General features: G+C 50.3%; 93 protein-coding genes and 1 pseudogene (2 of these 94 cut by a window edge). 43 read left to right on the top strand and 51 right to left on the bottom strand.

What is annotated here, in order from left to right:
• The 3 genes from IPN95_32400 to IPN95_32390 all read right to left on the bottom strand — a co-directional run.
• Window positions 1-590, bottom strand: partial view of a hypothetical protein gene (locus IPN95_32400; GenBank protein MBK9454017.1) — the 5' end (the start) only. It extends 616 nt beyond the left edge of the window; the window shows 590 of its 1206 coding nt (coding positions 1-590); it begins with the start codon at window positions 588-590; its stop codon lies beyond the left edge, outside the window.
• Window positions 591-731: 141 nt separating this feature from the next.
• The gene (locus IPN95_32395) at window positions 732-1859 is read right to left on the bottom strand and encodes a hypothetical protein (GenBank protein MBK9454016.1); all 1128 of its coding nucleotides are present in this window, start codon (window positions 1857-1859) and stop codon (window positions 732-734) included.
• Between the two features lie 179 nt (window positions 1860-2038).
• Window positions 2039-3214: a HAMP domain-containing histidine kinase gene (locus IPN95_32390; GenBank protein MBK9454015.1), complete on the bottom strand. Its 1176-nt coding sequence runs from the start codon at window positions 3212-3214 to the stop codon at window positions 2039-2041.
• 209 nt (window positions 3215-3423) lie between these two features.
• Between IPN95_32390 and IPN95_32385 the strand changes: the two genes are divergently transcribed.
• The 5 genes from IPN95_32385 to IPN95_32365 all read left to right on the top strand — a co-directional run bounded on the left by IPN95_32385 (window position 3424) and on the right by IPN95_32365 (window position 10198).
• Window positions 3424-4692 (top strand): glutamyl-tRNA reductase, encoded by a 1269-nt coding sequence (locus tag IPN95_32385; protein MBK9454014.1) that lies wholly within the window; start codon window positions 3424-3426, stop codon window positions 4690-4692.
• A gap of 651 nt (window positions 4693-5343) precedes the next feature.
• Window positions 5344-5619 carry a co-chaperone GroES gene (locus IPN95_32380; protein MBK9454013.1) on the top strand — a complete coding sequence of 92 codons (276 nt, stop codon included), beginning with the start codon at window positions 5344-5346 and terminating at the stop codon, window positions 5617-5619.
• Window positions 5620-5681: 62 nt separating this feature from the next.
• Window positions 5682-7337 carry a chaperonin GroEL gene (gene groL / locus IPN95_32375; GenBank protein ID MBK9454012.1) on the top strand — a complete coding sequence of 552 codons (1656 nt, stop codon included), beginning with the start codon at window positions 5682-5684 and terminating at the stop codon, window positions 7335-7337.
• A 128-nt stretch (window positions 7338-7465) separates the two neighbouring features.
• A complete protein-coding gene (locus IPN95_32370) occupies window positions 7466-9031 on the top strand; it encodes a hypothetical protein (protein ID MBK9454011.1) in 1566 nt (521 codons plus the stop codon).
• A gap of 63 nt (window positions 9032-9094) precedes the next feature.
• Window positions 9095-10198 carry a T9SS type A sorting domain-containing protein gene (locus IPN95_32365; GenBank protein MBK9454010.1) on the top strand — a complete coding sequence of 368 codons (1104 nt, stop codon included), beginning with the start codon at window positions 9095-9097 and terminating at the stop codon, window positions 10196-10198.
• 90 nt (window positions 10199-10288) lie between these two features.
• On the opposite strand, the gene IPN95_32360 is transcribed toward IPN95_32365, so the two are convergent.
• Window positions 10289-12025: a DUF4397 domain-containing protein gene (locus IPN95_32360; protein ID MBK9454009.1), complete on the bottom strand. Its 1737-nt coding sequence runs from the start codon at window positions 12023-12025 to the stop codon at window positions 10289-10291.
• Window positions 12026-12323: 298 nt separating this feature from the next.
• Between IPN95_32360 and IPN95_32355 the strand changes: the two genes are divergently transcribed.
• Window positions 12324-12629, top strand: a complete 306-nt coding sequence (locus IPN95_32355) for a hypothetical protein (protein ID MBK9454008.1) — start codon at window positions 12324-12326, stop codon at window positions 12627-12629.
• Between the two features lie 391 nt (window positions 12630-13020).
• On the opposite strand, the gene IPN95_32350 is transcribed toward IPN95_32355, so the two are convergent.
• Both IPN95_32350 and IPN95_32345 read right to left on the bottom strand, forming a co-directional pair.
• A complete protein-coding gene (locus IPN95_32350; GenBank protein MBK9454007.1) occupies window positions 13021-14568 on the bottom strand; it encodes a hypothetical protein in 1548 nt (515 codons plus the stop codon).
• A 264-nt stretch (window positions 14569-14832) separates the two neighbouring features.
• Window positions 14833-15363: a hypothetical protein gene (locus IPN95_32345; protein ID MBK9454006.1), complete on the bottom strand. Its 531-nt coding sequence runs from the start codon at window positions 15361-15363 to the stop codon at window positions 14833-14835.
• Between the two features lie 379 nt (window positions 15364-15742).
• Here IPN95_32345 and htpG point away from each other — a divergent pair, with 379 nt between their 5' ends.
• Window positions 15743-17581 (top strand): molecular chaperone HtpG, encoded by a 1839-nt coding sequence (gene htpG, locus IPN95_32340; GenBank protein ID MBK9454005.1) that lies wholly within the window; start codon window positions 15743-15745, stop codon window positions 17579-17581.
• Window positions 17582-17771: 190 nt separating this feature from the next.
• Here htpG and IPN95_32335 read toward each other — a convergent pair whose 3' ends face one another.
• Both IPN95_32335 and IPN95_32330 read right to left on the bottom strand, forming a co-directional pair.
• Window positions 17772-19019: a hypothetical protein gene (locus IPN95_32335; protein MBK9454004.1), complete on the bottom strand. Its 1248-nt coding sequence runs from the start codon at window positions 19017-19019 to the stop codon at window positions 17772-17774.
• A 173-nt stretch (window positions 19020-19192) separates the two neighbouring features.
• Window positions 19193-19477 carry a hypothetical protein gene (locus tag IPN95_32330; GenBank protein ID MBK9454003.1) on the bottom strand — a complete coding sequence of 95 codons (285 nt, stop codon included), beginning with the start codon at window positions 19475-19477 and terminating at the stop codon, window positions 19193-19195.
• Between the two features lie 330 nt (window positions 19478-19807).
• Here IPN95_32330 and IPN95_32325 point away from each other — a divergent pair, with 330 nt between their 5' ends.
• Window positions 19808-20770 carry a sodium-dependent bicarbonate transport family permease gene (locus IPN95_32325; protein ID MBK9454002.1) on the top strand — a complete coding sequence of 321 codons (963 nt, stop codon included), beginning with the start codon at window positions 19808-19810 and terminating at the stop codon, window positions 20768-20770.
• A gap of 108 nt (window positions 20771-20878) precedes the next feature.
• Here IPN95_32325 and IPN95_32320 read toward each other — a convergent pair whose 3' ends face one another.
• From IPN95_32320 to IPN95_32300, 5 genes are all read right to left on the bottom strand, one after another.
• On the bottom strand, window positions 20879-21340 hold the full coding sequence (locus IPN95_32320; protein MBK9454001.1) for a hypothetical protein: 462 nt from the start codon (window positions 21338-21340) through the stop codon (window positions 20879-20881).
• Between the two features lie 250 nt (window positions 21341-21590).
• Complete coding sequence (locus tag IPN95_32315) at window positions 21591-22865, bottom strand: T9SS type A sorting domain-containing protein (protein MBK9454000.1); 1275 nt, start codon at window positions 22863-22865, stop codon at window positions 21591-21593.
• 99 nt (window positions 22866-22964) lie between these two features.
• Entirely contained in the window at window positions 22965-23831 is an 867-nt protein-coding gene (locus tag IPN95_32310; protein ID MBK9453999.1) for a helix-turn-helix domain-containing protein, read from the bottom strand.
• Window positions 23832-23942: 111 nt separating this feature from the next.
• Window positions 23943-25166: an SUMF1/EgtB/PvdO family nonheme iron enzyme gene (locus tag IPN95_32305; protein MBK9453998.1), complete on the bottom strand. Its 1224-nt coding sequence runs from the start codon at window positions 25164-25166 to the stop codon at window positions 23943-23945.
• A 9-nt stretch (window positions 25167-25175) separates the two neighbouring features.
• Entirely contained in the window at window positions 25176-25337 is a 162-nt protein-coding gene (locus IPN95_32300) for a hypothetical protein (GenBank protein MBK9453997.1), read from the bottom strand.
• A gap of 279 nt (window positions 25338-25616) precedes the next feature.
• On the opposite strand from IPN95_32300, the gene IPN95_32295 reads away from it, so the two are divergent.
• A complete protein-coding gene (locus IPN95_32295) occupies window positions 25617-26597 on the top strand; it encodes a hypothetical protein (GenBank protein ID MBK9453996.1) in 981 nt (326 codons plus the stop codon).
• Window positions 26598-26980: 383 nt separating this feature from the next.
• Here IPN95_32295 and IPN95_32290 read toward each other — a convergent pair whose 3' ends face one another.
• Both IPN95_32290 and IPN95_32285 read right to left on the bottom strand, forming a co-directional pair.
• Window positions 26981-28381, bottom strand: coding sequence for an SUMF1/EgtB/PvdO family nonheme iron enzyme (locus IPN95_32290; protein MBK9453995.1), 1401 nt, complete (start codon window positions 28379-28381; stop codon window positions 26981-26983).
• Between the two features lie 48 nt (window positions 28382-28429).
• Window positions 28430-29008 carry a hypothetical protein gene (locus IPN95_32285; protein MBK9453994.1) on the bottom strand — a complete coding sequence of 193 codons (579 nt, stop codon included), beginning with the start codon at window positions 29006-29008 and terminating at the stop codon, window positions 28430-28432.
• A gap of 67 nt (window positions 29009-29075) precedes the next feature.
• Here IPN95_32285 and IPN95_32280 point away from each other — a divergent pair, with 67 nt between their 5' ends.
• Window positions 29076-29765 (top strand): DUF2461 domain-containing protein, encoded by a 690-nt coding sequence (locus IPN95_32280; protein MBK9453993.1) that lies wholly within the window; start codon window positions 29076-29078, stop codon window positions 29763-29765.
• Window positions 29766-29771: 6 nt separating this feature from the next.
• Here IPN95_32280 and IPN95_32275 read toward each other — a convergent pair whose 3' ends face one another.
• On the bottom strand, window positions 29772-30821 hold the full coding sequence (locus IPN95_32275; GenBank protein ID MBK9453992.1) for a DUF3089 domain-containing protein: 1050 nt from the start codon (window positions 30819-30821) through the stop codon (window positions 29772-29774).
• Window positions 30822-30921: 100 nt separating this feature from the next.
• Between IPN95_32275 and IPN95_32270 the strand changes: the two genes are divergently transcribed.
• The 3 genes from IPN95_32270 to IPN95_32260 all read left to right on the top strand — a co-directional run bounded on the left by IPN95_32270 (window position 30922) and on the right by IPN95_32260 (window position 36236).
• The gene (locus IPN95_32270; protein ID MBK9453991.1) at window positions 30922-32790 is read left to right on the top strand and encodes a tetratricopeptide repeat protein; all 1869 of its coding nucleotides are present in this window, start codon (window positions 30922-30924) and stop codon (window positions 32788-32790) included.
• Window positions 32791-33026: 236 nt separating this feature from the next.
• Entirely contained in the window at window positions 33027-34466 is a 1440-nt protein-coding gene (locus tag IPN95_32265; protein ID MBK9453990.1) for an Ig-like domain-containing protein, read from the top strand.
• Between the two features lie 150 nt (window positions 34467-34616).
• On the top strand, window positions 34617-36236 hold the full coding sequence (locus IPN95_32260; GenBank protein MBK9453989.1) for a mucoidy inhibitor MuiA family protein: 1620 nt from the start codon (window positions 34617-34619) through the stop codon (window positions 36234-36236).
• Window positions 36237-36264: 28 nt separating this feature from the next.
• Here the strand turns inward: IPN95_32260 and IPN95_32255 are convergent, their stop codons facing one another.
• From IPN95_32255 to IPN95_32240, 4 genes are all read right to left on the bottom strand, one after another.
• Window positions 36265-37764, bottom strand: a complete 1500-nt coding sequence (locus IPN95_32255) for a T9SS type A sorting domain-containing protein (GenBank protein ID MBK9453988.1) — start codon at window positions 37762-37764, stop codon at window positions 36265-36267.
• 150 nt (window positions 37765-37914) lie between these two features.
• The gene (locus IPN95_32250) at window positions 37915-38595 is read right to left on the bottom strand and encodes a Crp/Fnr family transcriptional regulator (protein ID MBK9453987.1); all 681 of its coding nucleotides are present in this window, start codon (window positions 38593-38595) and stop codon (window positions 37915-37917) included.
• Between the two features lie 400 nt (window positions 38596-38995).
• On the bottom strand, window positions 38996-39718 hold the full coding sequence (locus tag IPN95_32245) for a nucleotidyltransferase family protein (protein MBK9453986.1): 723 nt from the start codon (window positions 39716-39718) through the stop codon (window positions 38996-38998).
• A gap of 2 nt (window positions 39719-39720) precedes the next feature.
• The gene (locus tag IPN95_32240) at window positions 39721-41199 is read right to left on the bottom strand and encodes a phosphotransferase (GenBank protein MBK9453985.1); all 1479 of its coding nucleotides are present in this window, start codon (window positions 41197-41199) and stop codon (window positions 39721-39723) included.
• 132 nt (window positions 41200-41331) lie between these two features.
• Between IPN95_32240 and IPN95_32235 the strand changes: the two genes are divergently transcribed.
• The 3 genes from IPN95_32235 to IPN95_32225 all read left to right on the top strand — a co-directional run bounded on the left by IPN95_32235 (window position 41332) and on the right by IPN95_32225 (window position 48301).
• The gene (locus tag IPN95_32235) at window positions 41332-41739 is read left to right on the top strand and encodes an Rrf2 family transcriptional regulator (GenBank protein ID MBK9453984.1); all 408 of its coding nucleotides are present in this window, start codon (window positions 41332-41334) and stop codon (window positions 41737-41739) included.
• 74 nt (window positions 41740-41813) lie between these two features.
• Complete coding sequence (locus tag IPN95_32230) at window positions 41814-43187, top strand: GIY-YIG nuclease family protein (protein ID MBK9453983.1); 1374 nt, start codon at window positions 41814-41816, stop codon at window positions 43185-43187.
• A gap of 506 nt (window positions 43188-43693) precedes the next feature.
• A complete protein-coding gene (locus tag IPN95_32225; GenBank protein ID MBK9453982.1) occupies window positions 43694-48301 on the top strand; it encodes a gliding motility-associated C-terminal domain-containing protein in 4608 nt (1535 codons plus the stop codon).
• A gap of 75 nt (window positions 48302-48376) precedes the next feature.
• Here the strand turns inward: IPN95_32225 and IPN95_32220 are convergent, their stop codons facing one another.
• Complete coding sequence (locus IPN95_32220; GenBank protein MBK9453981.1) at window positions 48377-50212, bottom strand: UbiD family decarboxylase; 1836 nt, start codon at window positions 50210-50212, stop codon at window positions 48377-48379.
• Window positions 50213-50395: 183 nt separating this feature from the next.
• Window positions 50396-50578 carry a hypothetical protein gene (locus IPN95_32215; protein ID MBK9453980.1) on the bottom strand — a complete coding sequence of 61 codons (183 nt, stop codon included), beginning with the start codon at window positions 50576-50578 and terminating at the stop codon, window positions 50396-50398.
• 47 nt (window positions 50579-50625) lie between these two features.
• Between IPN95_32215 and IPN95_32210 the strand changes: the two genes are divergently transcribed.
• The 3 genes from IPN95_32210 (at window position 50626) to IPN95_32200 (ending at window position 54428) form a co-directional block, all read left to right on the top strand.
• Window positions 50626-52137 carry an RtcB family protein gene (locus IPN95_32210; protein ID MBK9453979.1) on the top strand — a complete coding sequence of 504 codons (1512 nt, stop codon included), beginning with the start codon at window positions 50626-50628 and terminating at the stop codon, window positions 52135-52137.
• Between the two features lie 155 nt (window positions 52138-52292).
• Entirely contained in the window at window positions 52293-52754 is a 462-nt protein-coding gene (locus IPN95_32205) for a hypothetical protein (GenBank protein ID MBK9453978.1), read from the top strand.
• 234 nt (window positions 52755-52988) lie between these two features.
• Window positions 52989-54428 (top strand): aldehyde dehydrogenase family protein, encoded by a 1440-nt coding sequence (locus IPN95_32200; GenBank protein MBK9453977.1) that lies wholly within the window; start codon window positions 52989-52991, stop codon window positions 54426-54428.
• Between the two features lie 10 nt (window positions 54429-54438).
• On the opposite strand, the gene lpxB is transcribed toward IPN95_32200, so the two are convergent.
• Window positions 54439-55569, bottom strand: a complete 1131-nt coding sequence (lpxB, locus tag IPN95_32195; protein MBK9453976.1) for a lipid-A-disaccharide synthase — start codon at window positions 55567-55569, stop codon at window positions 54439-54441.
• Complete coding sequence (gene surE / locus IPN95_32190) at window positions 55548-56324, bottom strand: 5'/3'-nucleotidase SurE (GenBank protein MBK9453975.1); 777 nt, start codon at window positions 56322-56324, stop codon at window positions 55548-55550. The genes lpxB and surE overlap by 22 nt, the downstream gene beginning before the upstream one ends.
• A gap of 351 nt (window positions 56325-56675) precedes the next feature.
• On the opposite strand from surE, the gene IPN95_32185 reads away from it, so the two are divergent.
• The 5 genes from IPN95_32185 (at window position 56676) to IPN95_32165 (ending at window position 62341) form a co-directional block, all read left to right on the top strand.
• A complete protein-coding gene (locus IPN95_32185) occupies window positions 56676-57137 on the top strand; it encodes a hypothetical protein (GenBank protein ID MBK9453974.1) in 462 nt (153 codons plus the stop codon).
• Window positions 57138-57339: 202 nt separating this feature from the next.
• Window positions 57340-58998, top strand: coding sequence for a S8 family serine peptidase (locus IPN95_32180; GenBank protein MBK9453973.1), 1659 nt, complete (start codon window positions 57340-57342; stop codon window positions 58996-58998).
• A 12-nt stretch (window positions 58999-59010) separates the two neighbouring features.
• Complete coding sequence (locus IPN95_32175) at window positions 59011-59799, top strand: EI24 domain-containing protein (GenBank protein ID MBK9453972.1); 789 nt, start codon at window positions 59011-59013, stop codon at window positions 59797-59799.
• A gap of 8 nt (window positions 59800-59807) precedes the next feature.
• On the top strand, window positions 59808-61499 hold the full coding sequence (locus IPN95_32170) for a hypothetical protein (GenBank protein MBK9453971.1): 1692 nt from the start codon (window positions 59808-59810) through the stop codon (window positions 61497-61499).
• Window positions 61500-61633: 134 nt separating this feature from the next.
• Window positions 61634-62341: an OmpA family protein gene (locus IPN95_32165; protein MBK9453970.1), complete on the top strand. Its 708-nt coding sequence runs from the start codon at window positions 61634-61636 to the stop codon at window positions 62339-62341.
• Window positions 62342-62386: 45 nt separating this feature from the next.
• Here IPN95_32165 and IPN95_32160 read toward each other — a convergent pair whose 3' ends face one another.
• The 10 genes and pseudogenes from IPN95_32160 to IPN95_32115 all read right to left on the bottom strand — a co-directional run bounded on the left by IPN95_32160 (window position 62387) and on the right by IPN95_32115 (window position 71814).
• The gene (locus IPN95_32160; GenBank protein MBK9453969.1) at window positions 62387-63082 is read right to left on the bottom strand and encodes a glycoside hydrolase family 25 protein; all 696 of its coding nucleotides are present in this window, start codon (window positions 63080-63082) and stop codon (window positions 62387-62389) included.
• A gap of 3 nt (window positions 63083-63085) precedes the next feature.
• Window positions 63086-64204 carry an ABC transporter permease gene (locus IPN95_32155; protein ID MBK9453968.1) on the bottom strand — a complete coding sequence of 373 codons (1119 nt, stop codon included), beginning with the start codon at window positions 64202-64204 and terminating at the stop codon, window positions 63086-63088.
• Between the two features lies 1 nt (window position 64205).
• On the bottom strand, window positions 64206-65312 hold the full coding sequence (locus IPN95_32150) for an ABC transporter permease (GenBank protein ID MBK9453967.1): 1107 nt from the start codon (window positions 65310-65312) through the stop codon (window positions 64206-64208).
• Window positions 65309-66040, bottom strand: coding sequence for an ABC transporter ATP-binding protein (locus IPN95_32145; protein MBK9453966.1), 732 nt, complete (start codon window positions 66038-66040; stop codon window positions 65309-65311). Before IPN95_32145 ends, IPN95_32150 begins: the two co-directional genes overlap by 4 nt.
• Window positions 66033-66948 (bottom strand): annotated as a pseudogene (locus IPN95_32140) (ABC transporter ATP-binding protein). Before IPN95_32140 ends, IPN95_32145 begins: the two are co-directional and overlap by 8 nt.
• Window positions 66948-67871 carry an HlyD family efflux transporter periplasmic adaptor subunit gene (locus IPN95_32135; GenBank protein ID MBK9453965.1) on the bottom strand — a complete coding sequence of 308 codons (924 nt, stop codon included), beginning with the start codon at window positions 67869-67871 and terminating at the stop codon, window positions 66948-66950. Before IPN95_32135 ends, IPN95_32140 begins: the two are co-directional and overlap by 1 nt.
• Window positions 67872-68033: 162 nt before the next feature.
• The gene (locus IPN95_32130) at window positions 68034-69296 is read right to left on the bottom strand and encodes a TolC family protein (GenBank protein ID MBK9453964.1); all 1263 of its coding nucleotides are present in this window, start codon (window positions 69294-69296) and stop codon (window positions 68034-68036) included.
• A 30-nt stretch (window positions 69297-69326) separates the two neighbouring features.
• Entirely contained in the window at window positions 69327-69947 is a 621-nt protein-coding gene (locus IPN95_32125) for a TetR/AcrR family transcriptional regulator (GenBank protein MBK9453963.1), read from the bottom strand.
• Between the two features lie 118 nt (window positions 69948-70065).
• Window positions 70066-70968 carry a hypothetical protein gene (locus tag IPN95_32120; protein MBK9453962.1) on the bottom strand — a complete coding sequence of 301 codons (903 nt, stop codon included), beginning with the start codon at window positions 70966-70968 and terminating at the stop codon, window positions 70066-70068.
• Window positions 70969-70995: 27 nt separating this feature from the next.
• Complete coding sequence (locus IPN95_32115) at window positions 70996-71814, bottom strand: hypothetical protein (GenBank protein MBK9453961.1); 819 nt, start codon at window positions 71812-71814, stop codon at window positions 70996-70998.
• Between the two features lie 346 nt (window positions 71815-72160).
• Between IPN95_32115 and IPN95_32110 the strand changes: the two genes are divergently transcribed.
• Complete coding sequence (locus tag IPN95_32110; GenBank protein MBK9453960.1) at window positions 72161-73501, top strand: lysine 2,3-aminomutase; 1341 nt, start codon at window positions 72161-72163, stop codon at window positions 73499-73501.
• Window positions 73502-73684: 183 nt separating this feature from the next.
• Window positions 73685-75091, top strand: a complete 1407-nt coding sequence (locus IPN95_32105; GenBank protein ID MBK9453959.1) for a chloride channel protein — start codon at window positions 73685-73687, stop codon at window positions 75089-75091.
• Between the two features lie 62 nt (window positions 75092-75153).
• Here the strand turns inward: IPN95_32105 and IPN95_32100 are convergent, their stop codons facing one another.
• Window positions 75154-76422 (bottom strand): sodium:proton antiporter, encoded by a 1269-nt coding sequence (locus IPN95_32100; GenBank protein MBK9453958.1) that lies wholly within the window; start codon window positions 76420-76422, stop codon window positions 75154-75156.
• Between the two features lie 163 nt (window positions 76423-76585).
• On the opposite strand from IPN95_32100, the gene IPN95_32095 reads away from it, so the two are divergent.
• Window positions 76586-77266 carry a response regulator gene (locus IPN95_32095; protein ID MBK9453957.1) on the top strand — a complete coding sequence of 227 codons (681 nt, stop codon included), beginning with the start codon at window positions 76586-76588 and terminating at the stop codon, window positions 77264-77266.
• Window positions 77266-78648 carry a HAMP domain-containing histidine kinase gene (locus tag IPN95_32090; GenBank protein ID MBK9453956.1) on the top strand — a complete coding sequence of 461 codons (1383 nt, stop codon included), beginning with the start codon at window positions 77266-77268 and terminating at the stop codon, window positions 78646-78648. Before IPN95_32095 ends, IPN95_32090 begins: the two co-directional genes overlap by 1 nt.
• A 19-nt stretch (window positions 78649-78667) precedes the next feature.
• On the opposite strand, the gene nhaD is transcribed toward IPN95_32090, so the two are convergent.
• From nhaD to IPN95_32075, 3 genes are all read right to left on the bottom strand, one after another.
• Window positions 78668-79960 (bottom strand): sodium:proton antiporter NhaD, encoded by a 1293-nt coding sequence (nhaD, locus tag IPN95_32085; protein MBK9453955.1) that lies wholly within the window; start codon window positions 79958-79960, stop codon window positions 78668-78670.
• A gap of 155 nt (window positions 79961-80115) precedes the next feature.
• Window positions 80116-80532 carry a (deoxy)nucleoside triphosphate pyrophosphohydrolase gene (locus IPN95_32080; GenBank protein ID MBK9453954.1) on the bottom strand — a complete coding sequence of 139 codons (417 nt, stop codon included), beginning with the start codon at window positions 80530-80532 and terminating at the stop codon, window positions 80116-80118.
• Between the two features lie 176 nt (window positions 80533-80708).
• Window positions 80709-81320 (bottom strand): GyrI-like domain-containing protein, encoded by a 612-nt coding sequence (locus IPN95_32075; protein MBK9453953.1) that lies wholly within the window; start codon window positions 81318-81320, stop codon window positions 80709-80711.
• A 113-nt stretch (window positions 81321-81433) separates the two neighbouring features.
• Here IPN95_32075 and IPN95_32070 point away from each other — a divergent pair, with 113 nt between their 5' ends.
• Complete coding sequence (locus IPN95_32070) at window positions 81434-82060, top strand: DUF1684 domain-containing protein (GenBank protein MBK9453952.1); 627 nt, start codon at window positions 81434-81436, stop codon at window positions 82058-82060.
• 6 nt (window positions 82061-82066) lie between these two features.
• Here IPN95_32070 and IPN95_32065 read toward each other — a convergent pair whose 3' ends face one another.
• From IPN95_32065 to mgtE, 4 genes are all read right to left on the bottom strand, one after another.
• A complete protein-coding gene (locus tag IPN95_32065) occupies window positions 82067-82540 on the bottom strand; it encodes a hypothetical protein (GenBank protein ID MBK9453951.1) in 474 nt (157 codons plus the stop codon).
• A gap of 49 nt (window positions 82541-82589) precedes the next feature.
• Window positions 82590-83282: a DUF4197 domain-containing protein gene (locus IPN95_32060; GenBank protein MBK9453950.1), complete on the bottom strand. Its 693-nt coding sequence runs from the start codon at window positions 83280-83282 to the stop codon at window positions 82590-82592.
• 102 nt (window positions 83283-83384) lie between these two features.
• Window positions 83385-83861: a hypothetical protein gene (locus IPN95_32055; GenBank protein MBK9453949.1), complete on the bottom strand. Its 477-nt coding sequence runs from the start codon at window positions 83859-83861 to the stop codon at window positions 83385-83387.
• Window positions 83862-83973: 112 nt separating this feature from the next.
• A complete protein-coding gene (mgtE, locus tag IPN95_32050; protein ID MBK9453948.1) occupies window positions 83974-85320 on the bottom strand; it encodes a magnesium transporter in 1347 nt (448 codons plus the stop codon).
• A gap of 164 nt (window positions 85321-85484) precedes the next feature.
• Here mgtE and IPN95_32045 point away from each other — a divergent pair, with 164 nt between their 5' ends.
• Window positions 85485-86426: a hypothetical protein gene (locus IPN95_32045; GenBank protein ID MBK9453947.1), complete on the top strand. Its 942-nt coding sequence runs from the start codon at window positions 85485-85487 to the stop codon at window positions 86424-86426.
• Between the two features lie 143 nt (window positions 86427-86569).
• Here the strand turns inward: IPN95_32045 and IPN95_32040 are convergent, their stop codons facing one another.
• From IPN95_32040 to IPN95_32025, 4 genes are all read right to left on the bottom strand, one after another.
• Complete coding sequence (locus IPN95_32040; protein MBK9453946.1) at window positions 86570-86737, bottom strand: hypothetical protein; 168 nt, start codon at window positions 86735-86737, stop codon at window positions 86570-86572.
• A gap of 305 nt (window positions 86738-87042) precedes the next feature.
• Window positions 87043-88101 (bottom strand): hypothetical protein, encoded by a 1059-nt coding sequence (locus tag IPN95_32035; protein MBK9453945.1) that lies wholly within the window; start codon window positions 88099-88101, stop codon window positions 87043-87045.
• Window positions 88102-88809: 708 nt separating this feature from the next.
• Window positions 88810-89457, bottom strand: a complete 648-nt coding sequence (locus IPN95_32030; protein ID MBK9453944.1) for a 2OG-Fe(II) oxygenase — start codon at window positions 89455-89457, stop codon at window positions 88810-88812.
• A gap of 31 nt (window positions 89458-89488) precedes the next feature.
• Window positions 89489-90001, bottom strand: a complete 513-nt coding sequence (locus IPN95_32025; protein ID MBK9453943.1) for a hypothetical protein — start codon at window positions 89999-90001, stop codon at window positions 89489-89491.
• A gap of 121 nt (window positions 90002-90122) precedes the next feature.
• Between IPN95_32025 and IPN95_32020 the strand changes: the two genes are divergently transcribed.
• Complete coding sequence (locus IPN95_32020) at window positions 90123-90680, top strand: hypothetical protein (GenBank protein ID MBK9453942.1); 558 nt, start codon at window positions 90123-90125, stop codon at window positions 90678-90680.
• A gap of 79 nt (window positions 90681-90759) precedes the next feature.
• Here IPN95_32020 and IPN95_32015 read toward each other — a convergent pair whose 3' ends face one another.
• Window positions 90760-92250 (bottom strand): T9SS type A sorting domain-containing protein, encoded by a 1491-nt coding sequence (locus IPN95_32015; protein ID MBK9453941.1) that lies wholly within the window; start codon window positions 92248-92250, stop codon window positions 90760-90762.
• Between the two features lie 152 nt (window positions 92251-92402).
• A complete protein-coding gene (locus tag IPN95_32010; protein MBK9453940.1) occupies window positions 92403-93665 on the bottom strand; it encodes a sterol desaturase family protein in 1263 nt (420 codons plus the stop codon).
• 219 nt (window positions 93666-93884) lie between these two features.
• Between IPN95_32010 and IPN95_32005 the strand changes: the two genes are divergently transcribed.
• Window positions 93885-95387, top strand: a complete 1503-nt coding sequence (locus IPN95_32005; GenBank protein ID MBK9453939.1) for a WG repeat-containing protein — start codon at window positions 93885-93887, stop codon at window positions 95385-95387.
• A gap of 121 nt (window positions 95388-95508) precedes the next feature.
• Complete coding sequence (locus tag IPN95_32000) at window positions 95509-97893, top strand: T9SS type A sorting domain-containing protein (protein ID MBK9453938.1); 2385 nt, start codon at window positions 95509-95511, stop codon at window positions 97891-97893.
• Between the two features lie 394 nt (window positions 97894-98287).
• Here IPN95_32000 and IPN95_31995 read toward each other — a convergent pair whose 3' ends face one another.
• Window positions 98288-99757 carry a TlpA family protein disulfide reductase gene (locus IPN95_31995; protein ID MBK9453937.1) on the bottom strand — a complete coding sequence of 490 codons (1470 nt, stop codon included), beginning with the start codon at window positions 99755-99757 and terminating at the stop codon, window positions 98288-98290.
• A gap of 152 nt (window positions 99758-99909) precedes the next feature.
• On the opposite strand from IPN95_31995, the gene IPN95_31990 reads away from it, so the two are divergent.
• Together IPN95_31990 and IPN95_31985 are read left to right on the top strand one after the other, a co-directional pair.
• Entirely contained in the window at window positions 99910-100863 is a 954-nt protein-coding gene (locus IPN95_31990; protein ID MBK9453936.1) for a hypothetical protein, read from the top strand.
• An 18-nt stretch (window positions 100864-100881) separates the two neighbouring features.
• Window positions 100882-102105 (top strand): class I SAM-dependent methyltransferase, encoded by a 1224-nt coding sequence (locus IPN95_31985; GenBank protein ID MBK9453935.1) that lies wholly within the window; start codon window positions 100882-100884, stop codon window positions 102103-102105.
• Window positions 102106-102865: 760 nt separating this feature from the next.
• On the opposite strand, the gene IPN95_31980 is transcribed toward IPN95_31985, so the two are convergent.
• Entirely contained in the window at window positions 102866-103930 is a 1065-nt protein-coding gene (locus IPN95_31980) for a phytanoyl-CoA dioxygenase family protein (GenBank protein MBK9453934.1), read from the bottom strand.
• Window positions 103931-104119: 189 nt separating this feature from the next.
• Here IPN95_31980 and IPN95_31975 point away from each other — a divergent pair, with 189 nt between their 5' ends.
• The 8 genes from IPN95_31975 to IPN95_31940 all read left to right on the top strand — a co-directional run bounded on the left by IPN95_31975 (window position 104120) and on the right by IPN95_31940 (window position 113453).
• Complete coding sequence (locus IPN95_31975; GenBank protein ID MBK9453933.1) at window positions 104120-105130, top strand: UbiA family prenyltransferase; 1011 nt, start codon at window positions 104120-104122, stop codon at window positions 105128-105130.
• Complete coding sequence (locus tag IPN95_31970; protein ID MBK9453932.1) at window positions 105127-105597, top strand: hypothetical protein; 471 nt, start codon at window positions 105127-105129, stop codon at window positions 105595-105597. The genes IPN95_31975 and IPN95_31970 overlap by 4 nt, the downstream gene beginning before the upstream one ends.
• Window positions 105582-106247: a glycosyltransferase gene (locus IPN95_31965; protein ID MBK9453931.1), complete on the top strand. Its 666-nt coding sequence runs from the start codon at window positions 105582-105584 to the stop codon at window positions 106245-106247. Before IPN95_31970 ends, IPN95_31965 begins: the two co-directional genes overlap by 16 nt.
• Before the next feature lie 36 nt (window positions 106248-106283).
• A complete protein-coding gene (locus IPN95_31960) occupies window positions 106284-107240 on the top strand; it encodes an NAD-dependent epimerase/dehydratase family protein (protein MBK9453930.1) in 957 nt (318 codons plus the stop codon).
• A gap of 123 nt (window positions 107241-107363) precedes the next feature.
• A complete protein-coding gene (locus IPN95_31955) occupies window positions 107364-108395 on the top strand; it encodes a hypothetical protein (GenBank protein MBK9453929.1) in 1032 nt (343 codons plus the stop codon).
• The gene (locus IPN95_31950) at window positions 108367-109521 is read left to right on the top strand and encodes a UDP-glucose/GDP-mannose dehydrogenase family protein (protein ID MBK9453928.1); all 1155 of its coding nucleotides are present in this window, start codon (window positions 108367-108369) and stop codon (window positions 109519-109521) included. Before IPN95_31955 ends, IPN95_31950 begins: the two co-directional genes overlap by 29 nt.
• A gap of 4 nt (window positions 109522-109525) precedes the next feature.
• Window positions 109526-111388 carry a hypothetical protein gene (locus IPN95_31945; GenBank protein ID MBK9453927.1) on the top strand — a complete coding sequence of 621 codons (1863 nt, stop codon included), beginning with the start codon at window positions 109526-109528 and terminating at the stop codon, window positions 111386-111388.
• Window positions 111389-111428: 40 nt separating this feature from the next.
• On the top strand, window positions 111429-113453 hold the full coding sequence (locus tag IPN95_31940) for a tetratricopeptide repeat protein (protein MBK9453926.1): 2025 nt from the start codon (window positions 111429-111431) through the stop codon (window positions 113451-113453).
• An 84-nt stretch (window positions 113454-113537) separates the two neighbouring features.
• Here IPN95_31940 and IPN95_31935 read toward each other — a convergent pair whose 3' ends face one another.
• A protein-coding gene (locus IPN95_31935) for a T9SS type A sorting domain-containing protein (GenBank protein MBK9453925.1) crosses the window boundary here: on the bottom strand, window positions 113538-115343 show its 3' portion. The gene runs 753 nt beyond the window's last position; only the last 1806 of its 2559 coding nucleotides appear in the window; its start codon lies off the right edge, out of view — the gene reads right to left on this strand; the stop codon is at window positions 113538-113540.

The following is a 115343-nucleotide window of genomic DNA, read 5'->3' as shown; positions in this document are numbered from 1 at the left end:
GATTGGCAGGCACTTCTGAAGGTCGGGCCAATCTGTCGGATGCCGTAGGTGGCGTAAAAACCGAGGTCCGAATTTGCCTGGATCAAATTCCGGACGGTTTTGAGGTCTCCGATTTTGTTGACGGTAATGCGCAGCCGTTTGGTGACCGGGTCAATCAAGATCTCCGCGTCATAGTCGTTAAATCCATCCAATCGCGCCTTCAACAACATGGCAAGCCTGTCGTTTGCGGCATTCCACTTGTCATGCAAGCCTCGGAACAGATCGTCTTCGGAGGAATTGGGGGCAAATTCTTCCGGTTGAAAGAACCAGTACCGCGCCTGTCGAACCATGTTTTTTTGTTGCAGCGCCTGCTCTAATGCTTCGATTTTGTCCACCGAGCCCGTGGCGGCGATGCGGCTGGTTTCTGACAGTACCGCTTGGAGCTGTGGATCCGAAGGATCGTTTGCCTCCTGCATCAACCAACTCCCGAAATTCATTTCAACAATGTAGGTCATCTTGGGCCCCGAATATCCGCAGGTGCTCATTGCCAAAAGCATGATCAGCAAAATCAGGATTCGGTTTTGGAAGGCGGCATTGAAGATGCGTTTCATTGCGTAAAAATAGAAGGCTTTGGGATCATTCGCCAGAATCGAAGCGCATCTTTGTATTCTCTGATCCGATTCTACTTCTCCGAAACCCCTGAAATGATCCACCAACGGCGCGTCTAAAAGGTGTAGGCGCCCGAAAATGGACTAGCGCTGCTCAATTGTTGAATCCTTGGAATAAGTATAAACCGTGGCCGGAAAAGAACCTGCGCGAATCGATGCGGCCATTTGAATGGCCTCATCAAGGGAAAATAACCCCGTGATCTGTGCGCGACCAGCACTGATTTCTCCCTGTATCGTTGGAAAGGTGAGGACGATGCCATCCACGACAATGGCCACATTTCGTCCGATACTGGTCCTCGTAAGGCGACGCCATTCCGCTGTGCCATCCTCGTCCATTTCAATTGAAACCATTGGCATCGTGGAGTATGGTTCAAAATCTTGTCGTGCATAGCGGATATTTGTTCCGGGCACTCTCGGCTTGCCAAAGGAATTCGTTTTGAGTGCCAAAAGTTGGAACAAATCTGGCCATTCCTCCAACGGATATTGGTTCCAAGCGAATCGAAGCGTGTTGGGAATCAATGCTTTTGCATCGGGCGAGTGCAAAAGGCTGTCGACGAGGGGAATATTGTCCCGTGAGACAAAGCCGATGACGGGTCTCTCTTCATTGATCATCGGAGCCGTTCGGTCGGGATGCATTTCTGCTTCGTAATCTTCCAACAAGTCAAGAAAGTCACTCTTTTGCCCAAAGTCTCCTTCACCTTGATAAATGTTTTTGAGCTTGTCCAGAATGGGAATCATCTCCGAATATGAATACATTTCGTAAAAACCCACCTGCGATTTGGGTGAAAAAAGCGTGGTGTTCACGTGCGCAGGAGCCACCGTACGAATGCGCAACTTGATTTGATCAAGTTCGTTTTCCTCAATCGAGACAACTTCAGATTCATCATTGTTCAAACGTTTGAGGATCAATTGCTTCAGCTGAATGATGCCTCGGTGGAATTCGTTTCGGAGCAATTGATCGGGAACAACCGCTCCAGCACCAACTGCCAAATCGGCAAACCAAAGTTTGAATTGTTCCTTCGTGATTGAATCCGACAGTCCGACAAGGGGATGTTGATCGGGATTGACTGCCTTAATTGCCGAAGCTTCCAACATTGCCAGAAATGTTGAATCGTTTTGATTCGTAGAGATTTGCCAGAGCCAGTTCACCGGGTCCAGGGTAATGAGATAGTCAAACTGAATCACAGGAGGTTTGGGAATGGACTTTGGCATTGCTTCGCGACAACCAAGCTGCATTAGGAGAAGGAAAAATAGCAGCAGCGGAATGGGAGTAGGGTACTTGAACTGGTGATCAGAGAATTTCATAAGCGTTGATCAGGTTGCAGTTTGAAAACTGAAAGTTTACATGCAATCAAAGCTAAGCAGAATCTGCAAAAAGTCAGCGCACGGATTCAAGCTGGCAAAACCACCCTGAAAGTCGTTCCCTTGCCCAATTCAGATGACAAAACCGAAATTTTGCCTTTGTGGTAGTTCTCGACCACGCGTTTGCTCAGGCTCAATCCCAGGCCCCAACCGCGTTTTTTGGTGGTGAATCCCGGTTTGAAGACTTCCTTGAATTGGCTCTTGGGAATGCCTTTGCCAGTGTCGGAAACGTCGATCACGTATTCACTGCCGCGTTTGGAGACGTGAATTGTAATCAAACCTTGGTCTTTGATCGCGTCGAGGGCATTTTTGAGCAAGTTTTCGATCACCCATTCGAAGAGGGCCTCGTTGACTTCAATCTCTGCATCGGGATCGACTTCATTCGTCAGCTGCAAAACCACCTTTTTTGGCATGCGCTTGCGCAGGTAATCGGCACTGCGGTCGAGCAATGCTGTCAGATTCGTCGGATTCAATTCCGGAACCGAACCAATCTTGGAAAAGCGTTCGGCAATGGTGCGCAGGCGGTTCACGTCCTTTTTCAACTCCTCGACCAATTCCTTGTCCTCGGGATTGCCGTCGCTGTTGAGTTCCAGCAATTCGACCCAAGCCATCAAACTCGACACGGGCGTACCCAATTGATGGGCGGTTTCCTTGGCCATTCCGACCCAGACCTTGTTCTGTTCGTTGCGTTTGGCGATAAAATAGCTGCCAAATACCACGGAGATGAAAACGACGATCACGACCAACATTAAATAAGGATACCAGCGAAGCTGTTTCACGAGCTCAGATTCGTCGTAGTAAATCTTCAATTCCTTGCCGTAGTAGGGGATCACGAGCGGTTCCGGTTCGCCCCGAAGTTGCAGTCGTTGCAAATAAGCCATCTCCGCGGTTTTACGGTCGGCTTCGTTCAGGGTGGAATCGATGGGCAGGTTGTTGGTCGAACTGATCACGCCATCCATGACCAAAATCGTTGGGATTTGCTCATTTCTGCGAATCATATTCTGCGTGACCCACTCCAATTCGCAGTTGTCGGGATCCAATTCCAGGTCGCCTACAAATTCTAATGCCTTGGCATAGAGGTCCATGCGCCGCACTTCTTGGTCCAGCAGTTTCCGGGCGAGGTGGTTGCTGTAAATCAGGGATCCGATCGTGATGACCACCGCGACCAATGCGAATATGACCAGCTGTCGGGTAGACCGGTTCATGAAATCCTGACGAATGTCAGCTTTTTTAAGTACATGTTGTAAAACTACAAGTCGCTGATCAGCAATTCAATGCAAAAGAAATGTCGCAATGTCGCCTGATAATACTCAATTTTGAAAGCAATCAAGTGTTAGGCTCCTATATTTGCGCAGCGTCCAATAATAAGGATTCTTGGTGAAGTTCACCGCAATTTTTGTGATCGAAGCGTGCTATGCAGTTCTCTTTCAAAGCAATTAGTATCTCCTACGAAAACGCCTCCCTTGACAAGCGGGAGCAAATGCATCTGACGGCGGAGTCTTGTGCATCGGTTTCGCAACGCATTCATGAGGTTTTGGGCTTGGAGGAGGTGTTTGTACTCAGCACTTGCAACCGTACAGAGGTCTATTTCGTGGGCGATTCGGAGCATTTGGATTCCGTACTCACGTTGCTGCTGCATGAGCAAGGGCAATTTAATCTTTTGGAATGGCGTCAGTATTTTCATCTGATCGATGACAATGCGTTGGCGGTGACCCACTTGTTTGAAGTGGCGATGGGCCTGCGTTCGCAGGTTTTGGGCGACATTCAGATCAGCAACCAAGTCAAACAGGCTTATTCGCGAGCTGCCGAATTGAAACTTGCCGGGCCGGTTTTGCACAGACTTTTGCACACAATTTTTCATGCCAATAAACGCGTGCAGCAGGAGACTGCCTACCGTGACGGTGCTGCCTCCGTGAGTTATGCAGCCGCTCAATTGGCCAAGGATTTGGTTGTCATGCTTCCTCGTCCGAGTGTGTTGGTGGTCGGCCTTGGCGAAATGGGTGATGACGTCGCCCGCAACTTGGCTGGTGGGAACTTCACGCGCATTGCCGTGATGAACCGCAGCTTGGGTAAATCTGAGGCATTGGCGCAAGAGCTTGGTTTTGAATGCATTCCTTATGAAAATTTGGCCGCGGTGGCACATCAGTTTAATGTGTTGATTGCTGCCGTAGCTTCACCGGAGCCGGTGTTGACGTCGGGCATGCTTGACCATGACGGCGGATTTGCCCAGCATTTTCTCATTGATCTCGGCGTTCCGCGTTGCATTGAACCCGCTTTGGAGCATCAAGCCGGAATCGTCGTCTACACCCTCGACGAAATCAAGGCCAAAACCGACGAAACGCTGCGCAAAAGGCAAGAGGCAAGTCACCAAGTGAGGGACATCATTGCCCATGAAATCCATGCCTTCGGCGACTGGAGCCGCGAATTGAGCATTTCGCCGACCATTCAGAAGCTCAAAGATGCCTTGGAACAGATCCGTCAGGAAGAGCTTGTGCGCTATTTGAAGACGGCAAGCCCGTCCGAGGCGGAATTGCTCGACAAAGCGACCGCTGGCATGATGAATAAAATCATGAAACTGCCTGTGCTTCAACTGAAAGCAGCCTGCAAACGCGGCGAGCAAGAGACTTTGATCGACTTGTTGAACGACCTGTTTGACTTGGAGCGGGTAGGAGTGAAGGGGTAGTCCTTCGATTTTTTCTTGCAACAATTTATTTGAGATAAAGGAAAAGGCCAATTCCTCCATTGAAGGAGGTGAAGACATTCAGGGCTAGGAAATGGATCGTTGGATTGAGCGTTTTGCTGGGAATTTGAATCGCATTCACGATTGACATTTCGCTACCGAAAGTCTATATTTGGTACCATGGCTGAAATTACAGAAGACACGAAGGCACTTCGCAAAAAAGGTGTAGAGATGCTATCCACGCTTGAGGATCGTAAGCTCTTGGAGCACGTTGTAAATTTGATCCAGCAAAGCTACCTGGAGGAAATCGTTGAATACGAGCGTGATGGTACCCCCCTAAGTAGGGCGGCTCTCCTTGAAAGTCTCAAGAAGGGAATGGATGACATAGCCAACGGCAAAGGAATTTCTGGGGAGGAAATGTCAAGAAGGATCAGGCAAAGATTCCAAAGCAATTCGGGGGCACCCAGATCGAATAGACATCAAGCCACGAACTGGTTGGCGCCCCGGACTCCCCCCCAAACTCCAAGTCCCACCTGACAAAACTTCAGCCCAACCTGCAAATCTGTCACTAAATCTGTCCGTGGCACAGTTTTCGATTGGAGCCAATCAGTTTTAAAACACTCTTAAATCAAAATAATAGGAGGATTTACCAATATGTCACTCAACATTCGCCCATTGGCAGACCGCGTGGTCATTCAGCCAGCAGAAGCTGAGGAAAAAACCGCTTCGGGACTTTTCATTCCTGACACCGCTAAGGAAAAACCTCATCGCGGTACCGTTTTGGCAGTAGGCCCAGGCAAAAAAGATGAGCCTACCACCGTCAAAGTCGGAGACACTGTACTTTATGGCAAATACTCAGGCACCGAGATTCAAATCGACGGCAAAGAGGTGTTGATCATGAAGGAAAGCGATATTTTCGCTGTGGTCTAATCTCTTGGACAACAATAACATCCAATTTCTAATTCACCAAGATTTAGCTGTACATTAAGAAAATGGCAAAAAATATCAATTTCAGCTCAGACGCCCGTGCCAAATTGAAGGCAGGTGTTGATGCGTTGGCAGATGCCGTCAAAGTCACACTCGGCCCAAAAGGTCGTAACGTCGTGATCGACAAGAAATTCGGTGCTCCAAATATCACCAAGGACGGCGTCACCGTCGCCAAAGAAATCGAATTGAAGGATCCGATCGAAAACATGGGCGCACAGCTCGTGAAGGAAGTCGCCTCCAAAACCAATGATATCGCCGGAGACGGTACCACCACGGCAACCGTGTTGGCACAAGCGATCGTGCGTGAAGGTTTCAAAAACGTCACCGCCGGTTCCAATCCAATGGAACTGAAAAAAGGCATCGAAGAAGCCGTCAAAGTGGTTGTCGAAGGCCTCAAGAAGTTGAGCCGTCCAGTGGGTGACAGCAAAGAAATCGCACAAGTCGGAACGATCTCTGCCAACAACGACTCTGAAGTCGGCGCGTTGATCGCTCAGGCCATGGAAAAAGTCGGCAAAGACGGTGTCATTACCGTCGAAGAAGCCAAAGGCCTCGAAACCTACCTCGACACCGTCGAAGGTATGCAATTCGACCGCGGCTACTTGTCACCTTATTTCGTGACCAACGCCGACACGATGGAAGTCGACATGGACCGCCCATTCGTGCTCATTTATGACAAGAAAATCAGCTCGATGAAAGACCTTCTGCCAATTCTGGAGAAAGTCGTTCAAACAGGTGCTCCTTTGTTGATCATTGCCGAGGATGTTGATGGCGAAGCCCTCGCAACCCTCGTCGTGAACAAAATCCGTGGTGCCCTCAAAATCTGCGCTGTCAAAGCCCCAGGTTTCGGTGACCGCCGCAAAGCCATGCTCGAAGACATCGCCATCCTCACCGGCGGCGCCGTCATCAGCGAAGAGCGCGGCTACCGCCTCGACAGCACGACGCTCGACATGCTCGGCCGTGCTGAGAAGATCACTGTCGACAAAGACAACACCACCATCGTCAACGGTGCTGGCGAAAGCGACGAAATCAAGGCACGCATTGCCCAGATTCGTACCCAAATCGAAAACACCACCAGCGACTACGACAAGGAGAAACTCCAAGAGCGCCTTGCCAAGTTGGCAGGTGGCGTGGCAGTCCTCTACATCGGTGCCGCTACCGAGGTGGAAATGAAGGAAAAGAAAGCCCGTGTGGAAGATGCTTTGCATGCAACCCGCGCAGCCGTCGAAGAAGGCATCGTCCCTGGCGGTGGCGTAGCATTGGTCCGGATGATCAAGAGCTTGCTCCCAGGCAAAGGTGGCATCAACGACAACCTCCTCAAGGGTGACGTGGGTGTCGGCGTGAGCATCGTACGTCGCTGCTTGGAAGAGCCGCTGCGTCAGATCGTTTCCAACGCCGGCCTCGAGCCAGGCGTGATCCTCGCCAAAGTGCTCGAAGGCGAAGGTGACTTCGGCTTCAACGCCCGCACCGAGGAATACGAAAACCTCTACGCTTCCGGTATCATCGACCCAACCAAAGTGACCCGTTCGGCACTGGAGAATGCTGCGAGCATCGCAGGCTTGCTCCTCACCACCGAGTGTGTGATCACCGACGAGCCCGAAGAAAACGCTCCTGCCATGGGCGGCGGCGGCGGTGGAATGGGCGGCATGGGTGGAATGATGTAATCCTGCTCCTCAAAAAAGTGAATACGGCAGCGGCTTCCTCAAAAGGGAAGCCGCTGTTGCGTTGGTATCATTTTTGGTTTGGGACAAAAAATTGATATTTTCGGAAAACATTTACCCATTCAATTCCTATGATTCACACAATCAAATCCATTCTCCTGTCGATCACTTTCATGCTTGTAATTGGTCGGGGAAACGCCCAATCCCTCAACCTTGCGGACATCGTTTTTGAAAATCCGGTTGAAAAGGAAGTCTTTCTATCCTTGGGCAACGCAAGTCAACAAGCAGTTGACCTGTTTGTCGTAATCGATCCAGGAACGGAACAGAAACAAATTGTGAATGCAAAGCAATTTATCGAGGGGATCGTTGCTGAGGTGCGGAATCCAATTGCAGAAAGAAAAACGATGGGCAAGAAATTGGAGTACCTCCAGAAGGTGCTTCATGAAAAGTATCTGCTTAAATATCAGTTCATTGTAGATTTTCCCACGCTGATTGATTCGGGTACTTATAATTGTGTCACGGGAACCGCCCTGTATGCATTTGTACTGGAAAAGCTCGGAATTGAATTTCAAGTGTATGAGCGTCCCAACCACGTTTACCTCACCGCTGGGACCGAAGCGACCATCATCGAATCAACGGATCCCAAAAAAGGTGTATTCATGCCGAGTGACAGGTTACAGAAGGCGATTGCACGGTCGTTGATTGCTTCGGATCTTGCTTCCGAACAGGAAATCGCGGAAAAGTCAGCGTCAAGTCTCTTCCTGGATGTCTATTTGAAAGACGAAAAAATCACAATTCAGCAGCTTGCCGGATTGCATTATAAAAACGATGCCTTGCTAGCTTTGGAAGCAGGGGAATGGGCGCGTGCAAGGCAACAATCGCTGAAATCGCTTTTCTTGTATCCCTGTGAGCAGAACGAAATGGTGGTTTTTATCGCGAATTTGATGGATCTGGCATTCGGGGAGATCAAAGGCATTGACCGTGTGAAAGTAGCCATGCTGATCGTTCAATACCGCTCTGACCTGATCCGATCAAAGGAGGCATTCGCCATTCTGCGAAGCGAATTGGAGGAATTTGTCAATCAAAATTACTCCGAAGATGATTGGGATCAATTGGAGCCAGTTTTGCGTACCATGCAATCAGATACTTTGATCTACCGCGAGGCCCAATTTCGCATGCTTGGCGAACGGTATGATAAATCTTGGAATTCTGACCGAGTCGGTGCCTACGGAATTGCACAACAGTTGTATCAATTGAAGCCGTGGCATGGTCAAGTCCGTAACAGCTTGGTGGCAAGCTTTGTGTTTCAGTTCGCCCGAAACAATGACTACCTCGCATGTTTGGATTCCATGGATGTATTTGCTGCTAAATATCCCTTCGTCAAGGCCATGGACAATTTCAACAGTACCTATCTCGTGCTCATAATGGCTATCGCCGGTTCAAAATTTGAGGCGGACGAACGCGAAATTGGTCAACGGTTTTTGACGCGATTCGAGCAACAGCAATTGGCTAAGCCAGGAATTGACATGTCAGACGTGATCGGATCGGTTTATGCCTGCGCCGTAAGATCGTATATCAGAATGGCAGATTACAAAATGGCCAAACTTTGCCTAACCAAAGGGCTTGAAATGGCGCCCTACAGCGACGATATCAACAGCTGTAAACGTTCCTTTGGAAAAGAGCTCGGACTTGATTGACGAGAACCTAGCTGGAATTGCTAACTTTCGGCAGAAGGCTCAAAAAAATGGTGCCTGGACCAGATGAAAAAAATTGCTTCCTACATTCTTGGACTATTCGTTTTGGTGTGCATTCTACCGCTCTTCACCCTCGCCCAACCCGTCTTCCGAGGTGAAAGCGTCGAATATGACTACGCCGGCAAACGCTGGTTCACTTCCGACAATGGCACAAGTATCATTCAGCGGGACTCCAATGCGGTTGTGAGCTATTTTGGAACAGGGTTGAAGGCTTCGCATGGCATGGAAATTCTTGGAAATACCCTATTCACCTGCGAAGGAACCAAAATCTACGGCTATGACCTTACGACCGAATTGGAGGTGATGCAGGTAACCGTTCCGGGCTCAGCATTTCTCAACGGATTGACCAATGACGGGGTGGACCGGCTCTACGCCACCTGTTTCAGCAACAAAAAAATCTTCGAAATCAATGTTGCAAGTCTTTCATTTCCAGCTGTGACGGAGATTGTCAGTGCAACGGTAACGACTCCCAACGGAATTATTTATGACAGCCTTCACCAACGCCTCTTGTTCACCAATTGGAATACCTCCAATGCGCCCATCAAAGCGGTGGACCTCAACGGATTTGCGGTGACCACGGTGACCACTACGGGCGTCGGCAAAATCGACGGAATTGACGACGATGGTTTGGGACATTATTACATTTCGTCGTGGTCGCCGATCCGCATCAGCCGTTACGATACCAATTTTGTGGGAGCTGCCGTCACGATCACCGCCCCCGGCATCAACAATCCTGCAGATATCTGCTATGCAAAAGGCATTGATACCTTGGGAATTCCCAATGGGAATGGGCCGGTGACTTTCATTGGATTTGGTCCCGTGGTGGGCATTGATTCTCCGAATGAGGTTTCGGATGCATTGACGGTTTATCCAAATCCGGTTTCTTCGAAAAGTGTGATCAGTTTTGAGCTCAGGAATCCTTCAGCCACTGAACTCCAAATCACGGACCTTCAAGGGCGTATTGTCCATTCGCTTCTTTCCGAAAACATGCCCGCCGGCAGGCACCATGTTTTATTGGCGGGAATCGAAATCAGCGCAGGTATATATTTGGTGAAGCTGCAAGCACCCGAGGCGGGGATCGATGTTGCGGTGAAGTTCGTGAAGGAATAAGAATTGGGTCGCGTCGAATCCTAGAAAAGAGAAATGGCCCACGTGCATGCACGTGAGCCATCCTCAAAAACCAATCACCCTCTATGATTCTTAGCGCACCACGCTGATTTTCTGGACCAAACGCTGTTGGTCTCCGCTCAGTTCCAGCAGATAGGAGCCTGCTGGCAAGGTGCTTACATTGACGTCCATTTCGTGACCGCCAACGGATTGAATTCCGAGATTTTCCGTCATCAATTCACGACCGCTCAAGTCACGCACTTTCAATGCGATGACCGCAGGCGTCTTCAAGGAGTATTGAACATGAACGACGTCGGTTGCAGGATTTGGATAAGTTTTGCCGATAACATTGCTAGCAAGTTCTTCTACACCCGTAAGCAAGGGCAATTCGACCAAGTTTCCGCCAGCAGCAAGTGCCACCCAGAGGCCAAATGCGGGACCGTTGCTGTTGCTCGATGGGCTGAGGAATCCGGATGCTAGCACAGTGAAAGCCTCGTTTGCCAAGCCCAGTGTCGCCAAAGGTGCTTGGTAAGTTGCTACAGTTGTCGACGTTCCTGCTGCATTGATGCTCAGAGCATAATCAGCCGTTCCCAAGTCAAGGTAGCCGTAGAAGTTGCTGTAAGTCGCGTTGGGCACCAAGATACCTGCTCCTACGCCTGTTTCCACAACATCCACTGCTGGAGCGTCGGTTGCACCGTGCAATACGAGAACATCGACATTGCCTGGCGTGGTGGCCTTCTCTTTGGCACCGCTTTTCACCAAGATATCGAAAGCTGTTGCTGGGCTGTAGCCGGTTGCGGACACAATGCCATTGGCGACCAAGATGTATTTTTCGCCGCCAGTCAACGTGTAGGTAAACTTGGCAATCGGATTCAGTGTGTCGGTCGATGTAGGGCCTTGGATGCGGATGTCGAAAGCCGATCCTGCCGGGGCATCAATAAATGGGGAGGCAGTGCGGAATGCGAAGTTGTCCAGTAACAAGGTATTGTCGAGCCATACGTCTACCGTGGCGGCTGCAAGGTCTGCGGAATTGTGGATCACCTGTACACGGGCGGTAGAGATGGGGGCCGAAGGCAAGGCGACCAAGGCGCCTCCTGTTGGCAATGCGACATACAGACCAAAGGCTGGACCATTGCTGTTGTTGGCTGGATTCAAGAATCCGGAAGCAACGACGACAGCTGCAGCGCCATTCAAGCCCAATGTGGCAAGCGGTGCATCGTACTGTGCGACAGTCGTGTTGCCTTCTCCGGTGCGCACTTGGATAGAATAATCAGCAGTTGGCAACTGAAGATAGCCAGCAAAGTCATTGTAGGAGGCATTGTCTACCAATAGACCCGCGCCGGCACCAACTTCGACGACGTCCACTGTCGGGGCATCTGTCGAACCATGGCAAACAAGCACGTCGGTATTGGTGCCCATTGTGGCAGCTTCACGGCCCATCGCGTAAATGTCAAGACCAAAGGCTGGTGCTGGAGCATAACCGCTTGCACTCACGATACCGTTTGCAACGGCAACGTAGGTGGCACCTGTTGTCAATGTCAAATTGAAGTTTTTGATGGTGTCGGTCACCATCATGGAGTTTGCTGGCGCAACACCAACCTTCAAGGCGACGCCTGCAGGGGCATCAATGAAGGCGGATGCGTTACGGAATTGCAAGTCATCGATCAATTTCGTGGATGGCATCATCCCGACGGTAAGCCAGATGTCCACGGTACTTGCGGCGGCATCGGCAGAGTTGTGAATCACCTGAAGACGAGCCGTCTGTGCAGAAATGATTCCGAAAGAAAAGGCAATAGCAAGGAGCGTCAAAAATGTTTTTTTGATATTCATACAGAGATATATTTTTGAATGTGCTGGAATCTGATCCAGATGACAGTAAGACTATCATGGGATTTTATTTGTTTAACTGTTGTATGAAAAAGTTAAACAAAATGTATAATTTCCTGTGAATCAATTACTAATTTTTTCAGGGAAATGAATCGTCTCGGGATCACGACGAGCAGTCACGTGAGTAGGATTCGAGCCTGCCAGCGGAAATACTTGGGTATCGGGATTGCTGATACTGCATGCGATACCCTAGCTTTGTGCAAAATAGAACGTCATTCCACCTGTCTTATTTTGTTGGGCATTGTTGGTAGCAATCGTCGATAGCGGAGACATCACGGTTTGGGAGACGAAGCGCTGGACGCAGACCGCCCAATTCACCGATGAAGGTAATAGGTTCACTGGCGCATGGTTCCTGTCCGGCAGTCGAGCGCTCGTTTTGGGCAATGACAAACGTGGTCTGAGCCTTTGGGATTCCAAATCCAGCAAACGACAGTGGTCATCAGGTCCCATGAATGTGAATGCCTTTGCCCTGCATCCCGCAGGAAATGAATTGTATGTGAACATCGGCGACTCCACGGTGATCGATGAAATCAATCCTGTCCAATGAATTTCTGCGTTACCTGTTGCCGGAAGAGATATCTCGTTTGTGTGCAATGGTTGCCCCTTCACCCGGGATGGCTGGCCTTCGAACAAATTTTGCTACTCGCGGTGTGGATGGTTTACGCCAAGCCCAAGGGTGTCTGGCAATGGACGATTGTCGTCCCGGCAATGATGATCGCGACGGTGACTTGGTTGCTTACAGCCAAAACGCCAGCCTTCATGGGCTGAGGCATGATTTACGGTCTTCCGCGGATCGATCCGATCAGGCTGTCATGGACATTTTCTGCAAAGGGAGGTCTGCGACGAGGGATTGTAGGCAAAACAGCCACAGGGCGACGATGGTGTGTCTTAAAAGACAAACATGATCGTCGCCCTGCGGTGATTACGCCTCGTTTGGATTAGAAACGCTTCTGAATCTTCACTGAACCGACATCGACGCTTTCCATCAACCTCTCTACAGCGGGATTGGGATGCGGGTCACGCCAACCGAAGTGCAGCATTTCGTTTTTCGGTGCCCGCATCAACACATGGATGTTCACCCCTTCACCCACGGCAACGGGTGAGTCCGTGAGCACCCCGCCAAGGCGGTTAAAGCCGTCGAAACGGTGGCTTATGTGGTTCCAGCGGTTTTCGTAGAGGCCGCCGTCCAATCCTTTGACAAGCACGGTGCAATGCTCCAACCCAAGGCTCACAGCAGATGGTCGCCCTTCACAAATCCCGCCAAGCCTGTCCCACCCATTGGAAAATCCGCCATTGATGAACCGTTTGTGGTACAAGGCCTTGTCAGCGCCGGTGCCGAAAATATCAAGGTAGCCGTCCCCTGCACTCACCATCGTAGGTGTTTGGATGAACTTGCCGCCGAGGGGTTTCCATTCGGACCAACCGTTGTGCCAAGCCTTGTGGTACATGCCATCGTCCATGCCGATACCCACGATGTCAAGCTTGCCTGGGGCTTGAGAAACCACGGCCACCGTTCCAAGTTTGAACTTCCCTCCAAGCGATTCCCAGCCGCCCCACTTTTGGTCATTGAGATTGGCATCCCATGGGTTGTGCCAAACGGCACCATCGGTTCCGATGCCAAAAAGGTCCACACGGCCTGGCCCCCAGCAGACGGCAACAGGAGCCCCCACAATGGCGCCACCAAGGTTGTTCCATCCCACCCATTGGCTTGTGGCCTCGTTCCACCATTTCTGGTAGACAGCTCCGTCGGTACCGCGACCATATACATCGAGGTGGTTCTTGCCCCAAGAGACGGTAGTGAGCGGGAACGCAGCACCAAAAATGCCAGGAGCAAGACTGAAATCGCCTCCCAATGATTCGTATTCGTGCCATTGCCCGTCGCCGTAGTACTTGTGGTACGCGGCTCCGCCCACGCCAACGGCGAAGACATCGAGCCGCCCCGAATACATGGAAACGGCCGTGGGTTCGCCCAAAATCTGGCCGCCGAGGTCTTCAAAGTCGTTGGCACCATAGAGCCTTTGCACGCCTGCAACGTCGGTGGCGCTGAGTACGCCACCGTTGTTCCACTTGGGATTGCAGTAGTTCATAACGGAAAACTCGTCATAGGTCGTCAGGTTCCAGTCGCCCGGGCTGGACTGCGCCATCTCTTCGCGGCATTGCTTTGGCGCATCGGCCCTGTTTTGCTCATGCGCAAAGCCCAATGCATGGCCAAACTCGTGTACTGCAACGTATGTAACGCACTCCTTGTGTGTGGAACCTCCGCAGCCACCCCAGTCAAAATTGAGCACCATGCCATTCACCAAGCCATCGATATAAGTACCGTGGTCTTTGCAGTGGGGGCCGGCTGCAGGGTCAATCAAGATGCGGATGCCGCTCTGCAACGGAGTGCATGTGCCCCAGCCCGTGAAACGGAAGGCCGAGAATTTCTCCCAAGTGTCGGCGATGGCTTGGCGAACCCATTGGCGTTCAGTAACATTGGCAGGCATCGGATTTTCCCAACAAACTGAGCAGGTTTTTGTGGCCAAATGCCCTTTTTGACAACGCTGAGGCCGCTGGTTGTGCTACCCGTCGTTTGAGCTAAAATTAAGGATGTGGCCATGAGGAGACACATCGTCACCATGCCCGTTTTAATGATTCTTGACAGTTTCATAGAAGTTGATTTTAATTGAACATAAGTTGTACATAAAAAGGTGGTGGTGACACACCCAATATGAGCCGCCAAAGGATGGTGGAATTCTTTCTTTTAATGCTTATTCGTGGTAATAAAATGTACCATCCGTTAGATGGAAAACCTCTCCAGAATTGCAGGTCAGGTCGCCATCAAAGGTAGCCTCGATGACAGCAGGATTGGTGCTGGCTTTGCTCACATTTACGCGCATATTATGGCCCATCATACTGCCACAAAGGAAGGTTTCTGTGCTCCAATTGGCCATTTGCGCCACGCTGAGCTCGGGATTGCCGTCTTGGAAATTATAAGTACCCGGGCCTTCTGTGTTGTAAATATTGATGTCGAAGACCTGCTCGCTCTCGTTTTTGGGACCCTTGGAGCCACCTATGATGATGGCCTTGCTGTAGCCTTTGGGGTGGAACGCTCCAAAAATACCGTGATCTGCCACCCATTCCGCACCGTTGATCTTCATGCGGAGATGGTTTTCTACGGAGGTAACAACCGAGGCTTTGGTGATCGATTCACCAATTGTCGAAGACCCGCTTTTGTCGTTGCACGATAGAATCAGCAAGACGGATAAAACTAGCGAAATGGATGTTCTTATTTTTATCATGAAGCAAATATGTCTTGCAATATTGCAGCAGGAAATATTGGATTTTTGACAAGACGGTTTGGGTTTTCAATTGGAGGTTTTCGGTCTTTTGTATGCGTACATTAAGTCTTATTCTTTGCCTACTTTTCGCAGCCAATTTGCTTTGGAAGCCTATGAATTCCTTTCACTTTGCTATCGCTAGAATGTAGAAATGAGGGTTTTCGCATAGGTCGCTCAGCGTCCATTTATTGTATCAAGGATTCCCATCGTGCCTTACAATCAAGCATTCCTACAACCTGTTCAAAACTTTCCTGTCAAAATGGCAGGCATGTGCCCCTTGGCACCATTTTTTCTCCTTGCTCCTGCAGAATATCATTTCACCTAGAAATACTGATAAATTATGGCTGAAGTAGTTGACCCACAAATCGAAACAGGTTCGATTTCCGTTCACACGGAGAATATTTTCCCCATTATCAAGAAGTCGCTCTACAGCGACCACGAGATTTTCATCCGCGAGTTGGTTTCCAATGCTGTGAATGCTTCGCAGAAGATCAAGCACTTGGCCGACATCGGCCAATACAAGGATGAACTTGGCGATCTGAAAGTCACCGTCGAACTCGACGTGGATGCCAAAACCATCACGATCAAGGACAATGGCCTCGGCATGAGCGCCGACGAGGTGCGTAAATACATCAATCAAGTCGCATTTTCCGGCGCCGAGGAATTCGTCAAGAAATTCACGGACCTCAAAGACAAACGTGACACGATCATCGGCCAATTTGGCTTGGGCTTTTACTCTGCCTTCATGGTGGCGGGTCAAGTCGAAATCGTAACGCGCAGCTACAAAAAGAATACGGGTGCCGTTCACTGGACCTGCGACGGTTCGACAACCTACACCCTCGACAAAAGCGACCGCAAGGAGCGTGGCACGGACATCATCCTGCACATCGCCGAAGACAGCGAGGAGTTTCTGGACAAGGCACGCATCCAAACGATTCTCAACAAATACTGCAAATTCCTGCCCATCACGGTCGAATTTGACGGCGAAGTCATCAACAAAACCGAGCCGCTCTGGAAGAAAAAGCCTGCGGAAATCACCGACGAGCAGTATTTGGAGTTCTTCAGCGCATTGTATCCCTATGCCGAGGAGCCGCTGTTTTGGATTCACCTGAATGTCGATTATCCGTTTGACCTCACCGGCATCCTCTTTTTCCCCAAGCTTCGCAACGAGGGCGAATTGAAGCGTGACCGCATTCACCTGTATTCGCGTCAGGTGTTTATTACGGACAATGTCGAGAACATTGTGCCTGATTATTTGGGCCTTTTGCAAGGCGTGATCGACAGCCCTGACATTCCGCTGAACGTGAGCCGCAGCTACTTGCAGACCGACGCCAACGTGCGGAAGATCAGCACTTACATCAGCAAGAAGGTCGCAGACAAACTCAAGGAAATCTTCAACGAAGACCGCGAGAAATTTGTCGAGAAGTGGAAAGACATCGAGGTGTTTGCCAAATACGGCATGCTCAGCGACGAGAAGTTTTATGACAAGGCCGAGGAATTTGCCCTGCTCAAAAACGTGGCCGGCGAGCACTTTACGCTGAAAGAATACAAGGAAAAGATCGCCGCGAATCAGACGGACAAGGACGGAAATATCGTCTATCTGTATGCAAGCGACGTCGATCATCAAGACAGCTTCATCCAATCCGCGCAGAAAAAGGGTTATGACGTGTTGCACATGGCCGCGCTGATTGATTCGCACTTCATCGGTTTCATTGAGCGGAAGATGGAGAAGAGCACCTGGAAACGGGTGGACAGCGACGCGATCGACAAGCTGATCGCCAAGGACGTGACCGAAGTGAGCAACCTCACGGAGGAGCAATCGACCGCGATCGTCGAACTCTACAAAAAGGTCGCAGGCGAAGACGCGATGACCGTGCGTGCGCAGGCGCTCGGCGCAGACGAAATGCCGGTCGTATTGGTTCGTCCCGAGTTTTTCCGCCGGATGCGCGAGCAAGCGATGCTCGGCGGCATGGGCGCCCAATTTAACCGCGACATGGTCGAGGTCGTCGTGAACAGCAGCCATGAATTGGCCACGCACATCATGACCGAAGGCAATGTCGAGGCCCAGGAAGGAATGGCAAGGCAACTGCTCGACCTCGCAAGGCTCAGCCAAGGCCTGCTCAGCGGCAAGGAACTGACCGATTTCATCGCAAGAAGCGTGAGCTTGGTAGGGAAGTAATTTGTCGAAGCGGCGGCCTCACATTGAAGCGGCGGCCTCCGGCCGAACGCTGACGCTGCAGCAAGCCTCCGGCTTGCGAAAATAAGATCAAGGCGCATCAAGGATCTGCAATTGCAGGTTGTTGATGCGCTTTTGGTTTTCCATCATGTGCACATTTCTCAGACTCCCAACCGCATGAATTTCCACCCAACTACCAAAACCCAAGCTTCGATTTCTTCCCCACCAAGGCGCACTTCGCCGTAAGAATCCAAAATTGATATCCAGCGTTGTCATTGGGGATATTCCATGTGATCGTCCGTTCATCCGTCGTCCGCAACTGTAATTCGATCGTTTTTTTGATTTGATCGGGATCCTTGGGTTTGCTTCGATCAAATGCTGGAAAAGCTGGAAGATCCACAAAGCCGCGAAATTCCCGGTAGTCAAGCGATTCAACTCTCCCAAAAGCGAATTGAATGAACCGTTGCGTGGTGTTCAGAATGTAGGAATTCTCATCCACTTGGAGGAAAAACACTGGCGATTCCCATTCCGGGACCTTGCATAACCGCATGATCTCCTCTTGACGGGAAAGGGGAAGCCGAGCAAACAAGGTAAACCGCTCATCACCGGTAATTTGATCCTCCGATTTCCCAGATGATTGTAGAAACCAAGTTGTCAATTGCTTTTCAATTGCCGCTTCAATACGGCGATGGTCGGCCGCTGCTTCAGGCGCGATGTTGGGGGCCAAGTCATTTTTGATGGTTTGATGAATGGTCGAATCGTCAATTCCGATGTCGATCAAGCATTGCAAGGCAGCATCGTTCGCGAGAAAGGATACGTTTTTTGCTGTCAACAACGGATCAAAGCAGGGGTAAAGCGCCGTCCCTATCCGATCAAAATTGCGCATGTCAATGACCACAGGATCATGGGTGGCTGCCTCCAACAAAACTTGCTTTAACCCTTCGAATTCATCGATTGACCAAGCCCCATAAATTCTGATGCGATAGGGATTTTCATCAAAAGCCTTCACCGGAAGCTTGGAAAAAAAGTAGCCCTCGATGAGCTCCAAGTATTCTACAATCTGCTGATCATCTGTCCATTGTTCCGCAATCTCGAAGAGAAAGGTGACAAGTCGCAGCTCATGCGTTTCGTTTTCCGGGCATCGGAATTCGTGAAAGGCCGTTGTTCCTTGTTGGTTAACAGTACACCTGAGAGAAACGCCGTCCAAGATTAAACGTTTGTCTTCCCTCGCGGTCGTGACCACGGCTTTTCCCAGCTCAAATCCCTTTTCAAACGTTTCCCGATCAAGATCCACTGTGTGAACAATCGGGCCGTCATTCAGAATCCGGGAATAGCAGCGTTCGAAGCGAATTTGGCAGCCATTTTCATTTTCCTGCAAAGTGAAGATGCAGTGAGGATGAAAGGAAGGCATGACGTCGAGTTGGATGGATCTGGGTTGCATAGGATTGGACATCGCGCTTTGCTGTGAGTTTTCCGCTCGTGAAGGTCGGAATTTGAGCAACAATTGAACGATATTTTTCCTTGGATGCTCCAGGTGCTTCAAAAAAGCCATCCCCGAACGCGCATGCGCTTTGGCGATTCCGTACGAATCCAGACGGAAATCGGATTCTACCCCTACCGCACTTTCGTATGAATCTTGATCACGCAGTCAATTTCGACTTCCTGCCCTGCGTCCCTCACACTTGCCATGAGCCGACGCACTTCATTGAGCGATCTTGTGAGCGCCTCGATCCGGTTTTTGGAGTTGGAATTGTCGCGGTTGAATTCCTTGTAGTCCCGGAACAACTTCTGATCATGAAAGCCGATTTTGAAACGGAGCAGCTCCAACAGGAGCAGGTTGGCGTCTTCGACATTGAAGCTGCCCTCTATTAGCTTGACATTCAGTTCTTTTTCTTCCATATTCCTTTTCGTTTGACCTTTTTTATCGTCGAATCAGCGCTTTGGTAATTCTGATTTTCGAAATGCTTCCATGGTAACAATGCAATTGTGTATAGTAAACGTGCAATTGATATTAATAGTTTTGCTATCATTGCAGCGAAATGTTTTCTGCGATACAATTGGCAGGTACTTGCACCAAAATCGTAGCCGATCGGCCTTCGAATGACGAACGCTGTTCAAGGCTGCAATTCCATCGACCGATTTGGTTCAATCAATTCCAAATAGACGCTTCCAAGCAGGTACCAATGCTTTCTCTTTCCCGGCATCACATCTCCCATCCCTGTTCATCCCATGGATTTAAGTCTCATCGTTTCCAACCTCACGAATCCGACACTGCTGTTTTTCTTGCTTGGAATCCTTGCAGCGATCGTCCGAAGTGATTTGGAGATTCCGCGCTCCTCGAGCAAGTTTATCAGCCTCTATTTGTTGTTTGCGATTGGCTTCAAGGGCGGACAGGAACTTGCTCACAGCGAATTTGGCAAGGAAATCGTCTTTTCGATTCTGTTTGGATTGCTGATTGCCTCGCTGATACCGTTTTACACGTTTTTTATCCTCAAACAAAAGGTGAGTGTGAGCGATGCCGCAGCGGTGGCAGCGACGTATGGGTCTGTGAGTGCCGTGACATTTGTTTCCGCCGTTTCTTTTCTCGAAGCACAGCAGATTCCGTTTGGCGGGCACATGGTTGCCGTCATGGCCTTCATGGAGTCGCCTGCGATCATTGTCGGTGTGATTCTTCTGAACCGTTACGAAAAGGATAAAAAGGGATCCTCGGGAATCGGCTCGATCACCCTGCATTCGTTTACCAACGGAAGCGTTTTGCTCATTTTGGGGAGTTTGATCATCGGAATCATTGCCGACAGCAAGCAGGCGGAAGGCATCAAACCATTCACGACAGATATTTTCAAAGGATTCCTTGCGATTTTCTTGTTGGAAATGGGAATGGTGACGGCGAAGCGGTTTTCGGCATTCAAAAAATATGGTCTTTTTCTCAGCGCATTTGCGATCCTGATTCCGGCCGTGAATGGCTGCATTGTTGCTTGGTGCAGCGGTTGGGTTTCGGCGGATATTGGCAACCGCTTCATTTTTGCAATTCTTGCCGCAAGCGCTTCCTATATCGCTGTGCCGGCTGCCATGAAAATGGCTGCTCCCAAAGCGGATCCCGGTCTGTTTGTCCCGATGGCCTTGGGGCTGACATTCCCGTTTAATATCTCGATCGGCATGCCCTTGTATTTTGCGATCATCAGCAATACGTGAGGCGGTTTTGGTTGGTTGAATGCGCTGTAAATTAGGCTTTTGAATGTTGGAGGGACTCAAATTCCTTCAATTTTATGGTGGAGTCTCCAAGTCAATGCTGCGGGGTATTCACTTCCCCTTCGGCACCAATTCAAACGCCTCATACCGAAATACCCGCGCACGCTCCGGCGTCTCCGGGGTCGGTGAAACATAGCTTTCGGGGATGCCTTGATCAAGGTAAAACTGCCCGGTCAAACGCAGATTACAATCCCAATAGTCTTCATTTTCAAAGCTTTCTGGAACGACAATATTTGCGTTGGCCGGTTCGATGAAAAAGCAATCGGTATCCTTGACTTCTTCATTGGGATGGTCTTGGAAATGCTTGACATCGAGATAGTTGGCGCAGGCGCAAGCCCAATGGATGTAGGTGACTTCGAGGGTTTCCTGTTTGCCAGAGAGTTGCTGCGGTGGATCGGAATGCTGACGGGAAAACTTGTACAATACCAAACCTGTAGCCAAGACAACGATGATTCCGATTCCCGTGATGAAGGCGAGAACAACGAAAAGGACGACCTTGTTGGATTGGGTCACGGCGTAAATTTAGCTGAAAATAGAGATGGATGTTAGGATGGATTCGCGGTCCTGTCTCTGCCTTCCACGATTTGCCTTTGCTTTGCGGCCCTTTGCGCCTTTGCGGTTTCATCGGGGGGAGAAAACCGCAAAGGCGCAAAGGGCCGCAAAGTCAAGGAGGTGAATGAAGGTAATTCCCGATCGATGGTCACTTGAAATTGCAACTTGAAAAGACCTTCTCTCCTTGTACGGAATTCGAATGCCAAAAACCCTATTCAACAATCAATTTGGCGCATTTCGAACCCTCAATGCCATCCATTCGAAGGAAATAGATCCCCGAAGGTAACGAAGGTAAATCCAAGGCGTTTCCTTCAACCGTCGATTGGTAAATGGCTTTTCCGGAGAGGTCCATCAAGGTCAATTCTTTGAAATCTTCCATCCCTTCAAAACGAATCGTTTGGCCGGAAATCGCAGGATTGGGATAGACATGGAGCGAATTTGAATGTGCATTTTCGACGGACATTCCCAGTGTCAGGCGGTAAAAGACACCCAATTCGCCACCTGCAAGGTAGCCGGTATTGCCAATGAGTTGCAAGTCGTTGATGCTCAGTCCGGGAAGGGAATCAAAATAGGTCCAGTTATTTCCGCCATCCGTCGTTTCGTAGAAATAGCTGACACCGCCGATTTCCGTTACCGCGGCCACCCCATTCAATTCATCCTTGAAATCGAGCGCTTTCAATTCCGAATTCGGCAATGTATTGGGCACTTGCAGGGTATCCCAAGTCGCGCCATTGTTGGTCGTTCGGTAGAATTGATGCTGACTATAGGCTCCGAATTGCACAGGCGCGGCAAAAGCGATCGTCGGCGAAAGTTGTCCGACGGCTCCAATGACCGTTCCATTTCCGGTAAGATCCGTCTGCGTCCAAGTTTGGCCGCCATTCGTGGTCGTCAGCATTCCGCCAAAGTAGTTGAATGTACCGTCAAAGGTGCCGATCGTACCATTTTGGGAATCGTAGAAACTGATCGACATCGGGTACACATTAAAGGTATGCGTGGTCCAATTCGTGCCGCCGTCAACGGTAGCGTAGAGAAACTGATCCGTCGAAAAGAAGCCGGTGTCCTGATCGAGAAATTGGCAAACTGCATTTCCCATACCCGTCGCCGTCGTGTCGGGCGAAATGTCTTGCCAATTCATTCCGTCATCAAGCGTTTGGTAGATTCGCGTCGGTGTGACCGGATCTTGCAGGTTGCGAAAAACCACCACGCCTGCGCCATCTGCATGAAAATGAAGGGATTGAAATTCCTGCCCCACGACGGGAAGTGGAATCGCCGTCCAAATGAACCCGCCATCCGTCGTTTTTTCCAAGGTTTTGGCACCCGTTTGATCGGCAGTCATCATCGCATAACCGATGTCTTCGGTCAGGAAATTCATCGACTGCATCCTTTGGGTCGGATTCATGCTGATCGAATTCCAGCCCCATTGTGCAAAGCAATGGTTGCCAAACAGCAAGATGACAAGCGCAAATACTATTTTGAAGTGTTTCATATCGTTTTCATTCAATTGAGAAATGAATCTTGAGAATCGATGGTCTTGCAAGAACCTGAAACAAATCTCCTTCATTCCATTCTCAGAATCATTATGAATTTACGGCTTTTGAATGTGAATTTCCGCCACCTGCGTTTGGATTTCCGAGGCCGTCAATCCGGTTTTTTTCTTGATGAAGGCGCTGAAACTCGCGGGACTGTCGAATCCGAGTTCGTAGGCAATTTCTTTATGCGGCTGATTGCCAGTGGCCAACATTCGCTTTGCTTCCAGTAAAATGCGTTGGTGGATGATCTGCAGCGGGCTAATTCCTCTGAACCTCTGCGCGAGCGCCGCCAATTTTTTTTCAGGCATCGTCAGGCGGTCAAGGTAGAATGCCACCGTTTGTTCGGTTTTGAAATTCAGGTCGACGAGCTGCAGGAATTGATAGAAACGATGGTCCATTGCATCCGACGGGGACGTCTCATTCGACATCGAAAACAAGGCAAAAAGCAGGGCTTGCAGCAAATGCTGCTTCGTATTTTGCTTGTATTTGCCGGAATCCGAGGCCGTTTTCCCGATCAGCTCCACGAGGGGCATCACCTCCTTCATCTGCGCTTCCCCTTCTTCGAATACCACCGCTGCAAAACCTGACCAAGCCTTTTCTTGGAGCAACAGCTGAAGTTTCGGGGATTCGATGGCGTCCAAGGTGAACTGAATCACAGACCCAAACGACCCCGGCGCGCGATTCAGCAAGTGAATTTGCCCCGGATAGATCAGATAACAGGAATTGGATTTGACTTCGTGGGCATTGAAGTCGATCAAGTTTGTGCCACCGCCCTGTTCAAAAAACATCAGCTCAAAATAGCTGTGGCGATGCACCTTGGTGAAATCATAGTGGTTTTTGTGGTCAATGCTGCGCAATACAATCTGCTCCTGCGCAGATTCCAGGCTGTGGGTGGGGATTTCTATGTTTTCCTTGGATTTCACAAAGTGATATTCAACGATGAACGATGCGATTGGGGCTTCAATTTACAGAATATTTGCGTTGAATTTCTGGTCAACGGTGAGCAGAGGCAGCCTGCTATTTGCCAAAAACCCTCAGTCAAATCCGGGCCATATCGTGCGATTTCGATTCCAATAACCATAATATCCCTTCACCAAATGCGCAGGGACTGCTTTGAAACGCACAGCGTCAGGATGCGTTGGCATCACTTCGACCACAAATCTGAACCCCATTTCAGTGGCTTTGTGGGTCACACTGGGATCCATTTTCATTGCCAATTCCAACTCCGCCGGCGTCATTAGCCGAAAGCGATACCGACACGCATTGCCCGGAGGAGAGACCTCAAAGTAATGGTGACTGGTCATCCATTGGCAAAACCACTCCGCCTGCCTTTGGGATATCCCGCGCATGGGCAGCAGCCTTTGTTGTGGCGTGGTTTCATTCAGACTGTCCAAGAGAGTTGTTGTTCTGGAGTCAGAATAATACGTCCATTTCATTGGCGATCTTGGAGGGATATATGTTTCTCCAGAATCCGACAACAAAAAGTACATGTAGTAGGCGAATTGCCCCACGCTGACGTCAGTTTTGGAAAGCCAGATATTCGGCTCAATTTCAATGCATTGTTGCTTCAGGTTGTAGGGATAAAATTCATTTTCGTACTGCCGGTGTTTGGGATCAAGTTGAATGGGCCGATCGCGGGGCTTGTCCCATGGGGTGTACAATTCCCATTTGTGGAGCGTCGCATTCGGTATCTTTGGGTAAAATGCTTCCAAGCTATCAGGGAACTCCAGCACGATGCGAAATCCCATTTTTTGATCTGGTTTTTCCCCGGACAAGGTGCTGATCCCAAGCCCCTCGGAGGCAAAATTGCCACCCATAACGATATTGGCGTCCGTGGTCATCTCCGAAACATTGTCATGAAAATGCAGCAATTTCTCCCCCTGCCTCGAAGATTGCACGGTTCGTGTATGCACATAGCGGCTTGGCAATTCTTGGTAATCAGTAGTTTTCTTGGGAGGTAGGATTTTCGCAGTGGCGAGGTTCCATTCCTCGGGGGTAGGAAGGCGAAAGCGAATCTCTGGAAAATTTTCAGGTCGTTGGCGATAATCAACCTCTAGGTCATAGCCAAGTTGAATTCGCATGAGATGTATGCTGAACCATTTGCAATACTCATCTGCCTGCAAACGCGTGATGCCAGCCATGGGATGGTCGGGTTCCCAGTTTCCTTCCTGCCTGTAGCCCCAGGTCGTCGAATGGTCTAGGGGATAGAACTCTGGCGGCGGGCGAAGCGCACTGTGCATCGCTTCGCCGCTGTCCATGAGAATGTACTATTCAAACGCCTCATAATCCCGCACGGAGACTTCCGCATTGGCGATCCAGACCCCCGGTTTGATTTCCGTCGCTTCGCTGAGCCAGCCCTGGACAGAGGGGACTTGCGCGGCTGCAACGATTGGAAGCAATAGGCAAAGGAGGAGTATGATCCGGCGCATTGTTGAAGGTATACTCGACGCGGCCATAATCATCTCACTCGACAGATTGGTGACCCTCCCCCAATTTGCCACGAGGCACGAAGACACCGCCCCCTTTTTTTTTTGTTTTTTTGTCTTCGTGCCTTGTGGCCCTCGAATCCAAAAGGGGCCGCGTAGATAAATGGATCAGCATCGGCATTTTGAGCGTTGATGCATGAATTTAGGGAAAAATCCGGTCGTCCCAAGCACGCGGCACCACTCCCAATGCATTCTTCTCCTGAAATCCACTAAATTGTCGGCATGAAACCTCGCTACCTACTTGCCGGCCTTGCCGTTTTGCTATTGCAGTTCACCCACGTTTTATCAGCGCAAGAAGTCGACACCTACGTCGCCAATGACATCCAACTCGTTGGCACGTTGGGCGATGGCATCAGGATTGAAATGCATTTGCAACGTGATGGGAATCAGCCCTTCTGGACATTGGCCGAGGGCGAATGCACCGACGTGAAGGGGCAATATTATTACCGCAGCCAAGTTCGGTCGATTGATCTCAGCGGGCGTTTATGCCTCGCCAACCACACGATGGAGCTGCGCTATGCTTTGGTAGAAGGCGCGGAATGGCAAGAACGCTTCGTCGGAAAATGGGATGCGACGCTCGGCAGTTTTTCCGGGGAATGGACCTTGAAAAAGACCAACAAGACCTTGCCATTCGCACTCAAAGCCATTGAGGCCAAGGTGCAATCGGAAGACAAAGAGGCATTCTTTGCTTTGTTGGATCAGAAATGGGCTACTGAACCCGATCAAGAATGGTTTGCGACCCAATATCGCCTCGAAGGCTTTGAGTGGAAAGAGGGCATCGGCAAAGCCTTGAATACCATTGGCTTGGAGATGCAGCATTTTTCGCCGCTTCGGTTTGATTGCTATCACAATTGGTCCAATGCGGGCACCGGGAACGATCAATATGAGACCTTCCAAGTTCTGCCTTCTACCTCAGGATTCTTTGTGTTGCAATCTTACCGCAGCAATTATTCAAGCCCTGCAGGAGAGGCCGACGATGGAGAATTGCTCTTTGATGAAGGTTGTGAGTCAATGCTGCTTCTTTGGCGTTGGAAAAATGCAGCATGGGAGAATGTGACAACGCAATATTTGCCAGCTGCCCTCACCGAGGCGCTCAAAGCGAACGTTCCGGGTCATGAATGTGAGGTGGAAATATTGCAGGATGCGGTGCGTGTAGGCAAAATCAAACGCTACTGGGTCGATGGGAAGTTTGTGGAAAAATGAACGGGAATTGGATGTCCAGCCTCAGTCACGTTGATTTGCGCGGGTAGCAGTAGCAGCTTGGCATGCGTATTTTTTCTGCTTATCGGGAAGATTTCTAGTAAGCCAAACCGTTTGTCATTTCGACCGGAGTCTTTGGGTATTTGCATGGCTCCGAAGGAGGCGCAGCAAATATCCAAAGACGAAGCGGAGAAATCTGGCGCCTCACGATACACCTCCGCATGATAGGGTTGGTGATGAACTACCGCTGAAATGTGCTGACAAACCGTCTTATGGTTAGGAAGGAGGTGCTACAAGAGGCGCTAGATTTATTCAATTTACAGAATATTTGCGTTTACCTTCTGGTCAAGTACGCGTCTAGGCAGCCTGCGTTTTCCCAAAAAACCTCATTCAAATCCGGGCCAAATCCAGCGACGGCGGTCGTAATTTCTCTTCACGAGCATTTCCGGGACTGCTTTGAAATGCACAGCGTCAGGATGCGTAGGTAACACTTCGACCACATACCTGAACCCCATTTCAGTGGCTTTGGGGCTGACCGTGGGATCCACTTTAATGGCCAATTGCAACTCCGCCGGCGTCATTAGCCGAAAGCGATACCGACACGCAGCTCCGGGGCGGGAGACCTCAAAAATATGGTGTACGGTCATCCATTGACAAAACCTCTCCGCCTGCTTTTGGGATATTCCGCGTATGGGAAGCAGCCTTTGTTGTAGCGGGGCTTCATTCAGACTGTCCAAGAGAATTTTTATTTTATAGTCAGAAGTGTACGTCCAATTTATCGGCGAACATTGACGGGTATAGTATTCTCCGGAATCCGACAGCAAGAAGAACGTGTAGTAAGCGAATTGCCCTACGCTGACGTCAGATTTGGAAAGCCATATATTCGGCTCGATCTCAATGCATTGCTGCTTCAGGTTGTAGGGATAAAATTCATTTTCGAACTGCCGGTGTTTGGGATCCATCTTGATGGGCCAGTCTCGTGGTTTTTCAAAAGCAGAGGATTTGCCACAATGGCGAAGTAAATGATTGGGGATTTCTGGGTAAAATGGTTTGATGCTGTCGGGGAACTCCAACACGATCCGAAATCCCATTTTTTGATCGGGTTTCTCACCGGACAAGTTGCTGATTCCGAGCCCTTCGGCGGCGTAGTTTCCACCTATGACCACATTCGGGTCCGTGGTCATTTCCGAAACATTGTCATGAAAATGCAGCAATTTCTCTCCAGGCCTTGAAGAATTCACCGTTCGTGTAAACAAATAGCGACTCGGTAATTCCTCGTAATCAGAAGTTTTCTTGGGTGGCAAGATTTTGGAAGCCGCCAGGTTCCATTCCTCGGGCGTAGGTAGCCGAAAACGAATCGTTGGAAAATTGTCGTACAGCTGCGAGAGGTTGTCGCTTGGATGATAGTAGAGTTGCAGATGCATGAGCATCATGCTGAACCATTTGCAGTATTCGTCGGCTTGCCGTTGTACAATGCCAGCCATGGGATGGTCGGCCTCAATCGGGAAATGGCCTTCAGTCCAGTTTCCAGTCTGCCGGTAGCCCCATCGTGGCGTCGAATGGTCTAGGGAATAGAACTCGGGTGGTGGGAGAAGCGCAACGTACATCACCTCGCCGCTGTCTTTGAGAATATACCATTGAAACGTCTCATAGTCCCGCACAGAGACTTCCGCATTGGCAATCCAAACCCCCGGTTTGATCTCGGTCGCTTCGCGCAGCCAACTCTGGACAGAGGGGCATTGGGCGGCCAATTGCATTGGAAGCCAAAGCAGCAGGAGCAGGGACATTCGTTTGGAAAACAACAATTTTTGCATGGCGGGGACGAACATTCTTCCTCAAATTAATCCTTTTCGTTGAAAGATTGCTGCAGGATAAATGCGGGTGCGACCACGGTCGTTGATCAAAACGAAGCGGTTCTTTGCGGGATCGTGCGAGAGGACGAGATAATGGTTTCCCAAAGTAAGGCTGTTGGTGAAGACGTAGCCTGTGTGCTCCGTGGCGATGCATGTCATCACGGTGGGGAATTCCGCCTGAATGAAGTATTCATCCCCAAGCGGACCATTGGAAAATTCACCAAGCGCAAGCTGCGGCCGTCCACTATCCGATTGTTGCACAATTTGCATTGCCTTCAAGGGGAAAGTGATGTTGCGTGTGCTTGGAATGAATTGATTGTCAATAATTTCGTAAGTCCCTGATTCCATGGGATGGTAATAATTCCCCAAGCTTGTCCAATGCCCAAGGTGATAATTTCCGCGGCCATCCAAGATCAGTCTTCGATTCCAGGTTCCGACAGGTCCCTCCAAGAAATAGACGCCAAGCAGGTCCAGTTCCCGTGGCGACCTTGACTTTTCTTTGAAGCGATTCAACTGCTTCAGCATTTTGAGAAATTCCAGTTCCTTCTGTAAATGCCGCATTTCCAAGTGTAGGTATTTCCGTCAATTTAGCAGTTTCTCCCCATCTTTGGCATTCAAATTCCAAGAAATGTCTGCCACTGTGATCGCCCCCGAAACCCTGCAATTTTTGAAAGACCTTCGGGAAAACAATAACAAGGAATGGTTTGGGCTTCACAAAGCAACCTACGACCTTGCCCACGACAATATGAAGGTCTTCGCGCAGGATTTGCAGGCGCGTATGCTCACGCACGACCGCATCGTGGCCGAGCGCCCGGGCCACAACCTCTACCGCATCTACAATGACCTGCGGTTCCACAAAAACAAACCCCCGTTCAACACACGTTTTGCCGGCGGATTTCACCGCATCAAGCCTGCTTTGCGGGGCGGCTATTATTTCCATGTCGAGCCCGGAAATTCCTACGTCTCGGCCGGATTTTATGGGCCCAATGCGGCGGATTTGAAACGCATTCGGGAGGATATCGCGGACAATTTTGAGGAATGGCAGGAGATTTTGGATGCGCCGGGCATTCAGCAGACCTTCGGCAAAATGCAAGGTGACCAACTCAAAACAGCACCTGTTGGATTTCCCAAAGACCATCCGGCCGTGGAATTGCTGCGCTACAAACAGTTCATTCTCAGACGATTTTTCACGGATGCCGAGGTGGTCGCGCCCGACTTTGTAGTGCAAGCCAATGCCAGTCTCCAAGCGATTCGCCCGTTTTTTGACTACATGAGCGAGATGCTCACGACCGATGGAAACGGCTTGCCTTTGTATTGAGGTGGCTCAGTGCGTTTCAAAATAGGCGTTGACCCGATCCTTGGCATTCCGCCGAATTTCCCTCCAAAACAGGTTGAAATCGACCAGGTGCAAGACGTCTCGGTGCCGCATGAGCGGCATTTTGGTGTGGACCATCAGTTGCTTCCCCATGATTTGCGCCGAAGATTGATAGGCGCGTTTGCGCTTGATGTTGAGCAAAATGCCCGGCCAAGCCTGTACGCTCACCGAGTCACGCGTCCAAGACAAAGGATTCACGCAAACATCCCCGAAATAGGGCAATTCTCCTTCGTAGCGATAACCCTCCCTGAAACTCGCCCAACCTACATAACAATTGGTCTGCGTGGCAGAGTCACAGGGCGTGAGAATTTGATAATCAGCTTGATGCAGTGCAAATCCGACGGCGTAGGCACAGACGAGCTTGGCTTTCATTTCGGGATTGTCAAAATAGTCCTTGAGCAATCTCCGTGAATGCGTCGTCCCCTGACTGTGGGAGGCAATGATGATCGGCCGGCCCTGATTGTAGTTCGCGAGGTAGTATTCGAAGGCGACTTTGATGTCTTCGTAGGCGAAATCCAAGGCCTTTTGGCCGCTTCCCGTGGTGTCGTGGTAGCTGTCGATGATCGCCTGCCGGTACCTCGGGGCATAAACTCGCCCGACGCCGTTAAAAATCGAAGCTTGTAACTTGACCGGAAAATGGTCGATTCGGCGATTGAGGGACTTCTTGTCGACGTCTGCATTCCAGGTTTTCCCATTCATGAACAACGTCGGATAGATGTAAAACACATCGACCTTTTTGAGGCTGTCGGAGACCCATTTTTCATCATAAGGAGTTTTGTCGGGCGCATCCTTGCGAAAGGGGAGGGCAGACCAGTATTTTTCCTGCGAATAGTCCGGTGCGGCGGGTTGGTCCTTGGCTGAAAATGGAGGCAGATGTTGTGAGAATCCAAGCGAAAACTGACAACAAAGACCACAAATGACAGCAAGACACCGGAGGACAACCGTTCTTTGGGAAGCCAATTCAAGAAAATCCGGAGCGTGGAAGGCTTTAAATCTCATTGTGGGATGAACTTAGGGCATTTTTCGGATTGAAGCGTAATGGCTGTTACGATTTGGCCGACAATTTGATACCTTGCCCAAAATCTTCGTTTCGTTTCCAATGTTTCAACGTTTCTGGGTTCTTGTTTTGTTGCTGCTTTTGTTTTCGGGACTGCATGCCTCCATGCCAGACAGTCTGCGCGTGCAACTCGCCGGTTTGGCTGATTCGGCACAGGTCAAGTTGCTTATCGGCAAGTCGAGTGCCGTGATGTACAGTGATCCGGCTAAGGCAAAATATTACCTGAAAATCGCATTCGAAGTCGCCGAAAAGCCTGAAAATAAAGCCATTTTGCCCAAAGCGGTCAATCAACGCGGCACTTTGGCATGGATCGAAGGCGATTACAAAGCCGCCCTTGCCGACTACCAACTTGCCGAAAAGCTGTTTCAGGAGGCTGGAAATCCGCTTGGAGCTGCCAAGGCGCAAAACAACATCGGCTTGGTGTACCGGGACATGTCTTACTACGACCTGTCCATGGAGGCGCTGCTCAAGGCGGCCGCCTATTTTGAGGTCAACAAGGATCCTTACGCACTCGCTACCATTTACACCAACATCGGCAACGTCTGCAACGGCAACAATGATCAGGTCCAAACGGAAAAGTACTATGGTCGCGCATTGACCTATTTTACCGAATTGCAAGACACGAATGGGCTTTCGATGATTCACAACAATCTTGGCCTGACCAAAAAGGGAGGTCCTGCGGATCGTGCTGCCGCAAAAGCCCATTTCGAGGCCGCGCTTGCCGGTTATGAGGCCATCGGGCAAGTCCCGGGGCAAGCAAGTGTGCTGGGGAATTTGGGTGCGCTTTACATTTTGGAAGGTCAGTTTGAAATCGCCGAATCCTTGACATTGAGGTCGTTGCAACTTGCGGATTCGGTCCCCAGTGCAAGTGAACAGACGATTGCACACCTCAAACTTGCTGAATTGTACCTGAAATGGGGACGGCCCGAACTCGCCATTCAGCACGCGCAGACCTCCTTGGAGATCGGCGCCACCTCGATGGCGTTGTTGCCGGCGGCTTCGGCCCACGAAGTGCTTGCCGTGGCCTACAAACAAATGGGCAACTACGAGCAGGCCTACGTGCATCTCGAAATGCAATCGAGCCTCAGCGACAGCATCTTCAACGAAGGGAAAACCCGCGCGATTGAGGAAATGCGGCTGAAATTTGACATTCAGCTCAAAGATCAAGCCTTGGAAACGATGGCCCAAAAGCAGCGGGTTGACCAATTGTCCAAGATCGGGTTGGCGGTGGTCATTGTCTTGCTGTTGATCTTCGGATACGTGATTTATACCCGTCAACGCGCGGTTTTCCGGCGGGAGCAAGCCTTGCAACAGAAGGACAAGGAAATGCATGCCACGCAAAAGGAGCTCGCAGAGGCCGAATTAAAAGCTGCCGCGGCCGACCTCAAGGCCAAGGAATCCGACTTGAAGGCCGCGGCAGCCGACCTGAAGGCAAAAGATTCGGATTTGAAGGCCGCCGAATCGGAACAAAAGCGTCTGCAAGAAGAAATCAGCTTCAAAGGCCGCGAAATTACCAGTTTGGCCATGAACATCGTTCGCAGAAACGACCTCTTGGAAGTCCTCGACCGCGAACTCAAATCCCTGCGCAAGGGAGCCGACGAACAAAAACTCAAGGAACTGAGCATTCTCGTAAGCCAAACCCTGAGCCTGGAAAATGAACGCAAAGAATTTCAGCTCTACATTCAGGAGGCACAGCAGAACTTTTTCATGCGTCTCGACGCTGAATTCCCTGATCTTTCCCCCAAGGAAAAGCGGCTCTGTGCCATGATCAAACTTGGACTGTCCTCAAAAGAGATCGCTGCTGTCTTCAATATTGAAGGGAGCAGCGTCGAAGTGGCACGCCACCGCCTGCGCAAGAAGCTCAACCTTGAGCCATCTGCTTCACTCAAGGAGTTTCTGGAAGGATTCTGATTCACACTACTGCGATTTTCCCAGTCATGTCGCAGAAATCCAACTTGAATTGGTCGGAGAAGGCCACCCCATTTTTATCGGGCTACCTATACATCGACCTTACGGGTGAAAATCTAAAGTATTGACAAATAGGTGATTGATACATCTGTATAGGTTGTGTAAAGGTACCCTTGGCCTTTACTGGTCAAAATTTTGCTGTTGGTTTGGCATTCCTCAACTTAAAACGAGAAAAGAATATGAAGAATGTTTATTTCCAAATCCTCATCGCCCTCTTGCTCACAGGAGCATTGTTCACAGGTTGCAAAAAAGACAAAGATCCGACGGACCAAGACAAGGTTCTGGTGATCTCGAATGGCGCGCAATCGATGAAGCCGGATGGTTCATTGACCTATTCCGCCAAGTTTGTAAGTGCTGACGGCACGGTCTCCCCTGCGAATGGTGTGAGCTGGAGCACGAGCGAAGCAAGTGTTGCGACTGTTTCAGCAGGTGGCGTGGTAGCAGTTGCCGGTGTCGGAACCGTTACCGTGACGGCGACAGTAACCGAAGACGGTGAAACCTACACTGCGAGCGTCCCATTGGGCATCGCGGCACCGACCGTGTTTGCCGTTGTGCCATCGGCCATCATCTGGGAAGCTTCGGGCTCGATTCAGCTGGAGACCTTTTACTTGGGAACAGCGACACCGACCTATACGTTTTCATCGAGCAACACCGCCGTGGCGAGCGTGAGCAGCACTGGCAATGTTTCCTTCAATGGCGTTGGAAGCTGCACGATCACAGTGACCGCGAGCACCCACCCCAATAATCCGTTTATCGTACCGGTGATGGTTGTGGGTATTCCCACCGTGACCTTGCCTGTGACCCGTGTCGAGGTGACGCCTGCAAGCGCAAGCTTGTTCCGTCAGGAGACACAACAGCTTTCTGCCCAGGCCTTTAATCCGGATGGCGCAGTGAGCAAGACCTTCACCTGGACGAGTTCTGATCCTGCAATCGCAAGTGTGGACGCAAGCGGCCGCGTGACGGCGCGCGCCTTGGGCAACGCCTACATCTACGCCACGGCAGATGGCATCACCGGTCAAGCCGAAATCTACGTCAGCCCCGATACCATCATCGAAGTCACGCCGTTCATTGCAGGAATCCGCGCAGGAGCCAATCAGCAATTTACCGCCAAGGCTTACAATGTCCGCACCGGCGCTTTGTTGCCTGGAATCACCCAATTTGACTGGTTCATCCCGAGCTACGGCATCCCCATGTTTGACTTTGCAACGGTGAATGCCAGCGGATTGGTCAGCGTCAACAGCAATGCCATGCCGGGCAACATGACCTTCGTGGCGGCAATGATGCAAGGAAATCAGGAAGTCGGCGGCGTGGCCGTGATCATGGTGAGCCTCTGCGACTGCGGAACCGGTAATCCGGCCGTGGCAAGCATCAACATTTCGGGCGCCTTGAATCTGAGCTTGTTGGGTAGCCCAACGGGTCAAATTAATGCAACGGCATTGGATTTTAACGGTGCGGTCGTTGCCAATCCCGACTTGCGCTATTGTGTGGACGACATGGCTGTGGCCACGGTCGATGACATGACCGGTCAAGTGTTTGCTACCGGCCCCGGAACGACAACAGTGCGCGCCTGCTCGGGCGGCTATGCCGAGGCCACGACGACCGTGACCGTAGGATTCTGATTCTAATTCAGTCGATTCTGTTCCAAAATGGAGGCGAATACCAAAAGTGTTCGCCTCCATGCTTTTGCCTGCTTGCGGTTGAATCCCCTTTGTCGCATTCTCCCTGAAAATCCTATATTTGTTCATCACCTTTTATACATCCCCTCACGCATGTCAACCCACGAAGTCAAAAGCACCGTTTCTAAAGTCACCGTTTACACCGATCGCGCGATGGTCACGCGGTTGGCAAAGGCAACCCTCGACAAAAAGACCCTTTCCCTTAACATCACGCATCTTCCGGCGAATCTCGACAAGGAATCCTTGCGCATCAGCGCGCGTGGCACGGTCGGTTTGACTTTGCTCGATTTCAAAGTTTCGGATCAGCAATACAAGGACGTTCCCGAGGCTGCCTTGCATACCTTGGGCGAGGAAAAGCAGCGTTTGCTGGACAATATCGCCGCCTTCAAAGACGAAATCGCTGCCATCGAACACCAAAAGGCCTTTCTCAAGGAAATCGGCGTCGGCAAATCCAAGCAAATTTCAAAGGACCTCGATGTGCAACGTCCCGTGCTGGACGATTGGAAATCCGTGTTGGAGTTTTTGGGCAAGGAGCAGCGTGATTTGGACGGACTGCGCCGCGACCTCGAACTCAAAATCCGCAAGGCGGAGGCCGACATCCGTTTGATTGATGCAGAGTTGATGAAGTTCAGCGGGGCGACCACCAAAGTCCGGAAGATCGTTACGATTGCCGTTGAGGTACAGGATGCTGGAGATTTTGAATTCGAATTGTCCTACATCATTCACGACGCAAAATGGCAGCCCTTGTATGACGCGAGGGTGGATTCGAAGGCCAAAAAGGTCGGAATAAGGTATTATGGAATGGTCACGCAGCGCACCGGCGAGGATTGGAAGGGCGTCGAAGTGCTGCTCTCCACCGCCCGGCCTCAATTGGGGGGAAATGCGCCGGCCATTGGCGCTTGGTATGTTTCGCAGCAGGTCATGCGGGAAGAACGGGAGATGGCGGTTTCACGCGGTGGAGGTGGATTTGCAGGCGGTCTCAAGAAATCGATGGCGATGCCTGCTTCGGAGGCAGCACCCGGAATGCCGGCAATGGAAGAAGCAGCGGATGAATCCTATGCCACTGTCGAGGCGGGACAAGGAAGTTCGGTCGTGTTCCGCACCGGTGGGCGCGGCGATGTGCCTGGCGACGGGGGCGAAGCCAAACTCCTGATCATGGACGGCGATTTTGGGAATCAATTTCAGTATTTGACCGTTCCGAAGCTTGCCGAGCATGTGTATTTGACGGCCGAGGTGACCAATACCACCGATTTCCCCTTGTTGCCGGGCAAAATCAGCATCTTCCTCGATGGCAATTTTGTCGGAAGCAGCCGAATGCAAGCATTGGTGGTGCCGGGCGAAAAGTTTGAACTGCACCTCGGCGTGGATGAAAGCATCAAGGTCGTGCGCAAACTCCAAAAGCGGGTCGGTGACGAAAAAGGGCTGTTTTCCAGAAGCCATATTGAGGATTTCAGCTACCTGATCACCCTGGAAAGCAACCGCGACTCTGCAGAGCAAATCATTGTGCGCGACCACCTGCCCGTCACGACCGACGAAAAGATCAAGGTCGAAACCAAAGTCTGTTCGCCCGCGGAAAACCCCGAAAAGGACAAGGACAAACTCGCCAACGGCGTCGTCGAATGGAAGATCAATCTCCAGCCCCGGAGCAAGGAGAAAATTGAGCTTGGATTCAGTGTGGCCTATCCCAAGGATATGTCTGTGAGCGGGTTGTGAGAATATTGCGCTTTGCCTTCGAATCGGTTTACCGCTGTACAATAATTCGCTGCGTCCCGAATACGCGGCCCTCCACGGTAATTTTCAGGGCATACATTCCGTTGGGGATGGTGCTTACGTCGATGAGCTGAGGGCTGCCGGGAATTTTCAGAAGTTGCTTGCCCGCGAGATCCAGAATTTCAAAACCCACCGCCGACCATTCGATGGACGGAGGCAACTCAATTTGAACGAATTGCGAAGCTGGATTGGGGTGAACTTTGACTATGCCAGAATTGGGTTCTTCGGCAGTAAGGGCGTGAAGGTCTTCGCAGGTGCCATAGCCTTCAAGGCCTTTTTCGTAGGCATAAATGTGTCTCCAGTCGTCGATTTCATTCGTGAAGACATAGCGGTATTCCAATTCGCCGAGGCCTGCGGTCATTTTCTTGGTCCATTTCGATTCGAACAAAAAGACTGTTTGCCCGCAGGTGTCCAGATTGTCCAAGGCCGTCAGATTACACGAAATCCGGTTATGGACCGCGCTTTCGGTTTGGTATCCCGTTTGGATCCATTGTTCGTATTGGAGTGGGCTCAAATAGGGATTGTGCTCATAAGGAAGGAGTTCCAGCAGTGAATCTGTTGCGCTTGTGGCCGTGCAAGGCGGAGTCATCGCCGTCGTTGGGTAATAATATGGCGTCATCATGCCCGGGTAGGGACGGATTTCGCGGTAGCGTTCCACAGTGGAAGAATAAGTCGGAAAAATGCAGGGAATGCTGCCCGTGTAATTGACCGTCGTCCATTCGTAGGTATGACTGCTGTTTTCGCGGAGGTCACCGTATTTGCAGATTTGATCCCCCGCCTGAAAATCATGGATTTCCGCGGTATGCGGCAGGTCTCGGCCGAGATTTTGCCCCGGAATGCCCCAAAGATGGAAGTCGATGTCCGCGAATTGGCCCATCTGCTCGGCAAACGGAAGAAAGGAATAGGTTTTGACAAAGCCATGTTCCCGACTCAAGATGATTTCCTTTCCATTGGTCAGCGAAATCGTCTTGATCGAATCGGGTACCCCCAAGACCGTGGCCGCGGCGACGTTAGTCACAGTAGCCGTGACGCCGGGGGACCAAGTCCAGGAAGCGCCCATCCCGGCGAATGTCCTCAACCTAAAAGTATCACCCACCGAAGAAACAAAACGGCAGACACCATCATTGGCACGCAGCATCTTGCGGCCAAGGTAGTGATCGACATTCAGCCGGTACACAACTGGATCGAAGTACACGGGATCACCGTTGCAATCCACCGCCATTTCATTGAAATATCCCGGCCGGTCGAGCCGGTACAGATAGGCAGCGCTGTCATTCCCCTCAGCAACGGTCGAATCAATTCGCGCAGCAAAAAACAGCGTGTCGGGATCGCCGGGTTGATATTGAAACCAGTAAATGCTGATGGAATTTGCCGGAAACGGATGCCAATTCTGCCCTATTCCATTTTCACAACTCAAAACAACGATCAGCAAGCAAAAGCAAGTATTGAATAAGGTTTTTAAAAGGTTCATGCTACAAGCTAGGTGATTTTCAACAAGAATCCAAATGGATTTGTCGTGTTTGGGGCAGCAATGGAAGAATGGATGCTTATGCCAATCTCACAAAAAAAAGCGGCCTCGCAAAAGACCGCTTTTCCATTCATTCCTTTCAAAACCAATTTTTTACAGTACCGACAGGTCCCGGATGAGGAGACGGTGACGGTCATAATAAATCTTATTGTCGCCCTTCAATTCGTTGAGCACGGAGCTCACCGTTTGGCGGGAGGTGGTGGTCAAATTTCCGATGTCCTGATGCGTCAGGAAGGGGTGCAGCAGGGTCTCGAAGCCAATTTTGCGGCCTTGACGATGTGCAGTGTCCTTCAGGAACTCAATGATGCGGGTACGGCTGTTTTTGAAGGTCAAAGCTTCCAGTCGCTTCTCTGCCGAACGCAACTTCTGTGCAATCTGACCCGTGACTTTGAAACTCAATTCCGGATTGGTGCGGAGCAGTTCACGTGCGATGCTGCCACGCATTTCGAGGAGGGTCACACCTTCGTCCATGGCGACGGCCGTGTCTGCACGGTGCTTTTCGCCAAAGATGGAACCTTCACCGAGCAATTCGCCTTCCAAAACAAGGCTTTTGAGTACTTCTTTGTCGTCTTCGCCGTTGGTGACGATTTTGACACGGCCGCGTTTCACAAAATAGATGCGATCACTGTCGGCACCCTCCTTGTAAATCGCCTCGTGTTTGTCCAGTTCAATGATGGTAGCGTTTTGCTCGACCAGCTTCTTTTCGGTGTCGCTGAGACAGCCGAGGAAGTTGGAAAACAAAACTTCATCAGAAGACCCGTTTTTCTTTTCCATTGTAAATACGTTAAGCCCAAGTTGATAAAAACAAACCCAATCAGAATAAGCAATCGTCCGAATAAGAAGCAATTTATCGATTTAGATTTGAATACACAACGGTTTACCAAGCGTCTTGTTTGCAGGGAAAGAACCATGGATGAAAGAGAATGTGAAAAAAAAGTTTCAAACCCTTTGGGGGTAGGCCTCTGATTTTCAAATTTGGGCGTTTTGAAACCAAAGATTTTTTTTAGGAACGCGCAGACTTGCCAAATAATTTTTGATTCCGTGGATAAAAAAAATCGGAGAAGATCAAGTTTAGGTAATCCGATTGCCCTTGTCAGCACCGAGTATCTCCAAATCGCAGCAAATCAGCATCTAATGGAATTTATCCTAGCGGATTCATAGGCGAATGCGAACCTCAAGGAAGAATAAGTGGCAGCAAATTCACGCCCTCGGCGAGTTCCTGCGGTTTGCCGACATCCATCCAAACGCTGCTGCCGTCGAGGTACCCTTGGATTTGACCTGACGAAGCAAGGTCTAAATAGGTGTCGATGATCGAGAAAACGCCGTTTTGCCGCATGTTTTGCAGCAGCCGCGGACTGATCACCTGTTGACCACTGAATGCCAGCGCTTTTCCATTCGTGGGAATCGTACCTTTGGTTTCGCCTGTGCGACGGTTTTCCCAACCGCAGAGATGCATTTCTTCGTCAAAAACAAGGTAGCGGTCACTCGGGCGGTCGCGCATGACCAAGGTTGCCAAGGCGCCGCTTTTTTGATGCAATTCAATGATTGCCAATGGATTCAGATTGCTCAAGACGTCCACGTTGCAGATGAAAACCGGATCTTCACCAGGAAAAAATCCTGCCGCCTTTTTTAATCCGCCACCGGTATCGAGCAATAAATCCCTTTCGTCGGAGATATTGACCTTCAGTCCGTAGTCCTGACTTGCAAGGTGTCGCTCCATCATGTCTGCAAAGTGGTGGATGTTCACGGTAACCTCCTCAAATCCATAAGCTTGTAGCCGCCGAATTTGAATGTCCAACAGGGGAATTCCACCCACTTCCACCAGGGCTTTGGGGCGGTCGTTGGTAAGCGGACGCAGGCGTGTGCCCAATCCGGCGGCGAAAATCATCGCTCTCAGCTTCAGTTTTTCCATTGCTTTTTCTCCTGCTGCACGTGTTCGACCTCGATTTGAACGGGGAATCGGCTGCCGATTTCCTTTGCGAGGCGGTCTGCAAAATAAACGGAACGGTGTTGCCCGCCGGTACATCCGAAGGAAACCATCAAATCTGTAAATCCGCGCTCAAGGTAACGCCTCACAGACGCCTCCACGAGCGCGGCCGCGTCGCGGAAGAAGGCATGCGCCTCCGGTAGCGCCTCCAAGTAGTCGATCACAGGTTTGTCCCTGCCTGTCAGGGACTTGTAGGCATCGATTCGGCCCGGATTGTGCACCGCCCGGCAGTCAAATACAAAGCCGCCGCCATTTTCGCTAGGATCCGTCGGTAAACCCGCCTTGTAGGAAAAGCTTTTGATCCTGACGGTCAAGGGTTTGACAGTGGTCGGTTTCCTGCTGATTCCCAAGAGCACATCCGAAGCTACCGCATCGCGCAAGGCTTGCCAAAGCGTCGGTAAGGCAATCGGCAGGGAATCGGAGGCCAACAAGGTGCGCACATTGTCCAAGGCGTAGGGGATGCTGTCCAAAAAGTGTGGTCTCCGCTCAAAAAATCCGCGGAAGCCATAGGAGCCCAAAACTTGCAGGGTGCGAATCAGGACGTACCCGCGGTAATGGGCTTTGAAGCGCACGGGGTCGATGTTGGAGTATTGTTGCGCCGCAGCGATATAATGATCCAACAAACTTTCCCGCAACGTTTCCGGAAGGTCGGCCTTGGCTTGGTACAACAGGGACGCAACGTCATATTGCATCGCTCCACGTCGTCCGCCTTGGTAGTCAATGAAATAGGGTTCTTCATTGAGCAGCATAATGTTCCGCGCCTGAAAATCCCGGAACATAAAATGGCTGCAGTCCGTCTCCAGCAACCAATGCGCAAGCCGGTCAAAATCGTCCTCCAAGGACTGCTCATCATGGGGCACCTTCACGGCCCGCAGGAAGTAGTATTTGAAATAGCTCAGGTCCCAGCGGATGCTCTGCAGGTCAAAATCCTGCCGTGGCACACAAAGCGAATAATCAAGCCCTTGTCCTCCAATGATTTGCATCCTTGCGAGTTCCTCGAGTGATCTTTGGTACAGGTGGATGGCGGCAATTGGGAATTCGTCGGACGCCGAATGCCGACGGAGGCTGTCCAATTTCTGCAGCAAGCTCACGTCGCCGAGGTCCTGCTGCAAGTAGGTGGTTCCTTCCAGATTTTGCGCATAAATCTCCGGAACGGGGACCTTTGCCAACTTGAAATGCTTTGAAAAGCTCAGAAAGGCCTTGTTTTCAGCCAAATCCTTGCTGTAAACGCCGATGGCAGATCGCTGGGCATCACTGAGCCGGTAATAGCGGCGGTCTGAACCTGCAAGCGGAATGGCCTGCACATGCATCGGCAAGTGCCCCGTCCATTCTGAAAACAACGCATTGAGGGCCTGCAGGGCAGGTAGCTGCGAATCGGCTGCATTTTCCATGGACTAAACTTAGGCATGATTTTTCAATGGGTGTGAATTTGAAATTTCGGGAATGAAAAACTTTGTGGTTGATCGACTGCGAAACGACATTCAAAACCTTGATGTATCAGCGGTGGAGGTTAAATTTGATCAATGATTTCGAAAAAGACGAAATATGGACTCAAAGCGATGGCCAATCTTGCCCGCAGGGGCCAAGGTGTACAGGTGGTGATTTCAGAAATCGCGTCGGATGAAAACATCCCGCGGAAGTTTTTGGAGGCAATTTTATTGGATCTCAAAAATCAGGGTCTACTGGGATCTCGGCTCGGGAAGGGTGGGGGATACTACTTGTTGCGGGACCCAGCAACCATCAGCGTAGCTGCAATTTACCGTATTCTCGAAGGTCCGATCGCTATGCTTCCTTGTGTGAGCCTGAACTATTACGAAAGATGTGCAGATTGCCCCGAGGAGGAAGCATGCTCGCTCAAGCGCGTCATGATCGAGGTGCGTGACAGCACACTCAGTGTTTTGGAAAACCGCAGTATCGCTGATTTGGTCTAGATAAGCGGAAGTTCCGCAACAATTTTTTACGCAACATTCTCCACTTTCCAGAGATATTGGCTAATCTTGTTGGGATGTTTGCCATTATCGACATAGAGACAACGGGCGGCAATACGCAAAGTGACCGTGTCACGGAAATCGCCATTCTCCTTCATGATGGCACCAAGGTAGTAGGAGAGTTTTCCTCCTTGGTCGATCCGGAAAAACGCATTCCCTACCGCATTTCATCGATTACGGGCATCACAAACGAACTTGTTACAGGCGCGCCGAAATTCTACGAAATCGCCCGCAAGATCGTGGAAATGACCGAAGGTTGCACCTTGGTGGCCCACAATGCAAAATTCGACTACGGATTTATTCGCAACGAATTCAAGTCATTGGGGTTTGATTACAAGCGGCAGGTGCTTTGCACAGTGGAAATGAGCCGAAGTTTGATTCCTGGAAAGAAGACCTACCGTTTAGGACCGCTTTGTCAGTCTTTGGGATTGGAAGTCAAGACTTTTCATCGCGCCTTGGCGGATGCGCAATCGACGGTGTTGCTGTTTGAGCATCTTCAAGAGTTGGCAAAGGGCCGATCCCGCGACCTTTCGGAGGCATCCCAATTGAGCAGGATGAACCCCGATGCCAACCTTAAAAAGGATCAAATCGACCGGCTACCCAACGAGACTGGCGTTTATTACTTCTATGACGAGCGCAATCAGTTGATCTACGTTGGAAAAAGCGTAGACATACGCAGCCGGGTTTTGAATCATTTCGCCAACAATACCAACAACAAAGCTGTTGAAATGAAGGCCCAAATCGCCCATATCCGCTACGCGGTGACCGGCAGCGAATTGGTGGCATTGCTGAAGGAATCCGACGAAATCAAGCGATTCAAGCCGATTTTCAACCGCGCACAAAGGCGTTCCCGCTTTAATGTCGGGCTGTTTGCCAACAGGGATCCTGCAGGTTACCTGACCTTTCGCACGGAACATATCCGCAAGGGCGGGCAGGAGCCGGTGAGCGCGTTTTCTTCGGTCGCAGAAGCACGCGGTTATTTGGAACGGATGTTGGACGAGTTGCAGCTTTGTCAACGGCATTTAGGCTTGCAGAAAGTGAAGGGGCCCTGTTTTTCATTTGCCATACATAAATGTAAAGGCGCTTGCATTGGTCATGAGGAGCCGGATTCCTACAACGAGCGCGCGCAGATGGTGGTTGATCGCTTGAAGTATTCTGGAGAAAACATGCTGATCGTTGACCGAGGCCGGCACGAAGCGGAAAGGTCTTTGGTGCTTGTGGAAAACGGTCGGTACGCAGGCTACGGTTTTGTCGAATCTGAATTTGTGGAGAGTGAGGTAGCGTCACTTCGGGCATGCGTGCAGCAGTTTCCAGACAACAAAGATGTCAGGCAAATCATCAACCTTTACCTCCGACAGGGAAAAGCCGAAAAGGTGGTCGTTTTTCAGTGATTCTTATTGGTCCGAATGGGAAATCCTCATTTCTGGTGAACAAAGAACTTTATTCTGCATGGATCATTGATAAACAAGGAATTATGTAAAATATTTCCTGCTGAATGCTGAAAGGAAGCGATCTATCCACAATTCAGTCGACATGTATATCAAATAGGACGAATCGGATGATCTGAGATTCAATTTTCAGGAAATTTCGATGTTGAGAACCGTCCCGCTACGAATTTAGAAAGACTGACTTTTAGCATAAAAAATAACCGTTCAGGCGGGTAAAATGGCAGTTGAGGTAGGCTGGTTTGTCAAATGAGTACGGAATAGCTAATTTCCAACCGGACAATTAGAGGAGTGTCCGATGATCTCGTGTCGTTAGCACTCCAAAGGTTGAATTCTTACCCTGTACCACTAGAAAAATGCTTCAAAAAGCACTTATGAAAAGACTGGTCTATCTGTCAGCGTTGCTCTTTTCGTTCCTTGTCTCTTTTCATTCAGTCAAAGCATCCCACCAAATGGGAGTTGACTTGACTTACGAATGTATCAACGCATGTACCATACGAGTACACTTGCGTGCCTACCGGGACTGCACCGGCTCCAATTCGATTTCCAATGCAATCACTTTCACGTCCCAGACACCGGGTTGCGGGCAACCGTCCCCAGTAACGGGCTGGTCCCCACAGGCAACACAGGAGGTGACTCCGTTGTGCCCCGGTGCGAGCACGCGCTGCACCACACCTGGCGCTACGATCAATGGTGTGCAGGAGTTTTATTGGTTTCGAGACTATAACATTTGCAACGTCCCCAACTGTATTTTCACGATTTCGTGGTCGGGATGTTGCCGAAACCCTGCCATTACTTCCTTGAGCAATGCTGGCAGCCAGAGTATCACAACAAATGCTACTACCCTCAATACCAACATTGTTCCTTGCAATAGCTCGCCACAATTTGTCAATCCACCTGTTCCTTATATCTGCGCAGGACAGCCCTACACCTTTAACCAAGGTGCATTTGACCCAGAAGGCGACTCCTTGGTTTATTCGCTAGGACCGTGCTACAACTCCGGTACCACACAAGTCACTTACGCGCCCGGTTATTCGCTTGCAGCACCGCTCGGGCCATCTTGGAATATCACGATCAACTCCGCCACGGGTGACATCGTTGTGACGCCGACTCCAGGAAACGTGGTCGTGGGTGTGTTTTGCGTTTACGTGCAGGAATATCGCAACGGCGTGTTGATCAATACGATTGTCCGCGATATTCAAATGACGGTTTTGAATTGCCCGGCCAACAATTTGCCGACGGTCAACAACCCGACCAACATCAGCGGCGGATCTGCCAACGGCTTTACGATCACCACATGTGTCAATAGCAACCTCTGCTTCAACTTGCAGACTGCCGACCCCAACAACACGCAGGTCGTCACGACTTGGTGGAGCATGAATATCCCCGGTGCAACCTTCACGCAGTTGGGTAATCCTAGTGTAACGGATACGATTGTCGGAACGGCCGGCAACCCGCCAACAGCGGTATTCTGCTGGACACCTACAGCGACGGGCACTTATACATTTTTGATGACGACCACCGATGATGCCTGCCCGATCATTGGGTCGAATCAGTTCACGGTCCAAATCATCGTGGGCAACCTTGAAGGCACAGCCAATATTTTCAACAACGGTTGTGGGACAGTAACGTTATGCGCGGATTCACTTACGGGCATAGCCCCGTTCCAGTTTTCATGGACTGGCGGTGGAAACATCGGCAATAACCCGCAGGCACAAGACTCCTGTGTGACCCACACCTATCCGGCGACGGGCACTTACGATTGGATTTTGACGATCACAGATGCCAATGGTTGCAACGGTGCAGACACCGGGCAAGTATCTGTTTTTGTGGGTGTTTACCCTGATGCCGGTCCCGATGTTGATTTCTGCAGCGGCGGTTCGGCTTCTTTGGGAGGAACGCCTGTTTCCAACTACACTTATTCTTGGTCGCCGACGACCGGCTTGTCCAATCCTACCGCCTCGCAGACGACGGTGACGTTGACGAATTCCACCTTACTTCCGCAGACATATACTTATCTCCAAACGGCGACAGACAACCAAACAAGTTGTTCGTCGATCGATACGGTGATTGTAACGGTTTGGCCACCGATGAACGTGACTACCTCTTCTGTGATTACCAGCTGTTTTGGCGGAAACGACGGTTCAGCGACGGTGAATATCACCGGCGGGATGTCTCCTTACAGTTATTTCTGGAACGGTGCTGCCAACAATCAGACGACGCCAACGGCGACCAACCTCGCCGCGGGCACGTATTCGGTTGGCATCGTGGACAGTGCCGGATGTACAGCCTCCACGACGGTGCAAGTTTCGCAGCCATCACAAGTATCGGTGATCGCTGGCGCATTCCCTGCGAGCTGCTTTGGCGGCAACGACGGACGTGTAACTGCGAATGCTTCCGGCGGAACGGGACCTTATACCTACCAATGGCAGCCGATTAACCAGTCTGGCCCCAATATTTTCAACCTCTCGGCAGGCGCCTATCAGGTGATCGCTACGGATGCAAATGGTTGTACAGCAACTGCTTCGGCCACGATCACACAGCCATCTCAATTGACTGCTGTCGTCACCAGTACGCCAACATCCTGTGCGCTGAATATTCCAAACGGTACGGCAGGCGTCACAGCTGCGGGCGGTACCCCAGGTTATATCTATTTGTGGAGCGACTTGAACGCGCAGACCACTTCGCTTGCAACCGGTTTGGATGCTGGAACCTATACCGTGACCGTGACGGACGCAAACGGCTGCTCCGTCGTCAATACAACGACAGTCGGAAATATTCCGCCACCTACGGTCACCGTCGGCCCTGATGTTTCCTTCTGCGAAGGTGAAGGCGGCACTGGCATTCAGGCATTTGCAGCAAGCGGCACGCCGGGCTATTGGTACACATGGTGGTGTGCCTCTGGCAACTGCGGTCTTTCAAATATCAATTCGCCCAACCCAAATGCCAATCCGACGACGACACAGTATTATTATGTGCAAGTCACGGATACCAATGGTTGCTTGAGCAATATCGATTCTCTCTTGGTGACCGTTCTTCCAAAGCCAATTGTGGATGCTGGGCCTGATTTGTGGCTCTGCGGGGATTCTGCTCCTTGCCAGATCTTGACACCGACGATTTCTGGTGCCACCGGTCCCTATACATTTAACTGGTTCCAAGCTGCCGGACTGAACAGCACGACGATCATGAATCCATGCGCCCGTCCTGATACGACCACGGCTTATACACTTGTCGTGACAGCTGGCAATGGATGTACAAGTGACTATACCACCACCGATACATTGTCTACGGTTGTCGTTCATGTGAATCCAATTCCAGTGGCAGATGCCGGTCCTGACAGAGACATCTGCGAGGGTGATTCCGTCGAGCTTGAAGGCATGGGTTTTGGCGCGGGCCCTGCCTATTCCTACGAATGGTCACCTGGCACAGGGCTTTCTACCGTTACGGATCCCAATCCAATGGCGGGACCTCCGATTACAACCACCTATACGTTGGTTGTATTCAGCAACAATTGCCCGAGTTATGGAGATCAAGTGGTGGTCAATGTCCACACCAATCCGACGGTCGATGCAGGCCCTGACAGGGAAATGTGTTTGGGAGAGGATGTGATGTTGGATGCGCAAGCAGGTGGAGACTCTACTGCCACATACAGCTATCTCTGGACGCCTGATGTCAATATCTCCAGCCAGACGGTTGAGGATCCAACTGTAAATCCGATCATGACCACCACCTATTATGTCCAAGCGATCACCAACTATGGTTGCGAAAGTCCAATGGATAGCGTTCTGGTCAGTTTACTTTCGACGCCGATCGCAGATGCAGGGGACAACATCACGATTTGCTATGGTAATGAAGCACAACTGAATGGCAGCTATGCATTTACAACCACCGATCCTGCCAGCCCCAATGACATCTTCTTTGACTGGACACCGGGTGGCACTTTGAGCAGTACGACGATTTTGGATCCGATTGCGCATCCGTTGAACTCTGGCTATTACCATCTGACGGTTTACACGGGCCTTTGCCGGACCGAAGACTCCGTTTTTGTGACGGTAATTCCTGAAATTGCAATGCAACTCGAAGCAGACACCGCAACGGTTTGTGATGGAACCCCATCCACATTGACGGTAACGTCAGCATTGACGGGTGTCACCTACAATTGGTCTCCTAGCACCGGGCTTTCATCTACGACAGGAGAAGTCGTTGTGGCAACTCCGGGCAGCACCACCACTTACACCGTCTTCGGCAGTGTAGGTGGATGCGCAGACACTGCATCGGTGACGATCAGCGTACTGCCAATGCCTGACATGGGTTACTTGAGCTCCCGCGATCATGGTTGCGCACCACATGCGATGAGCTTCACCCAGGCAACCGGAAACGCCGTTGCCTACACATGGAACTTTGGCGACGGTTCGCCAGTGAGTAACCTTCCGACCCCAAGTCACATCTATGAGGCTCCAGGCACTTACAATGTGACCTTGACCGCAGCAGCCCCAGGTGGTTGCGAAGCTTCCATCAGCACGATCAACGTGGTAGTTGCCGAACCTCCGGTTGCCGCGTTCACCTCTGATCCATGGTGCCCCGTTCAGTTGTCGTTGCCCAATACGCAAGTCAATTTCATCAACGAGTCCCAAAATGGCGTCAGCTACAATTGGGATTTCTCCGACGGATTCACCTCTCAGGAGCTGAACCCTACCCATTCCTTCACTGGAATTGGCGAATTCATGGTGACATTGACGGTTACCAACGCTGAAGGATGCGTATCGGAAGTGGTGCATGGCCCGTACATGATTGTCACCCCTGATCTGTTCATTCCTAACGTGTTTAGTCCTAACGATGACGGCATCAACGACATCTTCCAAGTGAATTATACAGGTTCACAGCCCTTTACCGTTCAAATTTTTGACCGCTGGGGTGTGAAAGTGTATGAAAGCTTGAACAAAGTTCAGGGCTGGAATGGCAAAACCTTGGATGACCAAGATGCGAACGACGGTGTCTATTTTTACTTGGTGAAAATCGCTGACAAAGAGTACAATGGTCCCGTGACCTTGGTACGCTAATCAGATAATTTTGTATTCAAAGAAAAGCCCGGCTTCGTAGTCGGGCTTTTCTTTTGAACTGTATGCAAACAAGTCTTATCCCCATTTGGAGAGAATCCCTCCGCTGGCAAACAAGGCATCCACGCGCTTTGTGACTTTTGGATCTTCGACCAACGGTGGCGCATGGTGCGGCTTGATCCGTGCATCGATGACCAATGGACCCTTGCAGCCCCAGTGCTTGAAGACTGTCGAACTATGGGCCCCGTAAATGTCATGCGAAGGATTGGAACGCGTAAATGTTACCCAAAGGAAGTTGTTGATTTTGGCTGCAGCAAATTCAGCATCATCGACCATCACGACCATCGGGAGCGCATCCGGCCAATTTGCATTCTCCAGATAACGACATAGCCTTTCCGCATCGGCTTGCGCCGTCGAGACATCCTTGAAGGCTGGCGAGTTGACCACCACGATCCCCGGAAGGGCGATTTTGGGCCTCGAGAAGCCTTTTGGCAAGGTCGCCATGGATTCTGGCAATTCTTTGGCGAGACTGCGAATCGGTTCGCCGGCAGCAGCCATCACCACTTTGGAACCTTCATTGAATCCCGAACCCGAATAATCCAAGGTATCAATTGTGGTGCGGGTCTGGAAATGCAAATCCCGTGTCCAGTCGATTCTTTGGAGAAGGTGCTGAATGAAGGCTGGAATGTCGTGAATATCAGGTGCCGGACTGTCTTCCCCGGCGACGATCATCAGGTATTTTGCCAGCGAGGCCTGGTTGAAACCCAAAATCGCATTCGCAATCGTCAGGATTTCTTGTGGTTTGCGCTTCGAATAGGGGACGTACCGCTCCGAACCCACTGCAAGCAAAAGCGGGTGTACGCCGGCGGCATCGACGGCGTGCATCGCGCGCAAGCCCGCAATTTCCGTTGGAACAACCGGTTCGGTGATCTCGTGGATCAGGTGGCCAAAGCTCGTGTCCTCTTGCGGCGGCCGTCCAACGACGGTAAACGGCCAAATCGCATCCTTGCGGTGGTAAACCTTCTCGACCTTCATCACCGGAAATTGATGCTGAAGGCTGTAGTAGCCCAAGTGATCTCCAAACGGACCTTCGGGTTTGGTGAATTCCGTGATCGTTCCGGTAATGCAAAAGTCGGCCAATGCGCTGATCGTATGGCCGTCAGCCTTCTTGTATTTCCAGCTCCGTCCGCCAAGCATACCGGCAAACATCACTTCCGCCAAACCCTCGGGCAACGGCATGACAGCTGCGAAGGTATGGGAGGGAGGACCCCCGACAAAAATGCTGACCTTCAAAGGTTTGCCTGCAGCAAGCGCCTTCGAATGGTGTACGCCGATGCCGCGGTGAATTTGATAGTGCAAGCCCAATTCTTGATTCGGAACATAATCATTTCCCGAAATTTGGACGCGGTACATACCCAGGTTGCTCTTCATCCGTCCCGGTTTTTCCGGATCCTCTGAGTAGACTTGGGGCAAGGTGATGAAAGCCCCACCATCCATCGGCCACGATTGGATTTGTGGCAATTTGTCCAACGTCGTTTCGCCATACATCACTGGCGCCGAAAACCACTTTTTCCGAGGCAGCGCATGGATGCCAGCCATCGGCAGATCCCAATATTTGAAAGGATTTTTCAGGAAGGCAGGCGGATTCGCTTTGAGTTCCATGACCTTTTGCATGCGCGCGAGCGTGTCGCGAAACATAAAATGGCTGCGTTCGATCGTCCCGAAGAGGTTGGCTACTGCTGGAAACGGGCTTCCTTTGACATTTTCAAACAAAAGCGCCGGTCCTTTTGCCTCATAAATGCGCCGTTGCACTTCGGCAATTTCAAGATAGGGGTCCATCTCGGCCTTGATACGCACCAGATGTCCGTGGCGCTCAAGGTCTTGTACACATTGTTGCAGGCTGCGGTATCCCAAAGTCCTATTCTTTTGTTCTAAAACCCCATGCCCTCTCAATTGTTGGCATTCGGATGCAATATCGTCGTTGCGGTGTGAATTTTCCGGGAAGAATTGAATTTGATGCTTGTGGAGCCCGTTCCCGGCAAACCCATGACCTCCTTTCCCTTCGAATTCGTCAGGTACTTGCCGCTGACGTCAGGATTATCGCCATTCCCCGTGGAAAATCTGCCATTGAACCTGCAATTGCCAAATCTCCATCAAGGTCACGTATGTTTGCATCACAAAGGCATCCATTCTGCTGCTGACCTTTACGCAAGGTTCCCGGATGCCCATCCCTTCGCACATCAACAATGTGCGTCCGCTCCAAAATTTGAATGAATTCAAACCCAAAGGAGCATTTCTAATTTTTCATTTCTAATTTCTCATTCACAATGATGAATAGAATTTCAGCAGTAGAACTCACACTGCCCAATCCGCATGCGATTCCGGTAAAAGTCTTCGCCAATGCCGATGTCAAAGTCGAAAAAGCCGCGGTGGACGAACTCAGCGGTTTGCTCGAATTGCAAGAAACCGTTGAGCGTATTGCCGCAGTGGAGCCGGATTTCTTCGATTGCACCAATCCCGGCATTGTGGAGATCGCGGTAACGCCCGATTTTCACAAGGGAGCAGGCATTCCCATTGGAACCGTGCTCAAAACCAGAGGTTTCATGACGCCGCAGGCCATTGGCCGGGACGTCAATTGCGGCATGCGTCTGATGCTCACCGACTGGACCGTCGACGAAGTTCGCGCCAATTTGCCCGCTTTGGAACAGCGTATCCGCCATGTTTTCTTCGAAGGTGCCCGCGAAATTCCTTTGCACCCGCTGCAAAAGCAGGCTTTGCTCCGTGAAGGTTTGCCCGGACTGGTGGAAACCTCCGGAATGTTGGGCGAGCAAGGAATTTGGAAGCATTTTCGGAAGGAGGAGCAATGGAAAGCGCTCGATCAAGTCAGTGAAAATGGCCAAATGTTTGCAAATGGCATTTCCGAAGGCCTCTCCAATTACACGGCGCATACCGACCCGCGCTACGATGCGCAAATCGGTTCGATCGGTGGTGGAAACCACTTCGTTGAGGTGCAGGAGGTCAAGTCGATCCTCGATTCGACGACGGCCTACCAATGGGGACTCAAGCCCGGCGCGGTCGTTGTGATGATTCACACCGGATCTGTCAGCATCGGCTATCCGGCCTCGGGGTACGCAGAAATGTTGCTTCGCGAAATCTATCCGAAGACTTTGAGCCTCCCCAAGAATGGTATTTTACCGCTGCCAACGAGCGAAAAGTACCGTCCCGCATTCGAAGCTGTGCAGATGGCACTCGCCAATGCCGCGAATTTTGCCTACGCCAACCGCTTGTTTCTGAGCATGATGCTGCGGCGCGTGCTGGAAGAAGCCCTCGGCGACCGCGAATTCAAGTTGTTGTGGGACTCGGGTCACAATTTGGTCTGGAATGCCGGAAACGATGAATTCCTGCATCGCAAAGGCGCTACGCCTGCGCGTGGCATGGAGGCGATGGCGGGCACGCCCTTTGCCTACACCGGTGAACCGGTGCTGATTCCGGGCTCCATGGGTGCTTCGAGCTTCATCCTCCGCGGCAACGGCGCCGCCGGTTCGATGCAGAGTGCAAGCCACGGAGCCGGTCGGGCAATGTCGCGTGGGCAAGCCATGAAAGCCACCGAATTGGAGTTTCAGCGTTTTATGGAGCATTTCAAGATCATCACACCGATCGATCCGAAATCGCCCCAAATGCGTGGACGCCAAGACATCCGGCAGAAATGGGAGGAGCACTTAAAGCAAGAAGCCCCGTGGGCATTCAAGGAAATCGCTCCCGTGATCGACACGCAAACCGAGGCAGGCCTCGTCGGTGCCGTCGCCGAATTGACACCGATTTTTACCATCAAAGGCTGATTGAGGCAATGAAGGGCCGTGAAGAAACTGGGTTTCTTTGCGGCCTTGTTTTTTTGACAATGAGCACATACATAGCAAAAAGCTAATAAAAATGAATTAATTGCTTTTTAATTTGGTTATTTGATTTTATATTTGGGAAAAAGAAGAGAAGATTTGTGGCGAGATATGATTTGTCGGCAAGTGAAGGTGGATGCATTTTTCAGTTTGAAAGCATCGGGCCCAATGGGATAGTGAAAAAGCGAATTGAATTCCAGCGAATTGACCCAGGTGAAGGGAAATTACCCTCGGTCAATTTTCAACTTTTTAATTTAGCGTACGGGGACTTATTGGAGGAAGCAGGTGAGTTCGATGATTTTGCAGTTTCGAATAATGGAGATTCAGAAATGGTTCTTGCAACTGTCGCTAGTGCCATTGCTGAATTTCTTGAACATCATCCCGGAGCTCTTGTTTTTTTTGAAGGAAGCACTTCGTCGAGAACAAGGTTGTATAGAATGGCAATCTCGAAACATATTGAACGCTTGTCCGGAGAGTATAAAATTTTAGGGTTGTACTTCGGCAAATGGGAGACGTTTAACCAAAATAGGACGTATGAGGCGTACCTAATTCTTCGAAAATGATGTATCTTAGCATGTCGGTAACGAATTTGAATTTGATGAAAAAGAAATCGAAGCTCAAGGTTGATCCTACGTTGAACCAATACGAAAATGTCGTAAGGTTCCCTGAAAAGTTAGAGCGGGCTAGGAATATCCTTCGGGAACACCCAATTCCGCAGCATCTATTGGAGCGTTGAGTTCGTTCAATGCAACGAGCTTTTTGACAGTTTGTACCAGGAATTCCCCAAATTGCAAACCATGGGAAATTACCGCAACATCCTCAGCGTAGCCAATTTTATCGCCGGCGAATGGCAACACACTGGCGTCGCAACACATGATGTATTCGACAAATACACGGGTGAATTGCTGGCATCCTTGCCTTTGGCGAGTGCGCAGCAAGTCGGGGATGCCATCGCCTGCGCGCACGCGGGGCGCCGAACAATGCAAGGTTGGTCGGCAGGAAAACGAGCCAAAATGTTGCAGACTTTGGCAGATTTACTGGAATCCAAACGGACTGATTTCGTCGATTTGATCGTACGGGAAGCGGGGAAGCCGATCGGCTATGCCCGAACCGAATTGGACCGCGGCGTTGTGACCTTGCGGATGGCGGCTGAAGAGGCAACGCGCTTCGAGGGCGAGGTCGTACCGATGGATTTTGGAATCGGGGAGGGGAAAACGGCATTGACCAAGCGGTTTCCCGTGGGTGTGGTGGCGGGGATTACGCCGTTCAATTTCCCCTTGAATTTGGTTTTGCACAAAGTTGCCCCCGCTCTGGCGGTTGGCTGTCCGATCATTGTGAAGCCTGCACCGCAGGCACCGCTTACTACGATGGCTTTGGCCGCCTTGATTCTCGAAGCAGGTTATCCTCCCGAGGCATTTCAGGCATTGGTCTGCGACAATATCCAAGCCGAGTCCCTCGTACGCGACGAACGGATTGCCATGCTCTCATTCACGGGCAGCGACAAAGTGGGTTGGTTTTTGAAAAGCATTTCCGGGAAGAAAAAGATCGCATTGGAACTTGGCGGCAACGCCGCAGTAATTGTCGACGAAACGGCCGACGTGAACAAGGCTGCCGCCTTGATTTGCACAGGAGCCTACATTTACGCGGGTCAGGTTTGTATCTCAACGCAGCGCATTTATGTCGTTGATTCGGTCAGGGAGGCATTCGAAGCGGCTTTGATTACACATATTTCGCAACTCAAGTCAGGCAATCCGCAAGAGGAGGGCATCCTGAATGGGCCGATCATCGATGCCGGGCATTTGCAACGAATCGCGCTTTGGGTCTCCGAAGCAGTCGAATCCGGCGCAAAAATCCTTGCTGGCGGACATGTTTTGGATGCACATCGCAATTTGTATGCGCCGACATTGTTGACCAACACCGATGCAACGATGAAGGTCAACACCGAGGAGGTCTTCGGGCCCGTTGCGATCCTCGAATCCGTTCCTGATTTTGAAACCGCAATTTCCAAGGTGAATGACAGCCGTTATGGCTTGCAAGTCGGCATATTCACCAACCGCATCGACCGGATGAAATTGGCACACGCGGAATTGGAAGTCGGAGGCATCATCGTCGGTGGCGTCCCCGGATTCCGGATCGACAGCATGCCTTATGGCGGGGTCAAAGATTCGGGATTGGGGCGTGAAGGCCTACGGTACGCGATGGAAGAAATGACCGAAATGCGTTTGCTCGTTTATTGAGCTGCGATCTTTATTGCCCCATCAATTCCAAAATCCGCTTTGCGACGCGACCTGAAGCCCCTGGTTCTCCGAGTTTCTCATGCAATTCCGCGTAGTCGGCTTTGACTTGCGCCTTGCGTTTGGGGTCGTCAAGCAGGCGCCGCAATTCGGCTGCCAAAGCTTCGGGATGCAAATCCTGCTGAATCAGTTCGCGGACCACCTCGCGGTCAAGGATCAGATTGACCAATCCGATAAAGCGCACTTTGATGAGTTTGCGCGCAATCCAGACGCTGAGGCCGTTGGCGGCGTAGCAAATCACCTGCGGCACGCCAAAAAGCGCGGTTTCCAGCGTGGCCGTTCCGGAAGTGACCAAAGCCGCATCGGCGGCGGCGAGCAAATCATAGGTATGCCCAAACAGCACCGGCACATCCGCGTTGCCGATGATCTCCGCATACACCTCCGGCGTGAGCGTGGGCGCACCCGCCACCACAAACCGCGAACGTGGAAACCGGTTTTTGATCGCCAGCATTTGCGGCAACATCCGGCTGATTTCCTGCTTTCGGCTGCCGGGAAGCAGGGCGATCAACCTTTCGTCGGGATCCAATAATTGCCGGCGCGTCTCCTCGGGATGGAATTGCCGACCTGCGATTTCGTCGAGCAGGGGATGACCGCAGTATTCGACCTCGTATCCTTCAGCGGCGTAAAATGGCTTTTCGAAGGGAAGAATGGCAAACAATTTGTCGACCCGCGCTTTGATTTTGTGGATGCGGGACTTCTTCCAGGCCCAGACCGTCGGAGAGATATAATAATAGACTTTGATGCCCCGGGATTTGAACCACTTGGCAATGCGCAAGTTGAAGCCCGGATAGTCGATCAGCACGACCGCATCCGGCTTGAATTCCACAACATCGGCCTTTACCGCTTTGAACAACTGCTTGATTTTGCCAAGATTGGCCAAAACCTGCGTGAAACCCATAAAATTGGTGTCGCGGATGTGCTTGACGAGGGTCATCCCTTGACTTCGCAATCCATCGCCACCTACGCCTCTGAAAATCAAATCAGAACGGTGTTGTTTGAAGCCCAGAAAGAGATTCTTGCCATGCAAGTCTCCGGAGGCTTCGCCCGCGATCACGTAGATTTTCAGGGGATTTGGAGATTCCATTGGTTGAATGCAGCCATTGCATGGTGGGCGGTGAGGTCAAACTGCACGGGGCAAACGCTGACGAATCCATTGTCCAAGGCCCAAGTGTCGGTGTCTTGACCTTCGTCCTCTTGCTTGAATTTGCCGGTGAGCCAGTAATATTTCCGTCCGTAGGGATCGAGCCGTTGGTCAAATTCTTCGACCCAACGTCCGATGGCCTGCCGTGTGATGCGAATGCCTTTGATTTCCGACATCGGCAGTTTGGGAATGTTCACGTTCAGCAAGGTTCCCGCGGGCATGTGGGCGTGCAAGGCCTTCCGAATGATGACTCTTGCAATTTCCTTCGAAGCACTGAAGTCGGCATCGTGGGCGAAGTCGCACAAGCTGAATCCGATGGACGGAATCCCTTCGATCGCACCTTCCATGGCCGCCGACATGGTTCCGGAATACACCACGGAAATCGAATAATTGGCGCCATGGTTGATCCCCGAAATGAGCAAATCCGGCTTCTCGTCCATCAAAACGCCGGTTGCCAACTTCACGCAGTCCGCCGGGGTCCCGGAGCAGGCCCATCCTTTGTGTCCGGGCTCAAATTCCTCTTCCACCAGGCGCAGCGGTTCGCCAATCGTAATCGCATGACCCATACCGCTTTGTGCGCTATCGGGCGCGACGACGATCACTTCGCCAAATTCGCGCGCCACCTGACAAAGTGCCTTGATGCCTTGGGCGGTGATGCCGTCATCGTTGCAAACCAATATTTTCGGAACCTTTTGCATCGCTTTTACTTAGGCGACAAAGATAGAAATTCTCACTTCAGGCGGCGCGCTATTTTCCGTTTGCAGAGGTTTCGTCTTTGAAGGCAACGGAAGCAAAACGGAGAGAACTTTTCCACAAGAACGATAGCGAACAAGCTCTCGGGAGCAGCCAACAACACGATTTGCAGGACGGGGAATGTGGTGCAAATCTGTCAATTCCACGTCAACAATCCCGTTTGTGGAAAACCAACGCATCCTTCAAAGGACTTGAAAACCTATCTTGCGTTCCGTTTTAAGGAAAAATAGTTTCCGATTTTCAATCAACACTGACAAAGCCTTGGCTGTCAGTTTATTCCGCAAAGGATCGCGTTTATGAAACGATTCAATCTCTTGCTTGTGACGCAAGAAAGTAGCCTACGGGAAACCGTATTGAAGGTGCTTTCGAAAGTCTACAAGAGCAATTTTGTATTCGAAGTTACCTCTCTTGAGGAGGCGACACGGTTGCTTTCCAAACTCAGTATTGACATTCTGATGGTGGACCTTGACGGCGAGAAGTCGGATCTTGTTGCCTTGAGTGGTCTTTTGCCACATTTGCAAATCATGGGAATCAGTGCCAATCCCAACCGCACCAACGCCAACATCGATCCCATGCGGCATCAAATTTTTGAGAAACGAGACTTTGCGGCATCCTTTCTTGCAGAATTGAAGGACCTCAAAAAGGCTCCGTTAACGTCTACAGCGCCGATTCGCCGCAAAACATTGCAAGCACCCGCTGAATCGGATGATTTTAAGGATTTTTCAAAATTATCGGCATCGGTCAACACGAAGCGCTGATTTTCATCATTCAACGATTTCCCCGTTTTATCGCCTTTTGATCGCCAAAGGCCTCATTTCACATTCTGAGGCGGATTGTTGGGCGAATGAACTTCCAAGAACCTGCAAGTAACCTTCCAATGTTTTCAGCGTTAAAATGACAGGCTTTTCAATTCTGCGTTGAAAGCCCTAACTTGATCGCTGATCGATTTTTGAAGAAAAAATGCCAAGAATTCACCGACTGTTTCTACTGATTTGCTTGCTCGTGTCCAGCAATTTGTTGTTTGCACAGCAAAAAGTCTGGATTTTTTTCCGTGACAAAGGACCTGAACAGTCCAAATGGGCTCAAAATCCAGAGAGCTATTTGTCTCCGAAATCATTGGAGCGCCGGGTTACACTGGGTATCCAACCCAATGCCATCGATTGGCCGGTGAGCAATACCTATAAGGCTCAATTGCAGAATGCTGGCATTCAGGTACATGCATCTTCCCGGTGGATCAATGCCGTGAGCGTCATGACGGACAAAAGCCTCAAGGACTTGCAGGAGATTTGTCCAGCCATTGCTGCGATGCAGCCGGTCGCCAAATTCACCAACAGCCGCTACGAAGGTTTTGTAGATGGTTCGGCTGCGGGCAAAACCGGCGGATCCAACATCGACTATGGACAGGCGCAATTTCAGATTGAGCAATTGAATTTGAGCTGTTTACACCAACAAGGCAAAACGGGGCGTGATGTTTTGATTGCCGTGTTTGACGCTGGATTTTTGAATGCAGATACGATTCCAGCATTCGATTCGCTTTGGATTCAAGGGCGTCTGCTGACGTACTACGATTTTGTGAACCATGACACGACCATTTTTGACGAAAACAACCATGGGATGAATGTGATGAGCACGATCGTCGCCAACCTTCCCGGCACGATGGTCGGTAGTGCGCCCCATGCAAAATTGGCCTTGGCCCGCACCGAAAATGTCGGTTCTGAGACCAATCAAGAAGAAGACAATTGGATGATGGCTGTGGAATGGGCGGATTCGTTGGGTGCAGATATGATTCAAAGCAGCTTGGGGTACACGCTTTTTGACAGCGGATCTGTGAGCTATTCCTATGCAGATCTTGACGGAAACACCACGATTGTGAGCCGGGCAGCCGATCTTGCTGCCTCACGCGGAATTTTGGTCGTCAACAGTGCTGGAAATGAAGGCAATAGCCCATGGCACCATATATCGGCTCCTTGCGATGCAGACAGCATTTTGTGTGTGGGAGCGGTGGACTTTTTTGGCGCCTCTGCCGGTTTTTCGGGAGTTGGACCAAGCGCTGACGGGCAGGTAAAGCCTGATGTTTGTGCACTTGGCGTGTTTACCGCCGTGATTGGCAACAGTGGGCAAGTCGCGAATTCCAGTGGAACGAGCTTTTCCGCACCGTTGATGGCCGGCTTTGCCGCATGCTTGATGGGCGCGCATCCGCAACGCAGCAACATGGAAGTGATCCGTGCGATTCGGGAGAGCGCAAGCCAATTTGCCAATCCCGATACCTTGTTGGGATATGGCATTCCGGATGCCTGCAAGGCCGATTCCATCCTCACTGTTTGGGATTCTTTGGGCGTGTCGGTTGCGGCACCGCTTGCGGAGGTTGCAGCCATCAATGTTTTCCCAAATCCGGCCGGGGATGTGCTCGTCCTGGAAAATAGGAAGCCTGAAAATCCGGTCACGAAGGTGGAGATCGTCACCGTTGATGGGAAAACCGCGATGGAATTTGAAAAGGGAGATTTGGGGAATTCGGGACGTATGCAATTGCAAATCAAGCGGCTTGCTGCTGGAACGTACATTTTGCGTATCACCATGCGCGACGGAAATGCCCAAACAACAAGGTTCATTCGCAACTAATCCATTTGCCCAATGAGTTTTCAAACAGAATTCAGCCGTGGAATCAAAGCGTACAGCGAAGCGCACACGGTGATTTTTAAGTACAAACTCACCAAATACCTGATTATTCCAGCCATTGTGACCGTGATTTATTCCGGCCTGTTTTTTTGGTTGGCATCGTCGGTTGCTGGCAGTATTTCGACGGATGCAGAATCTTATCCTTGGTGGCTGAGTTGGATGGGCTCGGCGATCAAATGGTTCATGAAAACCGTTTATTGGGTCGCGGTGGCCGCATTTTTCTTCATCAGCATCAAATATGTGGTACAGGTGGTTTTGGCTCCGATCCTCAGCAATTTGAGTGTCGCCGTCGAAAAGAAAGTCCTGGGACTGGAAACGCCGGAAATCACCTGGAAGGAAGCGATTCAGGACATCGGTCGCTCCCTTTTGTTGGCCATTCGCAATTCCATTCACGAATTTTTCACCTGCCTTGCCCTTGGCTTGCTTCCCGGCGTCGGGCAAATCGCTTCGATCGCCGTTTCCAGCTATTTCTACGGATTTGGGTACATGGACTACGTGATGGAACGCAAACGGATGACGATCAAGCAATCGGTCGCATTTTGTCGTCAACACAAAGGCCTCGCCATCGGATTGGGTGTGGTCATGTATTTTTTGATGCTCATTCCAATTGTTGGATGGGCGTTTGCGCCGACCTACGCTACCGTAGCGGCAACGTTGGAAACACTTCGCATTTTGAAGGAAACCAACACGGGTCAACAGGAGGACGTTTTCTCCGGTAGGTCTTCGAATCCCATCACAGCATAAACTAGAAAATGAAAACCACGCGCTTTTTCACCCAATATTGTCTTCTGTTGGTCCTTTTGTTGGCGGGGAATCTGGTCGGATTTTCGCAGGCAGCGCCGCGCAAAGTGACATTTTCCAAGTTTACCACCACCGAAAATGTCGATCAATACAGCAAGGGCATCACAGGCTTGCTTTTTAAGTATGATGTCACTTTCAATTGGGAAGAAACGGATTTTTTCAAGCAGCGGTTTGACCTTGCCTTTCGTTTGGAACAAAACGGCGTCGTGGTTTTGCGTTCCGAAAACATGAAAAGTTCGGAGACAAGCATTTCCACGTCCTCTGAAACGATCGGTGGTAAAAGGGGCATGGCCGCCCGCGGCGCATCCTTGTTTGTGCCATATTTGGAGATCCCACTGGAAAGCGGCACCCAAAAGGCGGATTTGATCTTTTCCCTTTCCAACAGCGAAGGCTCTTACACCGATTGCTTCAAAACAAGCATCAGTTGGCAGCACAAGAAGATTGTCAGACATTCTCTCAACGATCAAGTCTTTGATTTCAAGAATCTTACGGTGGACTACGATGCCAAGGATTTCATGACCGAGCAGGCAGGTTTGGCATTGAGTTCAGACATTGGATTCAAATATGGTCCTGAAGATTGTATCGAATCGTCTTACCAATTGGCATGCGTCATCCGATCAGGTGGCAAACAGGTTTTCGATTCGAAAACTGCAGCCAACAGCGACCAAACCCGTTCCGTGTCTTTGGAAATGATCGAAGGCAAACCCGGCAGCAAAGTCAGGTTTTTTGTGAATTACCATGCTTTGAAAATGGATGGTCCCGCCGAGGCGGAGGTCGCGTTTATTCTGATCGGTGCCGAAGGCGGCCCCAAGGAGATTTTTTCCAAAAAGATGCTGCTTGAAGTGCCCGTCAAATACAATTACGATGAGCAGCAATTCACGCTTCAAAAAGTCGAAGTGATTCCGACCACGGTGGATGGTGTGCAAGGAATCAGCGTCCATTACGCTTGTGCATTCAAATACACGACGATTTTGCGCAATCCGGAGAAGGGGAAATATTATTTCTACCTCGCCTTGTTGGATGCCAATGGCAAATTGGCCATTGATCCTGCACGTGCGCCCAAAAATGTTTCGGGAACCACCCACCTATTGGATGGCCAATTGCCTAGCGCCACCAATACCGTCGCACGTGGCAGCCTTTTTATACCTTATTATATGCTCACGGCGCCGGCAGGAGCTGGAAATTTGAAGTATGCCTTGATGGTTAGCGACATCAGCCTTGGAACAAAATTCCCTGTTGTCGGGCAAGGAACGGTTGCGGTCAACAAGCCCGAAGAACAGAAATATTGGGTTGCCTTGGAGCAACTGGACATGATTGACGCCAACTACGATGCCGAGTTCATTCCACCCGGCAGCCGCCTCCCCGAACTTCAGTACCTGCTCTGTATCGGCGAGGATGCTTTTTTTGAAAGCGAATACAACCGTAACAGTCTCAGTGCAATACCCGGCAGTGTGATGCTACGCATTTGCAAAGGGGACAAAATCAGCATGAAACTGTACGACATTGACAGCGGTTTCTTCAACAACAGCGATATGCAAGGCAAATGGGACTTGGAGTACGCTGGAAAAACCAGCCCGTTTTTGTACGAAGTCCACAATCAAGGCCAAGTCATCAACCTTCGGATCAAGATAGAAAAGCGTTGATGGGAATGGAGGACTGAGGCCCAAGGGCAAACAGAAAACCCATGAAGCTATAAAAATCGCAGCTTGGAAGTGCTTCGGAAATTGGCCTGCTTCCTGCTTTGTAACAATTCGGGGAATTCGCGTTAGGTTGAAAAATGAGTTTGAAAATGCAACGACTTTTCCTCCTGATCATTCTGCTGTTTGCTGGATTCCAAGGCTTTTCCCAATCCGTTACGCCGTTGGTTGCGACGGATACCAAGGCACTGCTGAACGTCGTCGTGACTGATTTTAACGCCAAGCCGCGTGCCGCGGAGACGATTTTCTTTGAAAGCAGCAACTCAGGCAAAAGTATTTCCCGCAAAACCGACGCCACTGGAAAATTCCAAGTCCTGCTGCCCAAGGGCGACATCTACAAAATCAAATACCAAGGATTTTTGGACCAAAAGGAATCGAGCACCATCGAAGTTCCCGATCAGCCGGGCATCATGGAGGCAACGCTTTCGGTGGAAATGGAGGACGAATCGAATGAAGTTTATGAACTCGACGTTCACTTCGAGACCGCCAAATCGGCCATCAAACCGGAATCCTACGGCGTGCTCGACGACCTTGTCGCGGCCATGGACCGCCTGAAATCCTCCAAAATCGAACTCGCCGGCCATACCGACAGCGACGGCAGTGCCGACGCCAATCTCCAACTCTCGCGCGACCGCGCAGCAGCCGTGCGCGACTACTTGACGCAACACGGCATCGCGGCCAACCGCATTCAAACGGTAGGGTACGGAGAAACGAAGCCCGTTGCAAGCAACGACACAGAGCCCGGCAAAGCCAAAAATCGCCGAACGGAAGTGCGGGTGGTGGAATGAGCAGTCGATAATAGCAGCTTCATTCGACTATTTGCAATGGCTTTTCTACTTCATCATCTCCCGAAACTCCACCTCTGTGCCGCCAAACACGTTCAGGTCGACGTCGCCTTCGATGCCGCTGACGCGGCCGTGGTGCGAATGTTGCCAGAAAGTCCAGCTTTTCCAGCCGGGCGATTCGCTCGGCCACAGCAAAGTAAGGTCCACGACCCAGAGCGGGTACCGCGCGAGCTTGCCGTCGAGGTAGCTGCGCGCATAATGCGGGAGCGTGTACACGAGCGGACGCATGCCCGTGGCATTTTCGACGGTTTCCAGCCATTCCAAAGCTTCCCTCCGAATTGCGGCTGCGGTCACTTCATCCGTGACTTCCAGGTCGAGAACCGGCGGCAAATCGCCTTTTGACCATTTCACTTGTTTCAGGAAATGTTCTGCCTGCGCCTTCCCGTCCTGCGCGGGACGGAAAAAATGGTAGGCTCCCCGCGCAATGCCTTTTTCCCTTGCTTCATCCCAATTCACCGCGAAATAGGGATCCACATAGTCTGTCCCCTCCGTCGCCTTGATAAAGGCAAAGCGGATGCCAGCCTGCTTGACCTTCGCCCATTCGATCTTGCCTTGGTAGCGTGAAACGTCAATCCCGCGAATGGAAAACCGGTTGTACCAGAGCCAATATCCGCCTGCAGCAATTCCTGCAAATACCAACAGCACCAAGAACCACCGTCCACCGTTGCTGCCGTTTTTTGCCATTTCTCAGTACTTCTTGCGGTAATTCCAGACGGCCAACCCATTGATGACCAAGGCATAAATGACCATTTTCCAGAACAGGACCTGAATTTCCGCCCAGCCTGCGCCTTTGAGAATCACCATCCGGTTCACGGACACAAAATAGGCTACAGGGTTGAAGTCCGTGATGCGTTGCGCCCAAATCGGCATGCTTTCGATGGGCGTGAAAAGCCCGCTCATCAGCATGAAAATGGCCATGAAAAACCAAGCAAAAAACAAGGCTTGCTGTTGCGTATCGGTCATCGTGGAGATGAACAATCCGATTCCCATGACCACAAAGAGGAAAACCATCGCAAAAACGAAGACCCAAACCGGGCTTCCCAAAACAGGAATGTCAAAAGCGAGGATGCCCGCTCCGAGGCCCAAAGCCAATTCGAAGAGACCGAGCAACCAAAACGGCAGCATTTTCCCGATCACAAATTCGTATTTGCGCAACGGCGTCACGTTAATTTGCTCAGCAGTACCGATTTCCTTTTCCCGCACGATGTTCATGCCCGTGAGAAACAAGCCGATCATGGTCACCAACAGCACCAAAATGCCGGGCACCATGAAGGTTTTGTAATTGAGGCTGGGATTGAACCAATTGCTGTATTCAATGTTGATTTGCCCGGGCGAACTGATATTGGGAGCCGCACCAAAATCCTTTCGAATGCCTTGGTTGTAGTCCAGAATGATCGAATTCGTATAATTGACGGCGACGCCGGCCTTGACGCCATTGATCGCGCTGATCTTCATGTGCAATGACGACTTTCCGTAACGCAACAGGGAACGCTCAAAACCGGATGGCACTTCGATCACAAGGTCGGTTTGGTCCCGCTCGAGGTTCATGTTGGCGGATTCCACGCTGGGATCGGCAGACATGATCGTGAAATAAGGCGAGGCCTCAATTTTGCCGCGGAGGATGTTGGAAAATTGAGAACCGTCATGGTCCACGAAATGGACGTTGAGGTTCTTGATTTCGTAGGTGGCGGCGTTGGCGAGCACAAGGAGTTGGATCACCGGCATGATGATGATCATGGGCAACATCGCAGGATTCCGGAAAATCTGCAAGAACTCCTTCTGCACCAGAAACTTGATCCGCCTCATGTCATTCGAGCCTCACTCTAAACCGGAAAATACTCACCACGATGAAAAATACCGCCATCCCAAACAAGGCCAAGGACTCGCGCCAAATCGAGAAAAAGCCGGAACCCTTGAGCATGATGTCTTTCACAATGATAATGAACCACTTGGCCGGCAAGATATTGCTGAATACCTGCAGGATCATCGGCATGTTTTCGATCGGGAAAAAGTAGCCCGAAAGCAGAATCGTCGGCAACATCAAAATCGTCAAGGAGAAAAGCATCGCGGTTTGCTGACTGTTGGCGACCGTCGAAATCATGATTCCCATCGCCAATGCAGTCACGACAAACAACAGACATTCGGCCATGAGCAACAAAACACTGCCGTGGATCGGAATTCCGAAAACCAGATTGCTCAACAAAACGATGACGCCCGCATTGATCATGCCCAAACCAAGGTACGGGATGACTTTGCCGACAATGATCACCGTCGGATTGAGCGGCGACACGAGCAAAACTTCCATGGTGCCCAATTCCTTTTCACGCGCCACGGCAATCGAGGTCATGAGCGTCGAAACCATCATCAAAATCATCGTCATGACCCCGGGAACGAAGAGGAAAACCCCTTTGAGTTCCGGATTGTAGGTCATTTGATAGTCGGTTTTGATGGTCAAGGGGAGTTCCCGAATGCCGATTTTCTCCGCTTGCCATCCGCGAATGATCGCTGTGGCATACGAAGTCAGTGCATTGGCTGTATTGGGGTCGGATGCATCGGCAATGATCTGAATATCAGCGCCAGTGCCGCGCCGGAATCCCTCCATGAAATTCGGTCCAAAGACCACCGCAAGTTTTGTGGTACCCTCCCTGAAAATCTGCTCGATCTCCTCCGTCGAATTCAATTCCCGGTCCAGCAAAAAATAGCCAGAGGAAAGTAATTTCTGCGTAATCTGTTGTGTGCCTTCGTCCTTGCTTTGGTCAAACACAACGATTCTTGCGTCCTTGATTTCATTGGTGATGGCAAATCCAAAGAGGATCACCTGCACGACCGGCATCCCGAAAAGGATGAACAGCGTGCGTTTGTCACGGAAAATGTGATAGAATTCTTTTTTGACGAATGTGAAGAAAACGATCATTTTCCGCGTGCCAGTTTTACAAAAACTTCGTCCATGTTTGCGGCATTGTACTGCCTTTTGAGTGCCGCCGGGGTGTCGAGGGCCTCGATTTTGCCGTCGACCATGATGCTGATGCGTTCGCAGTATTCGGCCTCGTCCATGTAGTGGGTGGTGACGAATACAGTGACGCCGCGCTCGGCGGCTTCGTAGATCAGGTCCCAGAATTGACGGCGGGTCAAAGGATCCACGCCGCCGGTGGGCTCGTCCAAAAAGACAATCGCCGGATCGTGGAGCAAGGCCACAGAAAACGCCAATTTTTGCTTCCAACCCAGGGGAAGGTCGGCGACCTTGTCACGCTTCATGTCCAGCAGACCGAGGCGCTCAATGAGCTCGGCACTTTTGCGCTTGCGCTCGGAGTAGCTCAGACCGTAGATGCCGCCATAAAACCGCACGTTTTCCTTGACCGTCAAGTCCTCATACAGCGAAAACCGTTGGCTCATGTAGCCGATGTTGCGTTTGACTTCGTCGCTTTGGGTCATCACGTCAAATCCGGCGACGGTTGCCGAACCGCCCGAAGGCGCCAAAAGTCCGGTGAGCATCTTCATGGCCGTCGTTTTCCCGGCACCATTCGCCCCGAGAAAGCCAAAAATCTCACCGCGCATCACCTCAAAGCTGATGTCGTTGACGGCAACAAAGTCTCCGAATTCCTTCCGGAGTTTGTTGGTGATGATGACGGGATCTCTAGCCATGCAATTTACGGGTGGAAAACTCCATGAAGGCATCCTCGATCGTGGGTGCAATCCGCGAAATGGTCATGCCCGGCAAGCCGTGCGACGACAAATAGGCGGCGATTTCCATCTCCGCAACCGAACTGTCGCGTGTCGCGAGGTGCACGCAATCTCCAAATGCAAAAACCGACCAAGTTTGGTCATAGCTCCGCAATGCCTTCAACAAACTGTACAAAGCGGTGCCTTCCACGCGCCAAAGCGGCTTGGAAAACGTATTGCGAATACCCTCAGGTGTATCAATGCTGAAAATTTCGCCGTCTTGGATCAGGCCCACGCGGTCACAGAGGCTCGCTTCGTCCATATAAGGTGTCGAAACGACGACGGTGATGCCTTGATTGCGCAGTTTCCGGAGGTTTTCCCAGAATTCCTTGCGGGAAACCGGGTCCACACCCGTGGTCGGTTCATCCAAAAAGAGAACCTGAGGCTTGTGAATCAAGGCACAACAGAGCGCGAGTTTCTGCTTCATGCCGCCCGAAAGCTTGCCGGCGCGGCGCTTGCGAAAGGGTTCGAGCAAAACGTAGATGTCTTTGATCAAGCTGAAGTTTCCCACGGATGGTCGTTCCGAAGATGGTCGCGAAGAAATTCAGGTTTTCCTCGACCGTCATGTCGTGGTACAGCGAAAACCTGCCCGGCATATACCCCACCAATTGCCGAATCTGACGATAATCCTTCACCGTATCGAATCCAGCAACCGTGGCATGCCCTTGATCGGGATAAAGCAAAGTGGTTAGAATGCGGAACAAAGTCGATTTCCCGGCACCGTCAGGACCAATCAATCCAAAAAGTTCGCCCTTGGGTACCTCAAACGATACCGAATTCAGGGCTTGGACCTTTTTGTAGGATTTGGAAATCGAATCTACCCGCACCATTATTTTTCGGCGGTTTTTGGGCTTGCGGGGGCGGATTTAGGATCGGCAAACAGCACCTCGCCCGGCATTCCGATTTTCAGTTGACCTTCGTTCATGACCAAAACCTTGAAGGCATACACGAGATTTACGCGTTCCTCCTTGGTTTGGACGATTTTGGGCGTAAACTCTGCCTGATCGGCGATCCAGGTAATGCGACCCGGATAGGAATGATAGCCTTTTTCGCCGTTGTCAATGCGTACGGTGACGGTTTGGCCCACTTTGACACTTGCCAATTGGCTGCCTGAAAGGTAGGCCCGGAGGTAAAGCGAGTCCATCGGGGCGATGCGATAGAGCGGCTTGCCTGGGCCGACGACTTCGGAGGCTTCGGCGAGTTTCACCAACACTTTGCCCTTGATCGGATTGACGATGTGTGAACGTTTGATTTGATCCTGCAAACGCTCTGCCTGAACGTCGATGGCTTCGATTTCATTGACGACGGGAAGATTTTGTGCGGAAATGCTGCGCTTTTGGGTGCTGAGGACTTCCAATTGACCTTTGATGTCATCGAGTTGTTTGGGGGTGGCTGCGCCTGCCTTCACGAGGTTTTCGACACGCAATTTCTCTTTTTCGATGACTTCCATTTGCTGGGTAAGCACGTCCATTTGAGCCACGACATTGGAGGTACGTGAGCCGACAGCACGGCGGCGTGCGCCGAGTTCGTCCATTTGGAGGGACAATTGCGTGGTATCCACGATTCCGATTTCCATCCCGGGCAGCAAATCTTGGCCTTCGTCGACCTGGAATCTGATCAAGCGACCCGCGGTTTCAGCAGAAACAATCACCTCATTGGCCTCGAAGTTTCCGAAGGCATCGGCATTGTTTTTCTCCTTGCCACAACCAAGGAACAGTGTGAGGGTGAGTGTGAGCGCGAGGAAATTTCTCATTGACCAGCGGATTTGCCTTAAATTCCTGTCCTTAGAGAACACCGACTGTTGCCTGATTTTCATTGATTCGAGGTAGTTGCGCGTGCTTTGACATTGTCCATTAGCTGCGCTGATTGCTTCGCAATTGGCTGCGCCGATCTTACGAGTCTCCATTCTCAATTTTCAATTATTCCCTGTGATGTAGCCGTATTTAGCTTGCGTCATCAGGACTTGGATTTCGTGTAATTTCTTGGCCAAAACGGCTCCCGTTTCTTCGTTTACCCTGTCCAAGTACTCGGTGGCAGTAATCACGCCATTGTCGAGCTGTGCAGAGGAAATTTCCCGGATTTTGCCGCGGAGGCGAATCATGTCGTCGTCTTGTTGCAGCAGTTTCTTGAGTTTCATCAAATCCTCGTCGACCTGAATGAGTCCAAGGTCGGTTTGCCGTTTGAAGGCATCCTGCTGAACCTTGACCAGTTCCTTTTGCAAGGCAAATGTTTCCTTTTCGATGCGGCCCGCGCCCCAGTCATAGATGTCCCAGCTCAGGCGCACGCCCGCGACCATCCACGGGCGGAACTGCGTGTCCAAAAAGTTGAGACCAGGGCGGCCAAATCCCAACTGGCTGAATGCAAACACTTTGGGACGGTATTTGGCATCGACTGCGGCGATGCCAAGGTCCACAGCGTGGTGCTGCAGGGCAAACAATTTCAATTCCTGACGGGAAATTGTGGGCTTCAACGGCAAGTCCTTTTCTTTCGGGCGATCCATTTTTGCTTCTGAATCAAAAGGCAGGCCGGTCCATTCCGTCAACATTCGAGCGAGCGATTGCCGCTGCGCCAAGACTTCGGTTTGTTGTTGCTCGTTTTTCACCAATTCCGCTTCCAGCAACCAGGCATTGCTTTCGAGGGTTACGCCGTTGGCGATCGCACCGCGCACCTGCTTGAGCTTGCCTTCGATGGTCGACCGCACCAACTGCAATTGCTCTTCCTGCGCTTGCAGGAGCAATCCGGAGAAATACAGAAAGTCGACCTGCTCCTGCACTTTTTGCAAATTCGTCTCGATTTTTTGCTGTTCGATCTCCTGTTGCGCATCCTTCAAGGCAAGTTGCCGGCTCATCAATCCGCCGTCATAGACCACTTGATTGACGTCGACATAGGCCTTGTATTGATCGCGGGGTTGACTTTTGATCTCAATGCCGGGAATCTCGATCGCCGTCACCGCGCTTTGCCAGCTTGCCTGCAAGCCAAAGTTGAGTTTGGGATAAAGCAGGGTCTTGAGTTTCTCGATTTCGAGGTCGTAGCCTTGTTTGGAGAGCGCTTTTTGCTTGAACTCCGGGTAATTTTCTTTTGCAGCGGCACGGAGCTGCTCGAGGGAATAAACCGTCTGCGCGAAGGCTGCCGTGCTGAATATCAGCATCAATAAAAGGCTGGCGGCTATATTTTTCATCTGCGGATGCATTGGCTTCTCAAAGTTGGGTCATTTTTCGATTTGAATGGCATGGATAATGAACTGAGCAACTTCCGTTTTGCGCGTTGCGACAAACTGGTCAAAATCCTGGTTGCCCATGTTATGGATCACTTGGATCATCGGCTGGGCCAAAAACGGGAAAATGGACATGGACATCATGTTGACCAGCAATTGTCGTGGGTCGGTAGGCCGGATGCGGCCGGCAGCAGCTTCAGCCTCGACCTGTTTGAAAAACGGATCCAAATCGGGAAGATGGTGGTGCTTACGCAATCGGGTAATGAACCGATCAGGGTTTCTCGAGATTTCATGAATCACAAATCTGGGCAGATAGGCATTGCGCGCCATCATGCCGATGTAAGTTCCACAAAATCGGTCAATTTTCTCTAACAAAGGACGGTCAGAATTCAGCACTTCGGCAATTCGTTTGACCATGGCATCAAACGCAATCCCAAAGACACGGTGAAACAGTGCGTCCTTGGATTTGAAATAGTAGTGAAGGAGCCCTTTGTTGATATGGGCAGTATCGGCAATTTCCTGCATTCGCGCGCCGTCAAAGCCCTTTTGTTGGAAAATGTGGCGCGCTGCCTCCAAGATTCGTAACTCAGTATTTTCTTTTTCCGATACTACCATGTTTACTTTACCCAATTGGGTAAGAACGCAAAACAAATGCCCAATCGAGAGAATAGCAAAAATAGTTTCCCCCAGCGGTTAGAAATGTGAACGATCGTTTGGAAGTGGGCAATGTCTATCATTTTTGCTGGGCGGCAGCGTTGAATTTTTTCACAAGCGTGTTGTACAATTCCACCTTGGTATTGTGCTGTTGCTGAAGGGCTTGGCACTCTGCGAATCGGGCAGGTTGCAGTGTCCCGGAACAGCCCTTTAATTGTTTGGACAGTGCTTCCATCTCTGCCTGCAGCGGATGCATTTGGCGGAAAATAGCCTGCTGCGCAGGCGGCAAAACCAAGTATTGGCTTCCGTACTTCAAGGAGAGGGCTTCTTCCTCCTTTCGTTGGGCCGCAATGCCCTGAAAAGTGCCGGTTCCACCCGGAATTTCGACCACCTCCGGTTTGCCATCGAGCTTGACCCCGCCCGCGTAGCGCTCAGGGACCTGACCTATCGCGGTCGGACCTGTGGTCTCGACCATGGCGTAGGCCGTGCCGAAGTTTCCATAAGCAGCCGGAACCTTGATTCCCAGGGCCATGTGATTGGCGCGATCCCAGGTGAGGATCGCCAAACCAAATCCCAAGCGCTGCAACAGCGCGGCCAACAAGATCGTTTTGTCGGCGCAAACGCCCATGCCGTCCATCAAGGTCTCTGAAGGATATTTGATTTTCCCGGAGGCCAGGTTGTAGGCGGTTTTCCAATCGTAGGCAATCGCATTTTGCACGAACGTGATTGCCAACCTTGCCAATTCCTCCGAATCTCGCGGTTGTCCGCTGCGCCGCAGTTCGGAAAGCACCGCCTCCAACGGCGCGAGATCGGCGGCATGGCGCAAGAACATCTGGAAATAGCTCGTTTTCCAGTCCTTGGGCAAGGTTCCGGAATAGGAATAGCTGCGTGGCGCAGCGGCAAACTGCTGGATTAGATTCGAAGGGAGATCAATCGAAATCCGAATATCTTCCTCCCCCATCCGAAACGAAAATGACTTCATGCGCAACAATTAACGGTGGAAAGCAGGCTATTGGAGTCCCTGGGCTTGCAGGAATTGCAGCAGGTTGTGCAAATCGGGGTCCCCGTAGGCCGCCGAAAGGAACTGACGCACCAAGCCAATCCGATTGGACGGATCCATGTCTGTCTTTGCGATTTCAGAAAGCAGCAATTTTATTTCCCTGGCAATTGAAGCTTCATCCACAAAAACGAATTCGAAGGCTGCCAATTTCTTGTATCCCTTGGTTTTGAGATCCAGCCAATACAATTCGAATCCACTTGCATCGTCGGGAGGAATGGGACGACCATTCATGTCGAGGATCAGTTTCGGCGTAAGCAAAAGGCTATCACCATGGTGCTCGACTTTGCGATTGACTTGCAAATTGGCTTTGGGGCTTTCAAACTTGTAAAAAAGCAAGGTATCGCCTTCCAAATTGAATCCCGGGGCTGCGAGGAGCCAAGTTTTGCCCAAAATGAGATACCGTCGGCCTTCGAAATGCTTCTGAAGACCTTCCATCGTGGCAAATTGCTCTTGATAATCCACCCGTGAAGGAAGTGCGTGTTTCAATTCCGTGATCGAACCAATGGTCTGGGATTTTCCGGATGCCTGTTTTTTTGCGGTCAATACCACCAAACCTTCCGCCTTTTCCCACAGCACCATTTGCCCCGAGGCATTTCCCAAATCCACCTTTTCGGTTGCGGAAATCACATCACCCAGTTTCAACACCGCCGACGAAGGCAGCCTTTTACAATTTGACGAGCCGTGAATGACGGTATAGGTTTGGGCTTGTGCAAACACAATAGCCCCGCAGAAGCTCAAAACCGCCAATATGTACTTCTTCCAGTTCATGAATCAAATTTAGTGGAGAATCGTGATTTCAACATCGCGATTGTCCTTGAAATTGGAGGTTTCTGGATTTGATTCCGCAGTTGTGGCTTTTCAAAAATCGCCTGACCTTCAGCGAATTCTAACACAAATATAATCCACGGCCCATTTCATGGAGGATGCAGGTCCTAAAAATCTATTTATCAGCACTTTAGTCCAAAGTCTCACCAAACGGATTCATTTCGAACCTGGCTTGAAATCCAGGCACCAACCTTGCTCTAATTGTATTTTCAGGCATCTATCGCGTTCATGCAGGTCTTGTCTCCAAGCACCCATCGTGTTTGGACTGTTGTACCAAAGACCAAAAATCATGTCCAAGTACAAAGCTTATGCACTTCACAACTACCTTACAATCCCCCAAATCGACCGACTTTCAGCTGAGCAGCGCCGCGATATCGAAGTTGTTGGCGCTGTGTTGCCATTTAAAGTGAACAGTTATGTTTTAGACGAATTGATCGATTGGGACCGTCCGGATGGTGATCCAATTTTTCATCTGACGTTTCCGCAACGGGACATGCTTTTGCCTCACCATTACGCAGAAATGGCCGCAGTCACGGGTCAAAATGCTTCCAAGGAGCAGCAAAAGGAAGTCAGCAATAGCATCCGGATGCAGCTCAATCCCCATCCAGCAGGCCAAGCCGACCACAATGTCCCTACGATTGATGGGCAACGTCTGTGGGGATTGCAACACAAATACCGGGAAACCGTGCTGTTTTTTCCAAGTTCCGGTCAAACTTGCCATAGTTATTGCTCTTTTTGCTTCCGATGGCCGCAGTTTGTCGGAATGGACGAATTCAAGTTTGCCATGAAGGAAACCGAGCTGCTGATCCGGTATTTGGAACAACATCAGGAAGTCACAGACATCCTGTTTACAGGCGGTGATCCAATGATCATGAGTTTCAAGGTCTTTGAAAAATACATCGAACCGTTTTTGGCCGACGATAACAAAACGAACATTCAAACCATTCGGATCGGCACCAAAGCCTTGGCATTCTGGCCGTACAAGTTTCTTACAGATCCCGATGCCGATGAATTTCTGCGGCTTTTTGAACGCATCACCAACAAGGGGATCAACCTTGCGATCATGGCTCACTTCAGTCATCCCCGTGAACTGGAGACTGCGGCCGTCAAAGATGCGATTCGACGATTGAGGAGTACTGGAGCCCAAATCAGGACCCAATCACCCATTCTGAGACATATCAACGATAACGCAGAAGTTTGGGCGGATATGTGGCGCAAACAAGTCAACCTCAACTGCATACCTTATTATATGTTCATGACAAGGGATACAGGTGCTCAGCACTATTTTGCATTGACTTTGGTCGAAGCTTGGGATATCTGGCGAGCAGCCTATCAGCAAGTAAGCGGCGTATGCCGCACAGTGAGGGGGCCAAGTATGTCCTGTACGCCTGGCAAAGTCCAATTCCTGGGCGTAAGTGAAATCGGGGACAAAAAGGTGTTTGTTTTGCGGTTTCTTCAGGGACGCAATCCCAATTGGGTGGCACGTCCATTTTTTGCAGAATACGACGAAAACGCTGTTTGGATGGATGAGCTCAAACCTGCGTTTGCGGATCGGTTCTTCTTTGAAGATGAAGCCGAGAAAATCTATGGTCAAAAATATACTGAGCGCGATATCAACGCATTGGAGTGATGTGAAGCAAGCGAATGGAATAAAGATGGATCTTTTTAACTAGCCAATTTGGTCGCGCGCTATATTTGCCGTTAGGACTATGAAAGGGGAACATACTTGTGGGTATGTGAATTCGAGCGAAGCCGATCTTCTGCGAATTTTCAAATGGTTGATGCTTGATTCGAGACATTTCCGAGACAACAGATGAATACACTTTCCCCGCTCAATAAATTTGGAAAGAAACTTCAGGAACTCGCCCGCAGACGTGATTGGTTGGGTCGTGCAAGTGCGTTTTTCTCCAAGATTCAGAAGAATGAACGCATCCGGCACAACATTTTGCAAGCGATTCCCTTCTGGTCTGCTTCGGTCATCGTCGGGCTCGTGGCTGTGGGCTATGCCCAGTTGTTTTCCTTGGCCGAATCGATTTCCTTGGAACTGCATGCCATTGCGGATTGGAGTATTTTTATTATCATGCCCTTTTGCGTCATCACAGCATGGTGGCTGGTACGGCGGTACGCACCGGGCGCGCGCGGGTCTGGGATCCCGCAAGTGATTGCTGCATTGGAACTTGCGAATGAAAAGGAACACGACAAGGTTCCCAAATTGCTGAGCATTAGAATAATTCTCGTCAAAATTGCCAGTTCGTTGCTGATGATCTTGGGGGGCGCAGCAATCGGACGTGAAGGGCCAACAATTCAAATTTCGGCCGCGATCTTTCGCAAGGTCAATGCGATGCTGCCACCTTGGTGGCCCAAGGTTTCTCGCAGAAATATGATTTTGACGGGTGCTGCAGCGGGATTGGCGGCAGCATTTAACACGCCATTGGGTGGAATCGTTTTTGCCGTAGAGGAACTGAGCAAAACGCATTTTACACGTTTCCGCACCGCCATTTTTACGGCCGTGATCATCGCAGGCTTGGCTGCACAGGGCATATCGGGTTCCTATCTTTACCTGGGTTATCCGCAAATCGGTCAATACACACTGAGCGCATTTTGGGGGGTCATCCTCGTCGCAGCCATCGGCGGCCTCGCGGGTGGCGCAACGAGTAAAGCCGTACTCGCCATTTTTGCATGGAAGGACAAGTTTCGCAAAGTCACCGATCACCTGCTGTTTTTGATGCTATGCGCGATGGTGATGGCCTCGATGATCTACTTTGTATCCGCTGAAGCCATGGGTTCGGGCAAGGAAATCATGAACACCACCTTGTTTTCTGCCGATAAACGGGTGGAATGGTACCTGCCCATCGTCAGGATCATCGGGCCAATTTCGAGTTTCACGACCGGAGCAAGCGGCGGAATTTTTGCCCCGGGATTGAGCGCGGGCGCGAGCATCGGCGCGACGGTCGCAGGTTGGTTTGATCTCAATGGGCCCAATTCCAACTTATTGATCGTCGCAGGCATGGTTGCCTTCCTCACAGGCATCACACGCAGCCCATTTACCTCTGCCATTCTCGTCCTGGAAATGACCGACCGCCATAGCCTGATCTTCCATTTAATGGCCGCAGGAATGGTCGCCAATATCTTTGCCTACTTTGTAGAACGCAAATCGCTGTATGAGAACTTGAAAGACAGGTTCTTGAAGGAGCTCAATCCGCCAGATCCCGCACCCTGAATGTCGTATTGCCCCCAACAATACGCTCCCAAAAATTAGATGGTCTGAGTAAGAAAGGGCCTCTAAATTTCTTTCCCCTCATGCGAACTTGGGTCTGCCAAACCGAGGTCGGACAACCTTGCAGGAAAAACTTCCTGGTTCTCTGCTTCCACCTCTGCGGTCTTGGGACTTTTTGATTTGGAAAACATCGTACCAAACATCATCATCAGCGATGAAATCAGCACAACTTGGATGATCAGGGAAGGGCCAAACATCGGGAGACTACGTGATGCAGGAATCGAAAGAAACAACAAAACCGTGATCAATCCACGTGGAGCTATAAAAAGTAATGGCATCAAACGCAGACCAGAACCCCATAGCCAGAGTGCGCGCAAGCCGTAAATCGCGGCACATATTCCCAAGGCCCAAACCAACGAAACAGGATCAAGCACATCTTCGGTTTTGATATAATAGCCAAACACGAGGAAAAAGAGTGCTCGGATCAAAAATGCGCCTTCCATGACCAGCTCCTTCAGCTTCTTGACTTCCATTTCCAGAATTTCCGGACGCAGTTTTCGTATCCATTGAAAACGTGTGAATCGATCCAGATTTCCAAGAAACATTCCAAACGCAAGAATCAAAATCAGACCGGGAAGATGGTAGGCCTTTGCAATGGCATAAATGAGAATCGTAAGCAAAACAATGGGTGCAAACTTCACGTGGTGTTTGATCCGGCTCAAAAGAAAAGCGAGCGCAATCGTAGCCAAAAAGCTGATGACTACGATCACCAACATCTGAAGGCCAAAGGCGCCAAAGGTCTTAAGCTCAAACGCTTCGTTCAAAGCCACAAAATTAAAAGCCAATACGCCAGCAATGTCAGACAGGCTGCTTTCGTAAATCACGAATTCGCGTTCCGGCCCTTTAAAGGCCTGTGCGGTAGGGATTGCGATCGCGCTGCTGATCACCGCCAACGGAATCGCATTGGTCAGCGCATCCAAAAATGAAGCGCCAGAGACCATGGTCACCACGACCGCCAATCCGCTTGCCAGCAACAGCATCGGAACAAAGGCAAGCAACGAAGCCTTTCTGACCATCTTGAGCTTGGAGCGATCGAGGTCCAAATCCAAAGAGCCCTCTAAAACAATCAGAATCAAGCCAATCGTGCCTAAAACAGGTAACGTTCCTTCGAGGTTCGGCAAGTCAGTTTCCAACCAATCCGTACCCCTGTGCAGCCCCCATCCTAATCCCAACAAAAGGATGACGGAAGGGATTTTGGTGAGCGGAGACGAAATATCAAAGGCATAAGCAGCCAAAAGAAGAAGACAGATGGTAATTATGATAGCAGTGGACATTCTTGCAACGTTATTGAGTAAAGATAAGGCTAAAGGAGGTAGGATTGCCATGAACCTTTGCGTTAGAATCTCGTTAGAAATGGAAAGCAACCGCATCAGATCGTGGATTCCAGTATCTTTGGTGTCCTTGGCAGGTCAGTTTCACCTTTTCAAATGCATAGCCATGTATAGATTACTCATCATTGAAGACGAAATCAAGACAGCGGAATCCATCCGGCAAGGATTGGTCGAACACGATTTTAATGTTGATGTTGCACATGATGGCGCGCAAGGTCGAGATCTTGCTGTGCAGATGGGTTATGACCTAATCGTTACCGACAGGATGCTTCCCAAATTGAGCGGAATTGACATTTGCCGGGAACTGCGAAGCAAAAACATAGACACCCCGATCCTCATTTTGACTGCGTTGGGAACAACCGACGACAAAGTGGACGGATTGGAGTCCGGTGCGGATGACTATCTCAGTAAGCCATTCGAATTCAAGGAGTTGCTGGCGCGCGTGCGCGCATTGCTCAAGCGCGGCATTCACTTCACCAACGATGACCGCAACTTGCGGGTCGCCGACTTGGAACTGGGTTTGGATTCAAAAGTTGTCACGCGAGCAGGAAAGCAAATCGAGTTGACGGCCAAGGAGTTCTCCCTTTTGGAATTCCTTCTTCGCAACAAAGGGCGTGTCGTTTCCAAGGTGGATATCGCCGAAAGGGTTTGGGGAATCAATTTTGATACCGGCACGAATGTCGTGGAGGTGTATGTCAATTACTTGCGCAAAAAGATTGACAGGGATTTTGAACCGAAGCTCATTCAAACCTATATCGGAATGGGTTATGTGATCAGGGAGGATTAATGCAGATCAGGACACGGCTCACTGTGCAGTTTGCGATGATTGTGGCCACCATCCTTCTGGTCACCGTGTCCATCCTTTATTACTCAACTGCTCAATACCGTAGATTTGAATTTTTTACACAACTGCGAGGAAAGGCAACGACCACCTCGGACTTGTTTCTACGTGTTCCTGAAGTGGACTCAACCTTGCTCAGGTTGATCGACCGGAACAAGCGGGATGTTTTGCCCTCTGAGAGCATCAACATTTACAACAGCGCCAACGAGATCGTGTACACCACCAACGATGCAAGGGCATTTCAAACAACACCTGCAGAACTGGACAAAATTCGAAAATTGGGCGAAGTCCAAAGCGAATATGGTGACTTTGAGGTGATCGGACTGCATTGTCCCTCGCCCGGGGGTGACTATGTGGTCACTGCGGGGGCGATTGACAATTTCGGCAAAAACAAGCTGCGCAAGCGACAGCTATTGTTGTTGACGGTTTTCCTTGGCGGATTGATCGTGGTCGGCATCGCGGGCTGGGTCTTTGCTGGCAGAGCCCTCAAGCCAATCAACGACATCGTTGCGCGGATGAAGCAAATCTCGGCAAGTAACCTCGACGCACGCCTTGATGAAGGAAATCGCACCGACGAAATCGCGCGCCTAGCCCAAACCTTCAACAAAATGCTGACGCGGCTGGAAAATGCTTTCAACCTTCAAAAGACATTTGTAGCCAATATTTCACACGAATTGAAGAATCCGCTGACGGCAATTACCTCGCAGTTGGAAGTATCCTTGTTGCGTGAACGGGACAATGCCGACTATCAGCGCACCTTGGAATCGGTCTTGGAAGACATTCAAAAATTAAACCGCGCTGCCTCAAGCCTGCTGGATCTTGCGAGTCTCAATACCGATCAAGTACAGCTCACCCGTTCACCCTTACGCATCGATGAATTGCTTTGGATCTGCCGCGAGCAGCTCCTTGGAAACCATCCTGAATTCCACGTAGAAATGGATATGGATCTCCCTGAGGATGCACAGCGATTGATGGTCAATGGAAATGATCACCTCCTCGGCATTGCATTTACCAACTTGATGGAAAACGGCTGCAAATTTTCCGACAGCGGAGCTGTAAAACTCACTTTGAAGACAGCGCCCTATCAAATCAGTCTGGTGTTTCAAAACCACGGAATTGGCATTTTGGCTGAGGACCTGGACAACATATTCCAACCGTTTTACCGCGGGAAAAATACCATTTCGGGGACCGGCCACGGCATTGGTTTGTCTTTGGTGCGCAGAATTTTTGACCTTCATGGCGCCGAATTGCAGGTCAGTTCAGACAAGGAAAACGGCACACAATTCCAAATCAAAATGCCGACGATTGCATCCTCCAACCCTCAATAGGGTAAATGGGAGCCCTTTTTCAGATAAGCCACCCTTGCTGCTGCATGAGGAGAAATACCCCGATTCCCGAAAAATAGCCTGCCAAAGCCAAGCCGCTGATCCGTTTGAGATACCAGAAAAATTCCACCTTCTCGATGCCCATGACCGCGACGCCCGCGGCGGAGCCGATGATCAAAATGGATCCCCCGGTTCCCGCACAGTAGGCCAGAAAATGCCAAAAAGCCGCATCTTCGCCAAGCATCGGGTATTGCTCCAAGGGATACATATCGATCGCTCCAGCGACCATCGGCACGTTGTCGACCACAGCACTGAGCAATCCGATCATGATCACGGACACGTTTCGATTGGGCACAGCAGCGTCTAGCCAAGCGGCAAGTCCCCCCAAAACGCCCGTTACCTGCAAGGCACCAACCGCCAACAAAATGCCCATGAAAAACAGAATACTCGGCGTATCAATTTTTTCCAACGCATGGGAGGCCGAAAGCCTCTCCTTTAATTCCACAGGCTTTTTGCCATGGATCACCTCCGTCACAATCCAAATGAACCCCAGACCCAGCATCATCCCCAGGTAGGGGGGCAAACCGATGACCACCTTCAAAACCGGCACCATGATCAATGCGCCCAAGCCGACGCCGACGACCGATAGTCGTTGTGCCAACGATACCTGAGGCTGGTCATTGGGGTCCTTATCCGGAGATTTTACTGTGCCTCTAAGCCAAAGTGATACAATCGCGAGCGGCACCAACATCGCTGCGAGACTCGGCAGCAAAAGGTTGTGCACCGTCGCACCTGCCGAAATCTTGTGGCTGATCCACAGCATCGTGGTTGTCACGTCACCCAAAGGTGACCAAGCTCCGCCGGCATTGCTCGCGATGACAATCATGCCGACAAACAAAAGTCGTTCCTTCCTGTCTTCCAGCAATTTGCCTGCAACCGATGTCATCACGATCGCTGTCGTAAGGTTGTCAAGAATGGCCGACAGGAAAAATGTCAGAATCGCTATCACCCATAAGAGTTTGACCGTGCTTTTGGTTTTGATGGCCATGGTGATCAGGTCAAATCCGCCATAGATGTCCACCAATTCAACGATGGTCATCGCACCGATCAGGAAAAATATCAAGGAGGCGATTTGCGCGATTTCTTCCTCCAAATGGTGAAGGCTAGCGATATGATCGGGGGTCATGAAGAGGAAAATACCCCAGCAAACGACGCCGGTGACCAAGGCAATGGCAGCTTTGTTCACACGAATGGCATGCTCCATCGTGATCAGCAGGTAGCCTAGAACAAAAATAATCGTGACCGCAACACCCATAAGTTATTCGAAAAACATCGGCATTCCCTATCTATCGGCGCCGATCATTTTCTCAAAACTAATCCAAGTGGGAGGTATATGCCTTAAAATGGTATTAGATCGGGTGAATTCCGTCACCTGATAGCCGCCGAAAAAGAATTGGAAGGGAATGCAGATCAGTTGGCAGCGGTTGCAACCATGGTTTGAGGAAACTTAATTGCTACAAATTGCCGTAACACCATTTCCTCTGCGGGTGCCCAGTCCAATTCAAACAACCGGTCCATGGGTTGCCAAACCGCTTGCGCGTGCTCGACAGCTTTGAGTTTGCCGCCCACGACCTCGCAGATAAATGGGATCATGCGGTAATGTTTGTCGCGGAACATCCTATCCACATGGGGAAGACGCTCGCGGGTTTCCACGTGCAGCATCAATTCTTCAAATGTCTCACGCACGAGGCAATCCTCAATCAATTCTTCGGGTTCAAGTTTGCCGCCGGGAAGTTCCCAAAGAAAGGGTAGGGACATGGTTTCGGGCCGCTGCGCAGCCAAAACACTCCCATTTTGGACGATAATTCCCCGAGTTACTAAAATCACGGGTGCAAAGGTAGGACTTATTCATAGAGAATTGAAAATGAAAGGTAAAGTTTCCAATTCTCCCCACTTACGTAACACGGTGATGGTTACCTTCAAGCGTAGCGATCCAGTTTCGTGATAGTCCTGCGCATTCTGAGGTCGGGCGATTCGCTACCTGACAATGCTACAAGGAACGCTCATCGCACCGGCTGTCGTATCACCGTCCGCCATTTTTCAGGCGCAGCTTTGCGAACGTCACTGAGATAAATTTCATGGTGTTTGCCGCAGAGCTTGAGGCCTTTGGATTGTATGAAAGAATGCAGGCGTTCGATGGTGGGCCCTTCCTCCGAAAACGGTCCTTCGTGCAAAATTTGAGCGCATTTTCCCTCGGTGAAATTGCCGAAGCGCATAAAATTCAAGGCTGAGAGTTGCTTCTTCTTCAACATTTCGGACCTTGTTTCTGCGACCATTTCGCCGGTGATGAAATCCGGCTGCCGAATCATCAGCGTCCATTTCCATTCCGCTTTTCTCCCGGCGACAAAGGCTTGGGGATCATCGGCCCACCAAAGTCCTTCGAGCGGCAATACGCCAAAGTCAATCGCTTCGGAACCCTTTTTGATCTTGAATTTGAGCGCGTAGGCCATTGAAAAAAGTGCCTCTACGGCCTCCTGATAGACTTTTGAAGAATTGGGATCGCCTTCTCCATCGATCATCAAAAAATTCATTGCAGGCACATCCACCATGGATGCCACGTTTGCCGCTGCCGAATACAACGGATGATCCTGCTTCTTGAAATCAATCTTTAACATGCCCCAATTCTAAGGGAATTCAGATTGAAAAAGATAGACCTTCGTCAGGGATTGCATGTATAAACACTGATTTACCTCTGCTTTTTGCCTATTTTTCGGATTCAATGAATAGAATGAAGCGTCTACCGCACCCTTTCCTCCTGCTGATGGCATTTTTGACCATGTTCCAAGGCGTGGGTATGGCACAGTCCAACAATTGGAAAAGGGCCGCAAAATCCTTTCAAAAGCAGTTGAACCATCAGTATCGGGATCCCAAGGATTCCCCGCTGGACAGCTTGGATCGGATCGGCTTCAAGCACCATGACTTTTTCCCCATTTCGAAAGCGTTTTATGTACCCGTGACATTCGTGCGCACGCCTGATGAAAAACCGTTCGAAATGCCAACCGTGAGCGGGAAAACCAAAACATTTGTGAAGTATGGCGAATTGCATTTCACCTTGAACGGCCGCAAAGACACTTTATCAGCCTACCAAAACTTGAAATTGGCATCCAAGGCGGAATATGCTGAAGACCTCTTCATTCCCTTCAAAGACCATGCAAGTGGGGAGGAAGCCTATGGGGGAGGTCGTTACATCGATTGGAAAATGCCGAAATCCGACAAAGTCTATTTGGATTTCAACCAATGTTACAATCCCTATTGCGCCTACAGCACGGGATGGAGCTGCCCGATTCCGCCGCAGGAAAACTACATGGATTCAAAAGTCCTGGCGGGGGTCAAGGCTTGGAAAGGCGGCCATTGATTTTGCTTAGAAGCTGCTCAAATACCACTTTTCGCCTCGCTTGACCAAGGTCATGGTTTCCGATTCTGTGCCAGAGGATCCAAAATGGAAAGGTACACCTGCTTCATTCCCTGCAATGGTGGGTTCGCCGGCCAAGGAACCATTTTGGAAATACTCCTTGAATTCCTCCCAAGAAATGCGGTTTCCGCTGTCTTCGCCACATTGGTGAGGCACGTAGGCCGGATCAAGTGCGCAAAGGCAATCTGTATCGCCGTCGTTTTGCTTCTCAGGATCACAAAGTCCAGCCAACAGTTTGGGATCATCGGCTTTGGCCGCTTCAAAGAGGCGACTGACGACATTGCCCGGTTGGGTGGGATCAAAAGACGGTGCTTCCGCCGCATTTGAACGCGCACTGACGTTTGCATTGGTATTGCCACCGCAGGCTGTAAGGACGGTCAGGCCCAATAAAAGGGTCAAAAAGTATGTCATTTTGATTTTCATTGAATTTGAAGCTAGAAGCCTGTACGTGAGCCAGAACAATCGGAGCGGATCAATCCTGCTCGCCAAAAACTTTGATGAGCAAATCACTCACCCGTGCATTGACGTCGGTTCTGATTTTGAGTTCTTCGATTGCAATCAGCTTGAAGAGTCCGTCGAGGGCCTTGCCGGTCGTATGGTCCGCAAGGTCGGTATTTACGGGCGTCGAACTGATCACGTTGTAATAATTGGTGACGTCATTCCATGCATTTTGGGCACCGACTTGATCCAAAGAATTTTGGATATCGGGTTTGAATGCTGTTTTGAGATCGTCGAAGGTTTGAACCTTCAAATAGTTGGTGGCGGCATCATCGGCACCCATTAAAATGCCCATGCCATCTTCGATAGTCATGGCCGAGATGGCATTGATGAAGATCGGTTTGGCTTCGTCAGCAGCATTTTCCGCAGCTCTATTCAACTTCAAAACGAATGCATCAACAGCAGTTTGACCGACCGGCTGCCCCAAAATCGTGAAGTTGGCGAGTGCATCGGCGACGTACGAAACATCCTCAGGAAATGGAATTTTGACCAACGGATTCCCGAAATAGCCATCTTGACGGTTCAATTCTGTCGCACTCGAATCCGTACCGACTTGAAGGGCTTCCTTGAGCCCAGCAACGACTTCCTCATCTGTGAGCCCAGTTTCAAGCCCTTCGCAGGCAGTCAAAACCAACAGGAAGGGGAGGAGCAGCAGGAGTTTTTTCAGTTTCATGGACTTTGAAAATTGAATTGAAAGATACGAATTGAATTCGAAGCGGAAAATCGGATTCTGGGAAAACATGGCAAATTCCATACCAGAATGCGCCAACTACTCCACACTTGCCTTGGCCGCACGCAGGGTCATCACAGTGCTACGGCTTTTACGTGGTCCTTTTCGCTTCGTTTTGAATTCCACTTCCTCGCCCGGATCCAACTGCTCCAGGATCACTTCGACCGCAGAATCCATCACCATGCCCGTTTCGTCGTTCCAGTGGATCATCAACTCAAAGTCTTTATAGGATGTCAGGCTTGCCTTGTTGGTGAGTTTGCCCTCGATCACGGTTTCCCCAAACAGGTTTTTCTTGGGATCAATCTCGATCACTACAAAGTCCTTGGGTGTGTTTTTTTCCTTTTCAATGGCTTCTTTGCGCTTGAGCAGCAAGGAATTGCTTTCGGTTGAATCCGCCGAAGTCATACTGTCGGTTTCTTGGTTTTTCTCCGATCCACGATCAAAGAAAACAAGGAAATAGCCGGCAACCAACATGGTCACAAGCGCTGCGATGATTAATATCTTATTCTTTTTCATAGGCTAAGACGGGCTGGAAAAGAGGAAGGATCAGTTGGCAGTTCTGCGCATTTGTGAGCGATCGAATTGGCCAATTCTGCTGCAGGTTTCATGTTTATTCGTGCTTTTCCCATTACCCCAAATCGAGAATCAAGGTCGCCAATCCGAGAAGCAATGTGAATCCAAGAATATCGGTCAAGGCTGTCATGAGAATGGAGGACGCTACTGCAGGATCGATGTCCATTTTGTTGAGAAACAAGGGGATAGCTGAACCTGCAAATGCCCCGATGAGCAAATTACCGACCATGGCAAGGAATACAACGAGTCCCAACATCGGGTTTCCACCGAGGAAAAAGGCTGCTGTTCCGGTGATGGCACCGAGCAATAGGCCATTCACCAAGCCGACGATCAACTCTTTGAAGATCACGCGGAAATTTTGTTTGGCATTGACGCGGTCGGTGCTGATACGTCGAATGGTCACCGCAAGCGCTTGGGTGGCGCTGTTTCCGGCGACCCCTGCGACGATGGGCATGAAGCTTGCGATAATCACGATTTTGTCGATCGTATCGGAGAAGGAGCTGATGACGAGACCAGCGACGAATGCCGTCAGAAGATTGACCAGCAACCAAGGTAGGCGGCTTTTGACGGCATTGCGCCAGCTACCCCGCAATTCTTCATCCTCAGAAACACCGGCGATACGCAAGATATCTTCGGTACTTTCCTCTTCCAAGACGTCCATGACGTCGTCAAAGGTGATATGACCCAGAAGCCGGCCATTGCTGTCCACAACGGGAATCGCCGCCAGATTATACTTCGAAATCATGCGCGCGACTTCTTCCTGATCGGTATCAACATGGACTTTTACACAGTCCTCGTCGATGAGTTCGCGGACTTTGGTCCAAGGTTTGGCGCGAATCAAGTCATTGATCGAGACGGTTCCGAGCAGCACATCATTTTCATCGACGACATAAATCACGTAAAAGTCTTCCATCTCATCGGAGATGCGCAAGACTTCATCCATCGCCTCCCGTTTGGAGAAATTGTCCGGAACCTTGAGGACCTCGGGGGTCATGATCCCCCCGGCAGACTCCTCGTCGTAGGTCATGAGCTGCTGGATCTGCTTGGTATCTTCGTCCTCCAAGCGGGCCATGATTTGCCGCAAATCTTTGAGCGGAATCTGGGCCAAAAGGTCCGCAGCATCGTCAGGATCAAGTTCTTCGATGATTTTTGCGGCCTGACTAGGCGTGAGCTGCATCAACAATTCCTCGGGGCGGGATTCTTCATCCATCTCCACAATCGCCTCAGAGGCCGTCTCCACAGGCAGGAGCCGGATGATCCGTTTGCGGGTTTCGGGCGAGACGTCCTCAAGAATTGCAGCGATGTCTGAAGGGTGCAGATGCTTCAGCAACGGTTTGGCCTGCTCCAGGGAGTTGGCCAAAAATTGCTTTACACGCTCGATATTGTTGGACCTTTCAGGCATTGCTCAAAGCTAATCAAGGATGCCTTCAATCGAAAACAGTTTTGCCCATCCTTTTGCCGGGAGTGTACTAATTTCGTACCCTCTTGTGAATGGATATATTTTCTAAATTGCGACTCTTTTTGGAAACCGAGCCCAGGCTCTAGAATTGGATGGAAAACGTTTCGATGGAACACAATGTAAAATTTGGCCTAGGCAAGCTCTGGCGCTGGAAACTTTGGATTTTGGCCGCCTGCGTTGCAGCCGGTGTCATTTCGATTGTGATGACCCAACGCATGCAGGACGAATTCAAAAGCACAGCTGCTTTTGTGCCGCCGTCAATTACTTCGCTCAGCACGATGGTGTTTGGCAACGGTATCGCCTACAAAGGCTTTTATGCTGCAGATGAAGAGGATATTGACCGTACCGTGGCCTATCTGGAGTCGCCGCAAGTGATGGACAGCCTCGACAAGAAGTTCAATCTCTACGAAAGGTATGGTATTGATCGCGCATCAAAAGAGGGCGCCAAGCGCTTTGAGGCTGCCTTCAAGAGTAATATGAAGGTCAGTTTCACCAGCAACAGCGTCGTTTCCATCGAATGCTGGGACGGTGATCCTCAACATGCCAAAAATCAAGCCGATGCTGCACTGGCGCTTGCCAGCAATTTTTTTGAAAGGGTTTCTGCGCGGCAAACGGGTTTGTCGGCCACGATCGAACAGTTGAACGAAGTCGATGCCGAGCGCAAACTCATCAACGATTCGCTTTCCAAATTGCGTCAGCTTTACAATATCTACCATATCGACGATGCCGGTCCGGCCGTTTCCGAGATTTTGGCCCAAAAGATGCGCACAGAGCCTAAATTCAACGAATTGTACGATCACGCCAAGTCAATGGAATTGTACATTTATTCCTTGGAATTGCGTTTTCAGGACCTGCGCCGTGAGCAAATGGCCCGCGAGCTGAACATCAAACAGTTCCCAAGCTTGCTTTGGGTGACCGAATATCCCATCGTCAGTGGTTACAAAGACCGCCCCAAGCGCAGTATTCTCGTGATTCTTGCCGTGATGGCTACATTCGTCTTCTCGGGATTCTTGGCGCTTGCACTGGATCGTTCGAAGCCACAAGCTTGACAGGATTGGTGGAATTTCTGGCTCTGCCAGGATCAAAATAAACGGAAAAAGCCCCCTCGGGGCTTTTTTTGTTGGGACAACTTTTGAAAAGAAAACCAATCCACGCATATCGGATTGGGCCATTTCTGCTTTTCCCTGCGGGATCAAGTCGCCATTTTGATAATCAGGACGACCAAGCCGACAAGAAACATCAGAATCGAAATTTTGTTGATCGTGTGCATCGCCCGCAGATTAAATCCATCCGAGCCATTGGCAGGGGCAGACTGCTTTTTGAAGGTGATGTAGGAGAGAATCTTGCGCCAGACTTCCATGAGCTTTTTGAATTATACTCAAAGATAACCGTTAAGATTGAAAATGGTTGACGGCTGACAGGAATCATTGCGGGAGGGTGCAGGGCAGGAACATCTGAAACGATCCTCAGTTCGCAAATGAATTGGATACTCCGAATGCAATTTTCCGGTTGCATGGTGGTTGAACACGACTAATCGCCTTTTTTAAGCTTGATCTTCGAAGGAAAGCGCAGTCGCCAAATTGCCGAATGGGGCCATAAAAAAAGACCCCGGGCAAGCCCAGGGTCTAAATTGGTTATCCAAGGTGACGTTCAGGAAATGAATCCTTATTTGCCGCCAACCTCAAAAGCGATACCTTTTTCTTTGTACCACGCTGGGGCGGCATAAGAATAAGTATTGCTTTTGCCATCCTTCTTGCGACGGGCAAGTGTGCCTTTCAGGAAGAGGATGTTGATTGTGCTACGCACGGAATTGAATTTTTCAGCACCGACACCTGTGCCTTTGGCAACTTCGATCGGCTCCAATTCACCATGTTGCTTGAAGAGTTCGAGCACCTTTGCGGTGAGCGAAGTACCTTTATCAGCCTTCGAAACGCCTGGTTTCGGACCGCGTGGGCCTTTGTCAGCTTTTTTGGTAACGGTTGGCTTGGCGCCCGCCTTTTCCTCTTTTTTCACAGCTGGCTTTGCAGCAGGGGCTGCAACAACAGCAGCTTTGTCGTCAGCTTTTGGAGCTGTGCGCGCTGCGATGCTACCGGCTTTGGCGACAGCTTTTGCCTTTGGGGCTGCGGGAGCCTTTGGAGCTTTTGCTGGCTTGGCAGCCACGACTGCAGGCTTCGGTGCGTCAGCTGCTTTTACAGCTGGCTTTGCAACGGGAGCAGCCACGGCTGCTTTAACTGCAGGTGCCTTGACAGCAGGCTTTGCTGCGGGTGCTTTCACAGCAGGCTTTGCGGCTGCTGCGGTCTTTGGTGCCTCGGCAACTTTGGCAACTTTGGCAGGAGCAGCAACGGCTGCAGCTTTTACACCAGCTTTTGGACCTGGCTTTTTCTTTTCAGCAACGGCTACGGGAGCAACCGGTGCGGCAGGAGCTGCAGGAGCTACAGGAGCTGCGGCTTCAACCTTCTTTGGACGGCCCGGCTTTTTCTTTTCGCCAACGGCGACAGCCTTTGGCTTTCCACTGCCTGGTTTTGGACCGCGCTTGGCGCCGGTAGTTGGCTTAGCAACAGGAGCTGCTGCGGCCTTCTTGCCTGTTCCGCGATAGAAGTCCACCGTGCTGTTCAATGCAGCTTGTTGGCCCTTCAAAGATGCGATTTTTGATTCAAGTGTTTGAATCTCGCCTGCGATGCGCTTTACTTCCGCTTCGAGTACTTTCGTGATATCGTTGCTCATTTCAAAAGAATTTTTTTTCAATAATAATAACTACCAACTAAATCTGGAGAGATGAATCTTGCCATGAATTTACAATAGTTGTCTTTAATGTAAAACGTGGGAAGTGCGAAATTGTGTTCAAATCTTGAATAATGTTTGAAATTGTGTGAATTCCAAGTTGAATTTCGCTCCGGATTCATTTGTCAATCAGGATCATTTTCGGCCTTTTTAGGGTCAATTTGGCCGATTTTGTTGAATGATTGGCAATCAATTGCGTCGGCTAAAAAAAACTACAATTGTTTTTCAATAACGGGGATAATTCGCTGAAAAAATTGACCTATTCGGCTCGTGCACAAGATTTTTACTCCAAAATCATCCAAAATTGAAGGTCATTGATCCATTTTCGACAGTGATGTTGAAGGATTGGCGCAAATGAGATTTTAAATCCTTCAATGCTAATTTTGGTGGAATTGTTGTTTGTGGTCATTGCATTCTGAAGTAGTTCAATTTTGCAGCATTTGCGTTCAATTGGCCACTTTTTCGGCGTATCGTTCACTCATTCGGTTTCCCGTGTTCCAAATAATTTCCGGATTGGATTTCGGATTGCCGCATTGAAGGCAATACACTTGCTAGTTATATTTGTCTTATGCGTTGTTTGTTGGCTAAATTGAGCTGCTTGTTGCAGTTCCTTGCGACCACCTGACAAGTTGCTGCGACAGGGTCGAATGGTTATCCTAAAAAGCTCAATTGCTTCTCGCGTTCCAGCCACCATCCCGTAATGCTGTACCGCAAAGCGTGCGTAGGAAGCACTTCGTGCGGAATCGCATCGCTCTTAAAACATACAAGCCTTCCTGCTTGTGGCGCGATATCCATGGCAATCTCCGTGTCCCCTTGAGGCAAATACATCCGCAAACAGCCTCCATGAGAGGGTTGCCAATCAAAGTTGAGGTATAAAATGAATGTAAATTTCCGGTTCCCATTGCCGCGGAATTGATCCAGGTGGCGATGGTAATAGGCACCTTCTGAATAAACGGCAAAATGCGCCTCCATGTCTCGAATTCCAGTGAAACAGGTGCGGTTACAATAGGCGATGAGGCTTTCCATCCGCTCCATGAATTGCTGGATGACGGGGTCCGAATCCTCCTTTTCCAACCAAAGAATTTCATCTCCTCGGATGGTCTGTTGCTGTGCGAATTCAGCGCCGCGACCAATACCCGCTTGCCTGAATTGCCCAATTTTCTGTCGACCAACCAAGCATTCAAGTAATACGCGGCATGCTGATTCGTCCAAAAAGTCATCGACGATCGCAAAGTCTTCTGCCATTAATTTTGAGACGATCGTCTCAAACAATTCCTCAGATGAAGTTGCATCAGCCATTGTATGTCGCGGCAATTCCTTGCTGATGCGCTCAGACAACCTTCATGAATCCAGCATTTGCGGCTGAATCGAGCATTTCGATCACCAGCTGAAGCGTCGGGAAGAAATAGGCAGCACCTGATTCATCGTCAAATTCGCCTTCTTCTTCACGTATCGACAACTCTTCGGTGATATATTCCAGAATAAATGGCTGCTTGGAGTTTTGGATCGTATTGGCCATTTCGATCTCCAAATCAACTTCGCTCAGGGATTCGAGATAATCCAAGTGAGCAAGCTGCTTGTCGTCCATTGCCTCGACTTCCTCGATGGTCAACGTGCGAATTTTTCCGCATTCGTTTTTGAAGCAAAGGAAGATCAGCAAAGTCAAATCTATCAACGAATTGAAATCATCGTCACTGAAGTCCTCTTCCTGTGCCATGATAAAAGCCATAATTCCCGGCTGTTCATCTGCAAATGATTGAACAAGCTTGGAAATCGCTTCCTCCTTCATGGCGTCCATTTCGGAGATGGTTGTGTCTATGGTCTTATGAGATACGATTTTCATACAATTTTTTAGTGTTGCAAAGTTAACAAGAAATCCGCTCAAGGCAATAAGCTACTCGTTTTTGGGGCGATTTTGAGCATGCGATGACGAGAATCTCGAATCTTTTTGTTCATTTGTAGGAATGCGTAAGCACCCCGAAATAGCATTTCCGTTTACGATTTGGCCTCATCTCATGGTGCAGGCTGTCCTCGTCGGCATTTACTTTTTTGTATTTGAACCCCAAGGTTGGTTCGCTGAAATCGGTTCCAGATGGTCGACCTTGTCGAGTTCTTCAGGCGGCTATTTGCCGCTAATTTTGTGGTTGGTTTTTGTCTTGTTGATTGGGGAATGGATTGTGCGAAAGGCGCAAATTCTCGCAGCTACACTGTCAGCGCAAAATATTCTTGGCTTTCGTTTCCTGACGTTGCTCATGGTCATTCTGATGTTTTACACGCTTTTTGTATTGCTGGAATGCGTATTGTTTTGGGTCGTGGCCAAAAGAGCTCCGATTGATTTTGGGCCAATTGGGTTCGTTGAGGCTTTTGGACGAATGTGGGTGGCGGATGTTGCCGCAACGTCCATTTTTGCATTGGGAGAAATCCTACGTCAATTTTTATACCGGGAAACGATGCAAAGTTGGCACCATACCCAACTGCTGCGCAAGACGGTACAGGCTGTCAATGAGGACGATGCACGCTAGCTTGGAATGCTTTGTGGATATTGCTAACGTGCGCATTCCATCGGTACAAAGCGGATGATTCACAACCCTTCGTTCGGTCTTATGGATGAATGACCGATACTTTTTTGGTCATGATTCCATTTGCGGTACGCAATTGAAGGAAATAATTTCCTTGCGGCAAGTCTTGAATGTCGACTGAGGTTTCAAAAATCGTGTTATTGAATTCCGTGGAAGGTTGCCAAACCAGACGCCCGAGCGCATCGCTTAATTGCAATCCATTGGCATTGATCGCATTCACGCGAATATGAAGTTGGTCTGCGGCGGGATTTGGCCAAACTTCCAATGCGTTTTCGATTCCGTTGGCGTTAGTGAGTTCCACCACATTGGAGTGGAGGTATTGCCCGTTGGCGTCCACCTGCTTGAGCCGATACCAATGCTTTCCGCGTCCCGGATTCATATCGAAATACCGATAAGATGCCGGACTTTCTTGGCTGCCTATTGCATTGACGGATCCGATGGACACAAATTCTTCCGAAAGATCTGCTGTGCGCTCGATGTCAAAATAGGCGCTGTTGATTTCGGTTGCCGTGGTCCAAGTCAATACGTTTCTGTCATTTTCTGCATTGCCTTCAAGTGGACGCAAATAAGTGACTGGGAGTAGGCATGGAGATTGGAGAAAGGCAATCCAAGCTGCGTTTGCAACCGAATTGGCCAATCCCGGAGTCTCGCCATTGGAAGCAACAGTTCCGGAACCAAAGTTGGAAATGCTTCTGAAATCGTCGTTGGTGGTATTCAGAAATTCGAAGTACCTGGTGGTGCCGACAATGGGGAAAAACAAACCGTCGGGACCGCCATTGATGAGTGAAGGTGCATCTCCGTAACTGATTCCATGAAAATATGTGCCATCGGGTCTACGGCTTTGCGCAGCATCTCCGGTGTTGCGCAAACCTGCGTTGGTGCCGGCAAATCCGCTTGTGTAACAGGCTCCGATATAGGTTGCGTTGCCTGTGCACGAACCGCATGCGCCGAGTGGTAAGGGTATGTTGCCTCCTGCGCAAGGCGTGGTGCTTCCATCCAATGTAGCATGTGAAGTCGGCAGAATATAGACACCGTCGGCAGGGCTCGTATCATTGGGGTCATCGGCAGGCACTTTCGGATTTTTGACAGCTGGATCGTAAAGCACAATGATCGATCCAGTGGGAATAGCGGCCCAAACAGGATTCAAACCAAAGCGGTAATGGCCCGCCGCGATCCCGGTTCCCGCACAGGCACCGCAGGAGAAATCGCCGTTGTTGTCATCGATAATCCAGCCTCTAAGGTCAACTGGGCCACAGTTCAGATTGGTAGATGGTCCCACGACCACGAGCTCAAAGTATTCTTGCGCACCTGCCGGACCATTGGAAACTTCATTGACCACGAGTCCCTGGGCCGGAGCCAGAGCATATCCCGCGAGCAACGCAAAAACGGTGAAGAGACAGAGGCTGAAGAATTTACGTGGTTTCACCATGACATTTTGCTGGAACCCTTTGACATCCTGTATGAAGCTGAATTCCAATGCAAATTTCCACAATCCTCGCCTTAGTTTTTCCACGAAATCAACTTTTCGCAGAAATTAAACATTTGTTGATTTTTGACCATTTTTTGAGGCACATTACAGCGTTATTGGCCTAAATCGGCCCAATTCGGCATGCAATTCGTTCATATTTGGCGTTGCGATTCGGGATTTATTCACATTTTGCCTTGCTATTTGCCGCCGCCACCTGTAGCAAGTTGCATTTCCCTGCGTTGAAAAATCCATCCCAAGGTAAACCAGAGGTTGAATACCACAAATCCTACCCCCGAGCCGATCACCATAAACAAAAACCATTCGGTGTAAAGCTCAAAGTACACCGCATTCAGCAGGGCAATCACCACTGCAAGCCGGAAATACTCCGCAATCAACACCCATTTCCGGTTCTCCAAAATGGCCCCGCAGATCATCCCTGTCACGATAATGACCGTGAGGAATCCAAGTTTGTAAAACAGGGTAAGTTCCTGGAAGTGAATCATCAATTGAACCAATCCGACCATCATCAACGCAAACTGTGCTACCACGTAGGCGACGAATGATTTGGTATTGCTTGCGTTGTAGTGTACCAAGTCCTGTTTTTCAAGTGGAGCGGTGGATTGGTATCCGCCCATTTCCTTTGGTTTCCAACCTGGTCGCGCGAAAATCAGGCGGAATCTATCTGACCATTTACCAAAGGATTTCCCAAGATGAAAAAGATCTACATAGTAGTGTAGGTTTGCCCACATGGGATTCCAGCTTTTGAGCGGCGTCGTGATGCCATAGACAACTTCCTCTTCCTCAGCTTGGAAGGTGCCAAACATGCGGTCCCAGATGATCAATACGCCAGCATGGTTTTTGTCGATGTACTTTGGGTTACGGCCATGATGTACGCGATGGTGGGAGGGCGTATTAAAAATCCATTCGATCCATCGCGGCAATTTTCCGATCGATTTTGTATGAATCCAAAACTGATACAAGGTGTCTATTCCAGCCGCTGCGCCAAAGATGACCGGATCAAAACCCAGGATTGGCAAGGGCAGGAATACAAAAAATGCGAGGACGTTGTGAAACCACGACTGCCGCAAGGCAACGCTCAAATTGTATTCTTCGCTGCTGTGATGAACCATATGCGCTCCCCAAAACAGGTTGACTTCATGGCCCCAACGATGCGCCCAATAAAACAAAAAGTCAAAGGCAACGAGGCAAAGGAAAAACGACCAAAGTGTTTTGGGTTGCTGAAAAAGCGAAATGTGGTTAAACATCCAAACGTAGATTCCCAGGATTCCTGCCTTCCAAATCAGGTTAAAGGCTTGGTTTCCAATTCCGATCATCAGGTTGGATAGCGTGTCGTTGAGGCGATAAATGTGTTTGTCCTTGGCATAACCCCACAGTGCCTCCAGGCCCATCAAAAGCAAGAAAAAGGGGATGGCAAAAACAATCATCAAATGGCTATTCATCGCTCAGGAATCTAAAAAATAATATGAAAATTGAAATATCCCGTTTCAAAAGTATGAAATCAAAGGTTTGCTTACAAGCTGATTGTGAAAATCTTTGCCGGTTGGCAACATGTCTGACGCAGGCAAGGAATCATTGGAATTCTTGCACGTTCACGAATGAAAATTTTGCTAAATGACGGGCATTGGGTTAATTTTCCGTGTTTCGATTGATTGTTGTCCATGCGTCTGCGTTTTATTTTCCTTGGTCTAGGAATCTTGTTTTCTCTTACGGCAAAGGCAGATTTGCCGGAAAGGATTCCCGTGAGAATCGGGGATCGTTTTGGCTATTGTGATGCCCAAATGAAGGTGCTGATTCCCGCAAGTTTCCAGGACGCGATGCCTTTTGTCAATGGCCGGGCTGTCGTCCGACAAGGCAATCAATATGGTTTGATCAACACCGAGGGCAATTGGATCATTGCGCCTGAACAGGATCAAATTGTCACAGGGAGGCTTTTGCACCTCAGAAAAGGGAAGAAATTCGCTTTGGCAGACTATGAAGGTTGTCAACTGACGGAATACAATTTGGATGCTGTTTATGAACTGAAGAGTGGCTATTTCCTGTTGGACCAAGGTGGGAAAAAGGGGCTTGCCAACCCGGAGGGTTTGCTGATCATCCCTTGTAACTATGAGCAGGTGAGTCAGTTGCGTGATGATCAAGGGAATTTTACGGAGTTGTTTGCAGTTCGGGAAAATGGTCGGTTGGGACTCTACAATGTGTGCGGCGACCTTTGTATGCCAGCAATTTTTGAAAATGTCGGCGTTTTTCAAGATGGCTTTGCTGTGGTGGAGCGCGCCCGGCAATTTGGAATGATTGACGCCGAGGGCCATTTGCGCATCGCCTGCGAATTTGACCAATTGCAAGGTATGAGCGAAGGGCTTGTAGCGGCGAAAGTCAAGAATCGCTGGGGATTTATTGACGGTTTTGGCCATGAGGTGCTGCCATTTATCTACGAATCGGTTCAAGAGGGCGGATTTTTCCAAGGAAGGGTGTCCGTGAACCGCGCTGGAGCTTGGGTTTTAATGCAACGAAACGGCGAAGTTGATTTTTCATTGTCAGATGGCATTCAAGCGCCGGGCGCCATGGCAGAAGGCTTGATTCCCATTTGTCAGCTCGCCCCGGGCGGAGGTGTGCGTTTTGGCTATGCCAATGCGGAAGGCCAACTCCGAATTCAACTCCGTTTTGATCGTGCGGAACCCTTTCAAAAGGGATTTGCCATCGTCGGGAATAAGATGATGAGCAACAATTCGGTTGTGCGGGAAATGCGATTCGGGGTCATTGACCGTCGCGGGCATTGGATCGTGCCGCCGATGCTGCGCAATCAAACGGAAGCGCGTCTCAAAAGGGATTCCCTCGGAAATATCGGATTTACAACGCTTTCGCAACGGGGGAAACACTGTTTTGTGGATCAGAAGGGCAACCGCTTTGGCTGTGGAGCCGATTGGATCGGCAGTATTCAAAAGAATTGGGTCAGTACGAATTGTGAGCAAGGTGAATTGATTGCCGTCATGCGGGACAATCTCTGGGGATTTTGCGATCGCCGAGGAAAGCTTGCAATTCCATGCCAATATTCAGCCGTACATTGTTTTGCAGATGGCTTGGCGCGGGTTTGGAGTGCCACCAATCCCGCTGAATTTTTCTATATCGATGTGCGGGGCAAAGCCTTTGTCCTTCCTGCTTCCTGAAACAGGGATTCGACCTCATTTTCTCATGCATTTGTCGGATTCCAACCTTGAACATTCGAAACCGATCCTTACCTTTAGAATAGGTATGTGTTTCATTTATCGTTTCCAGCCCCCTTCGAATATGTTAAAGACGCCCTTTTTGAAGTACTTGCTCCTCACTTTCTTCATTTTTTCAGCGGAAATGGCCCTTGCCCAATGCTCCAATTCACAGATTGAAGTAGCGGTGACGATTGTGCCGGATCAATTTCCCACCGAAACGACTTGGGAGTTGCGTGATGGCAACAATACCCTGCTCGGCTCAGGCGTCAATGCTTTGGGCGATACGCTTTGCGTGGATACAGGCGCCTGCTTGCGGTTCACGATTTTTGACAGCTATGGCGATGGCATCTGTTGTTCGTTTGGCACGGGTTCCTATTCTGTGACCTACGGCGGCACGCAGGTGGCTTCTGGCGGAAACTTTTCATTCGAAGAATCGACCATGTTTGGCAACTGCGCTCCCGGATCTGACTGCTCCTTTGCGGATACTGTCACCACGGGAACCTATTCGGCAAGTCACCGGAATTTTTGGTATCTCTGGATTCCCGATTCGACCGGAACCTACGAAATCAGTACCTGCGGCAACAATTCCTGTAACACGGTGATTTGGGTGTACGACCACTGTGTCGGCTTGCAATGGGACAATACCAACCAAGGCACTGCCTATTACAACGACAACGATTGTGCGTTGCAGGCACGCGTCACGGGACATTTTGCCGGCGGCACACCTTATTGGATTAGAATCGGGGATCAAGGCAGCAATTGCACGGGTCCGATCAACTGGTCCCTGACCTATTTGGGCCCTGTCGTCGGTTGTACTGACCCCAATGCCTGCAATTACAATCCATTGGCGACCGTTTCTGATACATGCTACTATCCCGGAGATACGCTCTGCCCCGATGGTCCTGACTTGACCGTGATTCAATCCGCCATCGAAGGCTCCCTGCAACTCGACATTTTGACTCAGGTCGATCCTTGCTTGGTCAATGAAGGCTGCTTGACGGGTTATGGCACCCGTGATTTGATGCGTTTTACCACCCACATCAAAAACATTGGTACGCAGGATTATTACATCGGCGAACCCAATGCCAATCCGCAGATGTTTCAGTTTGACGTCTGTCACGGGCACTGGCATTTTGCGGGCTACGCTGAATATGTGTTGTATGATTCGCTCGCACAACCCCTGCCCATCGGGTTCAAAAATGGCTTCTGTGTGCTGGATTTGGAATGCTCCGGAGGTGGAACTGCCCAATATGGCTGCGGAAACATGGGGATTTCAACGGGTTGCGGAGATATCTATGATGCTGGCCTTCAATGCCAATGGATTGATATCACGACCGTTCCCAGCGGGCGGTACACGCTCGTGGTGCGCGTAAACTGGAATCAATTGCCCGACGCCTTGGGTCGTGTGGAAAAGGATTTTGACAATAACTGGGCCCAAGTTTGCTTCAACTTGGTCAAGGATCCGGTTCCTGGCGGGCACAACCATTCGTTTACCTTGGATCCGAATTGCCAACCGCTGGTGGATTGCAACGGCGTCGTATTTGGCGGAGCAGTTTTGGATTGTGCCGGCGTCTGCGACGGAACTGCGCTGCGTGGCGACGTCGACAACAATCAGGCTCAGCAAGTGTTGGACGGAACGACGTACGTGAATGATATCCTTTCCAATACGCCTGTGCTCACCAATTGCACGGACTTGAACGGTGACGGCGAAATTTCGGTTTTCGATGCCGCATTGATCAATGCCTGCGCATTGCGCGGTGACGGATTCCTGGTGACAGGCGGCGGCATCCATGACTATTGCAGCGATTTGCCCTCCAACGTGGTCAATATCAATGACAGCGTCAGCCTACGTCTGGGTGCGATCGACTACAACAACCGCACGGTGGACGTCGAAATCCTGAATCCCGATTGCCGCGTTGCCGCCTATCAGTTTGAAGTCAGTGGTTTGAATCTGGTTGCAGCTTCGAATCTCATTCCCAGCATCGAATATCCCAATACCGTCCAGGTCAATTCCAGCGGAACGGTCATTTCGCTGACGATGCAGGACAGTGCAATTGGAAAAAGCGTGGTTTGGCGCAACTTGTGTCGCTTGGAATTTGCCTCTGTCACGGGGGGACTCATCTGCATCGATCAAATTGTAGACGTCTTGAATAGCGAATACGAAGGTGTGATTTCGACCATTGACGGAAGCTGTATCACGTCGGTTGCAGTCGCTGACATCGCGGACGTTTACCATGTGCGCGTATTCCCCAATCCATTCTCCAAGCGTACCACCTTGGAATTTGACATGTTTGCCAAGGAGAAATTCACCTTGGAGATTCTGGATATGCAAGGCCGCGTCGTGCGTGACTACGGGCAAGTGCGCAGCAATAGCCTCGAAATCGAACGCGGCGACCTTGGCGCTGGCATCTACTTCTATCGCCTCAAAGGCAAAGCCGAACAGGTTGGGAAACTGGTGATTGAGTAGTTCAGGGTTCAGAGTTCAGGGTTCAGAGTACAGAGTACAGAGTACAGAGTACAGAGTACAGAGTACAGAGCGGCATTGTCATGCAGAACGAAGTGATGCATCTTCGGATCTGGTAGCAAAGGATATTTTTCAGTGTTGATTTTTTCTCCGTTTTCAGACTCATCGCTGCGCTCTGAGTGACAAGTAGGGCTGCGCTGAGTGACAAGTAGGGCTGCGCTGAGTGTCATAGGACTTACGCTCTGAGTGACAAGAATGACTTCCTTCTGAGTACATTGTTCGTGAGGAATTGTGCGCGGAAGCAACACCGGTCAATGAGGCAATCCCCATAAAACAAATTCGGCGAAGCGGTTCCCGAGGGAGGCTGCTTCGCCGAATGCTATTTTTTAGGCGGAACTTACTTTTTGACCAAATCGAGCAACATGGATTCTGTTGCAGGATCGCCTGGACGGCTGGCATTCATGTTCACAATTTCGCCGGCCTTATTCATGACCATGTAACGCGGGATGCTGGCAACTTGGAAGAAATTGCCAACGCCGTCTTGCCACTCAGCAGAGCTGAAGGCCTGTGTGCCTTCGAGTTGCATATCGGTAATGGCCTTGCGCCAAGGCTCCTCGGTGCGGTCAATCGATACGTAGAGGAAAACGATGTCTTTCATTGATTTTTCGTCGAGCTGCTTGGCCAAGCGCTCGTGCAGTGCCTTTGAATTGGGCATTTCTTTGCGACATGGGCCGCACCAGCTTGCCCAGAAGTCCACATAAACGACTTTGCCTTTGAAATCGCTCATTTTGACCGGCTTGCCGTTCAAGTCGACCATTTTCACAGGATATTTTTCGCCAGCCAATGCTTTGTCCGCTTCGCCTTTTTTGGCTTGATTGGCCTTCTCCGCATTTACTTTAGAGATCTGACGGTCCAGGTATTTCCCGTACACATCGCCCATGGTACCTTTTTTCACCAGGTCCTTCATTCGATCCACTGATCCTGGCGCCAAACCTGGAAGCAATTCCGCTGTGATGCGGGTTGTGTACCAGTTGAGGGCCTGACCGGTAAGGTTCTTGACCGCAACCGGATGCTTTTTGTTCAATGCGATGTTCGAGTCAGTGAACTTCTTGAACCCATTGTCTTTGGAAACCGTGTAGGTGATGTAGTAATAGGTAAACTCCCTGTATGCGAGGCTGTTCAGCGAAGCGACATTCTTGATAGCAGCGGCACTGAAACCCTTCTCAATCGTGCGTGGAAGCGGCTTCACCTCGAGAATTTTAGTATCTGCATTGGCACGCACAATCGGAAAAGCTGCGAGCCAACGATCATAGTTGTACTGAATTTGAGCCTTCATGTAGGCCACAAATGCCGGGCTGAAGGTGTTTCCTTTGACCTCAGCTTCCCAGAATGCCGTCTCCTGTTTGCGATATTCAAAGAGATTCAATTCCAAAACATCGATGGTGCTGTCGAGCAGCATCTTGTTCATGGAATCGGCCAAATAATGTTTGCCAAATAAGGTCTGGAAACGACCGAGGAAATTGCTTTCAGGCCCGGTTTTGCCGGAGCAAACGAGTTCTGTTTTGTTTTCTTTGGTGGTTCTGACATCGATGCGCAGGTCTGTACCCGGTTCGAGCCAAACCGGGAAAAGCGCACCATTGACGGAAAACTTGGCTTCCATCGGCGATTCGACTTTCAATTCGGTCGCAAACTTGCTGTCTTTTACAGGCATGGTGACCGATTGGTCATCGCCTAAAAAGAGGCTGTTGAGGCGCATCGTGGGCGTAGAGGTCGGCGAACGATCAACGCCACCTTCGATTTTGACGACCTTTTGCGAGAGCAAAAGGGTGGGAATCAAGACAAGAGCTGTCAGCAGAAACTTCCGCATTTTTTCTATGTTGATGAAATTCATTGCAATATAGTGATCCCAATGCAGATTGTCTTGGGAGCAATGCAAATTTGCAGAAGTCGCAGCAGATTGGGAAGGGCAGTTTGAAGGAAAAATGCTGGGAATTTGGGATGTAGGGTTTGAAACCGGAATTGAAGACTTATCTTTATTTTCAAGAAAAGGACGAAGACATGGACGATACCAACGGCGGGCAGAAGCCGTCAAGGATTGGAGGAGTGGATATTTACGATTGTCGCGAAATCGATGCGGCTGATTTGTCTGGCTATGAAAATGCGATTTGGGACTTGTTCAAGCGTAAATATGACTGCCTCATCGTGCGAGGGGCACTCGACGCAGAGACTTGTAAGTGTCTCGCAGAGGGAGCGACCAAACTGCCGACAACTGAGCGTTCAAGTGTAACCGGAGGATGGACCTTTCCTCCGATCTTTTACAAATTGGCGGAAGAGGTTGCAAATTGCGGCGCCGGGCAGCGCAAACAGGTACTTGGCGCCTATTTTGAGCGTTGCGCCCAACTTGCAAATGAATATTCCAACCTTCTTTCCGTTGATATCAGAGGGCTGACCCATAAATGGCTTCGTGCGCTCGCAGGTGGATGTAACGTCGAGATTCCCAAAGGATTAGGATCCAAAGGCGAATATGCTGGTATGACCTTGCGTTCGTTTTTTGGTGGTGGTCAAGGACAAATTACTTTGCAATGCGGGAACTATCTTCAAACCGTTCACCAACATTTTTATGAGCACCTCGAAGGTCAAGTCGATGTCTTTGATCAGTTGAGTTTTTTCTTTTTCATTCAAGCACCGCAAGCAGGAGGGGAGGTTTGCCTGTTTGATTTGGAATGGGAAGAAGGGCAAACAAAATCATCACTTTCCGAAAATGTCCATGTCATGTTGCCGGAAATTTCATTCCATACGGCCTCTGCCGATCTTGCGCAAATTCTGAATCCTGAAGTAGGCGATCTCGTAATTTTTGCCGCCGGACAAATTTGGCACCGTGTGGAGCCGGTTTTGGGCGAGCGGGAACGCATTACCCTTGGCGGATTTGCAGCCTATTCCTACGACAAAAAGACTGTGTACCACTGGTCGTGACCTTCAATCATCCTTGCTATGGAATTGCTTGTTTTGCTCGCTTGCACAGTCTCCACCGGAATGGTTTGGGGGGCTTTTTACCTTGTCAATGGTCCGCGACTCAAGGCGCAACGCAAATTGGACCTCGCTGCAAAGGATTCAAACAGCACGCCCAAACCAAATGCGGCAGCGCATGCACAAGCAGTTGGCGAATTTTACGATGAGACGACAGATGCCTTTCTCAAGGTTTATGGCGATGTCATTCAAGCGTTTAGAACCCGAGATTTGAGCAATTTGCTGGGCTACCAAGCGAATGTCATGCAGCTTAAGCCCGGCATGAAGATTTTGGATGCCGGCTGTGGCGTTTGCGGGCCCGCAATGTTTTTTGCCAAGAACCATGACGTGACCGTTGATGCGATCACCGCATCCTCCGTCCAACAAAAGGAGGCAAGCCAACGGATTATCGCCGCAGGACTGGAAGGGAAAATCCGTGTGCAACAAGGCGATTACCATCAATTGTCCGCCTATTTTCCCTCAGGCGAATACGATGTCGTCTACTTTCTTGAGTCTTTTGGCCATTCCGCAGACAAGGTTGCAGCGATCGCCTCTGCTTGGGAAATGCTCAAGCCGGGAGGAATGCTCTACATCAAGGATCTGTTTATCAAGGAACCTGCCATCGCAAGCCACGCCGAAGAGATCAAGAAAAACGTCGAGCGCATCAACGAAGCCTATCGCTACCATGTCGGGGATTTGAACGAGGTGCTGACTGCGGTACGCAAAAAGGGTTATATTCTATCGGCGCTGAAGACCATCGACATACCCCTGGAAGACTTTGAAAACCTGACAATTTCCAACGATTTCCAAGAATTGACGGGCATTCATCGCATCGACAACCTCCAAGAATACCTTTTCCCCGTCGATTTCTTCGAATTGATCTGCATCAAACCTTGGCATGATTTGAGCATTGGCAACAGCCGATATTTCCTGCAGAACCTTTATTATTTGAAGGTTCACGGGAAAATCAGAAGCAGAGCTTTGAATGGTGACGCGTTGGCCTCCGGCCAAAAGCGCACCCTGCCCCAGCCTCCGGCTCTGAAAACAACTCAAACCCCAACGGCCTTCTTCCCGAAAAGCCGTTCCCAAAAGCCTAATTTGGGTTTTCCAGCATGGTACCTGTCAAACCATTCGGCCGTAAACTCAAATTGTTGGAACGGCTTTTCAATCGACAACGGCGCACCTGAAGGCGGCTTGAATGCCGTTTGATCCCGCACATTTTCAAATTCGTAGATGAATTCGTCGTGCGGATGGTAGACCTCGAGCTGACTTTCGGCGTCTTTTTGAAAGTAAATATGCAGCGGCACCTGTTCGGGCAACACCGACATCGCGACGACGACACGTGGACTGTCCGTCTGATTGGGGGGAGATCCGTGAATTACGCGGTGATAAAAAATCAAGGCATTACCCGCTTTCATCGCCATCGGCTCCATAAATGGACGAATATGGCTTTCCAGATGGTACATCCGCGGAAAAAGATAGCCGGGACCGCGGACATGGTTCGGGAATTTATGGCTGCCCTTCACAATCCACAATGCGCCATTGCTTTCGTCCACGTCATGGAGTGGAATCCACATATTAAAGGCGCGATGCTTTGTTTCGTCGACGACATTCCAGTCCTGATGGATCGGAAAGGTGGTGTCGGCACCCTTGCGCTTGACAATGAACACAGGGCTCAAAAGCCTGAAATTCTGGTACAAGCGCCGTGAAGCCGCACCGAGAATCTGCTTCAACCCTTCGCGGATTTCATCTTTATAAGGTCGGTCGCTGCACCAAATGGTCATGTGGATGCCGTCGCGCATCTGCGGCGCCATTCCGTCTGGATGTCGGCTGTAGTAAAATTCCCGCAGTTCCGCGAGTTCATCCGGCTCCAAAAAAGGAACCACAACACATCCATCCTTGTCCAGTTGGGACTGAAATTCTTGTCGTTGGAAGAGATTTTCCATGAATCCTTAGCCAAAAATGCGTTTCAGCCATCCACCACCGTTGTTGGAGGGCGCCGATGCGGGGCGGAATTCTGAACTTCTTCCACCGGCTTGGGCTTCACCAAAGGTGCAAGTGGTTCGCGTTCAACGCCATCGGGTTCCGGCATCGGGTTGCAACCCAAGCGGTCGTCGCGGCCAACGAGGTCAAGCGGCTGCAAACCAGCGGCTTCCGCCTTTGCGACAAATTCCTCCGGCGTCCAAAGTGGAACGGTGAATTCTACCTCCCGGATTTTTTCGCCTGCAATCGGTCTGCTGCGGCAGTCGTGCATGAAGCGTGGATACTTCAAGATAAAATCGTCGGCTTGCCGGTAAATTTCAACCGGCGCTTCAGGGCTTTCTTGATACGATATCTGGAATTCGGCAGCTTCTGGAAACAATCCAGCGACGGCCACGATTCGATTTTTTTCAGAGCGATTAGGCAAGGAGGCGTGGAATGTGCGTTGGTCAAAAATGATCGCTTCCCCTGCCTTCATGTACACAGGCTCCAAATAGCGTTTCACAGTGCCATGAATTTTGTCAAAAGGAAATGCAAAGGAAATGCCGCGGTAAGGATAGCCCATCTTGTGGCTGCGGCGCACCAAACACATCGCACCGTCCTCAGGACCAATGTCATAGAGTGGAATCCAGACACTCAAGGAGGAAAATTTGAATTCGTCCAATCCTGTGGTGTCTTGATGAATCACAAATCCGCTTTTGGGACCGGGAACTTTGACAATGAAACCGTGAAGCACCGTTTTATAAGAATGGAAAAATGCCTCCAAGTAAGGTTTCATTACCGCACCGACCTCTTTGTCAATGCGTTCGCGGTATTCCAAGTTTTGAGAATACAGCGAATAAAACATGCCACCTTCCTCATTGGCGATGGCATGCTCACGGGCATAAATCTCCCGTAGGGCGGTCAATGCTTCGGAATTCAAAAAGGACCTGACAGCAAATCCTTCAGAAGCGATTTCGGCCGTCAGTTCGGCATCGCGCACAATCATGGGCGGCAAAGGCTGCCAATTGGCAATCTCGGCTGACAAAGTATAGGTGTTTTCCGCAATCATCATTCCGAAAAATACGAAGTTTGGTGCAGACTGCAAGGAGTTTTGTGCGCGTTTCGGCATTCTTGGTTGGGGTGTCGCCAAATCGGGGCGAAATCACGCAACAGAAATTCGCTCAGAACCAAGCGCACTTCATTCAACCCAGGTCTCCAACATTCCCGAGATTCCTCGTAAATTCCACCAAATTCGGCATCATTGGGTACTTTTTCGGTCATCTACGATTTGTTTGCCAAGCGGCTCCGCTTGAGCAATCCATGGAATTACAAGGCTCCGGTGCTCGTAGCGGTGACTTATCTCATTTTGGCTTGGCAGAAGTTCGCCTTTCTGGATGCCCTTTTTGCTTTTGGATGGTCGCTTTGCACGATTATAGGCATTGCCGGTTTTGGATATTTGAGCAATGACCTCGGAGATCGGAAGGCAGATGCCAAGGCGGGAAAATCGAATTTGCTGATAGGCCTAAGCAGCATTCAAATTTCGGGTCTGTTGTTGCTTTTTCTTGGCTTGGCCATCGTTCCTTGGCTGGTTTATTTTCCCGTTACCACATTGACAGGTATCCTTTTGGTGCTGGAGTTCCTGCTATTTGTGCTGTATGTGCTTCCGCCTTTTCGGTTGAAGGAGCGGGGATTGCTCGGCGTCATCACGGATTCCTTGTATGCGCATGCCAATCCTGCGCTGTTGGCTAGCCTGACTTTTTTGGCTTTATCAAAGGCCGAAAACGCAACGATGCCCGTATTCGTGCCGGCCTTGGTAGCTTGGCAATTCTTCCTCGGATTGCGCAACATCCTGCTGCATCAGCTCAAGGATGCCAAAAATGACCGTATTTCCGGCATTCGTACGTTTGTGACCCAATATGGTGAGCTGCGGGTGAATCACTTGCTGTCCCAAGTTTTCGTTCCCTTGGAATTGCTGACTTGGCTCCTGTTTTTAGGTGCATTGACGCCTGTGACATGGCTTCCCTTACTCGGTTGGCCCTTGTATTTGCTCTGGCAATTTCCCAAACAAGGCCCTCACCGCGAACTGCGGCAATGGCTTTACGGTTATCTGGACGACTTCTACATACCGTATTTCCCGCTGCTCGTCTTGATTTCCCTTTGCTTTCAAGATTGGCGGATGATTTTTCTTGCCGTTTTTCATGTCATTCTGTTCAAAAGTGCGCTTTCGGAGACCAAACGGCGCGTATTTGCTTGGATTCGAAAGCCTTTATGAGCAGCAAGGAACCCCATATCGCAGTCGTTTCGATCAATCGGGACAAGTATTCGGAGACGTTTATCCAGAATGCGTTTGATGCCTTGCCCGGGCGAAAAACCTTGCTCTATGGCGGCTATCTGCCAACCCATTTCACCCATGATTGGCGAAGAGAAGGATCGGAAATTCCAGCTGCGAAGGCCGGGTTTTGGGTAAAAAAGCCCCAAAACGAGCAGGAAAAGCAGGAATACAACCTCCGAACTTGGCTTCGCGACCACAAGGTTGATTTGATTTTGGCCAATTACGGCCCCTCCGGCGTGGCCATGCTTCCGGTTTCCAAAGTCTTGAAGCTACCCCTTATCGTTCATTTTCATGGATATGACGCCTATCGTTCCGATATTTTGGAAGCTATGGCCGAGAATACCCGGCATTGTTTGCTGCCTGCAAGGCAGTCATCGCAGTCTCCGAAAACATGCAATGTCAGCTGATTTCCCTCGGCGCTCCTCCCGAAAAAGTGCACACATATATATATGGTGTCGAGGAATCCCGTTTTATGCAACAACCCATGCCCGATGGGCCAATGCAATTCGGGTTTGTGGGGCGCTTTGTGGAGAAAAAGTCGCCTTTATTGTTGATCGAAGCTTTTGCACGTGTGCATGCGCAACTACCCGAAGTGCGCCTGCGTTGTGTGGGCGATGGCGAATTGCTGGAAGCATCCAAGGCATTGGCAAAGCAATTGGGCTTGACGCATGCCATTGAATTCTTGGGCATTTTGCCTCCGAATGCGGTTGCGCAGTTCATTTCCCGTTGTCATGTCTTGCTGTTGCCTTCTCAAAGTCCGGCTTCGGGCGACTCGGAGGGTACGCCACTCGCGATTTTGGAGGCCGCGATGGCCGGTAGGCCTGTGGTGACCACCCGCCATGGCGGGATTGAAGCGGTCGTGACCGATCAAGTGACAGGCTTGCTGGTCCAGCCCGGCGATGTGGAAGGCTTTGCCGGCGCAATGTTGCAGCTTGCCACCGATCCGGAACAGGTCAAAAACCTGGGTCAAAACGCGGCAGAAAGGGCGCGGCGCGACTTCGGAAACAAAAGTTACCATCAAAAACTCATTGATTTGATTCGAAGGTGGAGCTCGTAAATCCAAATTGCCTAATTTGACCCTCGGATGGATGGAATGAAAAAAGCAATCGTTTTTGGTGCCGGTGGTTTTATCGGCTCGCATTTGGTGCGACGTCTCAAGGCAGAAGGCTATTGGGTCAGAGGGGTGGATTTGAAGCAACCGGCATTTTCCGCAACCGCCGCAGACGAATTTGTCGTGGGAGACCTGCGGGATCGGGCGTTGGTGGACAAGGTGATTGACCGCGGAATCGACGAATTGTACCAACTCGCCGCCGACATGGGCGGAGCGGGATACCTGTTTTCGGGTGACAATGATGCTGCTGTGATGCACAATTCGGCGCAGATCAATCTTCACACGGTGGAATTGGCTTTGGAACGCGGTGTGGGAAAGGTGTTTTTTTCGTCATCCGCCTGCATTTACCCCAAATACAATCAGCTCAACCCAGACGATCCCAAATGCGCAGAAGACTCTGCTTACCCGGCCGACCCCGATAGTGAATATGGCTGGGAAAAGCTTTTTGCGGAGCGGTTGTACTTGGCATTTCACAAAAACCATGGTTTGAACATCCGTTTGGCACGTTTTCACAATGTTTTTGGTCCAGAAGGCCCTTGGCAAGGTGGAAAGGAAAAGGCACCGGCCGCGCTTTGTCGCAAGGTCGCCGCAGGCAAAGATCAAATCGAAATCTGGGGCGATGGCCTTCAAACGCGTTCGTTTCTCTACATCGACGACTGCCTTGATGGTGTGCGCGCACTCATGCATAGCACGTTTATCGGTCCCGTAAACATCGGTTCCGAGGAGATGATTTCCATCAACGACTACGCCGGAATGATAGCTGATATCGCGGGAAAGTCGTTGAAAATCAACAATATTCCAGGTCCACAAGGCGTGCGTGGCCGCAATTCGGACAACAGGTTGGCATTGGAAAAAATTGGCTGGAACCCCAAGATGACCCTGCGCGAAGGTACCGAAAGGCTTTACCACTGGATCGTGGCCGAGATCGCCAAAACCTGAATCATTTGTTTTGATTCATGCTTACGCGATGCTGCAGCGGTAAGTCGCAATTTTAAATTGTGCCGCGCGTAAATCCCTCCATCACTTTGTTTATCAGTCAAAAATTCAAGATTTTAGGGGTCTATGCAGTCGCAGCCTTATTATTCGATCGTCGTCACCTCGCGCAACGATAGCCACGGTGGCAACATCATGAAGCGTATGCGCCTGTTTGTGAAAGGGTTGATTCATCAATCCAACAAATTTGGCCTACCCATCGAGCTCATTTTCGTCGAATGGAACCCCATTCCTGGGCAGCCGCGGTTGTTTGAAGTTTTGCCGAAGCCTGCGCCTGACGACAAATTGCGGACGCGTTTTATTACTGTTCCGCCTGAATTGCATGCGCGGTACAAGCGGGCCGAGGAAATTCCTTTGTTTCAAATGATCGCCAAAAATGTGGGTATTCGGCGTGCAAAGGGCCAATTTATCCTGGCTAGCAATGTCGATCTCCTTTTTTCGGATGCATTGTTTGCCAGAATGGCCGCTTGTGACCTTGATCCCAACAGCTTTTACCGTGCCAATCGCGTGGATATCCCCGACGGAATCGATGAAAATATGTCCTTTGAGGCGCAAATGGCCTATTCCAAGGCGCATGTCATTCGTGTGAATGGCTGGGATTCGCGGTTTCAATATGTCGATGTACGGGCGCATGGCATCAAGGAGCTTGGACCGATTTCACGTTGGATCACCGATCAGATCGGCAAAAGGCATCGCCGGAAGCAGCCCAAAAGCGAAGCCGAATATTATTTGCTGGACCGCAACGCTTGTGGTGATTTTACCATGATGCACCGCGATGCTTGGGAAAACATTGAGGGTTACGCCGAATTGGACCTTTATTCGATCCATGTGGATACGCTGGGCATTGTCGCGGCGAGGGCCTTGGGAATGCAGCAAGTCGTCTTTCCTGCAGATGCTTGCACATACCACATCGACCATCCAACAGGTTGGAGTTCAATGGGACCGATTGAAAAATTGAAGTTTCTGGAGGAACGTCCCGGGATTGATTTCGGAGTTTTGCAGGAAGTGACCTATTTTTTGCTGGAAAAACATCAGAAATTGGGCATCAATCCGCCGAATTGGGGTTTTGCGGATGAAAATTTGGAAGAAATTACCTTTTGAGATGGGGAATGCGGATTTGAAACATATTGGAGTCATCGGAATTGGCAAGTTGGGCCTCTGTTTTGCGCTCAATTTGGAGCGTGTTGGTTACCAAGTGACCGGTTTGGATACGAATGCCGAATATGTGGCGTCCATAAACGCAAAAACACTGACATCCTTTGAGCCGCAGGTCGAGGAATTGCTGTTTTCATCGCAAAATTTTGTGGCGACCACCGATTGGGATGCAGTTCTTGCGCCAGAAATCGAACTTCTCTTTATTGTCGTCGCTACGCCATCGATGCCTGATGCGGGATATGACCACACGCAAGTGGATGCTGTTTTGGAGCGTTTGGCTGCTGCCGGTCCGTCTGAAATTCAACGGCATCTTGTTGTGATGTGTACCACGATGCCCGGCTACTGCGACACGGTCGCTCCAAAAATGGCGGCACTCAACTATACACTGAGCTACAATCCCGAATTTATCGCACAAGGGACGATTATCCGGGATCAGCAACAGCCTGATCAAGTCCTGATTGGGGAAGGTTCGGCGGAAGCGGGGGATGCCATTGTCGAAGTTTACCGGCATATGTGCAAGAATACGCCCACATTTTGCCGCATGTCGCGCATCAGCGCGGAGATTGCCAAGCTCGCGACCAATTGTTTTTTGACCACCAAAATCTCCTTTGCGAATTCGATCGGGGATTTGGCCACCAATGTGGGAGGGGAGCCTGAGAAAATTTTGGCGGCGATCGGTGCCGACAAACGCATCGGTTCGCGCTACCTCGGCTATGGTTTTGGTTATGGTGGGCCCTGTTTCCCACGCGACAACCGGGCTTTGGCGATGTTTGGCAAACAAGCCGGATTCGAAGTCCTGCTCAGTCAAGCTACCGACGAAGTCAATCGCAGACATCTCGATTTTCAGTTTGAGCAGTATTGTACGCGTTATCCGCTTTCAGAAGAGATTGTATTTGAGTCGGTTACCTATAAGCCTGGCACAACGATACTGGAAGAATCCCAACAGCTTGCGCTTGCGCTCAGGCTCGCACAGGCCGGTCGCAAAGTACGCGTGCGTGATTTGAAGGCTGTCATTGCAGCCTTGCAACTTCTCTACGGGGATATTTTTGCCTACGAATCCATTGACGGTTAGGTATATGGCAGATACCCTTCCGCAACCCGCCATTGTCATTGCAGCCTGGAATCGGCCGCTCTCCTTGCAAAGGTTGTTGAAGGGACTCGACCATGGCCATTTTCCTGCAAATACCATTCTTCACATTTCGATCGACCATTTTGAGTATCCAGAAGTGGGCGATTTGGCAGATGAATTTGTCTGGAAGTTTGGTGAAAAGGTCGTCGAAAAGCACGCGGAACGCCTCGGTTTGCGGCAACATATCCTGCATTGCGGCGGATTGACGCAACGGTACGGCAGTATCATCTTGCTCGAGGACGATCTTGGGATTTCGCCCTTTGCCTACGCCTATGCGCAGAAAGCCTTGGATTATTTTGCAGAAGATGAGGCGGTTGCGGGCATTTCATTGTATTGCTATGCCGTCGCCGAATCCTGTTTGCAGCCGTTCCATCCCTGGATGGATCAATGGGACAACTGGTTTTTGCAATTGCCCAGCAGTTGGGGCGCAGCGTTTACCGCGGCACAATGGCAGGCATTTGAGAGCTGGTTGGGCGTTCATTTTCAGCAACTTCCGCAGCTTCCGGACTATATCCAGCAATGGACCGCCCAAAGTTGGAAAAAGTTGTTCGCCGCTTATTTGATCGTTACCAACAAATATTTTGCCTATCCGCGGTACGCTTTGACGACCAATTTTGAGGATTTTGGAGCACATGCCAATACCAAGGGTTTGTTTCAAGTTCCCTTGTTGATGGGAGATCGCGAATGGAATTTTGGTCGGATCGCGGATTCATTGGCTGTGTATGACGCACATTTTGAGCCAATTGCAGAAAATTTGAAGCGGATTGCGCCCGTCTTGGCGGGTTATGATTTTGCCGTGGACCTATTGGGACAGAAGTCTCGTCAATTCCTGGACAAGCCGTGGATGCTCACGCGGCGAAAAGGCGGAAAGGCAGCCATGAGTTTTGCTGCGAATGCACTTCCCTTGGAATTAAATTTCCATTTGAGAAGCGCAGGCGAGGATTTTCGGCTTGTTCCTTCCAATACCGAATTTGAAGGGGAGGACGAACTTCAGTTTGAATTCGGTTACTACCTCGGAGCATCCAAAACGCCGCTATTGCACCTTTCCGATCGTAGATTGCCCGCCATTTCGTTGATTGCCGTTGCTGATGGCCGCCATTCCGAACTCCTGACGTATATGCTGGAGGAGAATTTTCCGGGGAAGGAGCTGATTTTTGCCGTCGAACCGGGAAAAGTGCCGGAAGACGTATGGTTGGCCTACAAAAATGGTCAAATTCGGATGGTAGAATCAACGGAATCAGCATTCGGAGGCATCCATAAGGCAATTTTGACGGCAAGTGGGCAGTTGATTCAGCTTCTTTCCGCTGAATTTATCCCTGCAACCTCCAATTTGCACAAGATTGCGGAGATTTTCCGGCAATTTCCCGGGATGGATTGGCTTACGGGAATTCCTTTTGAGATGGAAGGCAGGTCGCTTTCACGTGTAATGGCTCCTTTGCGCTGGGATACGGCAAGATTTGAAGCTGCAACTGACCTTCAAATTGCGGAGTTTCTTCCAGCGCCGCTTCAAATCTTCCGAAGATCGCTTTGGATCAAGGCAATGGGAGACGCAACCACGCTGCAGGGGCAATTTCGGAAAATGGGCGCGATCGCCCTTCCGCAGATATGTGCTTTGGAAATCGGTCAATGGAGCCATGGGCGCAAGGCAGAATCGGACAGCACGTGGGGAAGCGGAAAAGTCAACCGTTCGCGTGCCTTTTACCATCGGCACATTCCCATTCTATGGAAGGTGCATCGGCGATGGAGCGATTACCGTCCTGTACTTCGCTATGATGCTGGACACGAAACTTGGTTTGAATTCGATTATTGAGGGTATTGGCAGTTTTTAGAATAGGCATTAGATTGGAAAAATGAAGGCAAGGTTCAAGCAATGGATGACCAATCACCCCGAAATCCTGTGGGGAATGTTGATTTTTGCGCTCGCCTTCGTGCAGTACGGCAACACCTTGACGCATGCCTATGTCTGGGACGACGACATCGTGGTGGTGTACAACAAGCGTGTGCAGCAAGGTTTTTCTGCCATTCCCAGTCATTTTGAATTCCGGAACCGCGAAAATTTTGAAGATTTTACGGGATACAGGCCGGTGACAATGAGCAGCTTTTCCATCGACATCGGGCTATTCGGGATGAATCCCAAAGGTTCGCATGCGATGAATGTGCTGCTTTTTGCCTTGCTCTGTGTGGTGTTGTACCGCACGCTCCGGCACCTATTTCCCAAATTCCATCCGGCATTCGCATTTTTTGTGACCTTGTTGTTTTTGGTTCATCCGATCCATGTCGAGGCCGTTGCCAACATCAAAAGCCGTGATGAAATCCTCTCACTGATGTTTGGTCTGTTGTCGTTGCAGTTTTTTGTGAAGCATTACCGCTCCGGAAAATGGCTCCAATTGCTGGGATCTGCCCTCTTCCTCTTGCTTGGGGCTCTGAGCAAGGAAGGTGCCTTGACATTTTTTGCGGTGATTCCACTCACGGTATTGTTGCTATTGGAAGGAACCAAAAGGCAAAAATTGATCGGGTTGGCGAAATTCCCGCTGATACTGTTGGTTTTGGTAGGTGTGTTTCTAGCCCTGACCGGAAAATTGCCGGGCTCCGCGAGTCCAGTCACCACGACCGCCTATATCGAAAGCAACAATCTCGGCAATTGCCTCGCTGTCAATCTCCCTAGCAAGTTTCAGCATGTCAGCAATTCCATGTTTCTGCTTGCAGAGAATGCGCGAAAGTTCTTCCTTCCCCATGATTTGGTCTATTTTTCCGGATTTGATGTCTATCCGGTGAAGTCCTGGAGCAAGGACTTTGTGGTGCTTGGAATTTCTATGTTGTTGCCGATATTGTTGATTCTAGGAACAGTTCTGTTTTGGAATCGATACCGGCCGCTGCTGTACGGGTGTTGGTTTTTCCTTTCTACCGTTGTCATCTACCTGCAATTGCCGTTTTTGATGCTCGCCGATACCATTGCAGACCGATTTATGTTTGCGCCGTCCCTTGGACTCTGCATCGCGACCATTTACGGTCTTTTTTTTCTGCTTCGAATTGATCCAAGTTCCAATCCGCTGATGGCCTTCAAAAAGGGAGCAGAAAAAATTGCTGCAAGCCTCAAGTCACGCGCCAAGGCGCTGAGCTTGGGAATTTTAGGCATTTCCCTCCTTTTTTCAGGCATGACTTTCAGCCGCAACCGCGTATGGAAGGACAATTTGACTTTGTTTTCCCACGATCTGCCCTTGCTGGAAAACTGCGCCCGTGCGCACTACTACTATGCCAGCGAGTTGGCCAAAGGCTATGAAACTGCCAAAGATCAAGCCAAGGCGAAGCAGGAAATCATCACGCATTACCGTCGAGCGATCGAGATTACACCACAGAGTTACTACGCTTACATTCGCCTCGCCGGATTGTACCAAAGTTGGGGCGACTACAAAGCCGCGGCTGCCCTTTGTACCGAAGGCTTGAGGCATTATCCCGGTCAAGCCGATATGTGGCATTCCAAAGGAATGTCTGAATATTATCTGGGAAACTACGCCGAGGCAGCCACCGCCCTCAACGAGTCAAGGCTTCGCGCACCTGAAATGGAGGACAATTGGGAGTTCCTTGCGCGCGCGCAGGAGCGCAATGGCCAATTTGATGCTGCATTGGCGACGTTGGAGGAGGCCCTGGGCCGCAATGCCAGCTATTTATTCTACTACGACGCCCTGAGTGATACCTATTTTGACAAAGGTGACACGACCCAATCTTTTCAACCCATCTTGACGCTTTTGGAAATGGATGGACAAAATCCGGTATGGTGGCGTAAGTTGATCGGCAGGTATCAATTGATCGGGGACAAGGCAGCTGCGGATCATTATTACCAGCTTTCGCAGTCCAAAGGAATCGTGTTGCAATAGGACAACGCGTTCAATTTCAGCCTAAACTAAAAACCAAAGGCCGCTCCAATGAAGCGGCCTTTGGTTTTGCGAGCGTACTAAATCTTATCGAATGATCACACGCTTGGAAACCACGGCATCGCCAACTTTGATTTTGGCAAAGTAAACGCCAGCGGCAGCACCTTGCAGGTTCACCATTTCGTCGCATTCGCCGGTACAACCTTCGACTTCTTTGGAATAAACCTCCTGTCCCAATTCATTGAATACATTCAAGAAGGCAGGTTCTTCGAGTCCTTGGAACCTTACCTTGAACAAGCCATCGTTGGGGTTTGGATAAACCGTGATCGACAAGTTGCTCGGCATGGAAATGCCGACGACACAATCAATGGTGATGGACTGCGTGGTCGTATCGGCCCCACAAGGTCCTGAAACCACCAAAGTGACGGTATAGGTACCGTTTCCTGAAGCCTGATAGCTGTAACTAGGGCTTGTTGTGGTGCTATTGGATCCATCTCCAAAGCTCCAGCTCCAGTTCACAGCATTTGTTGAATTGTCGTTGAACGTGATTTGAGGACAATTGGAAGTGTCGATCGAGAAGCCGGCGCCCGGTGTGACGAGTGCTGTGACGACCACATCATCTGAAGTGGAACAGCCGATTCCGTTGGTTACCGTGATGGTATACGTGCCATTTGCACTCACAGAAATGGATTGGGTTGTATCGCCCGTGCTCCATGCGTAGGTTTCCCCAGGCACACTTGGCACACCAATCGTGCTTGCATTGCCGTTGCAAAGTGTCAAATCCGGTCCCAAGCTTACAACGGGAGCGGTGACGGCAGTCAACTGTACAGTATCTGTTCCAAAGCATCCATTTCCATCCAACACTTCGACCCAGTACAAACCGGAAAGGTTGGTGCAAACAATGCGGGAAGTTGAACCATTGTTCCACTGATAGCTGTTCATGCCTGCGCCTGCATCCAAGCAGATCGAATCGCTGTCGCAGAATGTCGTATCGTTTCCAAGCGCGATGATGGGCAATGGATTGACGTTCACGTTGTATTGTGTACGCGTACTTGGGCACTGTGTGGTGCCATCGGTGACCTCAAGATAGACGACGAGTGCCGAAGCCAGGGGAGGTGAAGTGTAAGTTGGCCCACCCGCGATGGCATTGCCACCCGCAGGTGCGTCCCACCATACGTAGGAAGGGTTATTCGCAGTGCTGCTTCCAGTCAGGGTCACGGATTCACCATAACAAACCGCTTGATTGCCAGTAACTGTAGGTGGATTGGGCAAGGCACTGCGGGTAATCTCCATCGTATCTGATTTTGGAGGACAGGTGCCGTTGCTGATGGTCCAAGTCAAAACTGTGGTCCCCGTATTGATGGAGGTGATGGTTGAGTTGGGTGAATTGGGCGTGGTGACAACGCCTGATCCGCTCAAAATCGTCCATGTTCCTTGGCCGTAGGCTGGAATATTCCCCGTCAATGTCGTAAATGACTCACAGATGTCCTTGTCGGGACCGGCAAGGGCTGCCGGAGCCACCGCATCGCGCGTGAAGGTCACCGTGTCAGATGTGGAAAGGCAAACGCCATTCGTGATCGTCCAGACAAATGAGTTTGCACCGACACCGAGGCCAGTTACAGCGGAGTTGGGATTGGCGGCATTCGAAATGGCGCCCGTTCCGGCAATCAGTGTCCAGTTTCCAGCTCCGACGACTGCGGCATTGCCGCCGAGGGTTATCACAGAGTCACAAACTGATTGATCGGGGCCAGCATTGGCAACGGTAGGATCGACATCTCTGAAAATGACGACAGTATCCCTTGTAGATGTGCAAGGTCCGTTGCTGATCGTCCAAACCAAGGCAGTGCTTTGGCCAGGTGTCAAACCCGTAACAGCCGATGTCGGTGATGCTGG

This window comes from Bacteroidota bacterium (assembly GCA_016718825.1).
GTDB lineage: Bacteria > Bacteroidota > Bacteroidia > J057 > JADKCL01 > JADKCL01.
The sequence above is the reverse complement of the archived record's forward strand: the minus strand, read 5'-3'. Positions and strand labels throughout refer to the sequence as shown.

What these genes read in the sequence shown, in the direction of transcription:
- IPN95_32165 (MBK9453970.1), top strand. Translation starts at nt 61,634, where the DNA reads ATGAGTTTGAAAATGCAACGACTTTTCCTCCTGATCATTCTGCTGTTT.
- IPN95_31955 (MBK9453929.1), top strand. Translation starts at nt 107,364, where the DNA reads ATGCAGTCGCAGCCTTATTATTCGATCGTCGTCACCTCGCGCAACGAT.
- IPN95_32115 (MBK9453961.1), bottom strand. Translation starts at nt 71,814, where the DNA reads ATGAACTGGAAGAAGTACATATTGGCGGTTTTGAGCTTCTGCGGGGCT.
- groL (MBK9454012.1), top strand. Translation starts at nt 5,682, where the DNA reads ATGGCAAAAAATATCAATTTCAGCTCAGACGCCCGTGCCAAATTGAAG.
- IPN95_32240 (MBK9453985.1), bottom strand. Translation starts at nt 41,199, where the DNA reads ATGGAAAATGCAGCCGATTCGCAGCTACCTGCCCTGCAGGCCCTCAAT.
- IPN95_32230 (MBK9453983.1), top strand. Translation starts at nt 41,814, where the DNA reads ATGTTTGCCATTATCGACATAGAGACAACGGGCGGCAATACGCAAAGT.
- IPN95_32130 (MBK9453964.1), bottom strand. Translation starts at nt 69,296, where the DNA reads ATGAAAAATATAGCCGCCAGCCTTTTATTGATGCTGATATTCAGCACG.
- IPN95_32250 (MBK9453987.1), bottom strand. Translation starts at nt 38,595, where the DNA reads ATGGAAAAGAAAAACGGGTCTTCTGATGAAGTTTTGTTTTCCAACTTC.
- IPN95_32300 (MBK9453997.1), bottom strand. Translation starts at nt 25,337, where the DNA reads ATGCGCCGGATCATACTCCTCCTTTGCCTATTGCTTCCAATCGTTGCA.
- IPN95_32395 (MBK9454016.1), bottom strand. Translation starts at nt 1,859, where the DNA reads ATGCCAAAGTCCATTCCCAAACCTCCTGTGATTCAGTTTGACTATCTC.
- nhaD (MBK9453955.1), bottom strand. Translation starts at nt 79,960, where the DNA reads ATGGGTGTTGCGGTCACGATTATTTTTGTTCTAGGCTACCTGCTGATC.
- IPN95_32145 (MBK9453966.1), bottom strand. Translation starts at nt 66,040, where the DNA reads ATGGCTAGAGATCCCGTCATCATCACCAACAAACTCCGGAAGGAATTC.
- IPN95_32200 (MBK9453977.1), top strand. Translation starts at nt 52,989, where the DNA reads ATGGGAAATTACCGCAACATCCTCAGCGTAGCCAATTTTATCGCCGGC.
- IPN95_31950 (MBK9453928.1), top strand. Translation starts at nt 108,367, where the DNA reads ATGAAAATTTGGAAGAAATTACCTTTTGAGATGGGGAATGCGGATTTG.
- IPN95_32010 (MBK9453940.1), bottom strand. Translation starts at nt 93,665, where the DNA reads ATGAATAGCCATTTGATGATTGTTTTTGCCATCCCCTTTTTCTTGCTT.
- IPN95_32385 (MBK9454014.1), top strand. Translation starts at nt 3,424, where the DNA reads ATGCAGTTCTCTTTCAAAGCAATTAGTATCTCCTACGAAAACGCCTCC.
- IPN95_31965 (MBK9453931.1), top strand. Translation starts at nt 105,582, where the DNA reads ATGCAATGTCAGCTGATTTCCCTCGGCGCTCCTCCCGAAAAAGTGCAC.
- IPN95_31980 (MBK9453934.1), bottom strand. Translation starts at nt 103,930, where the DNA reads ATGATGATTGCGGAAAACACCTATACTTTGTCAGCCGAGATTGCCAAT.
- IPN95_32125 (MBK9453963.1), bottom strand. Translation starts at nt 69,947, where the DNA reads ATGGTAGTATCGGAAAAAGAAAATACTGAGTTACGAATCTTGGAGGCA.
- IPN95_32065 (MBK9453951.1), bottom strand. Translation starts at nt 82,540, where the DNA reads ATGAAAATCAAAATGACATACTTTTTGACCCTTTTATTGGGCCTGACC.
- IPN95_32120 (MBK9453962.1), bottom strand. Translation starts at nt 70,968, where the DNA reads ATGAAGTCATTTTCGTTTCGGATGGGGGAGGAAGATATTCGGATTTCG.
- IPN95_32360 (MBK9454009.1), bottom strand. Translation starts at nt 12,025, where the DNA reads ATGAATATCAAAAAAACATTTTTGACGCTCCTTGCTATTGCCTTTTCT.
- IPN95_32370 (MBK9454011.1), top strand. Translation starts at nt 7,466, where the DNA reads ATGATTCACACAATCAAATCCATTCTCCTGTCGATCACTTTCATGCTT.
- IPN95_32365 (MBK9454010.1), top strand. Translation starts at nt 9,095, where the DNA reads ATGAAAAAAATTGCTTCCTACATTCTTGGACTATTCGTTTTGGTGTGC.
- IPN95_32380 (MBK9454013.1), top strand. Translation starts at nt 5,344, where the DNA reads ATGTCACTCAACATTCGCCCATTGGCAGACCGCGTGGTCATTCAGCCA.
- IPN95_31985 (MBK9453935.1), top strand. Translation starts at nt 100,882, where the DNA reads ATGGAATTGCTTGTTTTGCTCGCTTGCACAGTCTCCACCGGAATGGTT.
- IPN95_32185 (MBK9453974.1), top strand. Translation starts at nt 56,676, where the DNA reads ATGAAACGATTCAATCTCTTGCTTGTGACGCAAGAAAGTAGCCTACGG.
- IPN95_32095 (MBK9453957.1), top strand. Translation starts at nt 76,586, where the DNA reads ATGTATAGATTACTCATCATTGAAGACGAAATCAAGACAGCGGAATCC.
- IPN95_32390 (MBK9454015.1), bottom strand. Translation starts at nt 3,214, where the DNA reads ATGAACCGGTCTACCCGACAGCTGGTCATATTCGCATTGGTCGCGGTG.
- IPN95_32005 (MBK9453939.1), top strand. Translation starts at nt 93,885, where the DNA reads ATGCGTCTGCGTTTTATTTTCCTTGGTCTAGGAATCTTGTTTTCTCTT.
- IPN95_32345 (MBK9454006.1), bottom strand. Translation starts at nt 15,363, where the DNA reads ATGATAAAAATAAGAACATCCATTTCGCTAGTTTTATCCGTCTTGCTG.
- IPN95_32330 (MBK9454003.1), bottom strand. Translation starts at nt 19,477, where the DNA reads ATGGAAGAAAAAGAACTGAATGTCAAGCTAATAGAGGGCAGCTTCAAT.
- IPN95_32100 (MBK9453958.1), bottom strand. Translation starts at nt 76,422, where the DNA reads ATGTCCACTGCTATCATAATTACCATCTGTCTTCTTCTTTTGGCTGCT.
- IPN95_32260 (MBK9453989.1), top strand. Translation starts at nt 34,617, where the DNA reads ATGTCAACCCACGAAGTCAAAAGCACCGTTTCTAAAGTCACCGTTTAC.
- IPN95_32020 (MBK9453942.1), top strand. Translation starts at nt 90,123, where the DNA reads ATGCGTAAGCACCCCGAAATAGCATTTCCGTTTACGATTTGGCCTCAT.
- IPN95_32295 (MBK9453996.1), top strand. Translation starts at nt 25,617, where the DNA reads ATGAAACCTCGCTACCTACTTGCCGGCCTTGCCGTTTTGCTATTGCAG.
- IPN95_32335 (MBK9454004.1), bottom strand. Translation starts at nt 19,019, where the DNA reads ATGCAACCCAGATCCATCCAACTCGACGTCATGCCTTCCTTTCATCCT.
- IPN95_32315 (MBK9454000.1), bottom strand. Translation starts at nt 22,865, where the DNA reads ATGAAACACTTCAAAATAGTATTTGCGCTTGTCATCTTGCTGTTTGGC.
- IPN95_32235 (MBK9453984.1), top strand. Translation starts at nt 41,332, where the DNA reads ATGATTTCGAAAAAGACGAAATATGGACTCAAAGCGATGGCCAATCTT.
- IPN95_32030 (MBK9453944.1), bottom strand. Translation starts at nt 89,457, where the DNA reads ATGGCTGATGCAACTTCATCTGAGGAATTGTTTGAGACGATCGTCTCA.
- IPN95_32075 (MBK9453953.1), bottom strand. Translation starts at nt 81,320, where the DNA reads ATGTTAAAGATTGATTTCAAGAAGCAGGATCATCCGTTGTATTCGGCA.
- IPN95_31970 (MBK9453932.1), top strand. Translation starts at nt 105,127, where the DNA reads ATGAGCAGCAAGGAACCCCATATCGCAGTCGTTTCGATCAATCGGGAC.
- IPN95_32025 (MBK9453943.1), bottom strand. Translation starts at nt 90,001, where the DNA reads ATGAAAATCGTATCTCATAAGACCATAGACACAACCATCTCCGAAATG.
- IPN95_32000 (MBK9453938.1), top strand. Translation starts at nt 95,509, where the DNA reads ATGTTAAAGACGCCCTTTTTGAAGTACTTGCTCCTCACTTTCTTCATT.
- IPN95_32170 (MBK9453971.1), top strand. Translation starts at nt 59,808, where the DNA reads ATGAAAACCACGCGCTTTTTCACCCAATATTGTCTTCTGTTGGTCCTT.
- IPN95_32290 (MBK9453995.1), bottom strand. Translation starts at nt 28,381, where the DNA reads ATGTCCCTGCTCCTGCTGCTTTGGCTTCCAATGCAATTGGCCGCCCAA.
- IPN95_32110 (MBK9453960.1), top strand. Translation starts at nt 72,161, where the DNA reads ATGTCCAAGTACAAAGCTTATGCACTTCACAACTACCTTACAATCCCC.
- IPN95_32070 (MBK9453952.1), top strand. Translation starts at nt 81,434, where the DNA reads ATGAAGCGTCTACCGCACCCTTTCCTCCTGCTGATGGCATTTTTGACC.
- IPN95_32265 (MBK9453990.1), top strand. Translation starts at nt 33,027, where the DNA reads ATGAAGAATGTTTATTTCCAAATCCTCATCGCCCTCTTGCTCACAGGA.
- IPN95_32040 (MBK9453946.1), bottom strand. Translation starts at nt 86,737, where the DNA reads ATGGAAGTCTGGCGCAAGATTCTCTCCTACATCACCTTCAAAAAGCAG.
- IPN95_32210 (MBK9453979.1), top strand. Translation starts at nt 50,626, where the DNA reads ATGATGAATAGAATTTCAGCAGTAGAACTCACACTGCCCAATCCGCAT.
- IPN95_32155 (MBK9453968.1), bottom strand. Translation starts at nt 64,204, where the DNA reads ATGAGGCGGATCAAGTTTCTGGTGCAGAAGGAGTTCTTGCAGATTTTC.
- IPN95_31940 (MBK9453926.1), top strand. Translation starts at nt 111,429, where the DNA reads ATGAAGGCAAGGTTCAAGCAATGGATGACCAATCACCCCGAAATCCTG.
- IPN95_32180 (MBK9453973.1), top strand. Translation starts at nt 57,340, where the DNA reads ATGCCAAGAATTCACCGACTGTTTCTACTGATTTGCTTGCTCGTGTCC.
- IPN95_32090 (MBK9453956.1), top strand. Translation starts at nt 77,266, where the DNA reads ATGCAGATCAGGACACGGCTCACTGTGCAGTTTGCGATGATTGTGGCC.
- IPN95_32035 (MBK9453945.1), bottom strand. Translation starts at nt 88,101, where the DNA reads ATGAGCAACGATATCACGAAAGTACTCGAAGCGGAAGTAAAGCGCATC.
- IPN95_32045 (MBK9453947.1), top strand. Translation starts at nt 85,485, where the DNA reads ATGGAACACAATGTAAAATTTGGCCTAGGCAAGCTCTGGCGCTGGAAA.
- IPN95_32150 (MBK9453967.1), bottom strand. Translation starts at nt 65,312, where the DNA reads ATGATCGTTTTCTTCACATTCGTCAAAAAAGAATTCTATCACATTTTC.
- IPN95_32105 (MBK9453959.1), top strand. Translation starts at nt 73,685, where the DNA reads ATGAATACACTTTCCCCGCTCAATAAATTTGGAAAGAAACTTCAGGAA.
- IPN95_32275 (MBK9453992.1), bottom strand. Translation starts at nt 30,821, where the DNA reads ATGAGATTTAAAGCCTTCCACGCTCCGGATTTTCTTGAATTGGCTTCC.
- IPN95_32280 (MBK9453993.1), top strand. Translation starts at nt 29,076, where the DNA reads ATGTCTGCCACTGTGATCGCCCCCGAAACCCTGCAATTTTTGAAAGAC.
- IPN95_31995 (MBK9453937.1), bottom strand. Translation starts at nt 99,757, where the DNA reads ATGCGGAAGTTTCTGCTGACAGCTCTTGTCTTGATTCCCACCCTTTTG.
- IPN95_31945 (MBK9453927.1), top strand. Translation starts at nt 109,526, where the DNA reads ATGGCAGATACCCTTCCGCAACCCGCCATTGTCATTGCAGCCTGGAAT.
- IPN95_32160 (MBK9453969.1), bottom strand. Translation starts at nt 63,082, where the DNA reads ATGGCAAAAAACGGCAGCAACGGTGGACGGTGGTTCTTGGTGCTGTTG.
- IPN95_32055 (MBK9453949.1), bottom strand. Translation starts at nt 83,861, where the DNA reads ATGAAAAAGAATAAGATATTAATCATCGCAGCGCTTGTGACCATGTTG.
- IPN95_32255 (MBK9453988.1), bottom strand. Translation starts at nt 37,764, where the DNA reads ATGAACCTTTTAAAAACCTTATTCAATACTTGCTTTTGCTTGCTGATC.
- IPN95_32285 (MBK9453994.1), bottom strand. Translation starts at nt 29,008, where the DNA reads ATGCGGCATTTACAGAAGGAACTGGAATTTCTCAAAATGCTGAAGCAG.
- IPN95_32270 (MBK9453991.1), top strand. Translation starts at nt 30,922, where the DNA reads ATGTTTCAACGTTTCTGGGTTCTTGTTTTGTTGCTGCTTTTGTTTTCG.
- IPN95_32350 (MBK9454007.1), bottom strand. Translation starts at nt 14,568, where the DNA reads ATGCCTGCCAATGTTACTGAACGCCAATGGGTTCGCCAAGCCATCGCC.
- mgtE (MBK9453948.1), bottom strand. Translation starts at nt 85,320, where the DNA reads ATGCCTGAAAGGTCCAACAATATCGAGCGTGTAAAGCAATTTTTGGCC.
- IPN95_32325 (MBK9454002.1), top strand. Translation starts at nt 19,808, where the DNA reads ATGGATTTAAGTCTCATCGTTTCCAACCTCACGAATCCGACACTGCTG.
- IPN95_31960 (MBK9453930.1), top strand. Translation starts at nt 106,284, where the DNA reads ATGAAAAAAGCAATCGTTTTTGGTGCCGGTGGTTTTATCGGCTCGCAT.
- surE (MBK9453975.1), bottom strand. Translation starts at nt 56,324, where the DNA reads ATGCAAAAGGTTCCGAAAATATTGGTTTGCAACGATGACGGCATCACC.
- IPN95_32225 (MBK9453982.1), top strand. Translation starts at nt 43,694, where the DNA reads ATGGGAGTTGACTTGACTTACGAATGTATCAACGCATGTACCATACGA.
- IPN95_32135 (MBK9453965.1), bottom strand. Translation starts at nt 67,871, where the DNA reads ATGAGAAATTTCCTCGCGCTCACACTCACCCTCACACTGTTCCTTGGT.
- IPN95_32175 (MBK9453972.1), top strand. Translation starts at nt 59,011, where the DNA reads ATGAGTTTTCAAACAGAATTCAGCCGTGGAATCAAAGCGTACAGCGAA.
- IPN95_32305 (MBK9453998.1), bottom strand. Translation starts at nt 25,166, where the DNA reads ATGGACAGCGGCGAAGCGATGCACAGTGCGCTTCGCCCGCCGCCAGAG.
- lpxB (MBK9453976.1), bottom strand. Translation starts at nt 55,569, where the DNA reads ATGGAATCTCCAAATCCCCTGAAAATCTACGTGATCGCGGGCGAAGCC.
- htpG (MBK9454005.1), top strand. Translation starts at nt 15,743, where the DNA reads ATGGCTGAAGTAGTTGACCCACAAATCGAAACAGGTTCGATTTCCGTT.